The organism is Ochrobactrum vermis (genome assembly GCF_002975205.1).
GTDB lineage: Bacteria > Pseudomonadota > Alphaproteobacteria > Rhizobiales > Rhizobiaceae > Brucella > Brucella vermis.
Map to the genome: position 1 here is coordinate 1,254,347 of NZ_PCOC01000001.1, position 110,949 is coordinate 1,365,295.

Consider the following 110,949-nt stretch of genomic DNA (forward strand, 5'->3'; position numbering starts at 1 on the left):
CTCTCAAAGCAATTCTGGCATCGCTTGACGGTATCGATGAGGCAATCAAGGCTCTCTATTTCGAGAAAGACGGCAAGTTCATTCTTGATGTCGAAGGCGTCGACGGGTTCTCACTGGAAGATGTGAACGGCCTTAAGACTGCACTCGGCAAGGAGCGCACCACTCGCGAGAACCTCGAAAAGCTGGTCGTAAAGTACAAGGATATTGATCCTGATAAGGCCCGCGAAGCTCTTACCAAACTGGAAGAACTGACCAGCATCGACCCGGCCAAGGAAGCCGACAAGATCGCAAACACGAAGTTTGAGGCAGCCAAGGCCCAGCTTCTTGAAAAGCACACCGGCGAGCTTACCAGCCGTGATGAGCGCATCGGCCATCTGACCAAGACAGTTGAGGGCCTGCTCATTGATGCTGCCGCAACGTCTGCGCTGGCTGAAGCGAAGGGTTCGGTTGAACTGCTCCTTCCTCATGTCCGGGCTCACACCCGCGTCAAGGAAGTCGACGGCAAGTTTACGGTCGAAGTGATCGACAAGGACGGCAATGCAAAGATTGCGGATTCCAAGGGTACTCCGATGGATATCTCCGGTCTGGTTGCTGAGATGAAGGAATCTGATGCGTTCGGACGGGCTGTTGGTTTGCACGCGGAACTGAGCCAGTTTTTCCACCGAGAAGTGAGCCACCTCTAAGTATGGTTTTCTGATCAGGGTTTAGTCAAGGGATTGGCGTTTTGTCCTCTCTTCTGTGCTGCGGCTGCCGAGCTGGCCTTGAAGCGGAAGCTGTCGTTCCCTGTTTCCAGGATATGGCAGCGATGGGTCAAACGATCGAGCAATGCGGTTGTCATCTTGGCGTCGCCGAAGACGGTTGCCCATTCGCTGAAGCTGAGGTTGGTGGTAATCACAACGCTCGTCCGTTCATAGAGCTTGCTCAGAAGGTGGAAGAGCAGTGCTCCCCCTGAGGCGCTGAACGGCAGGTATCCCAACTCGTCGAGGATGAGCAGATCAAGGCGGACCAAGGTCTCTGCGATCTGCCCCGCCTTGCCTTTAGCCTTCTCCTGCTCAAGCGCGTTGACCAATTCGATGGTCGAGAAGAATCGGACCTTTCGACGGTGATGCTCGATCGCCTGGATGCCGAGGGCGGTGGCGACATGTGTTTTTCCTGTGCCCGGTCCGCCGACAAGCACGATATTCTGCGCGCCGTCGATGAACTCGCATCTATGCAATTGGCGCACCGTCGCTTCGTTGATTTCGCTGGCGGCGAAGTCGTATCCGGAGAGGTCCTTGTAGGCTGGAAAGCGGGCAGCCTTCATGTGATAGGCGATGGACCGGACCTCGCGCTCGGCCATCTCGGCTTTCAGCAACTGGGACAGGATCGGCACGGCTGCATCAAAGGCTGGAGCACCTTGCTCGATCAGGTCACTGACGGCTTGGGACATGCCATACATCTTCAGGCTTCGCAGCATGATGACGACGGCGGCACTGGCTGGATCATGACGCATGGCGACCTCCAACGATCCGGACACGCAGGCCATCATAGCGTTCGACATTGGCCTTGGGTTCGCGCAGCAAAGTCAGTGCCTGTGGCGTATCGACGTCGGGACCGTCAGTCGTCTTATCGTCGATCAGCATATGCAGCAGGTTTAGCACATGCATTTTGGTTGCCACGCCTTGATCCAAAGCCAATTCCACAGCACTGATGACGGCCTGTTCGTTGTGATGAAGGACGAGGGCAAGGATATCGGCCATCTCACGATCACCACCAGGGCGGCGCAGCATCTGCTCCTGCAGCTGTCGAAAGGCCAGCGGCAATTCCAGGAAGGGTGCGCCATTGCGCAGTGCTCCAGGCTTGCGCTGGATGACCGCAAGGTAATGGCGCCAGTCGTAAATCGTCCTCGGCGGTTTGTCGTGGCTGCGTTCTATGATCCGCGGATGTTCGCAAAGGATATTGCCCTCGGCCGCAACGACCAGTCGCTCGGGATAAATCCTCAGGCTGACGGGCCGGTTCGCAAAAGACGCAGGCACGCTGTAACGATTGCGCTCGAAGGTGATCAGGCATGTCGGCGAGACGCGCTTGCTCTGCTCGACGAAGCCGTCAAACATGGCGGGGAGCGCCATCAATGCTGCCCGCTCATCAGCCCAAACATCCGCGATCGAGCCGGACAAGGTGCCATGCGCTGTCTCCCGCCACAGGTCCTGGCAATGCTGTTCCAGCCAGATATTCAATGCCCCCAAATCTGGAAAGTCGGGCATCTGTTGCCACAGCCGCGGTCGGGCATCCTGGACGTTCTTCTCGACCTGCCCCTTCTCCCAGCCCGCGGCGGGATTGCAGAACTCTGGCGCAAAGACGTAATGGTTCGTCATCGCAAGGAAACGGATGTTGACCTGTCGCTCCTTGCCGCGGCCCACACGATCGACCGCTGTCTTCATGTTATCGTAGATGCCACGACCAGGCACGCCGCCAAACACGCGGAAGCCGTGCCAATGGGCGTCAAACAGCATCTCATGCGTCTGCAACAGGTAGGCCCTGACAAAAAACGCGCGACTGTGCGATAGCTTGATATGCGCGACCTGAAGCTTCGTGCGCTCGCCGCCTATCACGGCATAGTCCTCACTCCAATCGAACTGGAATGCTTCGCCTGGTCGGAAAGACAGCGGAACGAATATGCCGCGGCCCGTCGTCTGCTGCTCACGTTGCCGATCAGCCCGCCAATCACGAGCGAATGCGGCGACCCGACCATAGGAGCCGGTAAAGCCGAGAACCACCAGATCGGAATGAAGCTGCTTCAGTGTTCGGCGCTGCTTGCGCGACTTTCCGGTCTCGGTCTTCAGCCAGGCCGCGAGTTTGTCGGCAAAAGGATCAAGCTTGCTCGGTCGTTCCGGTACCGTGAACGTCGGCTCTATCGTACCCGCGCTCAAATACTTCGCGATCGTGTTGCGCGACAGACCGGTGCGCCGGCTGATCTCGCGGATCGACTGCTTCTCTCGCAGCGCCATGCGCCGGATGATGTTTAAAAGTCCCATGTGGATCACTCCGCTGCCCCCGTCGCTCACCGCGTTGGGGGGAAGGTTCACATGGCTCAGTTCTCAATGGAAATTATCTGCCTAACTGGCTCAGTTCTGCGTGGAAACCAACATCGTTGGTGCTTAATCCTGCGCTTTCGGTCGCTTGGCCCAATATCGCCTTCCAGCGGCCCGCTACGGGATATTTGCGCGTGACGCATGTGCCGAACACATCACGACGCCGGTTCGTCGGGTCCACGGCACCTCATCAACGACGCGGAATTCTTCAGATTGACGTGTTCCTGCCGTTGAACGGTGGAGCAACGAAGGCGACGGAAAATGCAGGCAAGGTTGCTGAGCATTTCCCGACTGACCTTAAACTGCCGAAAGACGGATTGTCCGTTCGCATCACCAAGGCACCCGACATCGCACAAGGGTTCAGCGATGAGACGCACTGGCAAGTGCCGGTGACAATCTCATACGACTGTTTCGCCTAACATTCATCCGGCCTGAGCCGTTAACAGCCCCGCTCCGGGGCTTTTTTCATATGGAGAAGACCCATGATTACAACTGCTTCGGGCTCTACGATTGCTATCGGGCCTGCAACTCCAGTAACCGGTGCAAATGAAGCTGCGATCATTGCAGCCTATAAGGCGCTCACGTTCGTGCCTGTCGGCGAGGTCCAGAATCTCGGTGAATTTGGTGATGAGGCGAACGACGTTACGTTCACGAGCCTTTCCGATGCCCGTGTACGCCACCTCAAGGGCGCTCGTGATGCTGGCGTTCTTGCTCTGGTATGTGGCCGTGATCCTCTCGATGCAGGTCAGATCGCGCTGAGGGCGGCTGAAAAGACCAATCTCGCTTATGCTATCCGGGTTGTTGCGAACGACGCGCCAGATGAAACCGGAACCCCAACTGAGTTCTATTTTCATGCGCTCGTACAGTCGGCCAAGGAAAGCTACGGCGAAGCCGATGACGTGGTCACCACAGCTTTCAATCTCGGCATCACGACCGCTGTGTTTGAAGAAGAAGCCACTGCCGGAACACCATAATTCCAACAGCTTATCAACCGTTTCTCCACAGACGTATCAACAGGAAATTCACAGATGGATCTGTCAGTATTTGACGGCGCGGCAAAGGCATTTGACGAAGGTTTCGAGGTGGATATCGTTCACCCGACCACAGGCAAGAAGCTGGGCATGAAGGTTCGGGTTGCGTCGTATCAGTCGCAGCGCGTTCGTGATGTTCAGCGTCGCCTGGCAAATGCCAATATCCGTGACCAGAAGCGAAACCCGAAGAAAACCCAGACGGTTGAGGAAGTCGAAGAACGCGCTATCGACGTGATGGTGGCTGCGGTGCTTTCGTGGGAAGGTTTCGAACGCGGTGGCAAGCCGATCGAATGCACGAAGGAGAACGTTCGTTCCGTGCTGTCGAATCCGGATCTCTGGTTCATTGCAGAGCAGATCGATTCTGCCGCGGATAACCAGTTGGCTTTCATCAAGGCCTTGCCAGCGACCTGATATCGTTTGGTGAGGCCGTATTCGCCATTCGGCGGCCATCTGTGCTGCCTGACTTCCCAGAAGAGCTCATGCACGTCTGGGAATGGTTTCTCGACCTTAATTCTCGACGGTCTGTCGGCATGGCTGCTAACCCTATCTCCTACGTCGATATTGAAGCGTATTGTCGCCTGTATGGCATTGCTATGCTGACGTGGGAGATAGAGATGATCTGCTCACTGGATAACGCGATTCTCGCTGTCACACGATCCGGCCAGAAAACCAAATCCAGCGACCAGTTGAAGAATGAAACGCCAGCCAGTGACGGACATGGCGTCGCATCTCTCCTACGCGGGTTCAGATCGAAAAAGCAGAAGAGATGACAAACGGGGAAGCGATCACTTGAACGGGTCTATTGGTGAATTCTCCGGAATGTCCGTTCTCATCTTGATCGAAAACTTGCCAGCCTCGGCGTCACGGTATGGCGAGCATCGTTCTATAGCAAGTGACGCTGATCTGACGACTTTCTCACCGTGCTTATCCTTTGGGGAGTAATCGGTGACAGAGATATCTTTGACCGCACCTCGCTGATCGAAAACTACATCGAACGACATTTGGACAGGTTTGTCTTCAGCTTCGGCTGGGATGTTCCAGCATTTGTATGCGGCATTCGTCACGCTCTCGGCGTCAAACGCCAGAGCTGGCGAAGCAATGATCGATAGAGCGGCAATAATCATGAATTTCATGTCGAACCCCCAAGGTGAAATATGGCTGATATAGCAACTCTGGGCCTTGAGGTGAACAGCGGGCCAGTCGAGAAGGGTACCCGTGCGCTCGATAAGATCTCAGGTGCAGCTAAACGGGCAGAGGCAGCGGTAGAAGGGTTCTCTTCCACGAGCAGCGGTGCAGCGTCGGCAGCATCGCGTCTTTCAGCTGGTATGAACGGTGCCGAAGCAGGGTTGGAGCGCGTTGCGGGTGCTGCGAAGCAAGCCCAACAGTCCCTTCGGTTAGCCAGCGTTGCCGCCAACGACAACATCCGGGCCGCCAGCAAATTCAATACGGCAAATATCGCGGCACAGTTTCAGGATATCGCGGTATCGGCCCAGATGGGCATGGGTGCTTTCCAGATTGGCTTGCAGCAGGGCACACAGCTTGCAGCAGTTATCAGCATGATGGAGAACCCACTGCGTGGGCTTGGTGCGGCATTCATGTCGGTCATATCGCCCGTCAGCCTCCTGACCATCGGTCTAGTGTCGTTGTCCGCGGCTGGCCTGCAGATGGTTGATTGGCCGAAACGAGCTTCTCAGGCCCTTATCTTCCTTGCCGACAATCTCAAGGCTATTGCTCCTTACGCTGCAACGGCTGCTGCCGCACTAGCGCTGATCTATGCGCCGTCCGTAATCGCCGGGATGGTTTCGCTCATTGCGTGGATGGGACGTGTATCGGTAGCTGCGCTCGGGATGGGTGCATCGTTCGCGCTCGCCAATCCCGCGACCGCTCTTGTGGCTGGGTTTGCAGCAGCAGTTATCGCCGCGAACATCTTCCGCGATGAACTGACCAAGATCATTGGCTTTGATATCGTTGCGGCAACAAAGGAAGGTGTAAACGCGATCATCGGCATATTCGTCGGGTCTTACGACGCGATCGTCGCCGGTTGGTCTAAACTGCCTGATGCCTTCGGAGATTTGGCTTACCAGGCCGCTAATTCATTCCTCGCTGGCATCCAGTTTATGGTTCGTGAGGCCGTCACGCTTGTGAATGGCATGATCGCCAGCATGAATGGCTCGATCCGCGACGGATTTGAAGCCATGGGCCTTAATCGCGGTGATGCTCCGCAGTTGTCGGACCTTGGACAGCCACGGGATTACAAATTTCAACGGCTGGATAACCCTTATTCCGGTTCGGCGAAGTCGTTTGACGACAGTGTCCTAAAATCCATTCAGGACGCGCAAAAGACTGACTACGTCGGCAGCATGTATTCCGCTATCGAAAGCGGAGCATCGGCCGCAGCGGACAAGCTGAGAGAGCTTGCCAAGGGCCTTACCGACGTTGACGATAAGTCGAAGAAAGGCCGCAAGCGGAGAGGTAAGACTGATGCCGAATATTATCAGGACATCATTGACGGTGCTGATCGACGGATAGCGTCACTTTTGGTTGAACAGCAGGCACTCGGGATGACCGAAGAGGCGGCAAATGCGCTTCGGTATGAACAGGAAATGCTCAACCAGGCGCAACAGCATGGTATCGAGCTCACGCCGAAACAGGCTGACTATATCAAGATGCTCGCGGGCACAATGGCTGGTCTGGAATCTGCAATCCAGAAGACGCAGGACGCGATCAACTTCACTAAGGACACGACGAAGGGCTTCTTCTCCGATATGGCGAACGGGCTTGCCAATGGACGAGGTTGGTGGGGTTCGCTCGCCGACGCCGCGGTGAATGCGATCACCAAGATTGCAGATGCCCTGATAGACAGCGGTATTGAATCTCTCTTCGGCGGAAGTGGCTTTGGCAGCCTCTTAGGCGGGTTGTTCGGCGGTAAATCGGCAGACCCGTGGTCAGGCCTTCGGCTTGCAAGCGGCGGCTATGTTTCCGGTCCCGGCTCCGCAACCTCTGACAGCATTCCTGCTTGGTTGTCGAATGGTGAGTTCGTCATGAATGCCCAGGCAACCAAGGCCTTCGGTCCATGGCTTCAAGCTATGAACGATAATAAGTTGCGCGGTTTTGCCTATGGCGGCCCTGCAGACGGAAACGTTGTTTCAATGCCCTCGCGGGCTTCCCTGCCGAGTGTCAGGGAAGCTGCCGTAAACGGTGGCAACTCTCAGGACGTGAACGTTACAACAGATGTAAAGATTTCCTTCGACAAGGACGGGAATCCGCTTGCGGCAGTCGATAGCCGGATCGACCGCAAAATAGCGGCCAACAACAAGAGTTGGGACAAGGGTAGCGCCTTTCGTGCCGCTCGTGATCTGAAACAGGTGAACCAGCGAGGCTATGCCCGATGAGTATCAGCCTCCCTGACTTCATCGAGTATCAGGCTGGCCGTCCGCGACTGAATAAGCCGATTTCCATGTCTCGATATGGCGAACGTGCCATATCGATGATCCAGAACGGTGATGAGTGGTGGACGGTCAATATCGAAACACAGCCAATGTATGATGAAGACTTGGCCGAGTTCGAAGGCTGGCTTGCTCAGGCACAAAACGGCATGGAGACGATTGTTTACGCGGTTCTCGGCAAGCAGTCGCTTCCTCGTGCCTACTGGAACAATCCGAACAGTGCCGTTCCAACTGACAACGGTTCACTGACGTCGGTTACAAATGGCAAGTCACTGCTGATTGGAGGCATAACTGTTGGGCTGGTGATGACGAAGGGCGATCTTATTTCTCTGACATCCGGCGATTATCACAGCCTGCATCGTGTGACAGCCAGTGCAACAGCTGGGGCGACAATAACGCTTCCAGTCGAGCCGCCTGTGCCTTCTTACATCGCAAACGGGGCAACGGTTCACTTCAAAGACCCAGTTCTGAATACCCGGATTGTGCCGGGCTCGACCGAAGTTGAAGACGGCGTAATGCCAACGGCAAAGTTCCAGCTTATTGAGGTGCCGAGGTGATCCGTTAAGATAAGCACTCGGTATCGGGAGAAAGAGGACGCATATGCAGATAAGCGAATATAAAATACGGCCCGGAACACTCGCCGATCTTTCGCTGCTGTCCCTCCATGACTTTTCATTTGAAGTTCAAGATGAGCTTGTTGAACCATTTGAAAGAATGGTTTCCGTTCCGCTGATGGAGCCATATCGCAAAGACTATGGCTTTGATGAAACTGATCTGACGGAATTTCTGACAGACCCTGGCAAACAGCTTTTCATCGCAGTTCGAAATGATGTTCCTATTGGGTATCTTGCAATCAGCGAAGGCTGGAACAAGTACGCTATTGTGGAGGACGTCGCGGTCGCCGCTGGCAATCGAAAGGGTGGTGTCGGAAGGCTTTTAATGGGCTCAGCCGTCCAATGGGCCAGAGACACGGGAATGGCCGGTGTCCGCCTCGAAACCCAATCCACCAACGTTTCTGCGTGCCGCTTCTATAGCAACTACGGATTTTCGTTAGGCGGATATGACAGATTTCTATATCGCGGCCTTTATCCCGAAACACGGGAAATAGCATTATTTTGGTATCTGCATTTCTAAGGGCGCTGTCGCCGTTCCCGAATAGCGCGAACCCACGTGTTGTTGAACATAATAGCCCCGATGACTAACGCGACAGCGCCGATGGCTATCATGCCGATTGCAACGCCCTGGTCTCCGAACTGCTGATACAACCAGCCCGTTTTTTCTACTGCTTGGGCTGGTTTTCCAAGACGGAGCAACCCCTGAATGAGTGCTCCGAAACCGACAATCAACATGCAAACGCTTCTAATCATGGCGTGCGGATAGCAGACGGACGCGGTCGAATCCAGACTACTTGTCTATGGCGCGGCTTTTTCTGGCGTTGGCGTGTCAGCCTTGAATATGAATGGCACCCGCACCTTACCCACTATCGAAGTCTTGTAAGGCTGGCATTTTTTGACGGCCTTCATTGCCGCCAATCCTACGATATAATTGGTAAATCCACCTGATTTCACCAACTCAACATTAGTCGCCTTGCCGTCTTTGTGAAGCCTGAACTCAACCACCGCGTTCCCGGTCTGGTTGAGAGGCATCCTGAAACACTTGCGAACCTGATTTGCCAAACGGAAGGCTTCTTCGCGGCTAGGCGGTTCCTTTGCTATCGAAATACTGGGGGCGAGCGCAATCAGCAACGCGGCGCAGTACGGCAAAATCTTCATACGTAAGCCCCTCGATGTATCCGTTCGGCGGGCAGACTTTAGCGACTTGACTTCGAAAAGGTAAGGCCATGGCTTTCCCAGCACGTCTACAGCAACTGCTCAATGAGGGCAGGGGCAAGATTGCCTCTGCCGTGAAGTTCGAGTTCGGCACCGGCATTTACGGCTTCTTCTCAGGGAAGGGCAGCCAAGATTATGGCGATCTGACCTATCACGGCAATACGCTGATCGATATCGACGAGCCGATGTATGCACTCGGTACTGCAGCGCAGCCGGTGACAATGCGCCTTCCTGCAGCAGCAGACTTCGGCCTGACGCCAGACAAACTTGGGCAAATCGAGCAGGAGGACTACAAGAACCGTCCTGTCACATTCTACGACTTCTATTTCGATCCGGACACGAACGCTTTCCTTCATGCTGAGCCGACCTGGTATGGCTATGTCGATACCATCGATCACCGGGAAGAAAGCGACGAAGTCTGGCTTGAAGGCCATATTGAGACCGGTGCTGTCGACAATTTCCGCGAAGGCTATCGCTACGCTTCACATGAGGACCAGCAGCTTGTTTCAACTGGCGACATGCTTTTCGAACACGCAGCGAGGACCAAGAATGAATTCTTCAAAATCAAATTCGGCTAGGGTTCCCGGCTGGGATCGGGCGCTGGAAGACCTTGCGACGGCGCATGTCTCGATCATCCCGGAATGGGGCGTTTCAGACTGTCTTATGACCGCAGCCGATGCGATCAATGCCGTTACCGGTGAAGACCCGCTCGCCGAGTTCCGAGGTAGGTACAAGACCGAAGCCGGTGCCGCCCGCAAGATGCGCGCCAATGGCTGCGAGAACGTCAAAGACGTGCTTGAATCCTTCCTGCAGCTCGAACCGGTCAATCGGCTCTCTGCTCGCCGTGGCGACGTCGGCGTGATGCTCATCAATGACGAATACGTTGCCGGGTTCATTTGTGGCTCCGGCTTCGCGGTCAAGCAGCCGCACGGGCTCACGTTCTTTCCGGTGACCGATATCGAGCAGGCCTTCAGGGTCGGCAGCTAAACACCACTACAATCAGCGCCTTTGAAAGGTCCGCCAGCCGCGGGCCTTTTTTGTTGCGCCTGCATGAGGCCTCCGTATGCCATTTCTAGCACCGATAGGCGCTTTCATTGGCGGTATCGTGTCGAGCGTGGCCGCATGGGCCGCAGCCAGTCCGATTCTTGCCGGTATCGCGCAGACAGCCTTCGGCATTGCGCTCAAATACGCCGTCAATGCGCTGTTTCCTCCCAAGACGCAAAGCCGCGCTTCCGAACTGGATACTCAGTACGGCGCCAATATCCCGCGCTCGGTCATTCTCGGCACCTGTGCGACCGAAGGCCATCATATCTATCGCAACAGCTATGGCAGCGGCGGGCGTCTGATACAGGACGTGTTCGTACTTTCGAGTTTCCGCATCACGGCTGTTAACCGAGTCCGGTATAATGGCGAGTGGCGGAACCTGACCCAGCAAGACGCAGACGGATACTGGCTTGTGCCGAACGAAGGCACGAGCGGCGATGATCATGATAACGTCCGCGTCAAGTTCTACTACGGTACCATGGATCAGCAGGCCGAGCCGACGCTGATCAATAATGCCCGTCCTGCCGGTCGCTGGACTGCAAACCATCGCGGTGCAGGCGTTGCCTATGCCATCGTGTTTTCGGAACTGCGCAAGAATGGCGATGGCCTGACCTCGCCAGCCAAGCTGCTGTTCGAAGTTGTCGGTGCTCCGCTGTATGACTGGCGCAAAGACAGCACGATGGGCGGTTCGGGCGCGCATCGCTGGAATGACCAAAGTACGTGGGAATATTCCGATAATCCGCCTGTTCAGATTTACAATCTGGAGCGCGGTTTCTTCAACGGCACTCAGCGTATAGTCGGCAAGGCCGTTCGTGCGGGCCGCTTGCCGTTGGCTGAATATACCCAGGCAGCGAACATCTGCGATGAAGTCATGTCGGATGGCTCGAAGCGTTATCGTGCTCATGCGATTGCCAAGGATGGCCCCGGCGCGAACCACGATGCCAACCTTTCACCGATCCTCGAAGCCATGTGCGGCTCATGGGTCGAGCGCGTCGACGGCGAGTTCCCGATTGCGGGAGCTCCACAGGCCATTGTAGCGACCATCACCGATGACGATATCAAGCGCGGTGCACCGCTTCGCTTCAGTGCCAAACGTAAGCGTACCGAACTCATTAACACGGTTGCTGCCTCTTATGTTTCGCCGGATGACTTCTACGAGACGAAGGACGCGGCCACCCGCATCGATGCTGGCGCACTTGCTGAAGATCGAGAGACCCTTGCCAGCGCCATTCCGTACGCCGCTGTCACTGACGTCAGACAGGTGGATCGGCTGGCTGACATCGCTATCCGTGGCGCTCGTTATCAGGCATCGGCAGAGATTGTCGTTCATCCGAAATTCCTCGACACGATCAAGGAAGGCCGCTGGGTTCGCTGGAACAGCGCCAAGTATGGCGACCGCACATATCAGGTACTGACGCGCCAGCTTGGCGGGATCAATACGGATGGCGCTCGCGATATCTCGATTGCGTTACAGCAGATCAGCAATGGTGTGTTTGACCCGACGGCATACGAGACCAACCCGCCGAACATCATCGTTATTCCACCACCGCAATATCTGGCCGAGGTGCAGAATTTCTTCGCCATTCCAATTGTTGTCGTTGCAGATGGACAAGGCGAACTGCCCGGTGTGCGGCTGATCTGGGACCCGATTGACGATATCTCGGTCGTCGGCGTCGATATCGAGTACTGGCCAGCGAACGACCCGTCACAGGTGTTCACCAAGTTCGTGACTTGGGACGTGATCAACGTCCCAATAGTTGAAGGCCTGACCTCGCTGACTGACTGGTTTGTCCGGACCCGCTTGCGCGTGGACAATGGCCGTTCGGTCGCTTGGTCGACCGAAACGCCGTTCACGACACTTAAAGCGGCGGGCGATGATAGCCTGGTTGATTACGAGCGTCTTGACGGTGACGTTAAGGGTCTCATCAACTGGATGACCGATGACCGCCGTGAGATTATTCGGCAGGCTCAGGAGAATGCGACTAAGACCGCTGACGGCATGCTGGCCGGTTATGCGGATAGCCGGTCGCTTCGCCGCGAGCTTGCCAGCACCTACGGCAAGGCGAAAGCTTCGTGGTCGGAAGATATCTATGTGGCGACCGGTCCAAACAGCGCCATCGTGCAGCAGTTGACACAGTTGAACGCCGAGCTTGATGACAAGGCTGACGCCAGCGTCGTGACGCTGCTGTCTACGCGAGTGGATAATGTCGAGGGTCAATATACAGCCGTCGCAGATGCAATCACTGACGTGAACGCATCGGTCGATGGCTCGGTAGCCAACTCCGGTTGGCGTATGACGTCAACGGTTGGTGCGGGTGGCACATCGGCCAGAATATCGGCTTACGCTCGCATCAACACCGGCGACACTTGGAAACAAGCAGGTTGGTTCATCAACGTCACCCCGACGGGAAGCCAGTTTATTGTTGTTTCCAACCAGTTTGCGATTGCCGATCCGAACAATAACGGCACCTTCACCTACCCGTTCGTTGTGCAGAATGGGCAGGTCTACATTCAGAACGCCCGTCTGGGCACCCTGTATTTCGACGTGCTTCAGTCCAACAATAACAAGATGATCATGCGCGGGTACGACAACTTCGCAGATTGGCGGATATTCACATGACCCAGACATTCATTGGCTATAAACCGGGCGTCGGCCCGGTTTTGAAGTGCCTGAAATATGACACTGACGATCCGCTGACGCTGGCAAACACGGCATACGACAGGTTCTTCTTCAATTCGGAGACACAGAACCTGTCTTATGTCTTTACAACAAACGCCTTTTATTATCGAGCTGCCGAAATCTCCGCGCTACCAACTTCATTCAGTATTTCGAATAATCTGGGCAACACGGTAATTACTGGCCGATATGGTGAGGCATCGACGTTTTATAACGTCACGACATACTACAAAATCGCAAGTGCCTATCCGAGTATAGGGTATGTTCCGCTGTCTGAATTCAGGATGGTTAATCTTTTGAATAACCGTGTTGAGTGCGGAAGCTTCTACAATAAGGTCTATGTAGCCGATGGCGGACATAGAATTGTTGATGCGCAACAGTTCTATACCATCATGGGAAGGTGCACGGGGTATATTTCTAACGAAACGACGATGCCGACTGTTTATACAGGTCAAATTTCTAATACTGACAGCGGTCGTGTCGGCGTCGGTGAATGGTTTGTTTGGGAAAGAAAGAACGTCTACAAGGATAATCGCGATCCCAATGCGTTCTTTCCTAACGTTTGGGACTTGCCAGCAGATAACAGCCCGATGCGTTCATATGGCTACATCGCGGGCTTAGAAGGTTTCCGAGCAAATAGCAGCGAATTCATTTTGGCGCGTCCTGGCTTCGACGTGAATACCACCAATGAGTTTGGTACGATCATAAGTAGCCGTAACCGTTCCCCGGCGCTGTGCGTCATGAATGGCGTGCGCAATTCCATTCCGATCAATGGCTCCGTCACTATACCGGCACCTCCGGGTGTAATCCTTTCGCAGCGTGCTGTTGCCGATGTGATGTTTCGAGTTTCCGGGCAGACATGGTGTGTCCCAGGACTGCTATCTGATACGACAGAAGCCGGGAAGTTTGTTGTCAGCTACGAAATATCAAACAACGCCGTTACCTTCCATAACTCTCATAAAGACGTCATCGATATCCGCTATGTAGTTTTCAACGTTGATGATTTCGGAACGTCAACGGGTGGCAACCAAGTGATGTTCCGTGGCAATGATGGGACGCGGGACTTTGTGCAGATCAAGAAACCCGGAACAAGTGACCCGGCCAGTCGCCCGAACGATATCCTGTTCGACAGTCGCTTCCCGCAGTTCCAGATTATTGCTCAAGGGTTTATCCCCATTGGAAGCTTTTCGAACAGTTCGACTTTCGGATCAAAAACCTATCGGCTGAATTTCAATAACTCCGGCTTCGTGCCGTTTCTGAAATATTCGATAGTTTTCCCAAACTGTGTAACCACCCCACTGCTACGATATGAAGTCGGGACAGGCGGAGGTATGGCAAATATCGCCATGCGCGCGCACGTTTCCGATACGTTTGTTGACTTCTTCTGTCAGCCCGATAGCGGGTGGTCAGACGCATATGCAGATGGAAGCAGCTGGAAAAAAGTAGACTATGGCGCACCGATGCAAGGTGTCCGGTACTACATTTTTGGCATCGCTCAATAGCTGACTTTTCAGGAGAAAATCTATGGCTACTTTGTCCGACTATACGTCGGGAACGATTTCGCTCGCCAATGGGTCAGTGACCGTTACCGGCACCGGAACACTGTTCGAAGTGACGCGTTTCCGCGAAGGCGACACTCTCCTAATCCAGAACCTGACGGCCGTCATCGCCAGTGTCGATAGTGACACTCAGTTGACCCTTACTGAGCCATGGACCGGCACAACCATTGTTGACGGCCCGTACCGCGCCAGACAGCTTGGCGATGGAAGCCGGGTCTCGACGCAAGCCGCAACGGTTATAGAACTGCTCGGCAATGGTGTTTTGACCAATCTGGCAGAACTGGGCGTCGAAGAGGGTAAAGCACCTGTCGGCGGCCCAACAGGCGAGTACGAACTTGTCGACACATCTTCGTTCGGCATCCAAGACCCCAACGGCAGCCTTGGCAAACTGGCGGCGCTCACGCTGGCGGCAAACAAGGCAATCACAACGGACGGCAGCGGTAACGCTCAACAGTCTGATCTTGGAACCCTTGGCCGTGCCTTGCTTGCTCTTGCGACCGGCACGAGTGCTCAATATGTTCAGGGTGACGGCACCTTGCAGGTGAAAACCGGCTTGCCGATCAGCACCGCCACTCAGACAGCATTGAATACCAAACTAAGTATATCCTCGGGCGGAACCGTCGATGGCGCCGTGCGGGTCAATAACGCTCTTTATACCTACATCAATCAAACCGGCAGTAATCAATATTCTAATCAGGTTTCGTGCTTCATCGGTGATGGCATCGCATCTCGCTTCATGGCCGAACATGCGCCGGGCTATTATTACGCCACATTGATCCAAACCGCTTATCCTGGTGGCTCACGCGAGTTCCTGTTTAAGAGCGATGGTTCGTTTACGGCTCCGGGCGCAATCATAGGCGCGGCCAAGAACTTTGAAATCGACCATCCGGTTGACCCAGATAATTTCGATCTCCGTCATGCGGCAACCGAAGCGCCAGAAATGCTGGTCGAGTATCGTGGCACAGCGCAACTTGTGAATGGCCATGTCACAGTTGATGTCGAAGAACACTATGGCGTCAAACCCGGCACATTCGGCGAGCTTTGGGTCGATACGTGGGTGACTGCGCTGCAAAATCAGGACGGCTTTGACCGTCTCCGTCCAAGCCGCCTGTCCGGCTCCGTCTTCGAAATATTCTGCGAGAACGAAAATTCTAATGACCTTGTGACGTGGGTCGTCATGGCTCGGCGCAATGATCCTTATGTCCGCTGGGATGGCTGCAAGTTCACTGATGCCGATGGAAAGCTGATTATCGAATTTGAAAAGGAAGATGCGTGATGCCTGAATCGACCAAGGAAGTCTTCGACACTGCAAAAGTTGGAAAGAAAGGCTTTCCGCGCTTTGCTGAAGCTCTCGGCCGGGAACCGCCCATGAAGATCGTTCCTGTCGAGAACGGCGAGCCGCAAACCAATCACCCCGGCATGACGCTGCAGGAATATGCTGCCGCCAAGCGCTGGGAAAAGGAAGTCGGCGGGATCGAGGTCAACGGCCTGACCGTCGCTACCGATGACCGATCGAAGACCATGATCTCCGGCGCGCGGGTGGCTGCTATGGCTAATCCTGATTTCACTACGGCTTGGAAAGGATCTGGCGGGGAATTCGTCCCACTCGATGCCAGGGCAGTTGTCGCCGTCAGCGATGCGGTGCTTGCTCACGTGTCGAATTGTTTTGCAACTGAAGCGCAGGTTCTGGCCGATATCGACGCTGGAGCTATCACTACCGTCGAACAGATCGACGCTGCATTCACAGCTTAAAGCCGGAGCCAATTCCCCGCGTCGCCGCCCACTGAGGCGACCTTTTTCGTTGCCAAGGAAAAGGCCCCAGTAAGGTTTCAATGAACTGGGGCCTGAGCACCTTAGCAAACCAAGCTGAAAGCAATGATAAGCGCCTAGTCGATGCGTACGGCCGAGTTATTAACATTCGACTTCGGGCCAAGAAAAACCCCGGCAACGTGCGGCTACCGGGGTTGCGCACCGCGATGAGTTGGCGGGGGGTATTACGGTGCGCACCGCCATCTTAACCAGCAGAAAATAAAAATAAACCCCGACAAGTCTCCCAACCTGTCGGGGCCACGCGCTTCACATGCGGCGAACAAGTTTTGGCGCGCTGCTCAAGTGTAGCATTAGAATGCCGTGCGACGCATTTCTGACAAAGGTCAGGGGACGGATTAAAGCTCGGACAGGGCTTCATATCCATTTCGTTTGACGAGCCTGTCTCCGATATCAATCAGGGCAGCGCCGACGTCGTCGACGCGCCAGCCTGCCTCAACCGCGCGGTCAACAGCATTCTTCAAGTCAGATCCTATAGCCTGAATGCATTCATTGATCCGGCCATCATATTCAACGTCGGATTTCGGCGCTCTCATTGCTTCCTCCTTTTTCTGGAGAGAAGAGCGTAACCCGTACTTCACATTAACGTCTCTCCTCATTTTTGAGGATTGACCAGGGGCAATCAGCTTCCAATTGAAAGGAAATCACCAATGACACGACGCATCAACGCGGCGGGGCTTTCGCTCGTCAAACAGTGGGAAGGCCTGAAAACGACGGCATATCGAGACGTGGCCGGTGTCCTTACCATCGGTTACGGCCATACGAGCGCAGCCGGATCACCGAAGGTCACGCCGGGAATGGCAATCGGTAACAAGGAAGCCGAACGCATCCTGAAAGCCGATCTGGCGAAGTTCGAGGCGAGGGTAGAGCGGTTCGTAAAGGTGCCGATCACTGACAATCAGTTTGCGGTGCTTGTCTCGTTCGACTTCAACACTGGCGCCCTGGACAAATCCACGCTGCTGAAGAAGTTGAATAAAGGTGACTATGCCGCTGTTCCGATCGAGCTCATGAAATGGGTGAACGCTGGCGGCAAGAAGGTGCAAGGTCTTGTGAACCGGCGAGCCGCCGAAGCTGGCTTGTGGGCGAAGGGCGATTTCGTATCCTCCAATTATGTGCCAGCCAAGACGGCGGCGAACAAATCCGACGTCGTGACAATTGGCAGTGCCGGTGCTGTTGGCGTCGGTAGCTCGGTCGGCCCGATCTTGCCGGATATTACCCAAGCGATTGTTGACCAGCAGGACAGCCTCACAAGCGGGCAGTGGGCGCGCATCATCGTCGGCGGGATCGTCCTCGGCTTAACGCTCTGGGGTATCTGGCGAAAGACGCGCTCATGATCTGGGCGCTCATTCCCTCATGGCTGAAATACTCGCTCGCTGCTCTGGCTGCCGCTGCGCTTGTCGCTGGCGGTAGCTATCTCGCCGGAAGGCTCTCAGGCAAGGCCAGCACGGAAACCAAAATCGAAAGACAGAACAATGAAGCCACAGGCAAAGCTCTGGACGCTGCTCATTCTTATGATGAGTGCATTGACGCTGGCGGGATGTGGACATTTGGCACCGGCAAATGTGGAAGGCGTCCGTAGGGTGCTCGGAACCGATCTGCTGGGCGCTCGCGGGGCAACCGAGGCGGATCAACGAAAGATCGACCGCACCATAGTGCGCGGTTGTGCAGGCGGCGTCTGGTCGAAAGACGAGTGCGCTATTCACGACAAGAAGTAATAGGGGCAACCGGGCGGATGGATGCAACGAATATGCCGGAAGAAAACGCTGATCTGCGCACACGGGTCGTTACACTGGAACACGGGCAGACTGCCATTCAGCAGCGTGTCTCCGATCTTGAGAAGTATCGCCAGACGAACGAGATTGCCGACGCGAAGATGGAAACCCGTGTCGAAGCTATGAATGAAAAGCTGTCAGCCATCTCGTCAAATACGACATGGATTATCCGCCTAGTTATCGGCGGGTTCCTTTTGGCGATCATAGCGTTCATTGTGAGCGGTGGATTGAAATCGGTGTGATTGGATTTAAGGCTTTTCCCATCCAGGAAGGCTCTAGCTTGAAGTTCACGCGTGTAGAGTGTTTCAAAGTTGGTTAAACATGGTCGTCGAAGCGATGAAAAAAAGCCCTGCTTCTTATCGAGGAAAAACCGAGTTTCCGTACGAAACGTTCGTTGAGGACGCGGTCAAAAGGTGGCTGGTTGATCAAGCGTTCGAAATCACCCGCAATGGGCATATAGATGTGTTCGCGGTACGAGAGGAGAACGATATTCGGCAAGTATGGCATGTTGAATGCAAAGGGCAGACGTCTCAGAATACAGTCGATTTTTGCACGGCCATCGGACAACTGCTCAAGCGGATTAACGAACGCGGACACCATCACGCAATTGCGTTTCCTGACCTGCCAGTGTTCAGAAGGCAGTCGGCACAGTTCGCCCCCTGGGTTCTAGCTGCGCTAAATCTCCATTGGATATGGGTGGATGAGAACGGCGGGGTGAGTGTCGACTTCCCGCCGGTTTTGAGCCGTGACAATCAATAATAAGACAATCGACAGCGTCTGACTTCAAAGGGACTTGATCACTTACAACCCTTGCTCTTGGCCGCGTTCTCAATAGCGTTTACCTTGCCCTTCGACACGGCTACCTGTCCTTCTTTGTCGCCGCCGAACGTGCTGGAAGCTGGAACGCCGATCAAGAACACCCCAACTGCATCACCGGTAGCAGCCTCGTTCTGCTGCTTTGACAAGCTCGCGAGGGTATTCCGTTCTTTGACCAATTCGCTCGCCAAAGCTTGGCAGCTCAGGTTGGTGTAAGCAGCCATCGGGATATCAACTGGCACGATTGCATCAGGACGCTTCGCACACGCGACGGAACCCACGCTGAGAGCCAGCGCAACGATAATCTTCAATTTCATGGAAATACTCCCCTTTCCCCATTCCGATTTCTGGCAAAGGAAAGCGTCGTCGTCAATATGGTGCTTTCGTATTAGATCGGGTCAGCGTTCGCGTTATCCGGGGCTGAGACGAATATGTACGTCGTGTGGATCTGGATGGCCATGTGAAGCAGTTACGCGAGGGCATGAAGGAAATGAGGGATGAAACGAGAGAGGGATTGAAGGAAACGAACAAACGGCTTGATCAGGTGCTGGCCGTACTGGCGCAAGATAAGAAAGTCTGATTGTTTACAAGCGAAGACCAATGGGAGGTGGTGGATTGCTTAAGGACAGAGACTACGATGTGTTGGCGTCGAAGAAACTTCATAATCAGTCGAGCTGGGTATTGGAAAGGTCAGGCATTATTTATCTCAGGATTGTTGGAAATTACCCTGTTTGTCGGTTTATGACCGCAACTGCCGATGAGGACGACCTTTCCCTGCATGTATGCCGTTCACAAAAAAGGCTGTTAGGTGCGGCGGAAAAACTTTGCAAAGAATTGGGATGTGTTCCAGTTCCGACGCTAGACAATTCTAAAGATCAGAGGCCATATCTTAAAATGTTCGGATTCGATTATACTACAAGTTCATCCGAAGAGCAGGCTGAAAAGGAACTTCTCACAATATTTGATTGTTTCTTCAAAATATACGATTCCGAGACAGATTTGTAATCGCCATACACCTCAATCGAACTGAAAGTAAGATGCGACTTTGTTCCGGAAGATGTGGCCGTTCAAAACAAACTTGCCTGCGCTTCCTTATTGTCATTGCTTGGTGTGAGGTCGATCAGATCCGCATCGGGCAAGGGCTTTTGCATTTCCTTGGCTTCATCCCATGGAGCGCGTAGCCAGGTGTCTATTTCCTCCGTAGTGCGGAGAATGACTGGCATTGCCTTTGGATGGATCGGTTTCACCACGGCGTTTGGCTCGGTCGTGAGAAACCCGAAGATATCGACCTCTACCGGCCCCTCTTTCTTCTTCCTCACGCCTTTCCAACCGGTCCAGATGCCAGCGAATGCGAAAAGCGGCTTCTCTTCATTGAGAGCGAACCAGTGAAGCGGCTTTCGTTTGGTCTTCGGGTCCGGTTCCTGCCCATATTCGGAAAAGGAAGTGGCTGGAACGACGCAACGGCTTTCAACGCCCTGCCAACGCCGCCAGTGAGGCGAGGTGAGGTTGCGGATATTCGTTACTCCGCCATCTGCTTCACCCTTCACATACATCGGTGGCGTCGGCATGCCCCAGCGGAGCATTGCGAGCTCTGGTTCGTCGCCTTTGATGTTTCGCAATACCGGGGCCGGATAGTCGGGATACACGTCAAGTTGAGGATCAACCCGGTTCGTCACGTCTCCGAATTTCGGAAACAGGCGGCGCATGGCCTCATGTGCCGTGGTCAGGTTATATAGATTGCACATACGCTCCTCCTCGTTGCCAAGAGAATAGCGCGCTTATTTGCGCCGTCCAGTGAGAGCGTCCTCGCCTTCAAGCTTATGGGCGCGACAGAACCACAGTTGTCCGTGCGTCGTTTTGTAACCGAACGTTCCCCATTCCTTACAGTCCTTCGAATCGCAAAGATGCACGAACAGGCTTCCAGCCTTCGCCACGTGCGCATTGTCGTTCTTGTATCCCGCCATTAGTACCAGCTCTTTCTGTCATTCCACTTATACGGTCGCTGAAACTCCAGCCGGTTGGTATCGCGCAGTTCTTCAAACATCCGTTTCACTAGGCTTACGACTTCTTCCTTGTCCTCACATACTCCGTAAGGAAGGTCTTGGAACGGGCTACGACATTCAACCAGACACCATTTCCACGTCCCAGCGCTCGGACCAAAGTCGCTTCTCAGGATTCGGCAGAAGCTACCCCATTCAGTGTATGCTATGAAGTCACCGGCGCATGTTTGTCCGCCAATGACAGTTCGACACCATTTAAGCTGCATCATTTCTCAGGCAGTCCGTAGCTGATGAAGTTGCCAGCCTTGTTCCCGCATTTGCTGCAAACCAGGCGGGGTTCGATCTCTTCGAGAGTAACCCACTCGCCGAAGCGAGCGGCCATAAGTGGGGCAGTCTTTTCCAGATAATTCCGACAACGGGAGCAGCTAAAGCGCACCACATTTCGCGGGCGCAGTTCTCGCAGTACCGTTCGCATTTCACTTCACGAAAATTGTAGGCTTCCAGCCACGTGCAAAGCCCATCGACATAGCCATACTGGCATATTCGATCTCTTTGACGAGAAAATCCCGATCTTTCAGAAGTGCCTCTATCGCAGCTCGCACGTCGCCCTTGTGATAGGCGAGAACCAATTCAATTTCATCGTCGTATTCATTTTCCTGCGCAACCGCATTCATTGTCCTGCTCCGAATGAAGCAGACACACACGCCACCAACGTGTCTGAGATACTATCGGGCCGCCTTCCGATGTTCTTATTCTGTTCACGGTTGTTTAGGAGAGTCAAACTGAATCTCGGGGCAGGGCTATGGAGCGGATCAAAAATTCCACAGAAAGAGAAATCCGTGTAGAATCCGTGGAGAATGATAGATTCGGTGCCTAAGCTATTGTAAACAACTGCGCAGCGAATCCCTTCACACGGGAGGGGTCACAGGTTCAATCCCTGTCACGCCCACCATTTAACTTCCTGTTTTATAGAAATAATTGGTGCGGTTTATTTCGTCCGCCCGATATTCGTCGTCTCCACCGCAGTCTTGTTCATTTTTATCCCGCAGGATCAGGACCGTTCATATCTCCAAAGCATGACACATGCAGCGATTACTACCGCAGACGTCAACACGCCCAAGACAATAGAGAAGAGGATCATAGCATTACCCCTGCCACCTTATTTTTTTGATTGGTGAGAGAATGACCGAGGAAAACAACTTCGTCAGGTCTGCAATGACGAATCAACATCCCGTGCATTTGAATTGACGAGTCATGCATTGACGCCTTCCCGCGCAGCTCGCGGAATATATGCGTTGACGAGTGCTGCAACGTATATTTCTTGTTGCTGTTACGAAACTTTCACCGTAACCGGACCGGCGAGGGCGTCCGCCTATTGAGCAGGCCGGACGGGCTTAAGAGGCGGGATAACAGAATAATCGTTTTGGTGAATGTTGCGGGCGAAAGAACTTTAATTGTCAATTTTCATTTTGAAATATACTGAGTATGTAATGATGATCTATAAGAGAATATTCTGTTAGATATACTTTGAATGAATTTCATAGTACATTTATGGTCATAAATGCCGGAAATAGCTTATCGCCTATTCTTTCGTTCGAAGAAGGTGGAATTTCCAATTCGGACTTTGACGCCACGATCAAGGATTGCATGTCGCAGGCCCATTGGTTGCCGAATTTCTTGTTTTATATTGAAACATCTGTCGGAATATTACTTCAAGCGGGCGGAAAACTGTTCGAGTTAGACTGGTTTCGGCAGGCTTGGCTTGCTGTCACGGCTCTCCTCACTATCTATAGCCCGAAAAGAAGTTTGAATGACGGTGAGAATGATGAGTTTGGATGCGCATGGTTCGATGACAGAAAGGAAGCCTTTTTCGGTTCCTGCAAATGAAATCGAGCGGCTTGAAAGCGTCCGCAGCCTGGTTTCAGTGACGAGCCTTGGACTGCCCGAACTGGATACGCTTGTATCGCTTGTGAAAGATGTTTTTGGCGTCAGTACATCGGCTCTCAACATCGTCGATGAGGACTGGCAGCGCGTTGCTGCCAATGCGGGCGAAAAGGTCAGCAGTTGTCCGCGTGAGCTAACCGCGTGCACTTTTGTCGTGGAAAGCGGCAAACTCTTCGTCATCGAAAACATGGTCGAAAACGACTTCTTCTGCGCAATGCCCTATGTGACAGGCGAACCGCGTTTTCGCTTCTATGCCGGTGCGCCAGTATCGGTAGAGAACGGGTTAGTCGTCGGCTCGCTCTGTATTCTCGATAATGCGCCCAGACAGCTTTCCGATACAGAGCGCACCAAGCTAGAGGACTTTGCCCGTATAGCGAGCGGATTGCTGCGCTTGCAGAAGACGAACAAATTTCTTAACGATGATTCCACCGCTCTCAAACGCCTCGCACTGACAGACCGGTTGACCAAGCTTTATAATCGCGGGGCACTGACCGAACTTGCCGTTCCGTTGATCGAAAAAGCTTTGCAGCAGGGCAAGCCCATTGGTGCCCTGCTGATCGATCTCGATCGCTTCAAGGCAGTCAACGATACTTACGGTCATTTGATGGGCGACACACTTTTGATCGAGGCGGCACGACGTCTGCGCTCTGCATTGAGGGAGACCGATATTCCAGTGCGTGTGGGCGGTGATGAATTTGCCGTCATTCTTCCCGATGAAGACTGCCGGGAGAATATAGAGTTAGTCGCAGGAAGGGTTGTCGAGGCCTTCCGCGTGCCCTTTGTCATCCACGGCGTCAATCTTGATGTCTCGGCAAGCGTCGGAGCGGTTCTTGCGCCGCGCGACGGTTCATCGCCCGAGGCGCTGGCTCGCAATGCGGATATCGCGCTCTATGCAGCGAAAAGCAAAGGTCGCAATTGCTATAGCGTTTTCGGTGAATCCGAGAGCAAGAGATAATAAAAACAGTTTGTTAGACGTACCTTAGAGTTGCTGCTTTAACTGAATAGCAAAAGCCCGGACCGCTCAGTCCGGGCTTTTGTATTCTTACGTTCCACTTTTAGTCGAGGACGTAGCAAGCCTTGGCCTTGCCGCGCGCCGGATCGCCGAAGGCGCGGTTATCGCACCGAACGCCATCGCGGAAGACACCTTCCGTGAACCGGCCATTCGCGCCATAACGAACGCGTTTGCGACCGTAGAAGTCGCAGAACCCGCCTTCCTTGGCGCAGCGGCTCCAATCGCGATCATTGTCATCATAGCGATCATACCTGTCGGGGCGACCGGGGCGATCAGGACGGCCTGGCCGATCCGGCCTGTCCCAGCGATCCTGTACGACGAAGGAGCAGCTTTTCTTTTTGCCGGGTGCAGGATCACCGAAGACCCTGTTCGAGCAGGTAACCTGCGGGCGGTCGATGAAGCGTGACGTATTCTGTCCGCTTGTTCCATAAACCACTTCCGCCGGATAGGGCAGCTGGCAGACTCCGTTTTCGCTTGCGCAGCGCTGCAGCTGGGCTGCGGATGCCTGCGTAACAAGTGGAGCGAAGGTGGCGACAAGGCCGCCTAGACATAGTGAAGCAACAGTCGTCTTGAGTGCAGGCATCATGATGAGTCCCTCTGATGTCGATGAAATATGCTTTAGTTCCGATATCTTGAACAGAGGATGAATGCGTAACCCGTAAAAAGCTGCAAGGCGGCAACATCCAATCGAAATTTACGAATGCTCACGAACCTGAACTTGTGTGGGGTCGACAACCGTTTCCTGCTCTGGTTAGCTTACGGCCGGAGTGAGGATCGGAAATGCGCCATCTGCCTTTCAGTTTCAAAGCGATCATTGTTGTTCTGGCGGTCGTAATTGCTGCCGGGTTTTATGTCGGTCACAAGACGACAGAAGTGCGCCAGGCCTTTCTCATTCAACGCGCCGCACCTTCGGAAGCTGGAATATAGTCCGGTTTGTCGCGCCGGAACCGGCTTTCTTTCCAGCAGATTTCGTGAAATTAGAGTGAAGTACTCACGTTCACTCTTCGGAAGGCTGCCCACATGCACGGCGAATACAAAGTCCACGGCGGAAAACTTGTCGTAGTCGATCTGGAAGTTCGTGACGGGCGTCTGAGCGATGTGCAGGTCGCGGGCGATTTTTTCCTGGAACCGGACGAGGCCCTGGAGGATATCCGCAACGCTATTGAAGGTCTTTCGGCCGATGCGTCGTCGGAGCAGATTGCCGACGCGGTGAGGGCAGGTCTTCGTCCCGGTGCGATGATGCTCGGTTTCAGCCCGGAAGCGGTGGCAATCGCCGTCCGGCGGGCATTGGGTGTGGCGCGCACTTGGCGGGATTTCGAATGGCAGATCGTCGAAATGCCTGCGGTTTCGCCTGCCATGCATCTTGCGCTGGACGAGGTTCTGGCGCAGGAAGTCGCCGCAGGACGTCGCGCGCCGACATTGCGCTTCTGGGAATGGGAGCGCCCGGCAATCATCATTGGCGCGTTCCAGTCGCTGCGCAATGAAGTTGATATGGACGCAACCAGTAAATTCGGTGTCGAAACCGTCCGTCGTGTTACCGGTGGCGGAGCTATGTTCGTGGAGCCAGGCAGCACCATAACCTATTCGCTCTATGCGCCCGGCGAACTGGTGCGCGACATGAGTTTTGCCGATTCCTACGCATTTCTGGACGATTGGGTGCTGAAGGCGCTCAATTCACTCGGCATTGACGCTTTTTATAAGCCGCTCAACGATATTTCGAGCTCCAAGGGCAAGATCGGTGGCGCGGCGCAGAAGCGGTTCTCAAAAGGGACTGTTCTCCACCATGTCACGATGGCTTACGACATGGATGCCGAAAAAATGGTGAAGGTCCTGCGCATCGGGCGCGAGAAGCTTAGCGACAAGGGCACGACGAGCGCAGTGAAGCGCGTCGATCCGGTTCGCAGCCAGACCGGACTGCCACGCGAAGAAGTCATCAAGCGTATGAAGGACACCTTTGTGTCTTTGAATGGCGGCGTAGGCAGCAAAATTACGCCCGAAGAATATGCAGCTGCCGAAAAGCTTGTGGTTGAAAAATTCTCGACCGAGCAGTGGCTGCACAACATCCCTTGATCTGAACCGACTGCGGTTCAATCGCGAAGCGGGGTGACTTGCCTGTGTCATCATGGCATAGGAGGCCGCAACGCGTTCCTTTACGTTCCACTCCATCTCACAAAGTCCTTCCGTTCCATGATCCGTATCGACAATATCAGCAAGTCCAACAGCCATCGCATTCTCTTTATCGAGGCTTCCGCCGGTTTGAACCGCGGCGAAAAGATCGGCCTTGTCGGTCCTAACGGTGCAGGCAAGACAACCCTATTTCGGATGATTACCGGCGATGAGCAGCCGGATGAGGGACAGGTCGGCGTCGAAAAGGGTGTGACAGTCGGTTATTTCGACCAGAATGTCGGCGAGATGGGCGGTCGATCCGCTGTTGCGGAAGTGATGGAAGGTGCGGGGCCTGTCAGCGTGGTTGCGGCGGAACTCCGCGAGCTGGAGGCGGCTATGGTCGATCCAGACCGCATGGACGAGATGGACGCCATCATCGAACGTTACGGTGAAGTGCAGGCACGTTACGAACAGCTCGATGGTTACGGTCTGGATGGCCGCGCGCGCGAGGTTCTGGCAGGTCTCAGCTTCTCGCAGGAAATGATGGACGGCGATGTCGGCAAGCTCTCCGGCGGCTGGAAAATGCGCGTTGCGCTGGCGCGTATTCTGCTGATGCGCCCGGATGTGATGCTGCTCGACGAACCGAGCAACCATCTGGATCTCGAAAGCCTCATCTGGCTCGAAGCATTTCTCAAAAACTATGACGGCGCGCTACTGATGACCTCGCACGACCGCGAGTTCATGAACCGTATCGTGACCAAGATTATTGAAATCGACGGCGGCTCGCTCACAACCTATTCCGGCGACTATGCCTTCTATGAGGGGCAGCGGGTGCTGAATGAAAAGCAGCAGCAGGCCCAGTTTGAACGCCAGCAGGCGATGCTTGCCAAGGAAATCAAGTTCATCGAGCGCTTCAAGGCGCGTGCTTCCCATGCTTCTCAGGTGCAAAGCCGTGTGAAGAAGCTGGAGAAGATCGACCGTGTAGAACCGCCACGCCGCCGTCAGACAGTTGCCTTCGATTTCGCACCGGCGCCGCGTTCGGGCGAGGACGTCGTCAGCTTCAAGGGTGTGCACAAGACCTATGGAAGCCGCACAATCTATGACGGTTTAGATTTCATGGTTCGCCGTCGCGAACGCTGGTGCATCATGGGCATCAACGGTGCGGGAAAATCGACGCTGCTGAAGCTGGTTGCAGGTGCCGCAGAGCCTGACAAGGGCAATGTCAATATCGGCGCCAGCGTCAAGCTCGGTTATTTTGCGCAGCATGCGATGGATGTGCTCGATGGCGACGCCACGATACTGGAATGGCTGGAAGAACGTTTTCCAAAGGCAGGTCAGGCGCCGCTTCGTGCTCTGGCTGGCTGCTTCGGATTTTCCGGCGACGATATCGAAAAGAAGTGTCACGTGCTCTCGGGCGGCGAAAAGGCCCGTCTGGTCATGGCGGCAATGCTGTTCGATCCGCCGAATTTTCTGGTTCTGGACGAGCCGACCAACCACCTTGATCTCGATACGAAGGAAATGCTCATCAAGGCGCTTGCGGCCTACGAGGGCACGATGCTGTTCGTATCGCACGACCGGCACTTCCTTGGCGCGTTGTCGAACCGGGTTCTGGAACTGACACCGGATGGTATTCACCAATATGGCGGTGGCTATACGGAATATGTGGAGCGGACGGGGCAGGAGGCTCCGGGTTTGCGTTCGTAGGCGCGCTGGTGCGCGTTTCGATCTGATTGAATCAGATCGGCGCTCTAACGGTTTGTTTTGCGCACATCTTATTTGAAAACCGTTTCACACTTTTCGGGATGCGCTTTAACGACAAAATTTGCGTCGCTTAATCAAAATAAGCCATTGATGCACATGCGCGGTTCAGTTAGAAACGCGCATGAAAAGGCTTCGAGCCTTCCGGCAATGCACCCGTAGCTCAGCTGGATAGAGTGCTGCCCTCCGAAGGCAGAGGTCGCAGGTTCGAATCCTGCCGGGTGCGCCATAAAAACAATGACTTAGCGGCTATAATGGCAGTGACCACAGGTTCAATTGAACCTAAAAGTCGAGTGCGGATACCGCTTTTCGTAGATAATCCGGCGAGAATCGAGCGTAGACCTTGAATGTGATTGCCGGTGAGGAATGCCCCAGATATTGGGTGATCTCATCCATCGATACGCCAGCTTCAGCCATCCAAACGGCAGCGCTGTGTCGTAGGTCATGCGGAACGACATCGGTCAAGCCCGCACGACGCACAGCTCCAGCAAAGCCCTTTTTAATGTCGAGCACGCGCTCGCCACCGTATTCCACCACGTAGGGCGACTGTCGAGCCGCATGGGCCTCCTGCAATACGGCAAACGCACTGTCTCGGTCATTGGCACCGTGGCGCGGCCCTTGCGGTTCTTGTCACCAACGATGCCTAACATGATCAGCTTGCGATCGAAGTCCACTCGATCCCAGGTTAATTGAAGGATTGCTGTTTTTCGCGCAGCCGTTGTCAACGCCAGTACGCAGAATAGGCGCATGTGAGGCGAGGAACATCCGCCCAACAGCCGTTTGTACTCGGCTTTTGTCAAGTGTCGGTCACGCGGCGGCGATGCAGGTGGCGCCTCAAAACGCGCGCCATTAACGCCACGCCAATTCAATGCTTGGCGGATGACGTTAATTTCCTTCAGCACAGTGGCTTCTTTTCGACCAGCTAGATAACGGCTCGTGGCATACTCAGTGCAGATGTCCTCGGTGATCTGATCTGGCCGCAGGTGCGCAAAATGACCTTCAGCTTGTTTTCAGGCATATCGAAGCCGTTCTGGATTAGCGATTTTGCCATCCTTTGCTTCAATATATGCAGCGACAATATCGCCGACGAGTGAGCCCGTCGGCGCTGCAAAATCGCGTTTGAAATCTTGTAGGCGACGTGCGGCCTCATCACTATCAGTGGTGCACAGGCTTCGTCGGTGCGTTGATTTTCCGTCGTGCCAAACGGCGTACCATTTGCCGCGGAAAAGCTTTTGTCGGACATCGTAGGACATTCGTAATCCAGTACAGCGTTGTAAGGAATTCGGTAAAGCCTGCCGACGCGGAAGGACGGCAGTCGGTTCTTATTGACCAAATCTCTTAAGTGCTGTGGGCTGCATTGCCACCTCGCGGCCAGCGTTTCTGGAGTAAAGGCGATGTTATCATTTGAATGATGATGTGTCATTCGTCACCTCCTTTCATTCGCTGCGGCGCTACCTGCCTTTTCTGCGGCTTCCTGCGCTTCTCTTCCGCCTTCGAAACACCTTCGTCTGAGGCACTCCCGCCCTCGTAACGGCCTTGTGCGCGCTCACCGATGTAAATATGCGGAATTTGCTGATAGGCGACAATGAGAGCGACGATTGCCGCAATGATGATGAGTATGCGCTTGTTGTCTTTGCTGACCTTCATCTACTCACCGCTTTTCAGGGCTTGGCGACCGGCTTCGGTGATCGTGTAATAACCGAGTTTATCCTTGCGATTAGACAGAAGCCCGTTGGCTCGAAGTATTTCTACAGTGCGATAGTGCTGACCGAAGCCAAGAACACCGCCCGACCGGTCCGCTGCAGCCAATGCTCGCTTTTGTGCCTCTGTCAGCTTCATTCGCTCTGCTCCCCTAGTGGACTGGCGTTGAGGGCTGCTAGTATCTTATTCGCGGACACCCCTACGTCAGTGAAGGAATACTTCCAACCCAACTTGTTAAGACGATCATATGCGATACGCAGCGCTTCTGCCTTTGTTCTGTCGCCGTGAGCCACCTTCTCGATGAGTTCCTTACTCGCCATGGTTGGCCTCTTTCTTGCGCAAATCTCGCGGCTTGAATTCGTCGGTGATGTAACCGTCATGCAGGAGGGTGATGCACGGCTCAAGACGATCAGAGCCGTAAACCCGTCGCAATTCGATCCCGATAATCACGCCTTCAAAACGGTCATAATCGGCTGCCGCATCACAGATGACTTCATCACCAATGTCGAAGCTAAGAAGCTCTGGAATGTCGATAATTTTGTTCTCAGTCGTCAGCGAAAGTCTCACGTGCTGGCCTCCTTTGCGCGCAAGAGGGCGGACAGCGTGTCACGAAACACCTTCCAGCCTCGTCAGCGGTCTGCTTTGCGATTTTGCTCAATTCGGCGCGTCTCATGGGGTCGATCCTGTCAGGCGCGTCTAGCTTGGAGAGGTGGGTAAGGAGTGAGGTCATTCGTCACTCTCCCAAATGAGTTTTTCAGGGTGTTTGATGAAATATGGGTCCATTCCGAAACCCATTTCTTGCCAGGATCGAATACGCGTGACCATGCCGGGGCGCGTCCACGCCGTGCATTGCATGCAGTTGCCGACCAGCAAGATCAGACACGGCCATATCGGCATGCGCGACTTCCGCGGCGAGGTCGTTCGTGCTTACGAAGATGCAGGATGGATCTTCCATAGCGAGGTATGCATCTGGAAAGATCCAGTTGTCGCTCAGCAGCGCACGAAATCCATCCGCCTTCTGCATAAGCAGATCACGAAAGACAGCACGACTAAAGCGTGTCGCATCTATTCAACCTCATAACCCGCAGCTTTGAAGAAGTTTCTGCATTCATGAACGGAGAATAGGCTAATGATATCGCCGAGGGCTTTCGTGATGGCATCGAAGCTACGAGCTGCTCGCTTTCGTAGAAGTGCCTTGAGCTTTGAGAAAGCCATTTCGATGGGGTTCAGGTCTGGCGAGTAAGGTGGCAAGAAAAGCAGCCAGGCGCCTTTAGCCTTGACTAAGAGGTCGGCTCGCTCGCTTTTATGGAAGCCGACATTGTCGAGGATGACGATGTCGCCGGGCGAGAGTGTCGGCGCAAGCTGTGTTTCGATCCATGTTTCGAAGATGCGGCTGTTCATTGGTGCATTGACGATCCATGGCGCGGTCAGGCCGTGGCATCGCAGGCCAGCAATGAAGGTCTGGGTTTTCCAGTGACCGAACGGAGCATAGCCGACAAAACGGCTGCCTCTGGCCGACCATCCGGTGCGTTTTGTCAGGCGCGTGTTTGTTGAAGTCTCATCGATAAAAACGAGCCGCGACAAGGCTTTGTTGAAAAATGGCTTTCGGCGATTGATCCATAGATCACGCGCCCTGGCGATCTGCGGCCTGCGCTGTTCGCTTGCCTTGATGCTTTTTTTTATTGCTCAGCCCAAGCCCGTGCAGAAACCGACCAACTGTCGCACGGTGCACTTCAATACCACGCTCTGCGAGTTCGACACACAATTCATCCAAGGTCACTTCACCCTGGGCCGCCACGCGCTCACTGATCCATTCACAATGGGCTGATAGTTTGCTGCCGGGCGGATGGCCTTGTTTAGCAGCGGCAAGAGAACCAGATGACCGGTGCAGGATCATCATGTTGTTGACGAACCGAGGCGAAACGCGGAAATGCCGCGCGGTTTCCCGGTTACTATTGCCTTCATTCACAAACGCAACGACACGCTCACGCAACTCGATCGGATGCGGCTTGCCCATGGCGCGTCTCCTTCCATGGGCAAAGTGAATCATAGATCACACAAAAGCGAAACTCTGAATCCGCTTAGACGCGACACGCTTTAGCGGGCAGGGCCTTGCTGACTATATGCTGATGTTCCGCAAGCCGGGCGATAACCCCGATCCTGATGATGGCATGTTCGATCGTTATGTCGGTTATGGCAACGAGCCAACATCATTGGCCGACCGGCTGGCATCTGGCGAAGATCGGGCACGGACCGAGAAATGGTTCTCGATTGAAGTCTGGCAGCGTTATGCATCGCCGGTCTGGATGGACATAAACCAGACGCACACCTTGCAATATCGGTCGGCGCGCGACGAAAAGGACGAGTAGCACATTTCGCCTTTGCAGTTGGACGTTATCGAACGTTGCATAGAACTGTGGAGTAACCCCGGCGATGTGATCCTGACGCCTTTTCTCGGCATTGGAAGCGAAGTCTATGGAGCCGTGGCCGCTGGTCGCAAGGGCATCGGGTTCGAGTTGAAGCCGTCCTACTTCGCGCAGGCCGCGCGTAACATCGATGCGCTGGATAGTAAGCAGGACAGCATATTCGACGCCGCTAATGACAATGCCGTCTTTTCAGCGAAGGTAGCCGCATGACTATCCGCGACCGTCTTCAGCAAAATGGCCGGGGGCACAGTCATCCCGAAAGCGCCCCGGCCCAATGTCCTCTCGAGGGAGAGGTCTCCGAGCGTCCACATTGCGACGGTTCACTTGAAGTTGCTCACCATAACACGTCTTCTCAACCAGAAGTTAAAATAAATGCGAGGAGGGCCATATGACGGTTGATCAAGACATCTGCCACGTCTGCGCCCGCCACGCCGTAGGCCTCGGCGTGCAAGCAGACCTCGAGCCGATCCGCTGGCTATGCAAGGAATGCGCCGACATTGCCGAGCATATCTGCTCCCGCCGGCGGCTCGACCCTTACGAACTGCGCGCCCTTGATACCGGCGTCGGGTCGGTTGGGGAGTATTTGCAAGTGCTTGGCAAAACCGACCTTAAGGAAATGGACGAGCTTGAGGCGCGCATGATCGTGAAAGCCGCGTGGGAAGGGTGCGGGCGAGGGATGCGCGGAGCGTTAAAGGAGGCGCCGTTTTGAACTGCCGTTCTAGGTTCCGTTCGGCGGCTCGATCGATGGCATTTTCTTGAGTAACGTATCATTGTATGTGGAGCCATCCTGGCCATGATGAACTTTTCGATGGCAAGTCGGGCAAAGCGCAATCACGTAGCTGGGGTCATCAGGACCGCCGTCGCTCACTCGACGGATGTGATGAGGTTCCAGGTACGGTTGCCCGTTGATGCGCAGAAAGGACGCTTGGCAGCAGCAACCCTCACAATGACCGTTGGCCCGAGCAAGCACATAATCTCTAACGTGTCGGCTTCGCTCATAGATAGTTCGGGTTGATGCCCTACCTTCGCGGCTGCCGGCAGCCTCTTCTGCAAGGCGTCGCATGGCAGCCAGGTCGACTGTGGGGGCGGGTTGCTCATCATCGACAGCTTCAACAATATTCTCGAGGCTTCTAAGTTCGAAGATTAGGGCTTTACGCATATCACTGTTGCGATCGGGCGACTGTCCCCATCGCCAACTTTCGCAGATAAAGCTGCCCAGGAAGATCAAATCTTTGCCTTTCCCGAGGCTTTCGAAAAGGAGTAGATCCTTGCCCAACATAGCATGGTCACGAATTGCTTTATTGCCGCGGACCATTTCCATGTCGCCGACTTGACCTTCACCATAATAGCGCTCGTGGACAAAGGTTGACTGCGGAATCGATTTTTGATTCAAAGCTACCATTTGGAGGCTGCTTTGGGCGAACGGATCGGTTTGACAGACGAGGAATGGGCAGTAATCAGTCCGCTTCTACCTGCTGAAAGTGGGCGTGGATGCCGCCCTGCTCAGGACAATCGGCGTTATTTCGAAGGCATGCTGTGGATGGCGCGCACAGGAGCGCAATGGCGGCATCTGCCTGATGAATACGGCAAGTGGAACAGCGTCTTTCGTCGATATCGACGCTGGGTCGAGACCGGTGTTTTCGAGGCAATGCTTGAGACACTGGCCGAACTGGTGGAACGGGATCGAAGTGCCGACATGATCGACAGCACCGTCGTCCGGGCGCACCATTGTGCAGTCGGCATAAAAAGATCCCATGGGGATAGCGGCCTCCACTGTGACAGAGTGAGGCTGCAACAAACTCTGTGGAGACAATCATGTTTTTTACGGCTGACCAATCCGAAGCGCGTGCCACGATCCGCATCGACCTTGGTGCAATTTTCGTATCAATAGAACTGAGTAAATCGACTTGGCTAATCACATCCTTGTCGCCGGGCAGCGGCGAAAAAATGTCGCGGCACGCGGTTGTCGGTGGTGACGTAGCAGGACTTCTGGAGCGCTTTGGCGAATTGCGAGAAAAGGCGCAGGCGCGTACTGGAACATGGTACCCATTGGTGGTGATACAGGAAGCGGGTCTCGATGGTTTCTGGATCGATCGACGGTTGTGTCAAGAAGATTGGATCGAAAGCCATATCGTCGATGCCGCCTCGATCGCGGTGTCGCGCCGACGCCGCCGAGTGAAGACCGACCGTCTTGACGGCGAGACACTGGTGCGAACGCTGTTAGCCTACAAGCGAGGAGAGCCGCGTGTTTGCTCAATGGTCAGGGCACCGACGCGCGAGCAGGAGGATCGTCGTCGGATTTGCCGTGAGCGGAAGACACTGGTATGTGAGCGAACGCTTCACATCAATCGCGTCAAGGGATTGCTCTTCAGCCAAGGTATCACCGGCTACGAACCGTTGCGCAGCGACCGTCGCAAGAAACTGGAGGCACTTAAGACCGGTGATGGCTGCCCGCTACCGCCGCATTTGAAAGCGCAGATCAGCCGCGAGCTCGATCGACTTGAGCTGCTTCTTGAGCAGATCAAGTCGGTGGAGAGGGAGCGTGACGCTCTCGTAGCCGAGAAAAAGACGTCCACCCCAGCGTCGCCAGCTGCGATGTTACTTGAGATCAAAGGGATTGGTCCCGAGTTTGCTGTCAATCTCTACTCGGAAGGTCTGTTCCGACATTTTTCCAACCGGAGACAGCTCGCTGCCTATGCAGGGCTGTCACCGACACCTTGGAGAAGCGGATCGATTGATCGCGAACAGGGCGTTTCAAAAGCGGGCAATCCTCGCCTGCGAACGACGATGGTCCAGCTTGCCTGGCTCTGGTTGCGCCACCAGCCACAATCTGCGCTCACTTTGTGGTTTAAGGCCCGGATCAAGCCTGGCGGCGGTCGTCTCAAGAAGACGACGATCGTCGCACTTGCCCGCAAGCTGCTGGTCGCATTGTGGAAATACGTCACCGCCGGTGTTGTCATAGAGGGCGCCGTAATGAAAGCCGGCTGATACTACGCAAACCTATTCTGAAATCTTCCGGAGCCTGATCAGTTCCGGCGGATCCGGGTCAACGGACCGATGAGTCCCCTGGCGAAATGCCGTTTTAAAGAAAGGTCCCGTTGTCCTGAGCCTTGCCCGCCGTAAGCGGGATATTGGTGTAGCCGCATACAACGGCGACCGGATGTGAGGTTGATCAGGCTCGGATGTCGAGCCGCGTCATGCAGTATGGCTCAGAACCTGGATACCGATAGGGTGGAGAATGCTGATGTAGCACGAACAACAACCTTGACTTAAATATCCCCATGTGAGGGGACTCAAGAGACCGAGGCGCTTGGCCGATCGCGCGGCGGTTTCACAACCAAGCTCCATGCCCGGTGCGATGCGAAAGGCCGACCGCTAGGCTTCGTCCTGACGCCCGGACAAACGCATGACACCCAAGGCTTCGCGCCTTTGTTCCGGATGATCTCCGACCGGATCGAGGCGTTCCTCGCCGACAAGGGGTACGACGCTGACGCCATTCGCGAAGAGATCGCCCGCGCCGATATCGAGGCCGTCATTCCGACAAAGAGCAACAGACGCCAACCAATCCCGCACGACAAAGCCAAATACAAATGGCGCAATCAGATCGAGCGCCTCTTCAACAAGCTCAAGAACTGGCGACGGGTCGCAACCCGATACGACAAGACCAAGGAATCCTACCTCGGTTTCGTCGCAATCGCTGCAGTCAAACTATGGATACCCTTTGTCCACGAGCGCTAGTCAAAACGTCCATCGGGCAGGTGTTGGTCTTCATAGCCGTAATGACTGCCAGCCTTGCCGGTGATGATAATTACAACGTTATGGTTGGACGGAGTAACGATGCCACCCTGTTGCTGGCCGGCAAACTGACCGTGGATGTCTTTCCGCCTATTATAATATCTGCCTACGACGAAGCCCCAAGTCATGCTTACCCCCCCGCGATGAAAGCCAGGGTTAAGCACTACAATATCATCGCGAAGTGTTCCAGACCGTCAGCAAGCCTGACGCCGCTCTTCTAGCGAGTTGAGCAAATCGCTCAGTTCCTTGGCATCGCGGTAGTTCATTCCTACCGCCTGCCGAACGCCCATCTCAACTGGCTTTTGAACTTGTTGATCAACCACTGACCAGGTGTCGTTTATTCCGTTTGACGCTTTGTATCGTCCGCCGATGTGCCGCCCACCCTTCAATGTTGATCTGCTCATCCCAGTCCTTTCAAGGTTCGAATCGATTGAAATCTATGATTACAGACATGGTTAACACATCGCAAGTTGCTGCCGTCGCAACAGACCCCATGCTCGAAGTTGCGCTGTCCTACACGGCGCGCAGCTGGCCTGTATTCCCATGCCGTGCCGCCGACGAAGAGTTCGTTGACGAGGACGGCATCATTGAAATTCTCGCCACCAAAACTCCGCTGACCTCAAATGGTTTCCGCGGCGCGACGCTGAACGAGCGCATTGTGCGTGAGCTTTGGCGTCGTAATCCCGGTGCTATGATCGGCGTGCCAACTGGTGCACCTATTGGTGCTTGGGTGCTGGACATCGACCCGAAGCATGGCGGGCCGGATACGCTCGCCGCATTGGAGGCCGAGCACGGCGCGTTGCCAGCCACGCTTACGGCCGAAACCACGAGCGGCGGACGGCATTACTTCTTCAAGCACAAGGCTGGCGTGCGCAATCGTGATGCACTGGGCGCTGGCATCGATGTTCGTGGTGACGGCGGCTATGTCATCGCGGCTGGCAGTGTGCCTGCTGTTGGCCAGCCTTACCGCTGGTTGGTCGATATGGAACCGGTTGACGCACCAGACTGGCTGCTGGAGCTTGTGTTGCCGCGATCTTACGACAGCACGACCATGTACCAGGCGCCGTCGGTCTCGGGCACGATTAACGACCGATACGTGGAGCGCGCGGTACAGTCCGAGCTCGACGACCTCGCCATGGAGCCAATGGGCAACCGCAACAACCGCTTGAACGACGCGGCTTTCCGGATGGGAACGTTTGTTGGAGCTGGGGCATTGTCGGAATCCGAAGCGCGGGCCTTGTTGCAAGACGTGGCGCGCCGCTGGGGCAGGGACTTCCCGCGCTGCTGCAAGACGATCGACAACGGCTTGAAGGCGGGCAAGATGCATCCGCGTCAGGCTCCAGAAGCCGTCAATGACAATACCAAGCTCGTGGACATCACGCGCATGCTCGACAACGCGCGTGCGAAAGTTGATGAGCAGCGTGAACCCGAAGCACACAACGACCTACCAGACGCAGCCGCCATCCAGCCTGCCGTTGAGGAGGTTCCCACCGACCAACCCATCCTCGCAGCTACGCCGTTCCAGTGGAAAGACCCGTCGACCCTGCCACGCCGCGAGTTCGCCTTTGGGCGCCATTTCATCCGCAAGTATGTCTCGGTTAACGCAGCGCAAGGAAAAGGGAAGCGGGGCTTTGGATCCACTTTTTTATTGCTGCGACCAATCTGGCGTGATGCCGTTCTTACCCATGATGCCGTATGTCCCCCCTGTATTAATAAACCAAACGCTGAAAATTGCGCACAGGACTAAGAATACTGAGGCCGAGACGGTGATACGTGCTTTACGAGTTCTCCGCCTCAATAAGAGATAGACGCCTACGCCAACGGCAGCAGATGAAACATAGGCAGCAAACATACACGACCCTTGTGGGAAAAAGGCGGAAGCCCACAAAAGACTTACAGCGCGCTATCGCTGCGTTCAATAGCACCGCTTTTTGTTCCTCGTAATGGATCACAACATGCATCACGAGAGTTCACACATCGCTAACCATAAGTGAATGGGCCGCCGATTGTCCGCCAACTTTTCGCCGCATGACAGTCGGCAAATGTCGCATCGGAATTCAACGGGAGACGAAAAATGTCAATTGGTCGGAAAATCGGTGCCATTGGCCTTACGGCTGGCTTGGCCATTTCACTTAGCTTACTGCCAGCTCTAACAGGGGCAATTCAATCTGATACCGCTTTCGCCAAGGGAGACGGCGGTGGCAATGGAGGAGGTAATGGCGGAGGCCACGGCGGCGGTCACGGTGGTGGCCATGGAGGAAGCAAAGGCGGGAACTCCAGTCACGCAGGCAAAGGCGACTCGCACCGATCTTCTTCCGCTAAGTCGAGCCATCATAAATCGGGCTCAGTAACGAAGTCGAGCGTCACCAAGGCTAGCGTGACAAAAGACAAGAACACGCTCGGTCCGCTGAATGCCGCACATGCATCTGCGACTGCGCGGGCAAATGCAGCTCCGAATTCGGCTGTTGGCAGAATTGCATCCTACGAACAGGCACGAGATGGTGCACTGACGATTAGTGATCCAATTGAGAGAGAGCAGGCTCTGGATGAGGCCAAAGACCAGCTTGAAACGGCATTCAGCCGCACGATTTCAGAGAAAGAATTCTCCCAAATCGATAGTATGCTGGACGAATAAGACAGGCCTTGCAGTGGAAGGAACGCCCCCGCCATCGAGCGGGGGTTTTTCATAAAGAGGAGATGCCAAGGCCATCAATTGGCTCTGATCGCCCCAGCGTGTTAAGCGCGTCGCAACCGCTCGCCGTTCGTTCCCTGCTGAATCTCCGCAGCAATGGCTTCCAAGGCTTTCAGGTCAGCGTCAGCATCGCTCACGAGGTCTTCTATGCAGGAAACAGCGATAGCCAAAGCGGCGGCAAGATGTTGCATCTTCACTGACTCCGATGGACTCCAAAGCTTGGCCTATCGTCGCCTTTGTCTTTTTGCAGGCGATTAGCTGTCCCATAAATATATCAGCTATTTGCTTAATCATGCCGAGTGCAATCGCGACTATATCAGCTCTTGGAATGTGTTTGTGAGGCCAACTCCAGCACCCATTTGAACGCCGCATCCCAAGACGACAGCGTTTCTCGCTGCCCGTTGACGCCATAGGCAACCCAGCTGTCTTGCTGGGCGCCGTCCTTCTCCGTCATGATGGTGCCTATACGAGTTCCACGGCTATCATGAACCGGGTAGATCATTGTCAAACTCCTAAACTCGAGTGGTCGCCTATTGGATATCCGTGGGCGTTACTAGCTGACGACTACACCTGCCGTGCTGGTGGCAGTTTAAGTTGGGGGTTTTTGTGGGTTTAGGCAAGGGCCAAAATATTGGTGTCGTGAACCAGGAGCCGCCGTCGCCGTCAAGGGAAAGTAAGCCTTGATACAGCCGCCTGTCACAATAAAAATACAACTTCTGATACTGCGAACTTCTTCTTGCGCACTTCTTGGAAAACCCTAAAAGAAGTTCGCAAATGCACGCTGCTTTTGGTGCGTAAGAGTTCTTATATAGAAACACACGCACAAAGCGCGCGGCGCGCAGTTCGCGTAATTTGAGAAGTGCGCACTTTTCCTGATTTCGACCAATTCCAAAATACAACCTGCTTTGAGGATGGCGACAAGACGCCCCCGGTGAATGGTGTAACTGGAGGACCGCAAAGCGCCTTGCCCCGCGGCAAGGTAACGTCTCGCTTTTTGCCTGTCCATTAACACCACATTTATTGAGGCATTCCACATTCATCTTGCCGCTACCAACGGCATACCGCAATAAACACGAGGAGCACACATGGCACGCAACCGCATGCGCGCGCCTTCGTCTACGACGACAACCGTCACCAAAACCCAAACCGTCCGCATCAACGGCGCTCGCGTTAAGATCACCACAAAGGCCGAGAAGGTGACGACAAAGCCAGCCAGCCGCTAGAATGGGAACTACAGGCGGCACAGGTGTCCGCGTTGCGCCGCCTGCCACAGTATCAGCGCCAGTTCCTGCTGGCCGGTGACATGAACGCCAGCAAGAGAGGCCCGCGGGCACAGGCCCAGGCAATCGCAACGGGAATGACCAGTGGCGAGCCGAAGCGGAAGGTGACGGAGGAGGTATGATGCCAAATATATTTACATAAACGTCCCCGCTGACTGGGCGCGCGTACCTGACACGTTCAATCCTGGCCGCCCTTCCACCGTAACCTCCGATAGCGGTAGCACGAGCTATTACGAATTGCCAGCTGGCGCGACAGAGCTGAACGACCTGATTGAGTACAAAGGTATGTCCTTTGCGCTCGGCAACATCTTCAAGGCTTGCTATCGGTTCGGAGAGAAAGACGCGGCCAGCCGAATGTATGACTTGAACAAAATCATATATTTCGCGGGTAGGTTGAAAGCGTTGGCGCAGGATAAGAAGACGTAATTCCCCTTTATGACGTCCTGCCCTTGATTACCCACTGGATTATGTCATGAGTGATTACTATTGAGTCGGTACCATCCTCGAAATACCTTGATGTATGACGGCTCGTGCTTTCGGCTTAGCTTTACTGAATATTTGCGGAGATGGATGGCAATCTGCTCCTTTCCAAGCTCCGGTAATGCACGCTGAACGCATCGCGCACTGAACGGCTCCCGCAGCGTCGTGTGTCTGATCGCATCCTCAATATGTGAGTGTTTCATTGTTCTTCCCCCATTACTGCCATCACTATAAAGCACGGCCCCGACGTCCTCTACAGACGTCGGGGCCGTGCTTGGCAAAGGTGACTGTCCTTGCCGTGCACTATATTCGCTGAGCTTCGTACGCCCCAGCGAATAACTTGAAAAAGCCCTGCCGAGGGACGAGCTAGGCAGGGCTGCGTCAGCGACGTTTCTAGTGGTGACAGAATTGCGCTGACGCGAGGTGGTATCGATGCATTCCGTGAAACTACGTTGAAGCAGATTTGTTCCCATCAACGGCTAGTCTGTGTTGGCTGCCTCAATGTTGGAGTTGGCTGCCGGGAAACTGTCGTACGGGTGGCGGAACTGATATTTTTGATGAGCCAGCCGGACAGCCAGTTCGGTGATGTAGCCGAGGTCGCGAAGCCCGCTCTCATAGAGCATGACAATTGTGCTGGACAAATCGACTGCAACATAGTCGAGCTCGCCCTCTTCAAGCTTGGCCGCTGCGTTCGAATAACAGCGCCTCATGAAATTGACTTCTTCGAGCGTGTATATACGGCTTGCTTCATTGAAAAACGGCATAGATAGCCTCCCTCCAGTTGTGAACCAAAGTAAAAGCCGTTGCGGCGTTCATTCGTGTGATAATGGTTAATGCATAACAGCCGAGAAAGTTTCTGAGAAACTTCCCGTATGACGCGGCTTACTCGGGATGGCAGGCGACTGCATTGTGGGCTGGTAGTAAGTGACCGGCTTAGAACAAACTTGCCTGCTCTTTCTTATTATCATTGCTTGGTGTGAGGTCGATCAGATCAGCATCGGGCAGGGGTTTTTGCATTTCCTTGGCTTCATCCCATGGAGCGCGTAGCCAAGTGTCGATCTCCTCCGTGGTTCGGAGTATGACCGGCATTGCCTTCGGGTGAACTGGCTTCATGACAGCATTCGGCTCGGTCGTGAGACCCCCGAAGATATCGACCTCGACCGGCCGGCCCTTCCTTTTTCTTCCGTACACCCTTCCAGCTTGTCCAGATGCCAGCGAATGCGAAAAGCGGCTTCTCTTCATTGAGAGCGAACCAGTGAAGCGGCTTTCGTTTGGTCTTCGGGTCCGGTTCCTGCCCGTATTCGGAGAAGGATGTAGCAGGAACAACGCATCGGCTTTGAAATAGGTATGCGTTCCGTATTTGCGTTGAAGCCTCTCTTTATCGATCGATCCGATGTGGCCGCAGCGGCAACAGAAACCGTATAGCTCGTACCACTTAAACAGGTCCATTATCCGGGTCGATACCGGCATTTCGGTCAGGTAAAGCGGGCGCGATTTCATCGATCAAAGTACGTCTCCCACGGCTTGGAATTCTTGTTCGTTGGGTCACAGGGTACACCGCCATATAATTAGATGAACTCCTGCTGGCCTTCGACGGTCTGGAATTTCACAATCCAGAAATGATGACCTTCATGATACTGACGGCCGTGCAAGCGGTAGGCGCCCAGCCGATGTTCATCTGCGATCACTTCCAGAAGCCTTCTGCGTAGTTCATCGGTGAGATACAAAACCACCTGGAACAGGTATTCCTTATTGATCAGCGTCTTCGGAGGCTCGCCACGGGATCTGCCACTCATTTCACGAACACCGTCGGTTTCCAGCCTCGCGCAAAGCCCATCGACATAGCCATACTGGCGTATTCGATCTCTTTAACGAGAAAATCCCGATCTTTCAGAAGCGTCTCTATCGCAGCCCGCGCATCGCCGTTGTGGTAGGTGAGAACCAATTCAATTTCGTCGTCGTATTCATTTTCCTGCGCAACCGCATTCATTGTCCTGCTCCGAGTGAAGCAGACACACACGCCGCCAAGCATGTCTGGATTTCATCAGCGTCGCTCGCTGATGTTCCTAAAATGTTCTCATCTGAATTGAGAGACAATCGCTATCTTGAAGCTGTGGAAACCCGGTGGATTGTCTGTGGATTTCCTGTGCGTTTTCATGGCTCGCTCAACAAACGACCGTCTTCTGCCAAATGCCATCGCCAAAAGGCTTGTCGCCATGTCTCCGCATGAAAGCGCTCATGCACCTCTCTGTAGGAAAGCTGAACACGCAGAAGCCTATTCCAGACTTGCGAGCCATACGATGAGGCAATCTGGCGCCGAGCCGATCTGCATCACGATGAACCTAGCGACGCGCAAACTTCAGCGCGTAAGTTTCGGGGAGGGCAACCTGGTACGTTTTCATCATGCTGCCCTCTTAAAAAAATCGACAAGTTGGCCATGGGTGACCGCAAGTCGCGAAAGCTCGACTTCGCGAACAAGAAAGTCGCGGTCCTTCAAAAGCGCCTCGATTGCGGCGTGCACGTCTCCGCCGTGATAGGCGAGAACTTCCTCGATTTCAGCTTCATAGCTTTGGACAAGAGCGTTCATGGTTTTCTCCTGTTTCAATATGTGTTCTTATTTTGTTCTCATTGGCGCTCGTCGTTAAGTATCGAATTTCGGACAGGGGTTACAGGTTCAATTGCACCTAATTATATGACCCAAACAGGAACAAACTGGCTATTTTGGACGTTGTCGCTTAAAATTTATCATTAGAAAACAATACTTTGAGCGACGCCCTGCGCCCTCCGAAGGCAGAGGTCACAGGTTCGAATCCTGTCGGGTGCGCCATTTCCTTCGATATCACCGTTGCCATGCTGCTCATTTGGAGCAGCATCAGGCCGTGTTGCAGCCGCCGTTGACGACGTGTTAAAGATATCCAATCCGGCTGTGCTTTGTGATGCGATGCGCCTTTTGCATCGAATATTACTCTGAGTGTACCGAAGACCGGGAAAGACATAATATTTCTTTGCTTCCACTGCGTTGGTGTGTCCATTTGGAGAACCGTTATGCTGAGAAATTTATCGGTCGCGGCGATCAGTATTTTGATGCTTGCAAGCTTCGAGCATTCAGCGTCTGGCGCGTCTATCGGTGCGGGCAATCCCTATCCCGTCAGCGATTATACATGCGAGGATAGCACACGTCTGGCAGTGCGCCTTTTCGGTGATCGTGCTTCGGTATCTGTTAATGGTGCTGCCGCTGTCGATCTGCCCGCCATGGGCCAGGAAGGAACGACCTATTCGAACGGCAAGCAGACGCTGACCATCGTGCAAGGACGTCTATCATGGGGCGTTGGTCGAGCCGTTCCTTCCGCATGTACCGGCGGGTGAGCGTTTCGTTTCGCTGCCTGTCTGAAGCACATCCTGGACTGCCTTCACCTTTCTGGAAAAGACATTGTGCAAGCTCCACCGAACCATCTATTGATAACGGTGGGGGAGAAATCATGACGAGTCGGCAATTCGCAATGACGATTGTGAATCTTCCCCTTTGCAAGGGCTGAACCGGAAGATCAATTCTGGAACCAGCAGAGATAAATTGGGAGGACTTGGAATGCGCGTTTTAAAGCGTATTGCTGTGGCAGCTTCGATTGTGGGGATCGTGGCCACGGCGGGTGGTTTGGCAATTGGTGCCGCAAGTGCTGAAGAACCGCTGAAACTGATAATCGGAACAGAGGGCGCATATCCTCCGTTCAACTTCACCAATCCTGATGGCTCGTTGTCAGGATTCGATGTCGACATCGCAAGAGCGCTTTGCGAGGAAATGAAAGCCGAGTGTACATTCATCACCCAGGAGTGGGATGGCACGATTCCTGCGCTGCAGGCCGGTAAATTCGATGCGTATGTTTCTTCCATGTCGATCACGGAAGAGCGCAGGAAGCAGGTCGATTTCTCCAACAAATACTACAACACGCCTCCCGGCATTGCGGTACCCAAGGATAGCGATATCAAGGGTGTGACCAAGGAAGACCTCGCGGGCAAGACGATCGGTGTTCAGGTGTCCACGACACACGCAAACTATGCCGAACACGCTTTCACCGATAGCACGATCAAGGCCTATCCGACTGCCGAAGAATATCGGCTCGATATGGCCAATGGCCGCCTCGATGCCGTCAACGACGACAGCGTAACGCTGAGCGAGTGGCTGAAGACGCCGGATGGCGCTTGCTGCAAGATGGTCGGCACTTATCCATCGGATGATAACATTCATGGCGTCGGTGTCGGCGTTGCCTTGAAGAAGGGGCGTCCTGAACTGGTTGAAAAGTTCAACAATGCCATCAAGGCGATCCGAGCGAACGGCAAGTACAAGGAAGTCAACGACAAATACTTTGATTTCGATGCTTACGGCGCTGAAAACTGACCGGACCAAACGATAAGCCAGTTGCATATTGAGGTTTGCAGCGCCGCCCAATTGGGCGGCGTTGTTTTGGAAGGATCTGCTCACGCAGGCGCAATAGATTATCGATATAATTACGAGGCAATTGTTGGCGTTGAGAATTTCTCCGCCAGCACGGACAATATTTGATCTTCCGGCACAAGGGAGTTCAAAATGCATCGAATACTGTGCCTGATGGTTCCGGCTTTCGTGTTGGTTGTAATTTATTCATTTTGCGACCGGGAAATGCCCGCGCTATCCTATAACGCGTCAAACGGCTGTATCTGTGATAAAAACCGTCAGCCAATTTCAGCTTGTCTGGATGTTTGTCAGCCTGCGAACTGAAGATTGCCTGAGCGCTAAACCGGGAGTTCAAATGCGACCTGAAAATCTAGTCATTCGCGCGGTTGAAGCCACAGATGCCGAAGGGCTTGCTCGCCTGCAAAACATGCCGGGATTTCGGTTTGGGACATTACGCACACCGTTCCAGCGTCTCGAGACCACGAAAAAGTGGCTGGAGGCGCTCGGGCCGGAAGCCACGGTGATGGTAGCGACTATCAATGACGAGATTGTTGGAAATGGCGGCTTGCTGCGGCATAGCGGACGACGGAGCCATGCCGCAGATATCATATTGGGCATACATGACGACCATGTCGGCATGGGGATCGGCACGGCGCTTATGACTGAGCTGATCGATATCGCCGACAACTGGCTCGGTCTGAAGCGGCTTGAACTGACAGTGTATGTCGATAACGCTGTCGGAATTCGCCTCTATGAGAAGTTCGGTTTTGTTTCGGAAGGCGTTCACAAGAAAAATGCCTTCAGAGCTGGAGAGTTTGTCGACGCGCTCTCAATGGCCAGACTCAACTTCTGAAGTATTTCTCTTGGAAATTGAGGAGTGAATGCGAGGCCTTTAGGGCCGATTGCTGGACTTCCCACCCGTCTCCGAGCGAGAGTTTCCATCATCAACAACTCTGTTGGAAAGAAACGTTGCATTTTCGCCACAATGCGTTGCATAGATGCAACGCTATTGGGTAACATGGTTAACATGAACACGGCGAATCTGACGGCGGACATGAACAGCGAGACACAATCATCGCAAGGCGGCGAGGGGCGCAGGCTTCTGGCCCTTCCGGGCATTATCACCGTTGTTTCAGCGCTGATTACTGCCTCGATTTCCTTTGCCATTCTGATTGGTATCACACCGATCACACCCGACCGGACCGTCACGCTGGCATTGGTCATCGTCAATGTCGCGTTGATTGTGTTCCTCATCCTGCTGATCTGCCGCGAAGTCTATCGCATCGTTATGGCGCGGCGGCTTGGAAAAGCCGCTTCGCGCCTGCATGTCCGTATTGTCGCGTTGTTTTCGCTGATCGCGGCGGTGCCTGCTATCGTGGTCGCCATCGTCGCGTCGGTGACACTCAATCTCGGTCTGGATCGCTGGTTCGATACCAATACGCGCGATATTGTGAGTTCGTCGCAGAGCCTGACGACCGCCTATATCCGCGAAACCGCGCTCAATCTGCAAAGCACGTCCTATTCGATGTTGCAGGATCTGGACGGGCAACGCACTGTTTACAGTCTCGATCGCCAAAGATTTATCGATACGATGACGCTGCAGGCACGTGGTCGCGGTCTGCTTGGTGCGTTTCTGGTGCGCGAAAACGGCGATGTGGTCGTAAAGAGCAAAACCGGTGTTGAAGGTCATTTGCCTCCGCCGACGGAAGATGCGTTGAAAACGGCTCTGGACGGCAAGCCGGTCATCATTCCTCCAGGAAACAGTAATTTCGTCGGCGCTATCATCAAGATGCGCGAGATACCTGATGTCTATCTTTATACTGTTCGGGCTGTAGATTCGCAGATTATCGACGCCATGCGTCTGATGGAAGCCAACACCCAGCGCTATCAGGAGATGGACGCGAACCGCATTCCGACGCAGATCGCTTTCGCGCTGCTTTATTTCGGCCTGACGCTGATCGTGCTGCTCTCGGCCATCTGGACAGGCATTGCCGTCGCTGACCGGTTGGTGCGTCCGATCCGACTGCTGATCGGAGCATCGGATGATGTGGCGGCAGGCAATCTTGACGTTTCGGTGCCAGTGCGGGCCTCGGACGGCGACGTTGGTGCATTGTCCGGTACTTTCAACAACATGGTCGCGGAACTCAAGAGCCAGCGTAACGAGCTGATCTCTGCCAAAGACCAGATCGATGAGCGTCGTCGTTTCTCCGAAGCCGTACTTTCCGGCGTGACGGCGGGCGTCATCGGTATCGAGACGGATGGCTGTATCTCCATTCTGAGCCGTTCTGCAGAACATATGTTCGGCGTTACCTCGGAAGAAGCTGTCGGCAAGAACCTCACCAGCATTGCACCCGAGATCGGACAAGCTTTCGAGGTCGCCCGTTCAACGGGGCGCGCGGTACATCGCGAGCAGGTCAGCATGACCCGCAGCGGCGTGGCGCGCACCTTCAATGTGCAGGTGACAGTCGAAGATACGGAATCCGAAGATCATTCCTATGTGGTTACCGTGGATGACATCACCGATCTGGTGCAGGCGCAGCGTTCGTCCGCCTGGGCGGATGTTGCGCGCCGCATTGCGCATGAGATCAAGAACCCGCTCACGCCGATCCAGCTTTCCGCAGAACGCATTCGTCGCCGGTATGGCAAGGTGATTACCGAGGATCGCGAGGTTTTCGACCAGTGCACGGATACAATCATCCGCCAGGTGGGTGATATCGGGCGCATGGTCGATGAATTCTCGGCCTTTGCCCGTATGCCGAAACCGGAAATGCGTCTTATGGACATGCGCGAGGCATTGCGTGAAGCCTCCTTCCTGATCGAAGTCAGCCGCAGCGATATTCAGTTCCAGAATGATTTTGGCACCGAAAAATTGATCGGTTCCTTTGACAGCCGCCTGGTCGGACAGGCGTTTGGCAATGTCATAAAGAATGCAAGTGAAGCCATCGACGGACTTCCGAAGGAAGATCGCGATGAGGGACATATTCTCATTCGTTCTTATCAGGCGGATGGGCAACTGGTTGTCGATGTCATTGACAATGGCAAGGGCCTGCCCGGCGATGATCGCCAGAAGCTGCTCGAACCTTATATGACGACGCGGGAGAAAGGCACCGGCCTTGGTCTCGCGATTGTCCGCAAGATCGTCGAGGATCATGGCGGGCATCTGGAATTGCATGACGCGCCTCCGGATTTCCATGGAGGACGGGGCGCGATGATACGTATGGTCTTTCCGCAAGCGCCTGCCAGCGAAGCTGGCACAGATGCGGGACCTGCCAGCGAAGCTGGCGTGAATACGGAAAATGGCGAAAAGAACATAGCTGGACAGGTGATTTGATATGGCTGCCGATATTCTTGTAGTTGATGACGAAACGGATATCCGGGAACTTGTTGCAGGCATCCTGAGCGATGAAGGTCATGAAACCCGCACGGCTTTCGATGCGGACAGCGCTCTTGCGGCGATCAACGATCGCGTTCCCCGACTGGTTTTTCTGGACATCTGGCTGCAGGGCAGTCGTCTGGACGGCCTGGCGCTGCTCGATGAAATCAAGAAGCAGCATCCTGAACTGCCGGTGGTGATGATTTCCGGCCATGGCAACATCGAAACAGCGGTCTCGGCGATCCGGCGCGGTGCCTACGACTTCATCGAGAAGCCGTTCAAAGCCGATCGTCTGATCCTTGTCGCGGAACGGGCGCTCGAAACTTCGAAGCTGAAGCGCGAAGTTTCGAACCTGCGCAAGCGTACCGGCGACCATCTCGAACTGATCGGCGCCTCGCTCGCAATGAACCAGTTGCGTCAAACGATCGAGCGCGTCGCGCCGACCAACAGCCGCATCATGATTACGGGTCCGTCAGGCGCGGGCAAGGAACTTGTCGCGCGTGCCATCCATGCACAGTCGAGCCGTTCTGATGGGCCGTTTGTGACGGTCAATGCGGCGAATATCACGCCGGAGCGCATGGAAATCGAGCTTTTCGGCACAGAAATGGACGGCGGCGAGCGCAAGGTCGGCGCTCTGGAAGAAGCCCATAGCGGTATTCTCTACCTCGACGAAGTCGCCGACATGCCGCGCGAAACGCAGAACAAGATTCTGCGTGTGCTTGTCGACCAGCAGTTCGAACGCGTCGGCGGCACCAAGCGTGTGAAGGTGGATGTGCGCATCATCTCCTCTACGGCACAGAATCTTGAGGGCATGATCGCGGAGGGTACGTTCCGCGAAGACCTGTTCCATCGTCTTTCAGTAGTTCCGGTGCAGGTGCCGCCGCTTGCTTCGCGGCGCGAGGACATTCCGTCTCTGGTCGATTACTTCATGAAGCAGATTGCCGAACAGGCTGGCATCAAGCCGCGCAAGATCGGCCCGGATGCCATGGCGGTTCTGCAGGCGCATAGCTGGCCGGGCAATCTTCGCCAGCTTCGCAACAATGTCGAACGCCTGATGATTCTGGCGCGTGGCGATGATCCCGAAGCACCGGTCACGGCCGACCTTCTTCCGGCTGAAATCGGCGATACGCTACCGCGTGCACCGACAGAGTCGGACCAGCACATCATGGCGCTCCCGTTGCGCGAAGCACGTGAACGCTTCGAGAAGGAATATCTGATTGCGCAGATCAACCGGTTTGGCGGCAATATTTCGCGTACGGCGGAATTCGTTGGCATGGAGCGTTCTGCGCTGCATCGCAAACTGAAATCGCTTGGCGTATAACGAACTTTAGAGCGCGTTTCGATCTGAGTTGAATCAGATCGGCGCTCTAAATTCTTCTATTTGAAGCATAATCTTGATCGTCCTCGTTTCACTCCGGTCGGATTGTGCTCTAGTTCGGGTAGAACGGAGCGGTCATGCGGGTAATCGTTTGCGGAGCAGGGCAGGTCGGATACGGTATCGCCGAGCGGCTTGCCGCCGAAGAGAACGATGTCTCCGTCATCGACACATCTGCACGCCACATTGAAATCGTGCGCGATACGCTCGATGTGCGAGGCTTTGTCGGGCATGGTTCGCAGCCGGACGTACTTGCTGCCGCGGGCGCCGACGAAGCGGATATGATCATCGCCGTCACCTTGTCCGATGAGGTCAATATGGTGGCCTGTCAGGTGGCGCATTCTGTCTTCAACGTGCCGACCAAGATTGCCCGTATCCGTGCACAGTCCTACCTCAAGGCCGAATATCAGGACTTGTTCCTGCGCGAAAACCTGCCGATCGACGTCATCATCTCGCCGGAGCTGGAAGTCGGCGAGGTGGTTCTGCGACGCATTGCGTTGCAGGGTGCAACCGACGTGCTGCGCTTTGCCGACGACAAGATCATCGGTCTCGCCATCGAATGTCTCGAGGAATGCCCGGTCATCAATACACCGCTGAAACAGTTGACCGATCTGTTTCCCGATCTCGCAGCAACCGTCGTCGGTGTGGTACGCAACGACAGCCTGTTCATCCCGCGTTCCTCTGACGAGCTGAATGCAGGGGATCTCGCCTATGTCGTAACAACCCGCGAACAGGTCCGTCGCACGCTCTCATTGTTCGGACATGAAAAGCCGGAGGCCAGCCGCATCGTTATCGCGGGCGGCGGCAATATCGGTCTTTACGTGGCCAAGGCCATTGAGGATCGCAAGTGGCATACGCGCGTCAAGATGATCGAAAGCGAACACGACCGGGCTTTCGCGATTGCCGATCAGCTAAAGCGCACCATGGTGCTGCACGGCAGCGCGCTCGACCAGAACATTCTGCAGGAAGCCGATATTCAGGATGCGGACCTGATGGTCACGCTGACCAATCAGGATCAGGTCAATATCCTGTCGAGCATCATGGCAAAACGTCTGGGCTGCAAGTCCAACATGGCCCTGCTGAATACGGTTGCCTATCAGGATTTCACCCACATGGTGGGGATTGATGCCTATATAAATCCGAAGGCAGTCACGATCTCAAAAATTCTCCAGCACGTGCGACGGGGCCGCATTCGCGCCGTCTACAGTGTTTATCGCGACATGGCTGAACTGATCGAAGCTGAAGCGCTGGAAACCTCCTCGCTTGTTGGCGCACCGCTGCGTGATCTCGACCTGCCGGAAGGCTTGCGAATCGGCGCTATTTATCGCGACGGTCAGGTAATCCGCCCGAATGGTGACGTTCGGATCAAGCCCAAGGATCGCGTCGTCATTTTCGCAACGTCTGACGCTGTAAAACATGTGGAACAGATGTTCCGCGTCAGCCTGGAGTTCTTCTGATCACAACTTTGTGTTAGCCTGAGCCGGGGTTAAAGCTTGGGGGCTAATATGGATATCTGTACGTTCTGGTACGGCTCGCGTTTGCGCGAGGTCGATTGCGTTTGTCTGGCGTCAATGGTGATGACGGATCAAAGGGTAAAGCTCTTTACTTACGCTTCGATCGAGAACGTACCGCCGGGCGTCGAGCTGCACGATGCTGGCAGCATTTTGCCTGAAACGACATTCAAACGGCTCGACCCGGCCTATCCGAATTTCCGCTCCAGACGGACCATCGTTCAATTCAGCGATATTTTCCGCATCATGCTGATGAAGCATCAGCAGGGTGTCTGGCTGGATACAGATGTTTATCTTCTAAAACAGTTTCATCCCAATCCGGGCAAACCATATCTCGCGCGGGAGAATCGCTTCCGGGTCGGGGTGTCCGCACTCTATCTTCCACATGATCATCCGATTATTCGTGAGTTTGAGGCCTACGTATCGGCCAACTATCCTCTGCCGAACTGGCTGGGAGTGCGCAGAGGAAAATTGCGTCCACTTTACTATCGCCTGATCGGCAAGGAAGTAACGCCTGCCTCGATTGGCATCACCGTCTTTGGAAATGACGGTATCTCGCGTCTCGCCCGCAAATACGGGATTTTCAAGAACGCAGCACCTCAAGAAAACTTCTATTACTGGGTCGGCAATGATGCCACACGCATCTATGATCCAGCCTATGGCCTGGAGCCGATCAATCATCCTGACTTTATCGGTTTTCATATACATAAAAAGCACAAGGAAGTTGTTTCGCTCCAGCCCGGAAGTTTTTACATGTGGGCAGTAGATCGGGTGCAACCTTTATTTGAATCGCAACAAAAAGAAGAGCTTGCCATGACAGGCTGAGAGCCTGATGCGATCAGGCCCGCCAGGAATTGCCGGTACGCTCATGAAATTGACGGTTGCGCAAAGATTCTCATCCTGTTAACCGAAGCTGAATAGCGAAGCAGTTGTCTTTCCACAGCAATTGCAGTCGAGTACCGATTTTGCACGCTCCGGTGCTTGATTTATGTGCATGCGCGTGTTCGTTTAACACATCGCGAGCTGGCTGCTGATCGATTAAAGGAATAAAAACAATGGCTGAACGATCGCAAAATCTGCAAGACCTTTTTCTGAATTCTGTACGTAAGCAGAAAATTTCCCTAACGATTTTTCTCATCAATGGCGTCAAACTGACCGGCATTGTAACGTCGTTTGATAATTTCTGCGTGCTTCTGCGCCGTGATGGTCATTCGCAGCTTGTTTACAAGCATGCGATTTCGACGATCATGCCAAGCCAGCCTGTGCAGATGTTCGAAGGCGAAGAAGCCTGACGCTTTCCGAATTCTACTGGAGCGCAATGGCTTGATGCCGTTTCGCTCCAGTTTTTTGTTTCTGCTTGATGATGACCGGACACGCACAGCTTGTCCGGTTCGTCATGTTTAAACAATCCGGGGCGTCTTTCATTTGAAACAGCTTTAGCGGTGACTTATCTGCAATGGCAGATAGTGCGTTGATCTGATCACTTCAGGTTATGCGTCCGTCACAGTTTCCGCGTCCCGGAGTGAATATACTTGTCCAAATTCAAGGATAAAAAGCCGACATCTGCCGATGCAGATAAAGGTTTTGAAATTTCAGAGCCCGAGCCCACCAGGGCGGCCGTCATCGTTCCTGTTCTGCCTGAGCGATATAATAGCGGTGCGAGTGCTGACGAGGGCGCACGTCCCCAGTTCCAGCGCTCGAATGAAGCGCGCCTTGAGGAAGCCGTAGGGCTTGCCCGGGCGATCAATCTTGACATCGAACATGCCGAAATTGTCATTGTTGCCAATCCGCGACCCGCGACCTTGCTCGGCGCGGGAAAGGTCGAATCCATTGCCGAAACCGTCAAGGAAAAGGCCATTGGGCTCGTTATCGTCGATCATGCGCTGACGCCGGTACAGCAGCGCAATCTCGAAAAGGAATGGAACGTCAAGGTCATCGACCGTACGGGTCTCATTCTTGAAATCTTCGGCGAGCGTGCGCGCACCAAGGAAGGTGCCTTGCAGGTCGAACTGGCGCATCTGAATTATCAGAAGGGTCGCCTAGTCAGAAGCTGGACTCACCTTGAGCGCCAGCGCGGTGGTGGCGGCTTCCTTGGCGGCCCCGGTGAAACGCAGATCGAAGCCGACAGACGCCTGTTGCAGGACAAGATCCTGAAGATCAAGCGTGAGCTTGAAACGGTCGTGCGCACCCGCACCCTGCATCGCCAGAAGCGCCGTAAGGTGCCGCATCCGATTGTCGCGCTCGTTGGCTACACCAATGCGGGAAAGTCTACGCTTTTCAATCGCATGACCGGTGCGGAAGTGCTGGCCGAGGACATGCTGTTCGCCACGCTCGATCCGACATTGCGCCGCATTCGCCTTCCGCATGGCGAAACCGTGATCCTGTCGGATACAGTTGGTTTCATCTCGAACCTGCCGCACCATCTTGTCGCCGCCTTCCGCGCCACGCTTGAAGAAGTGGTCGAGGCTGACCTGATCCTGCATGTCCGCGATATTTCCGATCCGGACAATGCCGCGCAGGCGGAAGATGTGGAAGGCATTCTTGCGGGTCTGGGCATAGAGTCGCAGGATCGCAAGCGCATCGTCGAAATCTGGAACAAGATTGACAATCTTGACGAAAGCGGGCGGGAAGCCGCCCTGCGTCTTGCCGCAGCCGGTAGCGAGGAGGGGCGTCCTATTCCTCTTTCAGCCATTACCGGTGAAGGCGTTGACAGGTTGCTTTCACTTATCGAAACGCGGATAGCGGGTTCGCTCGGTTCGGTCGATGTATTGCTGTCTCCTTTCGAGCTCCATCTTCTCGACTGGATCTACCAGCATGGCAGCAATGTCGAACGCGAGAATCTGGAAGACGGCTCCGTGCGCATCAAGGCCAGACTGACTGAAGTAGCCCGCAAAACGCTGGACGAGAAGCGCGGCATTCGACCCGAAAAGCCGGAGTCGGACTGGGAGTAAAGCGGGGAGTGCGGCGCCACTTGCGGAACAGGGGCGCAACGCCCTATGTATGGAACGTCTACGATTCAAAACCATTCACTTCGCCATAAATATATCCAGAGGCCCATAATGAGAGATCCGATCGAAACCGTCATGAACCTCGTCCCGATGGTGGTTGAGCAGACCAACCGTGGCGAACGGGCCTATGATATTTTCTCGCGCCTTCTCAAGGAGCGCATCATCTTCGTGAACGGACCGGTTGAAGACGGAATGTCGATGCTGGTTTGCGCGCAGCTTCTCTTTCTCGAGGCAGAAAACCCGAAGAAAGAGATCAATATGTACATCAATTCGCCCGGCGGCGTCGTAACCTCCGGCATGGCGATCTATGATACGATGCAGTTCATCCGTCCGCCGGTTTCCACGCTTTGCATGGGCCAGGCGGCTTCGATGGGCTCGCTGCTTCTGACCGCCGGTGCGACCGGCCAGCGTTATGCGCTGCCGAATGCCCGTATCATGGTCCATCAGCCATCGGGCGGTTTCCAGGGCCAGGCGTCGGATATCGAGCGTCATGCGCAGGACATCATCAAGATGAAGCGCCGCCTGAACGAGATCTACGTCAAGCACACGGGCCGCGATTACGAGACGATCGAACGCACGCTCGATCGCGATCATTTCATGACCGCACAGGAAGCGCTCGAATTTGGCCTTATCGACAAGGTGGTTGAATCGCGCGACGTCGGCGCGGACGAATCGAAGTAAGAGCCGGAATCTCCGGTTCGCAACCGTTTTTAGCGCCTCTTGCCACAAAAGGGGCCCAATTCTTGCAACTACGTGATGGTTAACGCGCCGCGTTAAGCATCTGTTGGGGTTCGGGGCGCTAAACTTGGTCAGATTATGCCGAATCTTTGCCGGGAACTTATTTTTCATTTGTTCGGCGGTTCAGCTTCTGCAAAAGTCGCCAAATGGCTCCTTCGGTCGGGGAGCCGTGCGGTGACAGGAATCCTGAGACTACAGGCCCTTGATGACAGACCCAAGGCTACAGGTGGCGCGTATTTGCTGCCGTTGTGACCGGCGGGAGGCGCGTTTCTCCTCCAGCACTGGGTCCGAACCGGAAGAAACGATCGATATGAGCGCCCAAGGTTCATTTCGGTCCATTGAAAGGAAACTGCGATGAGCAAAGTCAGCAACAGCGGCGGCGATTCCAAGAATACGCTTTATTGCTCGTTCTGCGGCAAAAGCCAGCATGAAGTGCGCAAGCTGATTGCAGGCCCGACCGTTTTCATCTGCGACGAGTGCGTCGAACTCTGCATGGACATCATCCGCGAGGAAAACAAATCCTCGATGGTGAAGTCGCGCGAGGGCGTGCCTACGCCGCAGGAAATCATGGCTGTTCTTGACGATTACGTCATCGGCCAGAAGGATGCCAAGCGCGTTCTGTCGGTTGCGGTACACAATCACTACAAGCGTCTCGCCCATCAGTCCAAGAGCAGCGATATCGAGCTTGCGAAGTCGAACATCCTTCTCGTCGGTCCGACGGGTTGCGGCAAGACCTATCTTGCCCAGACGCTCGCACGCATCATCGATGTGCCATTCACCATGGCCGATGCGACGACACTGACGGAAGCTGGCTATGTCGGTGAGGATGTCGAGAACATCATCCTGAAACTGCTTCAGGCCGCCGATTACAATGTGGAACGTGCGCAGCGCGGCATCGTCTATATCGACGAAGTCGACAAGATCAGCCGCAAGTCGGATAACCCGTCCATCACGCGCGACGTGTCGGGCGAAGGTGTCCAGCAGGCGCTTCTGAAGATCATGGAAGGCACCGTCGCTTCCGTGCCGCCACAAGGTGGCCGCAAGCATCCGCAGCAGGAATTCCTGCAGGTGGATACGACGAACATCCTCTTCATCTGTGGCGGCGCTTTTGCCGGTCTCGACAAGATCATCTCGGCACGCGGCGAAAAGACGTCTATCGGCTTCGGTGCAAACGTGAAGTCGGCTGACGATCGCCGTATCGGTGAAGTGTTCAGAGAGCTGGAACCAGAAGATCTGCTGAAATTCGGTCTCATTCCGGAATTCGTCGGTCGTCTGCCGGTGATCGCGACACTCGAAGACCTCGATGTCGATGCTCTGGTGCAGATCCTGACCGAGCCTAAGAATGCGCTCGTGAAGCAGTATCAGCGCCTGTTCGACATGGAAAGTGTCGAGTTGAGCTTCCACGACGATGCCCTGCGGGCGATTGCCAACAAGGCGGTTGAGCGCAAGACGGGTGCTCGCGGCCTGCGTTCGATCATGGAAAAGATCCTGCTCGACACGATGTTCGAGCTTCCGACGCTGGAAGGCGTGCAGGAAGTGGTCATCTCCGGCGATGTCGTGGATGGCAGCGCCCGTCCGCTCTATATCTATGCCGAACGGCAGGACGAAAAGGGTAATGTTTCCGCTTAAAGCATTTCCAGCAAAAGCGCGCAGTGGCTTTGCGTTGGATAATGCGCAAGGCGATGTCTAAAGCGGTAACAATTAATCCATAAAAAGGCCGCGTCAGCGGCCTTTTTCGTGTGCTACGCTTGCGCGGGGCTTATCCTGTCACTATTGCAGGCGGAGCAATCGGGGTACAGGCCACACTGGATGTTGTACTAATTCACGCGACGGCGCAGGATAGATGACGATTCTATGAAAGCCGTCCCGATACAGACTATTGAATTGCCGGGTTCGGCTCTCCAAGTATGGACCGAAGCACATTCGTGACCTGCCTCATCATGAAAGGGGGCGCGGACGTGGCAGTCAGGTTGAAAGACCTGAGAAAGGACTGAGTTATGACGGGTACTGAACAGAAGACACCGTTGGGTGGTTCTGAAGCGGGCGGTGCAGACGGGCTCTATGCCGTTTTGCCGTTGCGTGACATCGTCGTTTTCCCGCATATGATCGTTCCGCTTTTTGTCGGCCGCGAAAAGTCCATTCGCGCGCTGGAGGAAGTGATGGGCGTGGACAAGCAGATCCTGCTCGCCACCCAGAAAAACGCTGCCGATGACGATCCGGCACCGGACGCGATTTATGAAATCGGCACGATTGCCAATGTATTGCAGCTCCTGAAGCTGCCGGACGGTACCGTCAAAGTGCTGGTCGAAGGTACGGCACGCGCCAAGGTTTCCAAGTTTACCGACCGCGAAGACTACCACGAGGCCTATGCTGCGGCTTTGCCGGAGCCAGAGGAAGATGCCGTTGAGATGGAAGCACTGTCTCGCTCGGTGGTTTCCGACTTCGAAAACTACGTCAAGCTGAACAAGAAGATTTCGCCGGAAGTGGTTGGCGCCGCCAGCCAGATCGACGACTATTCGAAGCTTGCCGACACGGTTGCCTCGCATCTCGCGATCAAGATTCCTGAAAAGCAGGAAATGCTGTCGATCCTCTCGGTGCGCGAGCGCCTTGAGAAGGCGCTTTCGTTCATGGAAGCCGAAATTTCGGTTCTGCAGGTAGAGAAGCGTATCCGCAGCCGCGTCAAGCGCCAGATGGAGAAGACGCAGCGCGAGTACTACCTCAACGAGCAGATGAAGGCGATCCAGAAGGAGCTTGGCGATGGTGAGGACGGTCGCGATGAAGCGGCTGAACTCGAAGAACGCATCAACAAGACCAAGCTTTCCAAGGAAGCCCGTGAAAAGGCTCAGGCGGAGCTGAAGAAGCTGCGCAGCATGAGCCCGATGTCTGCCGAAGCAACGGTCGTCCGCAACTATCTCGACTGGCTGTTGTCCATTCCTTGGGGCAAGAAGTCGAAGATCAAGCAGGACTTGAACTTTGCCGAAGGCGTACTTGGCGACGATCACTTTGGTCTTGAAAAGGTCAAGGAGCGCATTGTCGAGTATCTCGCAGTGCAGGCTCGCTCGACCAAGATCAAGGGCCCGATCCTCTGCCTCGTCGGACCTCCCGGCGTCGGCAAGACCTCGCTCGCCCGTTCGATTGCCAAGGCTACCGGCCGTGAATATGTCCGTATGTCGCTCGGCGGCGTGCGTGACGAGGCTGAAATCCGCGGTCATCGCCGCACCTATATCGGCTCGATGCCCGGCAAGGTCATCCAGTCGATGAAGAAGGCGAAGAAGTCCAATCCGCTTTTCCTGCTCGATGAAATCGACAAGATGGGCCAGGACTTCCGTGGCGATCCGTCATCGGCCATGCTCGAGGTGCTGGACCCTGAACAGAACTCGACCTTCATGGATCACTACCTTGAGGTCGAATATGATCTGTCGAACGTCATGTTCGTGACGACGGCCAACACGCTGAACATTCCTGGTCCGTTGCTGGACCGTATGGAAGTCATCCGTATTGCCGGCTACACCGAAGATGAAAAGCTCGAAATTGCCAAGCGGCACCTGCTGCCGAAGGCGATCAAGGATCACGCCCTGCAGCCGAAGGAGTTTTCGGTCACGGACGAAGCACTGCGCAATGTTATCCGCCTCTACACGCGGGAAGCAGGCGTGCGTAGCCTCGAACGCGAATTGATGACTCTGGCGCGTAAGGCCGTGACCGAAATCCTGAAGTCGAAGAAGAAGTCGGTGAAAATCACCGAAAAGAATCTCTCCGACTATCTGGGTGTCGAGCGGTACCGCTTCGGTCAGATCGACGGCGAAGATCAGGTTGGTGTTGTTACGGGGCTTGCCTGGACGGAAGTCGGCGGCGAGTTGCTGACCATCGAAGGCGTCATGATGCCCGGTAAGGGCCGCATGACCGTCACGGGTAACCTCCGCGACGTGATGAAGGAATCGATTTCTGCGGCGGCATCTTATGTCCGCTCGCGTGCGGTTGATTTCGGCATCGAGCCTCCGCTGTTCGACAAGCGCGACATCCACGTGCACGTGCCGGAAGGTGCTACGCCAAAGGACGGTCCGTCCGCCGGTATCGCCATGGTCACGGCGATTGTATCCGTGCTGACCGGTATCCCCGTTCGCAAGGACATCGCAATGACGGGCGAGGTCACCTTGCGCGGTCGTGTCCTGCCAATCGGCGGCCTCAAGGAAAAGCTCCTCGCGGCTCTGCGTGGCGGCATCAAGAAGGTTCTGATTCCGGAAGAAAACGCCAAGGATCTGGTGGATATTCCTGACAACGTGAAGAACAGTCTTGAGATCGTTCCGGTTTCCCGTGTGGGTGAAGTCCTCAGGCACGCTCTGGTTCGCGAACCTGAGCCGATTGAATGGACGGAACCTGCAACCCCGGCGACCGTGCCTTCGGTTGAGGAAGACGCAGGGGCGACGACAGCTCACTAAAGCATTTCCAGCAAAACTGCGAAGCGGTTTTGCGTTGGGTAATGCGTCGTAACGACGTGCCTGTCTGGAAACCCGCGAAGCGGTTTGCAGACAGGATACGTACTGAAATGAACTTTCGGTGGGCGATTCTGATTCAGTCGGATAGTCCCGCTGGAAGCTGTCTAACAGGACCAACAATCGAAATGCCGGGCAAATTGCCCGGCATTTCTGTGTTTAACCCCGGTTTTCCGGGGTTTTTTCACGTTGACAGGCTTGGTTTGTGAAACGATTTGAATAAACTCCCCCCAATCCGGTCACGTTATCCGTTCCGGTAGATAAAGAAAGGAAATGCCAATGAACAAGAACGAATTGGTTGCCGCAGTTGCGGAAAAGGGCGGTCTGACGAAGGCTGATGCCGGTACTGCTGTTGACGCTGTACTCGCTGCTGTTACGGGTGCCCTGAAGGCTGGTGAAGAAGTCCGTCTGCCTGGCTTCGGCGTTTTCTCCGTTTCGCATCGCGCTGCCTCGACCGGCCGTAACCCATCGACCGGCAAGGAAGTTGCTATCCCGGCTCGCAACGTGCCGAAGTTCTCGGCCGGCAAGGGCCTGAAGGACGCCGTAAACGGCTAATCATGATCTGGAGGGTGAAAGCTCTTCGAACGGATCGTGACGATAAATTTCTGGCCACCGCGGCTCTGTCGCGAATGGCTGTCGAGAAGGCCCGGTTCATCCGGGCTTTTTTCGTAAGTATGATAGGCGCGTGGCTGGTTGATTTTGGTCGAGCCCGGCTTCTACGAGCCAAAAATATCCGTCAAGATTCTGGCCAACGCACATACGGTTGCCAGCGGCAACAGCCAATCGAAAAAGATATCCGGATTTTTCATGAGTGAAAAAGTACTCGGTTGATCAAGCGAAACTGCACCGCCAAATGGCATCATTTGGCGGCTGTAAGTGTTATCAGACGATTTTCAGCAGGGAGGATCTCTTCCCGAAGATCAAATCGGTACGCAACCTGCCATTGCGGGAAAAGCAATAGGTTGCGGTGGGCCGAGAGGCGCAGATGGATTTGACAAACCGTAGCGCTGACGGACGGTCAATGAAAAGTCCTCCTACAAGCCCCTGCCGATCATAGACGATCCAGCGCCGTGTCGTTTCTTCTTCTATAATAAAACGTGGCTGCCGATGGGCCACGACATTTCTCTGTTCTTTCGTCGTCATGACACTTGCCTCATCCCAGCGGTTCCGACGATCATCGTGCGAGTTGCATAATGATGAATGCCAGGACAACGCCTGCTCCAATGACTGCGGTCAAACGGAGTAGTATGTTGATATCCTCGCGCAGCTCCGCTTCGGTGACTGCTGTATTGACGATTGGCGGTGTTTCCTGTGTACGCTTTGCTTTGTTCAGGTAGAAAAAAAGGCTCAATTTTCCGTACATGATCGTAATCTCGCTTCTGAAGACTGCACAATGTTTCTACAGTTGCTGTTTAGCTGACAGCCTTTCAGTGACGTATCATCGCGATGGAACTGACTGCCTGCCGGTGTTGTGCTATGAGTGCCGCAGATGTTTCTTCCACATGGTCAATGGCTGCACAGGCTCGGCGAATGGCGCTGGCTGTTTCTTCGCTGACGGCGACCAACGGCAGCCGCACATCCGGGGAGAGACCCCGGCGATGGTGCAAAGCGTATTTCACTGGAACGGGATTGGTATCTTGTTCCATCGCTGTCAGAAGCGGCTTCAATTTGAAGCCGAGCGTCCGCGCGGTGCAGGAGTCGGCCCGTCTGCAGGTTTCGTAAAGCTCTACAGTTGTTGCAGGAAGCACATTTGATATGACCGAAATCATCCCGTTGCCGCCTTCCAAATTAAAGGGAACAGCGGTTGCATCATGGCCGGACAGCAGCAGCAGCCGGTCGCCGATGCGGCGAATGAAGCGTTTAGGTCGATCAAGATCGCCAGTTGCATCTTTGATACCAATGATTGTCGGTAGCTCACTCAACCGTTCGATTGTTTCCAGTGAAAGATCGATACCTGTGCGCTTTGGAACATTATAAAGGATGATTGGTATCTGGACGTTGCGAGCTACGGCTTCAAAATGGCGAAACAGCCCCTCCTGCGATGGGCAGTTATAGTAGGGGGTAACGATCAGCGCTGCGTCAGCACCACACGCGGCCGCAGCGCTCGTCAATGCAATAGTTGAAAGAGTATCGTTGGTACCTGTTCCCGCAACGACAGGCACACGTCTTGCCGATACTTCAACACAGGTTTTGATAAGGCTGATTTTTTCCGCCGTATTGAGAGTGGGGGCTTCCCCGGTCGTGCCGCAAGGGGAAAGGGCATGTATGCCTTCTCCAATTTGCCAGTCTACCAAGTCAGCGAAAACCTTGTGCGCCACTTCTCCATTCTCAAAAGGCGTGACAAGAGCCGTGGTTACTCCGCTCAATCTGGTTCTGAGTTCGTCATAAGCCATTGTTCTGGATCTCCGTTACCCGAGTTCACGGCTGAAAGCGAACCTGCGTATCTTACACAAGCCGTTCGGAAAGCAGCCTGACTGGGCAGTGAACAAGCTATGAGCCCCGGCGTATAAATTCGAGATCAGGAGCGAAGCTGGAGCATTAGAAAGTCATATATTGGCTCCGAATGTTTTGCGCCTCTGTCGGATCGCATCCGTGCAAATGCGTTGTGCTTTCATGTCCTCTTTTTTGCTGGGAAACTGAAATAGCCCAAAAAAAAACCGGGCACTAGGCCCGGCTTCCAATACCTTTCATTGCCTGCCGCTTATTCAGCAGCTTCTGAACTGCGCTTGGGGCGACGCTCCAGCAGTTCCTTGAGGAAGTGGCCGGTATAAGACCGCTTCTCCTGCACGATGTCTTCCGGACGACCCACGGCAACAATCTCGCCGCCGCCATCGCCACCTTCTGGTCCAAGGTCGATTACCCAATCGGCAGTCTTGATGACCTCCAGATTATGCTCGATCACAACGACCGTGTTGCCCTGTTCTACCAGCTCGTGCAGCACTTCAAGCAGCTTTGCCACATCGTGGAAGTGCAGGCCGGTCGTCGGCTCATCCAGAATGTAGAGCGTACGGCCCGTTGCACGGCGCGACAGTTCCTTGGCAAGCTTCACGCGCTGCGCTTCACCACCCGAAAGCGTCGTCGCCTGCTGGCCAACCTTGATATAGCCGAGGCCGACCTTGACGAGCGTTTCCATCTTGTCGCGCACCGCAGGCACGGCTGAGAAGAACTCAGCGCCTTCCTCAACGGTCATATCCAGCACATCGGCAATGGACTTGCCCTTGAACAGGACTTCCAGCGTTTCGCGGTTGTAGCGCTTGCCGTGGCAGACGTCGCAGGTCACATAGACATCCGGCAGGAAGTGCATCTCGATCTTGATGACTCCATCGCCCTGACAGGCCTCGCAGCGTCCACCCTTCACATTGAACGAGAAGCGGCCCGGCTGATACCCGCGTGCCTTGGCTTCCGGCAGACCCGCAAACCAGTCGCGGATCGGCGTGAAGGCGCCGGTGTATGTTGCCGGGTTGGAGCGCGGCGTACGACCGATAGGTGACTGGTCAATATCAATCACCTTGTCGAGGAACTCCAACCCCTCGATACGGTCATGCTCCGCCGGGTGTTCGCGCGAGCCCATGATGCGGCGCGAAGCAGCCTTGTACAGGGTTTCGATCAGGAAGGTGGACTTGCCGCCGCCTGAAACGCCGGTGACGGCGGTGAACGTGCCAAGCGGAATATCCGCCGAGACATTTTTCAGGTTGTTGCCGCGCGCGCCCATGACCTTGATGCGCTTGGACTTTGAAATCTTGCGGCGTTCCGCCGGAACAGCAACTTCCATCGCGCCTGACAGATATTTGCCGGTCAGCGAGTTCGCATTGGACATCACGTCCTGTGGCGACCCTTGAGCAATGATCTTGCCACCATGGACGCCTGCCGCCGGGCCGATATCGACCACATAATCGGCAGTCAGGATCGCATCCTCGTCATGCTCGACCACAATGACCGTATTGCCGAGATCGCGCAGGTGGCGCAGCGTATCGAGAAGCCGGGCATTGTCGCGCTGATGCAAACCAATGGATGGTTCATCCAGCACGTAAAGCACGCCGGTCAGGCCGGAGCCGATCTGCGAGGCAAGACGGATACGCTGGCTTTCGCCACCTGACAACGTGCCGGAATTACGTGCCAGCGTCAGATAATCGAGGCCGACATCGTTGAGGAACTGCAGGCGCTCGCGAATTTCCTTGAGGATGCGGGCGGCAATTTCGCGCTGCTTGTCATTGAAGCTGCCATCGACGTCACGGAACCAGGCATCGGCCTTGCGGATCGACATTCCCGTGATCTCGCCGATGTGCTTCATGCCGATCTTTACCGCCAGTGCTTCCGGTTTCAGGCGATAACCGCTGCAGGCAGGGCAGGGCGTCGAGGCCATGAAACGCTCGATATCTTCACGCGACCAGGCGGAATCGGTCTCCTTCCAGCGGCGCTCCAGATTCGGGATCACACCTTCAAAAGGCTTTGTCGTCTGGTAGGAGCGCAGGCCGTCATCATATTGGAAAGTGATTTCCTTGCCCTTGGTGCCATAGAGAATGGCCTGCTGGGATTCTTCCGGAAGATCTGCCCAGCGTGCGCCTATCTTGAATCCAAAGGCTTTGCCAAGCGCTTCCAGTGTCTGATTGTAGTAGGGTGACGAAGATCGCGCCCATGGGGCAATCGCGCCGTCCTTCAACACTGCCGTTTCATCGGGAACGATCAGGTTCGGATCGATGGCCTGCTGCGTGCCGAGGCCGTCGCAGGTCGGGCAGGCGCCGAACGGATTGTTGAACGAGAACAGGCGCGGCTCGATTTCAGGAATGGTGAAACCGGAAACCGGGCATGCGAACTTTTCCGAAAACAGAATGCGCTCATGCGTTTCGTTGGCCGATTTGTTGGCCGCGCCGCCTTCTGCTGTTTCTTCAGGCGGCAGCGGCTTGTCCGCGAATTCGGCAACGGCCAGACCCTCGGCAAGCTTGAGACTGGTTTCGAGGCTGTCGGCGAGGCGGGTCGACAGGTCAGCGCGCACCACAACGCGGTCGACCACCACATCGATGTCGTGTTTGTACTTCTTGTCCAGTGCCGGAACATCGGCGATTTCATAGAAGGTACCGTCTACCTTGACGCGCTGAAAACCCTTTTTCTGAAGCTCAGCCAGTTCCTTCTTGTACTCGCCCTTGCGACCACGAACGATGGGCGCGAGGATATAAAGGCGGGTGCCTTCTTCCAGTGTCAAGACGCGGTCGACCATCTGGCTGACCGTCTGGCTTTCGATGGGAAGGCCGGTCGCCGGCGAATAGGGCACACCTACGCGCGCAAAGAGCAGGCGCATGTAGTCGTAGATTTCAGTGACGGTGCCAACCGTCGAACGCGGATTGCGGCTCGTCGTCTTCTGTTCGATCGAAATGGCAGGCGACAGGCCGTCGATCTGGTCGACATCCGGCTTCTGCATCATTTCGAGGAACTGGCGCGCATAGGCCGAAAGGCTTTCGACATAGCGGCGCTGGCCTTCCGCATAGATCGTATCGAAGGCAAGCGAGGATTTGCCCGAGCCGGAAAGCCCAGTCATCACGATCAGCTTGTCGCGAGGCAGATCGAGGTCGACATTCTTCAGATTGTGTTCGCGCGCGCCACGTATGGAAATGAATTTCTGATCGCTCATTCCGCGTCCTGCCTGCTCATGATGCCATGGATAAACGGGCGCCGAATGGTGAAACACGTCGGGCCGGTCTCTAATATGGGGTGAAACCCTCCAATAAGAAGGGGGCTCCGGTCATTCATCGGTGCACTCTTATCATTAGAACAAATATCGAACAACCAGCCTTCTGATAGGCGATACGAAATGTGAACGCAAGAGCGTTGACTGTCACTCCTGACAGGAGCAGACTGCCCTTACTCGCTGATAGCGGAGAGGTGCCGCGGTGGGATGACACGGCATCGGCAAGAGGTCCGCAGGAGGCGGGGAGACCCAGTAGGGAGGTAAAGGAGCATGAGTCCACCTGACTACAGTGCCTAGCTTTCACAGAGATGAAAGCACAATCCGTTTCGGTTGCGGCAGCATCTTTTCGCAAGGAATGATGCCTCGTTGATTGAAAGTGTGATTGCCGACAATTTGAATTTGCGCGGAATGCAAATGGCCGTGCGCCTTTGTGATCCGAAAAGACCTGCCGACGAATTAATGTCGACACATGAGCATTGCTCAAACCCCAAGCCCTGCGCGCCAAAGATACAGTGAGCGGCAGGGCTTTTTCTTGGAAGCTGATCCGGTTGCGCGGCGCGGACGTTTTGGCTCCATAAGGATGGCCGGTGAGGCTGTTTTGAAATTAAGGCAGATGCCGTTTTGGGCTCTGAAATAAGGCAAAGTGCATCTTCATCGCGATAAACGATGTAAAAACCCGTCAAAAATTGTGGCGAACGCACGACTTTTTTACGTCGAAAGGTTGCATTTTGAACAAAACAAGAACATAAACTCTGTGGACATTGACAAATTCACCGCGCTGGATTGAGCGCGCATCAAGTCAGTCCTGTAAGGTGAACATATGAGTTTCTGGTGATGGCGCATCGTTGCGCCTGATCTTTCATTTGGAAAGTACCTCTTGTCCGTGCAGGGACGTGCGGAGAGTGTGCATGCGAGACCCGGAGTAGTTTTTCGATGGCTGGTAGCGTCAACAAAGTCATTCTGGTCGGCAATCTTGGTGCCGATCCGGAAATTCGTCGTCTGAATTCGGGCGATGTGGTCGCCAATCTGCGCATTGCAACGTCGGAAAGCTGGCGCGACCGTCAGAGCGGCGAACGCAAGGATCGCACCGAATGGCACAGCGTCGTCATTTTCAATGAGAACCTTGCCAAGGTTGCGGAACAATATCTGAAGAAGGGCGCCAAGGTTTATATCGAAGGCGCGCTCCAGACCCGCAAATGGCAGGATCAGAACGGAAACGACCGCTATTCGACGGAAGTTGTGCTGCAAAAGTTCCGTGGTGAACTGCAGATGCTAGACAGCCGTGGTGAAGGTGGCGGCGAAGGCCGCTCGTTTGGCGGTGGCGGCGGCAATCGCAACCAAATGTCGGATTATTCCGGCGGCGGCGGTGATTTTGGTTCGTCCGGCCCGTCTTCGGGTGGTGGCAGCGGTGGTGGCTTCTCACGCGATCTGGACGACGAAATTCCGTTCTGATAGTAAACATCATCCAGTTTATAAGTGAAATGCGATAAGGCGCTGTTTTACAGCGCCTTTTCTGTTTCTCTCATGCTTCTAAAGCACGGTGTCGGCTTGCGATTTCGTAATCCCTGTCAGCGCGACTTTTCTTCGAATGTAATCTGCTCGCCGTCTTCTTTGGTGAACGAAGCAAGAGGGTTTTCCAGAAGAGCCAGAACCAGTTCGGAGGGGCGGCACAGCCTGGTGCCACGCGGCGTTTCGACGATGGGCCGGTTGATCAGAATCGGATGAGCCATCATGAAGTCGATCAGCTCGTCGTCGGTCCATTTCAGATCGGACAGGCCGAGTTCGACATAGGGTGTGCCTTTCTCACGCAGCAATTCACGCGGCGTAAGGCTCATGGCCGTCAGCAGTCCGACCAGACGCTCCCGCGTGGGCGGATTCTGCACATATTCGACAATGACGGGTTCTTCGCCACTGGCGCGGATCATCGCCAGCGTATTGCGCGAGGTGCCGCATTTCGGGTTGTGGAAAATAGTGACGGCCATCAGAGTTTTCCTGTCTGGGTTGGCGACTTCTGAACGATACCCTGTTCGTACCAGCGTCTGGAGCGGTTCACCATCCAGACACCGAAAAGATAACCAACGGGTTCGGCGCAAGGAGAAAAAGCAGAGCCCCAAAGATCTTGCCCCGGCTCGACTTTCGGTTGCGACTCGGTCTTTGGTTCGCATCTAATTCTTGTGTATTTACAAAAGCTTTGGTGGGGAAAATGCGGGGAATAATTGTTGTCAGCGCATTGCTGGCGGTGGCTGGCTGCACAAAGAAAGAGCCGTGCTGCCAAATCAAGATTACGCCTCCAACCGAGATGTCCAAGGCTTTCGCTCACGAAAACTGGGACATAGGCTATTCGAAATCTGATATTAAACGCTGTTTCGGCGATGGCGTTATCAACGTGAACGGCAGCAGAATCCATATCGTGGAAGACACCAGAAAAGCGGGTGCTGGCCGCTATTGTCATACGGCATTTTCAATCCCGACCGTTAAAAATCCCAATAGATACGTAATGACGCCGTTCTCATACGAAAACTGGGATGCCGATGCCTGCCAGCTGAAGGCAATGTATTGTCTGCGTCCGGCATCGGCAGAGAAGCTTGCAAAGAGGTTTGGCCTGACGATTGATAAAACTCCTGTTTATAGGGAATGACCGATATCGACCGCCAGAAAAACCTTAGCCGCAATGTGTAGGATGGCTCAAATCACGCCGTTCATCTGAGGGTCGCCGGGGTAGGTCTCGATTGAGAATTCCATATTGTCGGCTGAAAACCGTGTCAGCGAATACTGGATTGGCGCTCCGTCGGTATTCACATTGATCGCCTTGGCCGTCAGCACGATGGCGCCGGGCGAAAGTTTCAAATGTTTCAGATCGTCAGAATCCGCATGGCGGGCGGATATGACCGTGGATTTACGAAAGTAATCCACAATGCCTGCTTTTTTGAAAGCGGCAGTGATTGAACCGCTTTCCGCATAGTCCGTCGCTATTTCAGGAAATTTTTCGGCACTGATCCAGAGTGTTGCACGCGATACCGGGCGCCCATCGGCACTGTGCAAGGTTTCCAGCCGTGTCACGGGTGAACCGGGCTCGATCTCGAGCGCCTCGGCTATATCCGGTGAGGCTGGCGCTATGTCGGACGCGAGTAGACTTCCCTTCATATCGCTTACCTGCGAAGCCAGCGATTGCGAAATACGGGTGCGGCGCCCGATCCGGTAGGTGAGGCGTTTTGCATTGGCGACAAAGGTGCCGCGCCCTTGTTCTGCCCGTAGCACACCTTCCTGTGTCAGAGCTGCAATGGCGCTGCGCACTGTGTGACGATTGACGCCAAATCGTTCTGCCAGGTCCATCTCGGCTGGCATCCGCGCCCCGGACTGAAGCTTCCCGGCCATGATGTCGCCGCGTATCTCGTCGGCAATCTGCCGCCAGATGGCTACACCGCTGTTTCTCTCAATTCGCCTGTTCTTCGTCATCAACTGTCATCGTCCTGTCATTGGCAGGGTGTATCCATTCTGGTATTGTATAGTTGTCTATATAACTAGACAATCTAAGTAATCAAGTCAACAAGATTGGATAGGGCGGATAAGCTCATGCAGACGACGCGGCATAGCACGGGTGGAAGTGGAGTGGGCTCCACGACTGGAAACAGAACAGCGCCGGATGCGACGCAGAGTGCACGTCAGGCCAGTATGGCGCTTCTCGCTCGCGCAAGCGGCGAAGAATTGAAAACGTTCTGGCAGAACTGGGCGGACAAGCCTGAATTTGAAGTTTTGCGTGGTCCGGAAACCGGGCTGGTCATGATGCGTGGCCGTATTGGCGGCGGTGGTGCCCCGTTCAATGTTGGCGAGGCAACAGTCACCCGCGCAACCGTTCGTCTGGCGAACGGTTCGGTTGGGCATTCCTATACACTGGGACGTGATCAGGAAAAGGCGAAGCTGGCTGCATTGTTTGATGCTCTCTGGCTCGATGAAGCCACCCGCGATGCGATCGAAAACAACGTGCTCAACGCATTGCGTGGTCGTGTCGATACTGCGGATGCAAAACGGCGCGGCGAAGCTGCTGCCACGAAGGTCGATTTCTTCACTATGGTTCGAGGAGACAACTGATGCTCCATTCTTCTTCTGCATTTGAAGGCGGACTGGCTGACCCAGTCAATGAAGCGCAGTCGGCGTTTCATGCAGTCATGCACGCAATGGCCAATCCTGGTCGTATCCATTCGCTGCCTAGTGCGGCTGCGCCATCAAAGCCGCTCACGCCTGAGCTTGGCCTGATTGCAGCAACGCTTCTTGATCACGACGCAAGCGTCTGGGTCGATGCTGAAATTGCAGCCAATCAGGACGCAACGGCCTGGCTGAAATTCCATACCGGCGCGCCAATCGTCGGCGATCAATCGAAAGCGCAATTCGCACTTGTAACGGATGCGCAATCGTTGCCAGCACTTTCTTCCTTCGCGCAGGGAGATCCTGAATTTCCGGATCGTTCGACGACTGTTGTTCTGGCGGTTTCTAAGCTCAACAGCGGGCAAGGTTTCAGTCTCAAAGGCCCGGGCATCAAGGATGAAACTGTGCTGACCGTTGAGGGTTTGCCGCAGGATTTTGCTGCGCAATGGCGCGAAAATGGCGCGTTGTTTCCGTTGGGTGTCGATCTGGTACTTGTCGCTGACGGCAAAGTCGCAGCGCTTCCCCGGACCACTCGCGTAGAGAATTTGGAGGGCTGATCCATGTATGTTGCTGTAAAGGGCGGTGAAACCGCCATCCGCAATGCCCACCGTCTGCTTGATGATCGCCGTCGCGGCGACCGCTCGGTTCCAGCGTTGCGTCTTGACCAGATTGCCGAACAGCTTGGTCTCGCCGTTGATCGCGTCATGGCCGAAGGTTCGCTTTATGACCGCGAACTCGCAGCCCTTGCCGTGCGCCAGTCGCGTGGCGATCTGATTGAGGCAATCTTTCTGGTTCGCGCCTACCGCACAACCTTGCCGCGTTTTGGCTATTCGCTGCCACTTGAGACCGCGAATATGCTGATCGAACGTCGCATTTCAGCCACCTATAAAGATCTGCCCGGCGGGCAGCTGCTGGGGCCGACATTTGACTACACGCATCGCCTGCTTGATCCAGAACTGGCTGGTGATGTCAGTGTTCCCGAGCCGGAAGTGCGTGCGACTGAGCCTGAAGAGACGCCACGCGTGACCGATATTCTCGGTGTCAACGGCATGATCGAAGAAGATGGTGCAATGCCGGAAGGGCATGAGCCGGGCGATCTTACCCGCGAACCGTGGACGTTCCCGATGCCGCGCGATCTGCGCTTGCAGGCTTTGGCGCGGGGTGACGAAGGCTTCCTACTAGCGCTGGGTTATTCCACGCAACGCGGTTATGGCAACACGCATCCCTTTGTCGGTGAAATCCGCATTGGTGAGGTGGAGGTTGAGTTCGATGTGCCTGAGCTTGGCTTTGCCGTTTCGCTTGGCCGCGTTCAGCTGACCGAATGCCAGATGGTGAGCCAGTTCAATGGTTCAGCCAAACAGGCACCGCAGTTTACCCGTGGCTATGGTCTGGTGTTCGGACAAAGCGAGCGCAAAGCCATGTCGATGTCGCTTTGCGACCGTGCGCTGCGTGTCCGCGAATTCGATGCGGATGTGACAGCACCCGCGCAGGACGAAGAATTCGTCATTTCCCATTCCGACAATGTGCAGTCGACCGGCTTCGTCGAGCATCTGAAATTGCCACATTACGTGGATTTTCAGGCCGAACTCGAACTGATCCGCCGGATGCGTGCGGAATACGAACAAGCGAACAACGAGACTGAAGCTTTGGCAAAGGAAGCTGCAGAATGAGCGATCTAGCCAATTACAACTTCGCCTATCTGGACGAGCAGACAAAGCGGATGATCCGTCGCGCTATCCTGAAAGCCATTGCTATTCCGGGCTATCAGGTGCCGTTCGCAAGCCGTGAAATGCCGATGCCTTATGGCTGGGGCACAGGCGGCGTGCAGGTGACGGCGGCAATTCTCGGTCAGAATGACGTGCTGAAGGTTATCGATCAGGGCGCAGACGATACGACCAATGCCGTTTCCATCCGGGCATTCTTCCAGAAAACTGCCGATGTTGCCGTGACCACCCATACGGGTGAGGCGACTATCATCCAGACACGTCACCGCATTCCGGAATATCCGCTGACTGAAGGGCAGGTGATTGTCTATCAGGTACCAATTCCTGAACCGCTGCGTTTTCTGGAACCGCGTGAAACCGAAACGCGCAAGATGCACGCGCTTGCCGAATATGGCCTCATGCATGTGAAGCTTTACGAAGATATCGCGCGCCACGGCCACATCGCCAAGACCTATGATTATCCGGTGATGATTGAAGGGCGCTATGTCATGGCACCGTCGCCGACGCCCAAGTTCGACAATCCAAAGATGCATATGTCGCCAGCTTTGCAGCTGTTTGGTGCTGGTCGCGAAAAGCGCATCTATGCCGTACCGCCTTATACGGATGTCGTGAGCCTCGACTTCGAGGATCATCCATTTGAGGTGCAGAAATTCAAACAGCCTTGCGCATTGTGTGGCGCACGCGGCGTCTATCTCGACGAAGTCGTGCTCGATGACCGTGGCGGCTCGATGTTTGTCTGCTCCGATACCGATTTTTGCGAAGATCGTCAGGCGAATGGCCACTTTGGTCATCTGGCAGCGAACAATGAGGCCGCAGCCAAGGGAGCCCTGAAATGAGCCCTGAAAAGAGCATTGAAATGAGCGTCGAACCTTTGCTGAAAGTCAGCAATCTCTCGAAGTTTTATGGCAGTCGTCGCGGTTGCGCGGATATCGATTTCTCGCTGTGGCCGGGCGAAGTGCTGGCCATCGTCGGCGAATCCGGTTCGGGCAAGACGACCTTGCTGAACTGTCTGGCGACACGTCTGGAACCGACATCGGGCAGCGTGGAATATCGGATGCGTGATGGCGAGTTCCGTGATCTTTACAAGATCGGTGAGGCCGAGCGTCGCTTCCTGATGCGTACCGACTGGGGCTTTGTGCATCAGAACCCTTCCGATGGTTTGCGCATGACCGTTTCGGCAGGTGCCAATGTCGGTGAACGGCTGATGGCTGTTGGCGAGCGCCATTATGGCAATATTCGCAACACAGCAACGGAATGGCTCGGACGTGTCGAAATCGCTGCTGACCGCATCGACGACCAGCCCCGCGCTTTCTCCGGCGGTATGCGTCAGCGTCTGCAGATTGCGCGCAATCTCGTCACAGCTCCGCGTCTTGTTTTCATGGATGAACCGACCGGCGGTCTCGACGTGTCCGTGCAGGCACGTCTTCTCGACCTGCTGCGCGGTTTGGTGAACGATCTCGGCCTTTCGGTTGTCATCGTGACCCACGATCTCGCAGTGGCGCGTCTTCTGTCCCATCGCATCATGGTCATGAAAGACGGCCATATTGTCGAACAGGGTCTGACCGACCGCGTTCTGGATGACCCGCAAGCGCCTTACACGCAGCTGCTCGTGTCGTCTATTTTGCAGGTTTAGTAAATTAAAACAGATGTTTGCAGCGTGTTGTTCGTAAATTAGCGAAACTTCATGCGTGAGGTGAGAAATGACACAAGTTAGAACATCCTCTCCGCTGGCCGTGTCGGGTCTAGCGAAGACGTTCACGATGCATTTGCAGGGTGGCATTCAGTTGCCAGTCGTAAGTAACGTGGACTTCAATCTGGAAGCAGGCGAATGCGCCGTGCTTGGCGGACCTTCCGGTGCTGGTAAAAGCTCCATTCTCAAGATGGTCTATGGCAATTACGCGGTGAATGCAGGTTCGATCCTCATTCGTCACGAAGACCGTATGGTGGATCTGGCAACGGCCGATCCGCGCGAAGTGCTGGCCGTTCGGCGTGATACGATTGGTTATGTCAGCCAGTTCCTGCGCACATTGCCTCGCGTGGCGGCAATCGACGTCGTTGCGGAGCCATTGGTGGCTCGCGGTGTTGATCGCGATGCTGCTCGCAATCGTGCAAGCGAGTTGCTCGCGCAGCTCAACCTGCCGGAACGGCTCTGGGCATTGCCACCTGCTACCTTCTCCGGCGGTGAGCAGCAGCGCGTGAATATTGCGCGCGGTTTCATCACGGATCATCCGGTGTTGCTGCTTGATGAGCCGACCGCTTCGCTCGATGCCAAAAACAGGGCAGTCGTTGTTGACCTCATCAAGGCCAAGAAGGCGCAAGGCGTCGCAATGCTTGGCATTTTCCATGATGAAGATGTGCGTGAACAGGTTGCTGATCGCATTATCGACGTAACCGCTTTCTCGCCGAGGGCAGCAGCATGACCAAGCTCTCGGTAGAACCACTGGTTCACGAAACGGCTGAAGTAAACGGTAGCAAGCTAGGTCGATATACCGAGACCGGCGCGCGCAGCCGTGTTTCGGACACTGTGCTGGACGACTATTCCTATCTCGGTATCGATTGCGAAATCTGGTGTGCTGAGATCGGCAAGTTTTCCAATATCGCCAGCCATGTGCGTATCAACGCCACCAATCATCCAACATGGCGTCCGACGTTGCATCATTTCACCTATCGCGCCGGTGATTACTGGCCGGAAGAAAAGGATGAGACGGAGTTCTTTGATTGGCGTCGCGGCAATGCCGTGAAAATCGGTCATGACACATGGCTCGGCCATGGCTCCACCATCTTGCCGGGTGTGACGGTTGGCAATGGTGCGGTTGTCGGTGCCGGAGCTGTCGTGAGCAAGGACGTGGCACCCTATACGATTGTTGGCGGGGTCCCGGCTCGTCTCATTCGCGAACGCTTCGACGCTGCGACCGGCAATCGTCTGGATCGTCTGGCGTGGTGGGACTGGAGCCATGATCGTCTGCGCCAGGCGCTCGATGATTTCCGCGCGCTCGATATCGAAGCTTTCCTCTCGAAATATGAAACGGCCGCCAATGCGAATGCGGTCATGAAAGAGCTATCCAATGGCTAATGAAACCGTTCTGAAAAATGCGCAGATCGTGCTTGCTGATGAGATCGTTTCCGGTTCTATCCTGATCCGTGATGGCAAAATTGCCGCCATCGATCAGGGTAATACCAATGGCGGCGATGACATGGACGGCGATTATGTCATTCCGGGCCTCATCGAGCTGCATACCGACCAGCTGGAAAGCCATTACGCGCCGCGTCCAAAGGTGCGCTGGAATGTCGATGCAGCGGTTCAGGCGCATGATGCGCAGGTTGCAGCATCGGGCATCACGACAGTTTTCGATGCGATGCGCGTTGGATCCGATTATGACCGTGACTTCGTGGGCAAGGATATGCGGATGCTTGCGGACGCCATCGAAAGCGGTGTTCGCGAAAATCGCCTGCGTGCAGACCACTTTCTGCACCTGCGCTGCGAAGTTTCCTCAGCAGATTGCCTTGAAACATTCGAGCTTTTCGCAGGCGATGACCGCGTTAAACTCGCTTCGCTGATGGATCATGCACCGGGACAGCGTCAATTCGTTGATCTTAATACGTATCGCACTTATTACATGCGCAAGATGAAGCTCACGGATGAGGAGTTCCGGGTGCATTGTGAGAAGCGTATGGCGGATTCGGACGCCTATTCGGCCAAACATCGTCGCGCCATTGCCGAACTGGCAGCAGCGCGCAGCATCGTGCTGGCCAGCCATGATGATGCGACCAGCGCGCATGTCGATGAATCACTCGACCATGGTGTGCGGATCGCCGAGTTTCCGACCACGATTGAAGCCGCTAATGCCTCTAAAGATGCGGGCCTTTCCATTCTGATGGGCGCGCCCAATATCGTTCGCGGTGGCTCGCATTCCGGCAACATCGCTGCACGCGATCTTGTCGACAATGGCAGCCTCGACATCCTGTCCTCGGATTACATTCCGTTCAGCCTCATTCAGTCGACTTTCGGGCTTGCTTCGGGCGAGCGTCCGATTGCGCTACCACAGGCTGTCCGCCTCGTAACCAAGAACCCGGCTGATGCCATGGCTATGGATGATCGCGGCGAAATCGCTATCGGAAAGCGTGCCGATCTGGTTCGCGTGCGTCCGAAAGGTGCAATTCCGGTTGTGCGCACTGTCTGGCGCGAAGGCGAACGGGTGCTTTGATGCAGATGCAATCCGATACGCCGAAAGGCTGTTTCGTTGCCGTTGTCGGCCCCAGCGGGGCCGGCAAGGACACAATCATGGATGCAGCGCGTGTGGCTCTTGCGGGCGACACGCGGTTTCATTTTGTGCGCCGGATCATCACGCGTCCGCAAATGCCGGGCACGGAAGATCACGACAGTCTGGATGAAACAGCGTTTACGAAAGCCGCAGGCGAGGGTGCTTTCGCGCTTCACTGGCAGGCGCATGGCCTGAGCTATGGATTGCCGAAATCACTTGATGGTGAAATCGCCGACGGTATCGTCGTGATTGCCAATGTCTCACGGCGTGTACTTGGCGATATCCGCAGGCTTTATTCGGAACGGTCCGTGGTTGTCATCTCGGCTAGGCCGGAAGTACTTGCAGAGCGGCTTGCATCGCGCGGACGTGAAAGTCGAGAAGAAATCGCTTTGCGACTTCAGCGCGAAGTGAGCTTCGATGACGGTGCAGACGATGTCGTCATAATAGACAATTCGGGTGAAGTCGCTGCTTCCACAGATGCCTTCCTGCGTCACCTGCAGGAAATGAGCATTAAAACAATTGCCTAAATTAAAAACTTAAAGCGGAATGTAAGTTTACACAAACGTCATGATCCGTTCATTGCAGTGTCATTGAACGGATCAATAGTGAGCATGAATGGAGACGAATTCATGCTTCAACTAAAAAACGTAACGCGCCGCTATAATGATAAGGTGGCGGTTTCGGGTGTTGATCTCGAGATCGAGCCGGGCTCGTTTGTTGGGATTATTGGTCGCTCGGGCGCGGGAAAGTCGACGCTGCTGCGTATGATCAATCGCCTGGTTGAACCTTCAGAGGGAACAATTCACTGGGATGGTCGCGACGTTACCGGGCTCAAGGGTTCGGGATTGCGCGATTGGCGCGCACAATGCGCGATGATTTTCCAGCATTTTAATCTGGTCGATCGTCTTGATGTTCTGACCAATGTTCTGATGGGGCGTCTCAACTATGTTTCGACGCCTAAGTCGCTCCTGCGCATCTGGAGCGATGAAGAGCGTCTGATCGCTCTTTCGGCGTTGCAGCAATTCGATATTGCGCATCTTGCAGCCCATCGCGCCGATGAGCTTTCGAGTGGTCAGCAGCAGCGCGTGGCCATTGCCCGTGCGCTTGTTCAGCAGCCCCGCATCATTCTCGCCGACGAGCCGATTGCATCACTCGATCCGCGCAATACCCGCAGCGTCATGGACGCTCTGCGTCGCATCAATCGCGAATATGGCATCACGGTTCTCTGCAATCTGCACTCGCTCGATATTGCGCGCAGCTATTGCGACCGCCTCGTCGGTATGTCTGCCGGCAAGATCGTATTCCGCGGCACACCGTCGATGCTGACAGATATGGCATCACGCGACCTTTACGGCATGGAAGCCGATGAAGTCATCGATGCCGATGAACAGGCTGAAACAATGCCAATGCCAGTTCCGCAGTCGGCTCAAGCCGTTCTGCGCCAGCTTTCCGCCTGAGCGCACAAAGCTCCGGAAAAAATTACGCTCCAAACTCAGGATTAACAGGAGATACCTATGCTTAACCGTAGAAACTTTCTGGCGGCCGCAGCGCTCACCGCTACGCTGACCATCCCAATGATGGCTTCCACTGCACAGGCTGCAGACTGGAGCAAGGATTATCCGGAAATCGTTCTGGGCGTGATCCCGGCAGAAAACGCTTCGACCACTTCCGACCGTTATGCGCCTCTGGCTGCCTATCTCGGCAAGGAACTGGGCACGAAGGTTACGCTGCGCGTTGCCAACGACTACGCTGCCGTCATCGAAGGCCAGCGCGCTGGCAACATCCAGATCGCATTCTATGGCCCGGCTTCCTACTCCCGCGCTGTCATGACCGGCGTTGAAACCACGCCGCTCGTCAACCAGCGTCACGACACTGGCGTAAACGGCTATTACTCGGTTGTTTATGTTCGCGCCGACAGCCCATACAAGAAAATGGATGACCTGAAGGGCAAAGCGATTGCTCTGGTGGATCCTAACTCGACCTCCGGTAACAACGCGCCACGCTTCTTCCTTAACCGCGAAGGCTATAGCGTCGATACGTTCTTTGGTAAGAACTTCTTTGCTGGCAGCCACGAAAACGCAGTTCTGGCACTCGCACAGGGCACTGCAGACGCTGCAGCAAACTCCTGGAATTCGGAAGACGATTCCAACCTGACCCGCATGATCAGCCGTGGCGTTCTGAAAGATGCAAACGGCAAGGTGATGACGAAGGATGATTTCCGCATCATCTTCAAATCAGACTTCCTTCCAGAAGGCCCGTTTGCTGTGCTCAGCACTCTACCAGACCAGCTCAAGGCCGACATCAAGCAGGCTTTCCTCGATATGCCTAAGAAGGACAAGGCTGGCTTTGACGCCCTTTCCGACGGCAAGGACAAGGAATTCGTAGCGACCGAAGCCAAGGACTATGAGCCGATCATCGAGATGCTCAAGTTCAACGACAAGGCTCGCAAGTCCTAATCCGCAGAACAATTGAAATGCCCGAAGCCGCAAAAGCTTCGGGCATTTTTGTTAGGGAATCTCGCATGACGATATCGTCTCTCGACGGCAGCGGTTCCAAAGACCTGCTCGCCGAGTATCGCAGGGAAGTCGGGAAACGACGCCTTTATGGGCTCGGCTTCCTCCTTGCTCTGGTTGTTATCGCCATAGTTGCCTCTGTTGTTGCCGATGTTCGGCCGGGCACACTGGTCGAAAATCTCTTTCGCTTTACAAGCTATCTTGGCCGCATCCTGCCGGATCTGACCATTGCCAATTTCTGGGGCGATCTCGCTGCCTGGTACTGGAATCTTGGCGGCTGGCTCAAGATGCTGTTCGAGACGCTACTGATTGCCTATCTGGCAACCTTGATCGGCGGTATCATTGCTTTTGCCGCGTCATTTGCAGCTTCATCGAATATGGCTCCCAATTCGACGGTGCGCTTCATCGTTCGTCGCGGGCTGGAACTGCTGCGTACCGTTCCTGAAATCGTCTTCGCTTTGTTGTTCGTCATTGCCTTCGGTCTTGGGCCGATGGCCGGTGTGCTGGCACTGATGCTTCACACGACAGGCTCGCTTGGCAAGCTGTTCTCCGAAGTGGTCGAAAACATCGACATGCGGCCCGTTGAAGGTATTCGCGCTTCCGGCGGCTCCGGCCTTCAGGTCATCCGCTTTGCCGTACTGCCACAAGTCGCCGCCAATTTTGCTTCCTATGGCCTGCTGCGCTTCGAAATCAACGTGCGCGGCGCTTCGGTCATGGGCTTCGTCGGGGCAGGTGGTATCGGGCAGGAACTGCTGACCTCGATCCGCCAGTTCTACTACAGCGATGTCAGCGCCATCCTGCTTCTGATTATCGTGACCATTGTTGCCATTGACCTCATTACGCAGCGTATTCGCCATGCGCTTCTGGGCCGTATTGGTTGAGGAGTGTGATCCCGAAAAGTGGGAACCGGTTTTCGGAAAAGATCATGCTCAAACAAAAGAGAGAATTATGACCGATATTGCACAAAGTCTCTCCCGTGAGGCGCATGCGCACGAAAAGGAACTTCGGGCGGAACATGCCGAACTGTTCGGAAATGCGCGTGCCTGGCGCAATCTGGCGATTTTAACCGTAGCTTTGGTTGCTTCCGTCTGGTTCGCCTTCTACTGGCTCGATTTTTCGCTGCTGCGCATTCTCAATGGCCTCGGTCGCCTTGGCGATTTCGCGCTGATGATGATGCCGCCATCGTCCGGCGGGCGTTTCAGCCTCTATCTGTGGTCGATGATGGAAACGCTGGCAATCGCCTATCTCGGCACATTGCTGGCGGCGATCCTTGCGTTCCCGTTCGGCTTTCTGGCCGCCAAGAACATTATCCCGAATGTGTTCCTGCATTTCGGCATCCGTCGTTTCCTCGATACCATTCGCGGCGTCGATACGCTGATCTGGGCATTGATCTGGGTGTCGGTTGTGGGTCTCGGGCCGTTTGCCGGAATTCTCGCGATTGCCTGCTCGGATTTCGGGGCATTCGGCAAGCTGTTCTCGGAAGCCATTGAAGGCGCCGACAAGAAGCCGGTCGAGGGTGTGGTCTCATCGGGTGGCGGCAGGCTGCATGGTTACCGCTTCGGCGTGCTGCCGCAGGTTTTGCCACTGATCGGTAGTCAGGTGCTTTATTTCTTCGAGTCAAACACGCGCTCGGCAACGATCATCGGTATCGTCGGGGCAGGCGGCATCGGCGCGCATCTGGCAGAACAGATCAAGGTTTTGAACCTACAGGACGTTTCCTTCCTGATCATCATGATCCTGATTGCTGTGGCTGTTATCGACTGGTTCTCGTCCAGGCTTCGCCACGCGATGATCGGCAAGAAGGCGCAAAAGTCAGCTTAACCATTGATCAGCGCCTTGACGCCATCTGCCACGAATTGAACTGCAAGCGCTGCAAGGATGACACCCAGCAACCGGGTCAGAATGGAACGACCGGTTTCGCCAAGAAACCGGTCGACGCGTTCTGCGAGCAGCAGCACGAAATAGGTAATCAGCAAACAGACAGCGATGACGCCAAGCAGAGCGGCTCGCGGTCCAATTCCATGGAACGAGTCCGAGGTCAGAACGATAGCCGAGATCGCGCCCGGACCGGCAATCAGCGGAATGGCGAGCGGGAAGGCGGCTATATTGCGGATATGATCCTTGGTGATGGCCACCTCGGCGCTCTTTTCCTTACGCTCGGTTCGCTTCTCGAAAATCATTTCGAAGGCAATCCAGAAGAGTAGCAGGCCGCCCGCGACACGGAACGCACCGATCGTTATGCCGAACATGCCAAGTATCTGCGCGCCTGCAATGGCAAAGAGCGCCATCACGATAAAGCCGATGATTGAAGCACGAAGCGCCACCTGTCCACGGTGGTGCCGCTCCATGCCCGGTGTGAGCGCCAGAAACAGCGGTGCAAGGCCGGGCGGATCGATTGTGACAAGAAGGGTGACGAACGCGCTGAAAACCGTATCGTAGAACCCCATACTGCACGCGCCCTTCTTGTTGGCATGTTATGCTCAATCGGATACATGGATTGTAGACGATCAGGGGCACATGGTCGATGCAAAGCGCCGTGACGAGCAACATCCTTGCTCAATCTTTATGTGAATATCTTTTAAGCCCTTGATTTAATAGGCGGAAATAGCCTGTCGAAAAGGTCGTGAAATTGGCGTTTTTTGCTGGTTTCCGTTATAAAGTGACTTTATCGATTCTGTTGAGAAAGAAATCTGAATAGTGTCAGATCAAACGCCTCCACCCGGTTCCGACGATATGAATGGTGGCCCAAACGGCGGCCCTAGCGGTATCGAACCGATTTCCATTATCGAGGAGATGCAGCGCTCCTATCTCGATTACGCGATGAGCGTTATCGTGAGTCGTGCGCTGCCCGATGTACGCGACGGCCTGAAGCCCGTACATCGCCGCATTCTCCACGCCATGAATGAGATGAACCTCGCCTATAACCGCCCTTACCGTAAGTCGGCAGGTGTGATCGGTGAGGTCATGGGTAAGTATCACCCGCATGGTGATGCCTCGATCTACGATGCCCTCGTGCGTATGGCGCAGGATTTTTCCATGCGCGATCCGCTGGTCGACGGGCAGGGTAATTTCGGATCCATCGACGGCGATCCACCGGCGGCAATGCGTTACACCGAATGCCGTCTGGAAAAACTCACCGAAGCCCTTCTGTCGGACATCGACAAGGACACGGTCAATTTCCAGGACAATTATGACGGTCGCGAGCGGGAACCGGTGGTTATGCCTGCGCGTTTCCCGAACCTGCTCGTCAATGGCTCGGGCGGTATCGCGGTCGGTATGGCGACCAATATCCCGCCTCACAACCTTGGCGAAGTCATTGATGGCTGCATAGCGTTGATTGAAAATCCGGCCATCGAGCTGGAAGAAATCATGGAAATCATTCCCGGTCCGGATTTCCCGACCGGAGGCATCATTCTCGGGCGCGCAGGCATCAATTCCGCCTACACGACCGGTCGCGGCTCGGTGATCATGCGCGGACGCGCTGCAATCGAGCCAATGCGCGGTGATCGCGAAGCCATCATCATCACCGAGATTCCGTATCAGGTGAACAAGGCGTCGATGATCGAGAAAATGGCCGAACTGGTGCGCGACAAGCGCATCGAAGGCATTTCCGATCTGCGCGATGAATCCGACCGCGAAGGTTATCGCGTCGTGATCGAACTCAAGCGCGATGCAGTTGCCGATGTCGTGCTGAACCAGCTCTATCGTTACACGCCGCTGCAGACTTCATTCGGCTGCAACATGGTGGCACTGAACGGCGGCAAGCCGGAACAGCTCAATCTGCTCGACATGCTTCGCGCATTCGTCGCCTTCCGCGAGGAAGTGGTTACACGCCGCACAAAATTCCTGCTCAACAAGGCACGCGATCGCGCGCATGTGTTGGTTGGTCTGGCAATTGCGGTTGCGAATATCGATGAGATCATCGCTCTTATTCGTCGTGCGCCGGATCCGGCAACGGCGCGTGAACAGTTGATGGAACGTCGTTGGCCTGCTGCCGATGTAGCGCCACTCATCCGCCTCATCGATGATCCGCGTCATAAGATCAATGAAGACAACACGTATAACCTCTCGGAAGAGCAGGCGCGTGCTATCCTTGATCTTCGCTTGCAGCGCCTGACAGCTCTTGGCCGCGATGAAGTTGCGGACGAGTTGAACAAGATCGGCGAAGAAATTCGCGATTATCTGGATATTCTTGGCTCTCGCATTCGCGTTATGACAATCGTCACGGAAGAGATGATTGCCGTTCGGGACGAGTTTGCCACGCCACGCCGCACCGAGTTCGGTCTTGGTGGCGCGGAAATGGATGATGAAGACCTCATCGCCCGCGAAGATATGGTTGTTACCGTCAGTCACGCTGGTTACATCAAGCGTGTGCCGCTGACGACCTATCGTGCGCAACGCCGCGGCGGCAAGGGTCGCTCCGGCATGGCGACGAAGGACGAAGATTTCGTCACTCGTCTGTTTGTGGCCAATACGCATACGCCGGTTCTGTTCTTCTCCTCGCGTGGCATTGTCTATAAGGAGAAGGTCTGGCGTCTGCCGGTCGGCAATCCGCAGTCGCGCGGCAAGGCACTCATCAACATGTTGCCATTGCAGCAGGGCGAGCGCATCACCACAATCATGCCGCTGCCGGAGGATGAAGATTCCTGGGCAAACCTCGACGTCATGTTCTCGACGACGCGCGGTACGGTTCGCCGTAACAAGCTGTCGGACTTCGTTCAGGTCAACCGCAACGGCAAGATTGCGATGAAGCTCGAAGACGAGGGTGATGAAATCCTCTCGGTCGATACCTGTACGGAATTCGACGACGTGCTTCTGACTTGTGCCGGTGGCCAGTGCATTCGCTTCCCTGTCACCGACGTACGCGTCTTTGCAGGCCGTAACTCGATCGGCGTACGCGGCATCAATCTGGCAGAAGGCGACAAGGTCATCTCGATGGCCATCCTGCATCACGTCGATGCGGATGCGTCGACACGCTCCGCCTATCTCAAGCGTTCGATTGCCGAGCGCAGGGCGCAAGGTGCTGACGATGCCGATGACATCGTGGTCGTCGGTGAGGAAGTCGGCGTTGAAGCGGATCTTTCCGAAGAACTCTATCAGGAACTGAAGGCCCGTGAAGAAACCGTGCTGACAGTCAGCGAATACGGTTACGGCAAGCGTTCCTCGTCTTATGAGTTCCGCGTTTCCGGCCGTGGCGGCAAGGGCATTCGCGCTACCGATACGTCGAAGACCGACGAAATCGGCAAGCTGGTTGCCCTGTTCCCGGTAGAGGCAAGCGATCAGATCCTGCTGGTTTCCGATGGCGGTCAGCTCATTCGTGTGCCGGTTGGCGGCATTCGTATCGCCGGACGTTCAACCAAGGGTGTCACGATCTTCAATACGGCGGACGGCGAAAAGGTCGTCTCGGTGGAACGCATATCCGAAACGGATAGCGATGAAGAGAATGGCAATGACGGCGAGGCGGCTTCTGAAGCTGAAGCGCCATCGACTGAAGCTGAAGAATAATCAAGAAGCCCGGGTTAGAGCATTTCCGAGCCAAAAATATGAAACGGTTTTGCGCCGGATAATGCGACAAAACAAAAGACCTAGGCTTTTTGTACTGATCAATGAAAAAGGCCGATGGCGGGAACCATCGGCCTTTTTCAGATGCCAAGACTGGAGGAATTGGCGATCACAGAAACTTTCTGACAGCAAGCTCCAACGCTATTGCGCGAACTCGACTGTTTCGTATTTAGCGCGAACGCATGTTGCGCAAGCTATTGATGTCGAATGCCACCTGACGCACGCGCTGACGCTTGGTTTCGTTCTCTTCGAGAAGCAATATGATTGCCGATGCAGCCATCGCGACCATCATGGATAATGCCAGAAGAAAGATCATCATCGTGTTATCCTTTCGACATACATACGCTTCAGAAGCGAAAAGGTTGCACCGAACTTGCGCCTATTTTGGTAAATCGGTTGTGAACTTGTCGTGAAATCGCTGTTCATATCGCATTCATTTGGTTTCTTGGTTTCTGTTTCCTTATCGCAGTGGTTCTTGTTGAAAATCCCGTCAGAAAAGGCTAGCTGGAAGAAATGACGATCGCGATTTATGCGGGCTCCTTCGACCCGGTGACAAACGGCCATATGGATGTCCTTAAAGGTGCCTTGCGCCTTGCCGACGAGGTTATTGTCGCTATTGGCGTCCATCCCGGCAAAAAACCTCTCTTCACCTTCGAGGAGCGCGTGGCGCTCATCGGTGAGAGCTCCAAGGCCATATTGGGCAAGGACGCTGGCCGGGTTTCCGTCATTTCCTTCGATGGACTTGTCATCGATGCTGCGCGCAAACATGCCGCACAATTGATGGTGCGTGGTTTGCGCGATGGCACCGATCTCGACTATGAAATGCAGATGGCGGGCATGAACGGCACCATGGCGCCGGAATTGCAGACTGTGTTCCTGCCTGCCGACCCGGCAGTACGCACGATTACCGCCACATTGGTTCGACAGATTGCCTCCATGGGCGGCGATATAAGGCCCTTTGTTCCTGCGGCAGTCGCTGCCGCTCTGAACGCCAAATTCAAATCCTGACCGCAGGGAGTTTTTCGATCATGTCTTTCTTTCGTTCGGCGCTTGCCGCTGTTGCCTTTATCGCGCTGTCGCAAGGGGCAGTCCAGACGGCTGCTGCCGCCAATGCTGAAAATACCCTGGTTCTCAAACTGAAGGACGGCGACGTTGCTATTCAGCTCCGCCCCGACCTCGCGCCCAAGCATGTGGCCCAGATCGAAAAGCTGGTTGGTGAAGGCGCTTATAACGGCGTTGCCTTCCACCGCGTCATTCCGGGCTTCATGGCCCAGACCGGCGACGTGAAGTTCGGCAACATGGACAAGGGTTTCGATGCTTCGCGCGTCGGCACCGGCGGTTCGGACTATCCTGATATTCCAGCAGAATTTTCGAAAGAACCGTTCGTGCGCGGCACAATCGGCATGGCTCGCAGCCAGAACCCGAATTCGGCCAATTCGCAATTCTTCATCATGTTTGCGGACGGCGCGTTCCTCAACGGCCAGTACACCGTGGTCGGTAATGTTGTCAGCGGCATGGATGTCGTCGACAAGATAAAGAAGGGTAGCGAAGCCGATAACGGCGCCGTGGAAAACCCCGACAAGATCATCAAGGCCACGCTTCAGGCCGACAAGAAGTAAAATACAAGGAGAGGCCCAATGGCTTACAAAGACCCTGAAAACACGCTTGTTCTGGAAACCACCAAGGGCAACGTCGTTCTGGAACTCTATCCAGACCTCGCGCCGGATCACGTTGCGCGTATCAAGGAACTGGCCCGCGAAGGTGCCTATGACGGCGTTGTGTTTCACCGCGTGATCGACGGCTTCATGGCCCAGACCGGCGACGTGAAGTTCGGCAAGACGGGCGGCGCACATTTCAACGGTTCGCGCGCCGGCATGGGCGGTTCGGACAAGCCGGACCTGAAGGCTGAATTCTCCAACACGCAGCACAAGCGTGGCACGGCTTCGATGGCACGTTCGGCTAACCCGAATTCGGCCAACTCGCAGTTCTTCATCTGCTTCACCGATGCTCCGTGGCTCGACCGTCAGTACACCGTCTGGGGTCAGGTTATCGAAGGCATGGACAATGTCGACAAGATCAAGCGCGGTGAGCCTGTTGCTGATCCCGATACGATCGTGACGGCCCGTATCGCTGCCGACGCCTAATTCTGTAGTTTCTGTCCAGCTATCGCGGCTCCGGTATTGCCGGGGCCGCTCTTGCTTTAGAGCGCGTCCCGAAAAGTGTGAAACGCCTATGCAGGAAAATCAGTCCACTGGACTGATTTCTGGTCCTGCTTCGATCGGAAAAGACGCGTAAAAACAAAAAGTTGGAGCGCCGATCTGATTCAATCAGATCGAGACGTGCTCTAATGCATTTCCGAACACCACCATTCGGCGGAAATGTTCTCACGAGGTTCATAATGCGCGTTGATCTTTTCGATTTCGAATTGCCGGAAGAGAGCATTGCTCTGCGTCCGGTGGAGCCGCGTGACCACGCCAAGCTGTTGCGCGTCCGTCCCGGCCAGCCATTCGAAGATCGACAGGTATTCGAATTGCCAGATCTTCTGCAGCCGGGCGATGCCCTTGTTTTCAACGATACCAAGGTGATCCCTGCACAGCTTGAAGGCATGCGCGAGCGCGAAGGCAATATTTCGCAGGTGAGTGCCACGCTGCATATGCGCACCGGCCCTGACCGCTGGAAAGCATTCTTACGTCCGGGCAAACGCGTGAAAGAGGGCGACCGAATCCGTTTCGGCCATTCCGGTTCAAGCTGCTTCCTCGGCACGCTTGACGCCACTGTGGCGGAAAAAGGTGATGCGGGCGAAGCGCTTCTCGTATTCGATCTTTCCGGCGCAATGCTGGACGAGGCGATTGCATCGGTCGGACACATTCCGCTGCCACCCTATATTGCATCGAAACGCGCAGAAGACGAACGCGACCGCAAGGACTACCAGACGGTCTATGCGCGTGAAGAAGGCGCGGTTGCTGCTCCCACTGCCGGATTGCATTTTACGCCGGACCTCCTGGAAAAGATCAAGGCCAAAGGCATCGAAGAGCATTTCGTAACACTGCATGTGGGGGCGGGGACGTTTTTGCCGGTCAAAGCCGACGATACGACCGACCACAAGATGCATGCAGAAATCGGTTATGTCTCGCAACGGACTGCCAATGCGCTCAATGCCGTGCACGAGCGGGGCGGCAGGATCATCTGTGTCGGAACGACATCACTGCGCCTGATCGAAAGCGCTACGGGCGAAGATGGTATTGTCCGCCCATGGTCTGGCGCGACCGACATCTTTATCACGCCCGGCTACAAGTTCAGGGCAGTCGATCTGCTAATGACCAATTTCCATTTGCCACGCTCGACGCTATTCATGCTGGTATCGGCCTTCAGCGGCTTTGAGACGATGCACGCTGCTTATCATCATGCGATCAGCAACGGCTATCGCTTTTATTCCTATGGTGACGGCAGCTTGCTTGAGCGAGCCGACAAAGCTAAAGACACCGCATGACTCTGGAAAACTTAAAGACAAGCGAAAACTTCGAATTCAAAGTGCTGGCAACCGACGGTTCGGCTCGTCAGGGCGAGATTTCCATGCCACGCGGCGTGGTGCGCACGCCTGCCTTCATGCCCGTCGGTACGGCTGGTACGGTCAAGGCCATGTATATGGACCAGGTGAAGGAACTGGGTGCCGACATCATCCTTGGCAACACCTATCATCTGATGCTGCGTCCTGGTGCGGAGCGCGTGGCCAAGCTCGGCGGCTTGCATGAATTCGGCGGCTGGAAGGGCCCGATCCTGACCGATTCCGGCGGCTTTCAGGTCATGTCGCTGGCGCAATTGCGCAAGCTCGACGAAAACGGCGTGACATTCCGCTCGCATATAGACGGCAAGGCGTATGAAATGACGCCGGAGCGGTCCATCGAGATTCAGGGACTGCTCGATTCCGATATCCAGATGCAGCTCGACGAATGCGTGGCGCTGCCTTCCCCGGAAAAGAATACCGAGCGCGCCATGGAATTGTCGCTGCGCTGGGCTGAACGCTGCAAGGTTGCTTTCGGCGATCAGCCGGGCAAGGCGATGTTCGGCATCGTGCAGGGCGGCGATGTCGCTCGTCTGCGCGAGAAATCGGCGGAAGCGCTGAAGGCAATGGACCTCAAGGGTTACTCCGTCGGCGGGCTTGCAGTCGGCGAACCGCAGCAGGTCATGCTCGACATGCTGGAAGTGGTCTGCCCGATCCTGCCGTCGGAAAAGCCCCGCTACCTGATGGGGGTCGGCACACCGGACGATATCCTCAAGTCGGTGGCGCGCGGGATCGACATGTTCGATTGCGTCATGCCCACCCGTGCAGGTCGCCATGGCCTTGCCTTTACCCGTTTTGGCAAGGTGAACCTGCGCAATGCGCGCCATGCGGACGATCATCGTCCGCTCGATCCGGAATCGGATTGCCCGGCATCGCGCGACTATAGTCGCGCCTATCTCCACCATCTGGTGAAATCCGGTGAAGCGCTCGGCGCGATGCTTCTGACCTGGAACAATCTGGCCTATTACCAGTATCTGATGAAGGGGATCCGCGCATCGATTGCCGATGGGCGCTTCAGCGAATTTGCCGCCGAAACATCAGAAGGATGGGCGAGGGGCGATATGGCTCCGCTCTGATTCGCAGCCTGCTAAAGCAAGGGGCGCACAGCGCCCTTTGTTCTTGATAACTGTCAGTTCTCTGTCAGCATGTTTTCCAGACGAACGAGAACTGCACGCTGTTCTTCATCGTTCAGAATTTCACATTCCATCAGTTTGGAGCATTCAAGTCCGGCGACTGCGAGATAGACGATCAACGCCGTATCCGCGTCGCTTGTATCCTTGATCATACGGTCCAGCAACGCTCGGTGATACTGACGAACAGGCACCATGAAACCGGGGTCTTCGGCCAGCGCTGCAAGCACGCCGCAAGCGGGCGGCTCGTCGTCGGCCTGAACCCGGTAAACATCGAGAAAAGCCCGCGCCAAGCGGTTTTTATCGCCTTTTTGGAGTGTCTCCTGAACCGCCATGGCGTGTTCGTGCTCTTTCATATATTCTTCAACGACTGCTTCGAGCAGTTTCGCCTTCGTCGGAAAAGAATAAAGCAATCCGCCTTTTGAAAGCCCCGCGCGGGCTGCTACGGCATCGAGAGAGAGGTGAGCGGGTCCGATCTCACGGGCAAGCTCGGTAGCAGCACGCAAAATACGTTCGCGTGACGAGACCTTCTTTTTTGTTAGCAATTTACTGGTGTCTCCTGACAGTTCGGATGTTGACAATACCGTCCAGACGGTACAGTTATTCGCCACTCTCATTCAAGTAAAATACGCGCGACCTTTGCGTGACTGCGAAAGAAGGCGCCGCGGCCAATCCCCCAACCCTGATCGATCAGGGAGCCATCTGGAGTGCATCCGCAATGATCAAGCGCCTTATTCTGGCAATAATATTCCTGGTGATCGTCGTTGGGGGCCTCGTTGGCTTTAACCTGTTCCGATCACAGGCCATCAAAGACTTTTTCGCAAACATGCAGCAGCCTGCCCAGACGGTTTCGACCGTCACAGTGAAGCCGGGTGTCTGGAAGCCCGGTGTGGAAGCCATCGGCACGGCCAATGCGCTCAATGGCGTAGATCTGACCGTGCAGCTTGATGGCCTCGTGCAGAAGATAAACTTCAAGGCCAATCAGGAAGTCAAGGAAGGCGACGTGCTGCTTCAGCTGGAAGACAGTATTCAGAAGGCAGACTTGGCAGCCGCCGAAGCCGAAGCCGTTCTTGCCCAGCAAAATCTGAAGCGAGCTGACACGTTACGCACCCGTGGTGTTGGTGCTGTGTCGAATGTCGATACAACAGCTTCGGTCGCCGACGCTGCAAGCGCGCGCGTTGAAAAAATGCGTGCGACACTTGCGCAGAAGTCCGTCAAGGCCCCGTTCTCAGGCATTATCGGCATTTCCAAGGTTGATCTCGGCCAGTATCTGACGCCGGGAACAGTCATTGCCACGCTGCAGAACACGGACGTGATGCGTATCGACTTCACTGTTCCGGAACAGTCGCTGTCATCGATCAAGCTCGGGCAGACCGTGAAGGTCGGCTCGACCGCCGAAGCACTTGACTTCACCGGCACGATTGTCGGCATCGACCCGAAGATCGATCCGACGACCCGTCTCGTTTCCGTGCGCGCCGAGGTGCAGAATCCGGATCACGCGTTGACGCCAGGCCAGTTCGTGCAGGTTCGCGTCGAGCTGCCGGAAGAAGACAATGTCATCGCTCTTCCGCAGACCACGATCATCTCCAGCCTTTATGGTGATTATGTCTATGCGGTCCGTCCGGAACAGAAGCAGGAAGGCGCAAAAACTGCTGACGGCGACGATGCTGCTAAGGCTCCTGCCACTGATGCAAAGCCGGAAGAGGGTGAGAAGCAGGTCGCACAGCAGGTCTTCATCAAGCTTGGACGCCGTTATTCCGGTCTCGTCGAAATTACGAACGGCCTCAAGGCTGGCGATATCATCATCACCGCAGGCCAGAACCGTCTTTCGCCCGGCGTGCCGGTGAAAATCGACAACACCGTCAATCCGATTCCGGCCGCAATGTCGGCTGACAAGCAATAGGCGATCACGATGAGCTTTTCCGATATTTTCATCCGGCGCCCCGTGCTTGCCACGGTGGTCGCCCTGATGATCATCCTGTTGGGCCTTCAGGGGATCGCGCAGCTTACGGTGCGCGAATATCCAAAGGTCGATGAAACTGTCATCACCGTCACGACGAACTATGCCGGTGCGAGCGCTGATCTCATTCAGGGCTTTATCACCGCGCCGATCGCCGAAGCGGTCGCGACCACTGAAAACATCGACTACGTGACGTCCTCAAGCCGTCCGTCGTCGAGCACAGTGACTGTGCAGATGAAGCTCGGTGCAAACCCGGATGCGGCGCTGACGGAAGTCATCGCCAAGGTCAACCAGGTTCGCGGCGACTTGCCGGACGAATCCGACGACCCTGTCATCGTCAAGGGAACGGGCCAGAACTTCGCCACCATGTATCTGGCGGCGCAGAACCCGAACATGACGAGCGAACAGATCACCGAGTATCTGGAGCGCGTCATCCAGCCACGCATGTCCACCATTCAGGGTGTCGCGAAGGCTGAAATTCTGGGCGGTCAGGTCTATTCGATGCGCGTCTGGCTCGATCCGATCCAGCTCGCGGCCCGCCAGATTACGGCACCGGAAGTTCTGGCGGCAATCAAGGCGTCCAACTTCCTGTCGGCACCCGGCACGACGAAGAATGAATATGTTGCGTCTTCGATCACGCTGAAATCGACCTTGCAGACCCCGGAAGCCTTTGGCGCAATGCCGATCAAGGCATCGGGTGACGATGTCGTTCGCCTGCGTGATGTCGCACGGGTCGAACTGGCAGCGAAAAGCACGGACACCATCGTTTCCTTCAACGGCTCGGCGGGTACGTTCCTCGGCGTCTTCCCGACCCCGGCGGCAAACCCCATCGATATGGCGGCTGCGGTTCGCAAGGAACTGCCGTCTATTCAGGCATCGTTGCCGGAAGGCATGTCCCTTGTTCTCGTTTACGACGCAACCGAGCAGATCAGTTCTTCGATCAAGGAAGTCTTCACGACCATCGGCGAAGCCGTCGCCATCGTCATACTGGTTATCATCGTCTTCCTCGGTTCGTTCCGGTCGGTGCTGATTCCGATCGTCACAATTCCGATCTCGTTGATCGGCGTGTGTTTCTTTCTTTATATACTCGGATTCTCGATCAATCTGTTGTCGCTGCTCGCCATGGTTCTCGCCATCGGCCTTGTGGTCGACGACGCCATCGTGGTTCTCGAGAACATCCACCGGCATATCGAAGAGGGCCTCAAACCCATGGATGCCGCGTTCAAGGGCATGAAGGAAATCACCGGCTCGATCATCGCCATGACGATCACGCTGGCGGCGGTGTTCGCACCGCTCGGATTTACCGGCGGCCTGACGGGCGCGCTGTTCCGCGAGTTTGCCTTCACGCTGGCCGGTGCCGTTATCATCTCAGGCATTGCCGCCTTGACGGTTTCGCCGATGATGTGCGCGCGCATGCTCAAGCATGGGGATCAGACCCGGTTCCAGAAATTCATCGACCGGACCTTCTCGCGTTTCGAGAAGTGGTATCACCGGCGTGTTTCCAACTCGCTCAACTATCGCGGTATCACGCTGATGATCGTTGTGGCGCTGATGGGACTGACGGGTTTTCTGTTCATGAACACGTCGAGCGAACTGGCACCGGAAGAAGATTCCGGCGCGCTGTTCTCGATGTTCCAGGCTCCGCAATATGCAACCTCGGCCTATACAAATCTCTATGCCGAACAGATCGACGAACTGACCAAGGATCTTCCCGAATTGAAGACCCGTTTCCAGATCGTCGGTATGGACGGCGGTACGACATCGGGTATCGCGCTGTGGGTTCTGAAGGACTGGAACGAGCGTAGCCGCTCGCAAAAGCAGATTCAGGAAGACCTGACAGGGCGTATTTCCAAGGTGGCAGGCGTGGAAGCCTTCATCTTCGCGCCTCCATCCCTGCCGGGTACGGGCGGCGGCTTGCCTATCTCGATTGCAATCCAGTCGACCGGTCCAGCCGATCAGGTCTTCGCGCTCGCTGAAGAAATCAAGAACGAAGCACAGGCCTCCGGCCAGTACATCATCGTGCAGAACTCGCTGTCCTTCAACGCGCCGCAAATCACGATCACTATTGATCGCGACCGCGCAGCGACGCTGGGCGTGCAGATCAGCGATATCGGTTCGACGCTCGGTCTTCTGACTGGCGGCGCATCTGTCGCCAAGTTCGACCGCGATTCGAACAGCTATGACATCATCACGCAGGTGCCGGATAGCTATCGTTCGAACCCGGAAAAGCTCGGTGACTTCTACGTGCGCAGTGTTTCCGGTTCGATGATCCCGTTATCTTCGGTCATCACGATCAACCAGAACGCATCGCCTGCGGCAATCGAGCAGTTCAACCAGCTCAATTCCGCGACGATTTCGGCTCTGCCGCTGCCGGGTGTTACGACCGGACAGGGCTTGCAAACTCTGGTCGATCTGGCCAAATCCAAGATGCCGGAAGGCTTCTTCCTGGATTATTCCGGCCAGTCACGTCTGGAAGTAGAGCAGGGCAACACGATCCTGATCGCCTTCGGCCTTGCCGTTGTCGTGATCTATCTCGTGCTTGCGGCACAGTTCGAAAGCTTCCGCGATCCGTTCATCATCATGATGTCGGTTCCGCTGTCGATCTTCGGCGCTATCGTGCCGCTGAATATCGGTCTCGGCACGCTGAACATCTATACGCAGGTTGGTCTCATCACCCTTGTCGGGCTGATTACCAAGCACGGTATTCTGATGGTGGAATTCGCCAATCAGCAACGCCGTCTGCATGGTCTTTCCCGCCGGGACGCAATCATTATTGCGGCTGAAACCCGTCTGCGTCCGATCCTGATGACCACGGCGGCAATGGCGCTTGGCGTCGTACCGCTGATCATCGCGACCGGCGCCGGTGCGGCAGCTCGCTATTCGATGGGTCTGGTGATCTTCACCGGCATCGTGATCGGCACGATCTTTACGCTGTTCGTGGTGCCGATGTTCTACACCTTCATCGCCAAGAAGGATGTGGAAGGCGAATATATCGCATCAAAAGAAGACGGCGGCGAACCGGCCGGACCGGTTTCGGCGCAACATCACTGAAACTTGCGTTGAACCATCAACAAAGGGCGGCCTAGAAATAGGCTGCCCTTTTTGATTTTTACTAACGTTGCAAACGCCGCGTTCCAACCCATATGAGCCAGTATGATTCCCTTATCCGTTCTCGATCTTTCGCCCGTTCCCGAAGGTAATGATGCAGCGCAGTCGCTGCACAACACGCTGGAACTTGCGCAACATGCCGAACGGCTCGGCTTCCACCGTTACTGGCTGGCCGAACACCACAATATGCCGGGTATCGCCAGCGCCGCCACATCCGTGGTCATCGGTTATGTTGCCAACGGAACCTCGACAATCCGCGTCGGCGCAGGTGGCGTCATGCTGCCCAATCATTCACCTTTGGTGATTGCGGAACAGTTTGGCACGCTTGCTTCCCTGTTTCCGGGCCGCATTGATCTTGGTCTTGGGCGGGCTCCGGGTACTGACCAGATCACCGCTCATGCGCTTCGTCGCAATCTTGATAGCGATGCCAATGCCTTTCCGCAGGATGTGGTTGAGTTGCTGAACTATTTCAAACCGGCGGAACCGGGCCAGCGGGTGCGCGCAGTGCCGGGCGAAGGATTGAATGTACCTGTCTGGATTCTCGGTTCCAGCCTGTTCGGCGCGCAGCTTGCCGCCATGCTGGGGCTGCCTTACGCATTCGCCTCGCACTTCGCGCCCGCCGAAATGGAACGTGCCATTGCCCTTTATCGCGAGCGGTTCGAACCATCGGAATATATGCAGAAGCCTTATGTGATGCTGGGCCTCAACGTGATTGCAGCCGATACGGACGAAGAGGCGAACTATCTTTTCACGTCGCAATTGCAGGCCTTCGTCAATCTTCGCAGCGGTCGTCCTGGCAAGCTGCCGACTCCCGTCGAAGGCTATATGGAGCGGCTCGATCCGTCTGCTCAGGCGCTCGTTCGCCAGATGCTGTCATGCCGTGTGGTTGGTGGACCTGACACCGTTACGAAGGGTATCAAGGCCTTTGCTGAGAGCACCGGTGCCGATGAACTGATGCTGACCGGCATGATCCACGATCACAAAAAACGGCTGCATTCATATGAGATCGCAGGTCAATCAATCGGCCAGTCAATCGCCTGACCGACCGGTCTCCATATCGGTATAGACCAGATAGCGAAGCGGCCCCGGTGTAATGGCGTCGAACGGATAGCAAGTCGCCAGCACGAGGTGGCGGCCCTCGCTATCTGGAGCAATGCTCGCTTCGTCCCAACGTGCGATCGCCATATGGCTGACGCGATAGGAAACGCTCTTGCCGTCACTCCGGGTGACGACGATCTGATCGTTCTTCTCGATATTTTTCAAAAATGCGAAATGCGTATCACGATGTGCGGCAAAGACGGCCGTTCCCCGTTCACCTGCCATGGGCGTATTTTCGAGATGGCCGGGACCAAAAGCCAGTGCCTGTCCGCTGGCACCTTTCAGAGCGATGGCCGATTCACCGAGGCGAGGGGCCTCGATACGGGCAACCGGCCATGTATCAGCCCATGTCCAGGGCTTGACCGGAACGCCGGTTTCGACGCTTTCTGCAAATGCCCTTTCAAGCAGGATTTGTGCCGCAAACGCCTTGGCATGTATCCAGATGCCTTGACCGGCAATTGCCATACCCATCGCAATCAGCACGATGCTTAAGGCGAGGACGAGGGAGCGCTTTAGCGCGCTCCCGAATACGATCCGGCTGGCCGACATCATACATTCTCCTTGCGGCGAAAAAACCAGAAGACGAAGAGGCCAATCAGCATCAGACCCAGTCCCTGCATGAGCAGCATCGTTGCCGGTGTTGCCGTTTGCGGCAAAGGAATGGATGGAGTTGGCGACGATGGCGAGACAGGGCGTTTACGGGCGAGAACATTGCCGCTCTGCTCATCGGTTTCGATGCTTGCACGATCATCCACGTTGCGGTCTGCACGAATGCCGAACAGCGCGTCATAATCCCAGCCGGCAGGCAGTTGCAGTGGGATATCGGCACGGGTCAGCGGCGCATTTGCAGGCCGTGACGGTGTCTGATCGACGGCCACAAGACTTGTCAGTCGGCTGACGAGGTGATGTTCCAGCGCAAGACGGAGGATGCGTGCATCGGCAGCGTCCTGAGAAATCTTGCCTAGGACCAGTTCCACTTCCGCATCGTCGATCTTGCGACGTGCCCATAATTTCGAAATACCTTCGGCATCCATTGCCTGATCGAGCGGCAGCTTGACCGTCCATGGGCGACCATCGATCTGGCCTTCGATGGTAAGATTTCCAGCCGCCTTGCCCATTTGCGCAGCGACGACGAGCGGTTCCCCACGATAGAGATCAGGCAGAATGGAAGGGGTCATGCTCACGTTCTTTTCCGAGAATTTTGCCTTCAGGTCGGTAACAGCGGGGTTTTCAAGCTTGTCGAAAAGCGCCCGCATGCGTTCGTCCACTTCGTCCGCCGAACCAATATGCGTGAAGGTTCCACGTCCCAGTTCTGCCGCACGGTTCATCAGATAGGAGTTCGGAGCAGGCCCTATACCCACCATGAAAATGCGTGACCGTCCGCGACGTGCTCCAATGGCATCGAACAATTGCTGCTCGTTGCTGATCTCACCGTCGGTCAGGAATACGATCTGACGCAATCCAGCGCCTTGATGGCTGTCATCAAGGGCAGCGTGAAGGGCAGGCAACATCTCTGTTCCACCTTGCGCTTCAAGGCTCGTTACGAAACCGCGAGCTGAAGCAATATTCTGCTGATTGGCATCGACGGAGTCCTCGAAGAACCGGGTCAATGTGTCATCGAAGCGGATCACGTTGAAGCGGTCGCCGGGCTGAAGACGCGACAGCGCATAGTCCAGACTGGCCTTCGCCTGTTCAATGGAGGTGCCGCCCATCGACCCTGAATTGTCGATCACGAAAATGATCTCTCGCTTTGCATTTCGGGTAGTAGCAAGCGTTGGCGAGGTGACATAGGCAAGCACATAATCGTCTTTACCGATATGCTCACGAAACAGGCCGACTTGCGGCGTATCGGTTACGACAGCACTCCATTCCAGAACGAAGTCGCGATCTGCAGCAGCGTCTCCGGCCAGCGTGATTTCACGCGTCGTATCGTTTTGCGTTTCAATCCTGACCTTGTGATAAAGGCTTTCAACCTTTCCAAGCGGGAAGCCTGCCTTCAGATTGACTGAGACGGTCACCGGATTGGTTCGTATAACTGCAGGTGGGGTCAAAGGCGTTACAAGCGGGGCGTTGTAAGTATCAGACTTGCCAGCTTCGCTCGACTTGCCCCAGCCATTATTCATCTCGACCTTCTGGACGACAGGGGAGGCATTGTCGGGATTGTAACGCGGCGCGACGACCAACGGGACACGGAGCGAAAAACGGCCATCTGAAAGACGCACGGCCTGCTGATACTCAATCTGAATAACGACTTTCTCGTGCGGTCCGATATTGGCGACGGCATTGGTAAACACGTTGGGCCGCTGCTGTTCGATCAGCGTGGCTTTTTTCCCCTCGTTTTTCGCCTTTTCGTATATTTCTCGTGCTGCCTGTTTCTCCTTGACGTCGGCGACGATCACGCGATCGCCGATGACCATTTTCAGCGAATAGACCGCACTTTCTTCGGGCAACGGGAAAACATACAAGGCTTCAACGAAACCGTCCGTCGGGTTCTCGAATGCCTGCGTCAGCCGGGCTCGTGCCGTCGGGCCGCTCACGTCGAGATTGACATCGGTGGCGAGCCGAGGCGCTTCGACATAACGCCCAGTCTCGTTTGTCTCCAGAAGAAGGCTGCCGGACTGAACCTCGTTCGGAGTGATCGAAACAGGAGCTTCGGCACGGGCATGAGCAATCTGCAACAGGCAGAAAACAACAGCCAGCGCTGGCAGTAGCGCCATGTTGCAGAACCAGACGAATGAGCAGAAGCGGGAGAGAGCTCTGCCTTTAATGCTCTGATTTGGAAGACTTATCGCGGGTGACATGACATGCTCCTTGTTCACCTCGAAGAACTGGAGACATTGTCGCCGGATGCGGTGTTTCCACTCCAGCGTAAGCTTTGCCAAGTTTCAGCCACCACTTTCCGCAAACCGCCTTGCCGGTTACGCATATGTGTGGAATTGTGAAGAAAAGTACGCAATTCAGGAAGAGCTATGTCCGATCAGGACTCCCATTTACCCGACCAGATCAATATCCGCGTTGCCGTAAGGGTTCGCGAGGAAATTGCCCGGCGGCGCATTTCACGCCAGCTACTGGCCGATGAGGCCCGGATCAGCCTTTCAACTTTGGAAAAAGCGCTGTCGGGACACAGGCCGTTCACGCTCGCGACGATCATCCGGCTCGAACAGGCTATGGGTGTCGCCTTGCGCGAGCAGGGAAATGAAGCGCCCGGCCACCCCACCAACAATGGCAACAGTCATGCAGCGGAGGAGCTGGGAGCCTATTCACGAGCCTCGGTATCATGGCTTGAAGGCAATTACCTCACCTTGCGCCCGTCCTTTGGCGAGGACAAAGCCATTTTTGCTTACACCACGGAAATTGGCTGGGATTTCGATGCCGGCCATCTCAGTTTTCGCGAGCGTGAACGTTCCGACGTCTCGTTCTCGCAGCACGGTGCGGTTTCCGTTCCGCATCTTTCCGGTCACATCTATCTGGTGACGAACACATCCGGCCAGTACCGCATGGCCGTGCTTTCCCGCCCAAGCATCACCGGCGAAATGTTCGGCATCCTGACAACATTGCGGGCCGGGCAGGGTGCCCATCTGACACCCGTTGCAACGCCGCTTGCGCTCGTTCCGATGAAGCAGTTCGCCGATCCGTCTTTCGGGCGTGTCCGGCACGGCGATCGTTCCTTTGCCGACTATTCGATGGTCCTAAGCAAGACGCTGGACGATGGTTATGCCGGTTTCGTGGCCGGTTGACCTTCGCTTTCATATTTGATTTCCGTCAGCAGCCAGTCCCGAAAAGCCGAGACTGCCGGCGTGTTTGACCGAGCCTTTGGCGTCACGAAATAATAGCTGCTTGGGCTTTTGACCGTATGCGGACAGGCAACGACAAGCTGGCCGCTCTCGATCTCGGCGCGGATGAGGAACAAGGGCATCAGAGCAACACCAAGACCGGCAACGCAGGCCTGTGAAACATTCGAGAACTGCTCGAAACGCATTCCCGGAGAAACCGGGGCGGCAATGTCGAGGCTTTTGAACCAGTGATCCCAGGCACCGGGACGGGAAGCCATGTTGAACAAGGGAAGCGGCAGAAGATCGACCGGCGTACGAATCGGGTTCTGCTGAAGGAAAGCAGGACTGCAGACGGGCGCTACGGTTTCATCCATCAGGAAAATGCTGTCGGCGTTGGGCCAGTCCGGCTGGCCGATGTGGATCGCAGCATCCAGCCCCTCGCGATCGAAATCGAACTGCCCGATACGTGTCGCAAAATTGAGGATGATATCCGGGTATTTCGCCACGAAGCGCGGTATGCGCGGTATCAGCCATCGTGTCCCGAATGTCGGCAGGAAAGCCAGATTGAGCGTGGTGCCACGCATTTGCGACATCACTTGCAGCGACGCGGCCCGGATGGACGCAAGCGCCGGGCCTACAGCCTTGAGATAGGCGCGTCCGGCCTCGGAGAGAACGACATGGCGGCTGGTACGGTCGAAAAGCGCAGTCCCGAGTTGTTCTTCAAGTGTCGCAATCTGCCGGCTTACTGCGCCTTGCGTCAGCGACAGTTCCTCCGCTGCCGCCGAAAAGCTTTCATGCCGCGCAACCGCATCGAAGGCAGCAAGCGCACTCGTGGAGGGAAGCAGGCGGCGGGATATCGAGGTCATGATCCATTACTAAACGGAATAGATCGATGAGTAAACGTCGATTGCACCGAACATCCACACGGTTCATATTTCCTGCAAGTTTTCATTGAGGAGAATACACTGATGTCACGTGCGGCTTTTAGCTGGGAAGACCCGTTTCTGTTGGATGAACAGCTGACCGAAGAGGAACGCATGATCCGCGACTCGGCCAAGGCTTTCGCAACGGATGTTCTGCTGCCACGCGTTGAAAAGGCTTATCTGGATGAGACGACCGATCCGGAACTTTTCCGCCTCATGGGGCAGGCTGGTCTCTTGGGCGTGACGCTTCCTGAAGAATATGGCGCGGCCAATGCAGGTTATGTTGCCTATGGGCTGGTTGCGCGTGAAGTCGAGCGCGTCGATTCCGGCTACCGTTCGATGATGAGCGTGCAGTCGTCGCTCGTGATGTATCCGATCTATGCCTACGGCTCCGACGAACAGCGCAAGAAATATCTTCCAGGTCTTGTTTCCGGCGAATTGATCGGCTGCTTCGGCCTGACTGAACCCGATGCAGGCTCCGATCCTGCGGGCATGAAGACCCGTGCCGAGAAAATCGACGGTGGCTATCGCATCAGCGGTTCCAAGATGTGGATTTCAAACTCGCCAATCGCCGATGTGTTTGTGGTCTGGGCCAAATCCGTTGCCCACGACAATGCTATTCGCGGCTTCGTACTCGAGAAGGGCATGAAGGGCCTTTCCGCACCGAAGATCGGCGGCAAGCTCTCGCTGCGCGCATCGATCACGGGCGAAATCGTCATGGATGGTGTCGAGGTTTCGGAAGACGCGATTCTGCCAAATGTCTCCGGTCTGAAGGGCCCGTTCGGCTGCCTCAATCGCGCCCGTTACGGCATTTCATGGGGTGTGCTGGGTGCGGCAGAAGATTGCTGGTTCCGCGCGCGCCAGTATGGCCTCGACCGCAAGCAGTTCGACAAGCCTTTGGCTGGTACACAGCTTTACCAGAAGAAGCTGGCCGATATGCAGACCGAAATAGCACTGGGGCTCCAGGCTTCGCTCCGTGTCGGTCGTCTGTTCGACGATGGCAAGATGGCACCGGAAATGATCTCCATCGTCAAGCGCAACAATTGCGGCAAGGCGCTCGATATTGCCCGTCAGGCACGCGATATGCACGGCGGTAACGGCATCCAGATCGAATATCACGTTATGCGTCACGCGCAGAATCTGGAAACGGTGAATACCTATGAAGGCACGCATGACGTTCATGCGCTGATCCTCGGCCGCGCCCAGACCGGCATTCAGGCTTTCTTCTGATCGCTGTACCGCCAAGCCTTCCATTCGGGCCCGTTCGCAGTTCGCGGGCGGGCTCTTTTATTTAGAGCGCGTTTCGATCTGATTGCATCAGATCGACACTCTAACTATTTGTTTTGACGCGCATCTTATCCGAAAACCGCTTCGCACTTTCGGGATGCGCTCTAATACGGGATTGCTGAAAATGCAGAATACACCGCTTGACGGTCTCAAGGTGGTAGAACTGGCGCGCATTCTTGCCGGGCCATGGGTAGGGCAGACGCTCTCCGATCTCGGCGCCGATGTCATCAAGGTGGAAAGCCTTGAAGGGGACGATACGCGCAAATGGGGTCCGCCGTTCATTGACGTGGAAGGCGAACGATCCGCCGCCTATTTCCATGCCTGCAATCGTGGCAAGCGCTCGATTACAGCAGATTTTCGCACCGACGAAGGTCGGGAACTGGTGCGCCAGCTTGTAGCCGAAGCCGACGTCGTCATCGAAAACTTCAAGCTGGGCGGGCTGGATAAATATGGTCTCGACTATGAGAGCCTGAAAGCCATCAATCCGCGCCTGATCTATTGCTCGATCACCGGATTCGGCCATACCGGCCCCTATGCGGAGCGTGCGGGCTATGATTTCATGATCCAGGGCATGGGCGGCATCATGGATCTCACGGGCGAGCCTGACGGCGAGCCGCAGAAGATCGGCGTGGCTTTTGCGGACATTTTCACCGGGCTTTACAGCGTGATTGCGATCCAGTCCGCGCTTATCATGCGCGAGCGCACTGGCACAGGCCAGCATGTCGATATGGCACTTTTCGACTGTATGTCGGCGGTACTCGCCAATCAGGCCATGAACTATCTCGCATCAGGCGTATCGCCGAAGCGGATGGGCAATGCGCATCCGAATATCGCGCCTTATCAGACACTGCCTGTCTCCGATGGCTATTTCATCATCGCTTGCGGCAATGACGGACAGTTCGGAAAATTGACTTCCTTGCTTGGCATCGGTGCCGTCGCAGCCGATGAGCGTTTCGTCAGCAATTCGGCGCGTGTCGCCAACCGCGCAGCTCTGACAGCGCTGCTGGAAGAAAAGACTAAAGGGTGGAAGCGTGACGACCTGCTGGCCGAACTTGCCAGAATCGGTGTGCCTGCCGGACCGATCAATACGGTGGCAGATGTGTTTGCAGACCCGCAATTCGAGGCAAGGGCGATGAAGATCGACCCGCAAGGCGTTCCCGGCTTGCGAACGCCCATTCGCTTCTCCGATGCTGAACTGAAGCTCGACAGGCGTTCGCCGAAACTTGGGGAGCATAGCGACGCAATCATCGCGGAAATCAGCAAAAACTGAACGAGAATATCGTCATGAACCAGACGCGCTCTTCATCGAAGGGCGCGTTTTCATTTGGCATATATCGATAGGAAGTGAAGATCTCTAATCAAGAAACAACTTTAACCCCTTGCGGGGAAAGTATTTTAAATTGTTCTTGAGAGAAGATGGTGCGGTCGAGAAGACTCGAACTTCCACGGGTTGCCCCACAGCGACCTCAACGCTGCGCGTCTACCAATTCCGCCACGACCGCCCGTGGTAGGAGCCGAACTTCGTCGGCGAGTGGGCATTTAGCAAATCACTTTGGGGTGCACAAGCCCCATCTGCATCTTCCGGCAATCTTTTTGAAAAAGAATGTGAAAAAGCCGGTCCCCAATTATAGCAGATGTAGTCGAAACCCCGATTTTCCGGGTTTTTTCAAAGACTTCCACAAAGACAATAAATTTCAGAAAAACGTCATCAAACGAGAGCCTTGGGGCGGAAGAAAGAGCTGCGAAGGGCATCGAAATGTGAATCTGACGAATCCGATTCATTCAGATTCGTCGGAAACGTCAAAAAAATCAGCCGGCGATGCCCTGAAGACGTTTGATATCCTCAAGCCGCTTCAATGTTTCCGCATATCCGGCATCGATTGCCTCGGATGCGCGATGGAAATCGGCGAGACCGATCTGCCCCACAATCGGCATAAGCGTGACATCCGGTGGATCGCCAGCCATTCGGGCACGTGAGATACGATCCTGAATGATGTTGAAGGCTTCCATCATCACGCCGGTAATGCCGAGACGGGCTTCTTTCTCGCCATGGATTGCTTCAGCCAGACCTTCCTGGCGCGATTGCGCGTGCTTGATGACGGCGGCGCGCCCGTATTGGTCGTAATGCAGATTAACTGCCAGAACGAGGCGCTGCTCATAAGCACGACATACGGATACGGGCACAGGATTGACCAATGCACCGTCCACCAGAACACGCTCCTGCCAGCGCACAGGTTCGAAAACACCGGGCAGGGCGTAAGAGGCACGCATGGCATCGACAAGCGGACCTGATGACAGCCAGATTTCATGACCGGTGCGCAATTCGGTGCAGATGGCAACAAAGGGACGATCCAGCTCCTCAATGCGTAATCCGTCCAGATGTTCGCGCAAGCGGCCGTCGAGCCTCATGCCGCCGAACAGCCCGCTGCCGCGAAATGTGATGTCGAGAAGGTTGAACATGCGCCGCCGTGTGAGGCTGCGGGCGAACTCTTCCAGCTCATCAAGCTTTCCGGCCAGATAACAGCCGCCCACGAGCGCGCCTATAGATGTCCCGGCAATCATCTCTATATCGATATTGGCTTCGTCCAGTGCGCGCAGAACGCCGATATGCGCCCAACCGCGCGCAGCTCCTCCGCCAAGCGCCAAGGCTATCCGGCGCGGCTCACGCTTGATTTCATGCTTTTCGATGATCTCTTCTGTCGGCGGGGCGAGGTCGTTATTCGCAGCCTTCCGCCTTTGCCCCCATGCAAGCATCACGATGGAAACCTCTTCGTCTCGACTTGGAGCATTTCCGGCAAAAGGGCCCAGCAAAAGGCGAAGCGGTTTGCGTCAGGAAATGCGTACAACAAATAGCTAAAGCGATTCCGACAGTTCCGTTTGACAGGAACCGCTTCAGATTAGCGAAACATAGTATCCAAAGAATAAATGCTGCAAATTGATGGCGCGACTCTTATTCGCGCCATCACATCCTTTTGACCGCAGTTAATGCTCGTGATCGCAAGCGCCTTCAATGGCGAGCGATATATCGCCATTCTCGGCGAGAACCTGCCGATAAAAACAGGAGCGGCGACCCGTGTGGCATGTCGGTCCATCGCCTGCGACGCGCACTTTCAGCCAAAGCGCGTCCTGATCGCAATCCGTGCGCAACTCGACAACACTTTGCAGATTGCCTGACGTCTCGCCCTTCTTCCAGAGCGTGGCCCGCGAACGGGACCAGTAATGCGCAATTCCCGTTTCCAGGGTGAGGCGCAATGCTTCCTCGTTCATATGAGCCACCATCAGCAATTCGCCGTCACGCACATCAGTGACGACTGCTGTAATGAGACCTGATGCATCGAAGCGCGGCATGAATGCCGCGCCTTCTTCTACGGCCTTCTTGTCGGAAGGCTGGGTGGGAAAGAAGCTCATTATCTGCCGCTTATCTGCGGGTCAGGGTCATGAAACGCACCTGTTCCTCCGCATTCACCTGCATTTCGCCGGTAAACGTGGTGGTGATGGTCGTCGAACCCTGCTTGCGGATACCGCGCATGGCCATGCACATATGCTCGGCCTCGATCATGACCGCAACGCCGCGTGGCTTCAAAATGCGCTGGATGCTATCGGCGATTTGCGCGGTGATGCTTTCCTGCGTCTGCAGGCGGCGCGCGAAAATATCCACGACGCGGGCAATCTTGGAAAGACCCACCACCTTGTGATCAGGCAGATAGGCAACATGCGCCTTGCCAATGATCGGCACCATATGGTGCTCGCAATGCGAATGGAACGAAATGTCCTTCACGAGAACAAGATCGTTATAGCCGCCGACTTCCTCGAACACCGTGCCGAGGACCTCTTCCGGGCTTTCCGTATAACCTGCGAACAGCTCCTTATAGGCCTTGGCCACGCGCTTCGGCGTTTCCAGAAGACCTTCGCGCTCCGGGTTGTCTCCGGCCCAGAGCAAAAGCGTGCGTACGGCGGCTTCTGCATCGGCCTGCGTCGGCTTGCCATGCAAAAGGGCTACGTTTGCCTGCTTGTTGGTCGGCAGGCCGGAATCTTCATCTTCTTTGAGGATGCGAGCGTCCATCAGTATTCTCCAGTAGTCTCCTTCAAGGAGGAGACGAGTTAAACGGACAATACAACGATGCGCTTTGCGAGCGGGCGATGTATTGATCCGGCGCTTAAGGTCACCGGACAGGTTTTCGTGCGACTGCCCCCGGGTCTGTGCTAATGTTACCCATGGCGCAGACGCTACCTGCCTATTATATAGACATTAAATTGCAACTTCAAACCGCAGTCGGGCGACAAAATTATGTTTTTCTCCGGCACAGCGGAAGGTTCGCCGCCATGATCGATGATATTTATAACAAACGCATCCTGGAATTCGCCGGAAACATGGAGCGTCTCGGGCGTCTTCCCGAGCCCGACGCGGTTGCCAAGGTGCACTCCAAGCTGTGCGGATCGACCGTTACCGTCTATCTGAAAATGACCGATGGCATCGTGACGGATTTCGCGCATGAGGTGAAGGCCTGCGCGCTTGGACAGGCTTCTTCCTCCGTGATGGCGCGCAATATCATCGGCGCTTCCGCAGAAGAACTGAAAGCCGTTCACGATGAAATGTACAAGATGCTGAAGGAAGAGGGGCCAGCACCGGAAGGACGTTTCGCGGACCTGAAATATTTCGAACCTGTCCGCGAATACAGGGCTCGCCATGCCTCAACGCTGCTTACTTTCGATGCGGTTGTCGATTGCATCCGGCAGATAGAGGAAAAGGCCAAAGCCGCCTGATGTGTGCCTGTGGTGAGAACCATAAGGGCGAGGGTGCAGCGAAACGCTATAGCCGCAATTTCACCGATCCCTGGCGCAAGACGCCGGGAAGGCTGATCGGCACGGCGTTCGTGCGATTCTATCAGGTGACGTTGTCATCCCTTATCGGCAATTCCTGCCGGCATCTGCCCACCTGTTCCGAATATACCTATGAAGCGATTGCCCGCCATGGCCTATGGAGCGGTGGCTGGATGGGGCTTTTTCGCGTCATGCGTTGCGGGCCGTTCGGCACTCACGGTTTCGATCCGGTGCCTCGAACACTCTCCAGCGACCTTAAATGGTATCTGCCCTGGCGATATTGGCGCTGCTCATCGTCTTAGGATGTTTTCGAATCTCTATCGAAAACCCGGTCCCCACTTTTACGAGACATACGCATCTGTGATTTCTGACAGTTTTTTGTTAGCTGATTATAATTCATTAAGGATATCAACGTTTCTTTGAGAATTGGAATTTAAGGCAGTGCTGTGGTCTTTTTCGGGCCGCAATTTGCCTGCATGTCCCCCCGGCGTCCTTATTCCTGTGAGCTGTTTATGCTGAAATCATCGTCCCGCCTTTCTCGTCTCATTGCATCCTTAGCGCTCGGTGCGAGTGTGCTATGTACGTCAGCGGCGATGGCAAACACCTCCTGGGTCGTCTTCGATGCTGATAGCGGACGAATCCTTGGACAGGACGATGCCAATGTGCAGCGTGCACCGGCTTCGCTTGCGAAGATGATGACGCTTTATCTGGCATTCGAAGGTCTCAAGACCGGCACGCTGCATTGGGACGATGCAATGCCTGTGTCGAAGAATGCGTCTGCGAAAGTTCGCATGAAGCTCTGGCTGAAGCCGGGTGAGACGATCACTGTCCGTGATGCGATCAATGGCATGATCATCGTGTCGGCCAATGACGCAGCGACGGTAATGGGCGAATATATAGCCGGATCGGAAGCCGCCTTTGGCCGGTTGATGACGCAGCGTGCACGCCAGATCGGCATGAAGAGCACTTTTTTCGTTAATCCGTCGGGTCTGACAGCAAATGCTACCCAGCTTACGACTGCACGCGACATGGCTGTACTTGGTATGTCGTTGCGCCGTGATTTTCCGGATCAGTATGCACTGTTTTCGCAACGCTCCTTCACCTTCCGTGACCGGGTTCGCAATGGCCACAACAATCTGATGTACCGTTATGGCGGCGTTGATGGCATCAAGACCGGCTATACGGATGTATCCGGCTACAACCTCGTTTCATCTGCCATCATCAACGACAAGCACCTTGTTGGCGTCGTACTGGGTGCTGGATCGGCGCGGCAGCGCGACGACCAGATGGCGAAGCTGCTGACGCGATTCGGTACTGAAGGTTCCGATGCCAAGGCGCAGCTCGTTGCAATGGCCAAGCCGCAGCCGGTCGCAAAGCAGGTCGCTTCGGCTACGCCGAAGTCGGATGCAGTCGCCGACCTGATCGACGATTCCCGTATCGAGCAAGGCGATGGCGGCTTCCTGATTGCCTCTGCGGCGAGTGCCGCGACCTGGACGATCCAGCTCGGCGCTCCGCCGACGCTTGCCGGGGCCAAGGAACTGCAGGCAAAGTACCGTCCAGCGGTCGACAAGGTGGCGCCGGGCTTGAAAGCTGAAATCTCGCCTGCCGAAAAGCGCCGCAAGGTTTATCGCGTGCGTTTTGCCGGTTTCAAGGATTCGGCATCCGCCGAAAAGGCGTGTACGCAGCTGAAACAACAGAAGATCGACTGCCTTCCGATCCGGAACTGATTTGATTCCCTCCTTACACGAGCGCGACCTGACGCTGTCAGCTTGTCGCGCTTTACTGGCTGGACAAAAGGGATTAGAAGCCAATCTTCATTTTTCATACGCATGAACCCACCCGCAATCGTTGGCGGGACTGGATAAGGATGATTAGAATGTCGAATACCGTTTCCATGCAATTTCCCGATGGCTCTGTGCGTGAATACGATGCGTCGATGACCGGCGCGGGCCTCGCGGAATCGATTTCCAAATCTCTTGCCAAAAAAGCTGTTGCCTATGCCGTTGATGGCACCGTGCGCGATCTTTCCGATCCACTCGGCGCTTCCGGCAAAATCGAGATTCTGACCCGCGAGGACCCGCGCGCGCTTGAACTCATCCGCCATGATACGGCGCATGTTCTGGCAGAAGCCGTGCAGGAGCTTTTTCCAGGCACACAGGTTACCATCGGTCCTGTCATCGAAAACGGCTTCTACTACGACTTTGCGCGTAATGAACCGTTTACCCCGGACGATCTGCCTGTGATCGAAAAGAAGATGCGCGAGATCATCCAGCGCAACAAGCCTTTCACCAAGGAAATCTGGTCGCGCGAAAAGGCGAAGCAGGTTTTCGCCGACAAAGGCGAAGCCTACAAGGTCGAGCTGGTGGACGCCATTCCGGCCGGGCAGGACCTCAAGATTTACTCTCAGGGTGAATGGTTCGATCTCTGCCGCGGCCCGCACATGGCCTCGACCGGCCAGATCGGCAATTCCTTCAAGCTGATGAAGGTTGCCGGAGCCTATTGGCGCGGTGATTCCAACAATCCGATGCTGACCCGCATCTATGGTACCGCCTTTGCCAACGACAACGACCTTCAGGCCTATCTTCATATGCTTGAAGAGGCCGAAAAGCGCGATCATCGCCGTCTCGGCCGTGAAATGGACCTGTTCCATTTCCAGGAAGAAGGACCGGGCGTCGTGTTCTGGCATGCCAAGGGCTGGAAGATGTTCCAGAATCTGGTGAGCTATATGCGTCGCCGCCTCGATAGCCACGGCTATCAGGAAGTGAACGCGCCGCAGGTGCTCGACAAGTCGCTCTGGGAAACCTCGGGCCACTGGGGCTGGTACCGCGACAACATGTTCAAGGTGACCGTCGCCGGTGACGAAACCGACGATGATCGCGTGTTTGCGCTGAAGCCGATGAACTGCCCCGGCCATGTGATGATCTTCAAGCATGGTCTCAAGTCCTATCGCGATCTGCCGATCAAGCTTGCGGAATTCGGCAATGTTCACCGCTATGAGCCGTCAGGCGCATTGCATGGGTTGATGCGCGTGCGCGGCTTTACGCAGGACGATGCGCACATCTTCTGCACGGAAGAGCAGATGGCTGCCGAATGCCTGCGCATCAATGACCTGATCCTGTCGGTCTATAAGGATTTCGGTTTCGAAGAGATCACCATCAAGCTGTCGACCCGTCCTGACAAGCGCGTCGGTTCGGATGATCTTTGGGATCGTGCCGAAAGCGTGATGATGTCGGTTCTGGAAAAGATCCAGCAGCAGTCGAACAACATCAAGACCGGTATTCTGCCGGGCGAGGGCGCGTTCTACGGTCCTAAGTTCGAATATACGCTGAAGGACGCCATCGGTCGTGAATGGCAGTGCGGCACCACGCAGGTGGACTTCAATCTGCCGGAACGCTTTGGCGCCTTCTATATCGACAAGGATTCGGAAAAGCGCCAGCCGGTGATGATCCACCGCGCGATCTGCGGCTCTATGGAACGCTTCCTCGGTATCCTGATCGAGAACTTCGCCGGTCACATGCCGTTGTGGTTTGCGCCAGTCCAGGTTGTCGTTGCCACGATCACTTCGGACGCCGACGAATATGCAGCTCAGGCGGCAGCCAAGCTGAAAGCGGCCGGGTTGCAGGTCACAACCGATCTGCGCAACGAGAAGATCAACTACAAGGTTCGCGAACATTCGTTGCAGAAAGTTCCGGTGATCCTCGTTTGCGGCAAGCGCGAAGCCGAAGAAAATACGGTCAATATGCGCCGTCTCGGTTCGCGGGATCAAGAATCCATGACGCTTGATGAAGCCATCGCACGGCTGGTGGACGAAGCGACCCCGCCCGATCTGCTCCGCCTCAAGAATGGTGGCTGAAAATAGAGCGCATCCCGAAAAGTGTGAAACGGTTTTAGGGATGCGCGTTAGAATAAACAAAAAGGCCGCGCACCGCGCGGCCTTTTTGCTTTTTAAAGCAGTTGAACTCGTCGCCCGTGAAGTATTCCCAAGCCATTGAGTTTAATGACTAAATGGGTGGAAGTGTCCTTTATCTATTGCAAGGAAACGGCATTTTGACGTGCGTTTCCTTGCAATTTACGAATCCACTTTCCCTCATATTAAAAGTCTGATTCACTTCGGATGTAGCGATCATCCGGAGCCAGACAATGTCCAGACCACATGAACGCAGAGAGACGGGAAAGCAGGAGCTGTTTCGCTCCCGCCTCGACCAGGGGGCGGAACAAGAATAGTGCAAAATCGTACGTTTAGGGCGAACGAACAATGAACTTCATGCAGCACGCAACAATCGACTGGTGCGGCGCAAGGGCCTGAAGCCGTCTGTCATCTGCTGTTCTGCGTCCCAGGAGTAGATTCCGGTGAGGTTTATGTGTTCCCAACTCAGTGGCGAGACATGCTTCAGCAATTCGTCAGGAATATTTCGGCCCTGTTGCCGCAATTGGGCGGCGGCGCGGCTGAGATAGACGGTATTCCAGTAAACGATCGCGCTCACCACCAGATTAAGGCCAGAGGCCCGGAATGCCTGGCTGTCGTAAGACCGATCACGAATTTCTCCGCGCTCATGGAAGAAGACGGCACGTTTCAGCTTGTGAGCAGCTTCGCCCTTGTTGAGACCAGCCTGACAACGCCGGCGTAGCGCCGGGCTGGAATACCACTCGATCATGAACAGCGTGCGCTCAATGCGACCTAGTTCACGCAAAGCTTTAGCGAGTTCGCTGGATCTTGAGGAAGCGGAGAACCTTTTCAGGATCGTCGACGGCGCGACTGTGCATGTTGTTATCGATGCTGCCAAACGTAGCAGGTCATCCCAATGTTCGAGAATGAGGGCGCTGTTGAGCGGTGCGCCGATATGGCTTTCCAGCGCCGGATAGGCATCGGCCTTCTCGAATGTGTGGAATTTCCGGTCCTTGATGTTTCGAAGCCGCGGCGCAAAACGCTTGCCAATCAGGGCGAAGATCGCAAAAATATGATCGCTCGCGCCGCCGGTATCGGTAAAATGCTCCTCGATTTGCAGAATCGTTTCGTGATCAAACAGGCCGTCGAGGACATAGACGGCCTCGCTTTCAGTCGGGCTGATTGGCAATATGCCAAAATATCCGTACTGGTCAGAGAGATGGCTGTAGAATTTCGAACCCGGTTCACTGCCATAGTGCAAATTGATATCACCACGCTTGGCGGCCCGGTCGCTCGCACGGAAGAATTGCCCATCGGATGATGCGGTCGTTCCATCTCCCCAGAGCAGCGAATGCGGATGGCTCGCATGAGCGTCTGTTACACAAGCCTGCGCCGCCCTATAGGTTTCAGATCGGGCGTGAAAGGTGCGCATCCACCCGATCTGGTGAGCGCTGATCCCCTTCGACGCTCCTGCCATGCGTTTGGGGCCGAGGTTCGTGCCGTCCGCCAGAACGCCGGCGAGCATTGCGGAGATGTTTTGCGGCGTATCTCCCGTCCGGACATGCGTAAACTGGTCGGCGAACCCGGTCCAGTTATGTACTTCCTTGAGAAGGTCCGGCACTTCGATCAACGGGTACATGTCGCTGATTTCGACGTTCAGTTCATCGGCGGCGGCGGGAATATCGCTCGCACGCGGCGTCACGATCAGGGTGCCCGCTTCCAGCCTGACGTGGTCGAGTTTTCCATTGCGAGCGCGATAAGCTAGGCGCTTAAGATTGTAGTCCATCGTTTGCCGGACTTCTGCGAGCCATGCAGCCCCATCGCCCTGAACACCGAGACCGAGTTTACCTTCGTCTTTCATGGCGACAAAAGCAGGCTTAGGCATGAGATGTTCGTCAATCGGCCGGAATGAACGGCTGCCATCAACCCAGACATCCCCCGAGCGTAACCGATCGCGCAAATGGGCCAGGGTTGCAATTTCGTAAAGCCGCCGATCTGGCTTTCCGCCATCGAAGATGAGCTTTTTCTCAGAAGCCCCGAGATGGCCGACTGGCACACGATCCGGTAGAACGCGCTTTCCTTCCGCATAAAGCCCTTTCAGGGTTGAGATCGCTACCAGCAGCGGATCATACCTTCGATGTGAGTGAAACATGAATGTCTGGATGAAAACGCCCGCAAACTTTCGAACATTGGCGTACTGTTCTGCCGCCATCACCAAAGGCGATGTGTCCGCGTTCTCGACCATGGCTTCAAGGTTAGGCTTGATCTGGAGCAGCTTATGCCAACCGACCTGCCTGTTTACCACTTTCATTGCATCTTCATCA

Annotated in this window: 121 protein-coding genes, 2 tRNA genes and 2 pseudogenes (2 of these 125 only partly in view); 79 read left to right on the plus strand and 46 right to left on the minus strand. The window is 55.2% G+C overall.

The features are described from left to right. Positions 1–683, plus strand: the 3' portion of a protein-coding gene (locus tag CQZ93_RS06185; RefSeq protein WP_146114429.1) for a hypothetical protein. The gene continues 4 nt to the left of window position 1, outside the view; the window shows 683 of its 687 coding nt (coding positions 5–687); the start codon falls outside the window, past its left edge; the stop codon is at positions 681–683. A 14-nt stretch (positions 684–697) separates the two neighbouring features. Here the strand turns inward: CQZ93_RS06185 and istB are convergent, their stop codons facing one another. Together istB and istA are read right to left on the minus strand one after the other, a co-directional pair. Then, positions 698–1,492, minus strand: a complete 795-nt coding sequence (istB, locus tag CQZ93_RS06190; RefSeq protein ID WP_036589678.1) for an IS21-like element helper ATPase IstB — start codon at positions 1,490–1,492, stop codon at positions 698–700. Beyond that, positions 1,482–3,014: an IS21 family transposase gene (istA, locus tag CQZ93_RS06195; RefSeq protein WP_032963552.1), complete on the minus strand. Its 1,533-nt coding sequence runs from the start codon at positions 3,012–3,014 to the stop codon at positions 1,482–1,484. The genes istB and istA overlap by 11 nt, the downstream gene beginning before the upstream one ends. A 119-nt stretch (positions 3,015–3,133) precedes the next feature. On the opposite strand from istA, the gene CQZ93_RS06200 reads away from it, so the two are divergent. From CQZ93_RS06200 to CQZ93_RS06215, 4 genes are all read left to right on the plus strand, one after another. Next, on the plus strand, positions 3,134–3,490 hold the full coding sequence (locus CQZ93_RS06200) for a DUF4128 domain-containing protein (protein ID WP_286153449.1): 357 nt from the start codon (positions 3,134–3,136) through the stop codon (positions 3,488–3,490). 63 nt (positions 3,491–3,553) lie between these two features. Continuing rightward, positions 3,554–4,045 carry a phage tail tube protein gene (locus tag CQZ93_RS06205; RefSeq protein WP_094515169.1) on the plus strand — a complete coding sequence of 164 codons (492 nt, stop codon included), beginning with the start codon at positions 3,554–3,556 and terminating at the stop codon, positions 4,043–4,045. Between the two features lie 54 nt (positions 4,046–4,099). Further along, positions 4,100–4,513, plus strand: coding sequence for a hypothetical protein (locus CQZ93_RS06210; protein ID WP_094515170.1), 414 nt, complete (start codon positions 4,100–4,102; stop codon positions 4,511–4,513). A gap of 41 nt (positions 4,514–4,554) precedes the next feature. Further along, positions 4,555–4,872 carry a phage tail assembly chaperone gene (locus tag CQZ93_RS06215; RefSeq protein WP_422616078.1) on the plus strand — a complete coding sequence of 106 codons (318 nt, stop codon included), beginning with the start codon at positions 4,555–4,557 and terminating at the stop codon, positions 4,870–4,872. A gap of 15 nt (positions 4,873–4,887) precedes the next feature. Here the strand turns inward: CQZ93_RS06215 and CQZ93_RS06220 are convergent, their stop codons facing one another. Next, positions 4,888–5,235 carry a hypothetical protein gene (locus tag CQZ93_RS06220; RefSeq protein ID WP_146114430.1) on the minus strand — a complete coding sequence of 116 codons (348 nt, stop codon included), beginning with the start codon at positions 5,233–5,235 and terminating at the stop codon, positions 4,888–4,890. A gap of 21 nt (positions 5,236–5,256) precedes the next feature. On the opposite strand from CQZ93_RS06220, the gene CQZ93_RS06225 reads away from it, so the two are divergent. The 3 genes from CQZ93_RS06225 to CQZ93_RS06235 are packed head-to-tail and all read left to right on the plus strand — an operon-like array spanning position 5,257 to position 8,682. Beyond that, on the plus strand, positions 5,257–7,494 hold the full coding sequence (locus tag CQZ93_RS06225; RefSeq protein ID WP_105541816.1) for a phage tail length tape measure family protein: 2,238 nt from the start codon (positions 5,257–5,259) through the stop codon (positions 7,492–7,494). Then, positions 7,491–8,105, plus strand: a complete 615-nt coding sequence (locus CQZ93_RS06230; RefSeq protein WP_105541817.1) for a hypothetical protein — start codon at positions 7,491–7,493, stop codon at positions 8,103–8,105. Before CQZ93_RS06225 ends, CQZ93_RS06230 begins: the two co-directional genes overlap by 4 nt. 43 nt (positions 8,106–8,148) lie before the next feature. Next, positions 8,149–8,682, plus strand: coding sequence for a GNAT family N-acetyltransferase (locus CQZ93_RS06235; RefSeq protein WP_105541818.1), 534 nt, complete (start codon positions 8,149–8,151; stop codon positions 8,680–8,682). Here the strand turns inward: CQZ93_RS06235 and CQZ93_RS06240 are convergent. Next, positions 8,679–8,897 carry a hypothetical protein gene (locus CQZ93_RS06240; protein ID WP_105541819.1) on the minus strand — a complete coding sequence of 73 codons (219 nt, stop codon included), beginning with the start codon at positions 8,895–8,897 and terminating at the stop codon, positions 8,679–8,681. The two genes, CQZ93_RS06235 and CQZ93_RS06240, sit on opposite strands and share 4 nt — an antisense overlap. A 63-nt stretch (positions 8,898–8,960) precedes the next feature. Beyond that, complete coding sequence (locus CQZ93_RS06245) at positions 8,961–9,320, minus strand: energy transducer TonB family protein (RefSeq protein WP_105541820.1); 360 nt, start codon at positions 9,318–9,320, stop codon at positions 8,961–8,963. 68 nt (positions 9,321–9,388) lie between these two features. On the opposite strand from CQZ93_RS06245, the gene CQZ93_RS06250 reads away from it, so the two are divergent. The 6 genes from CQZ93_RS06250 to CQZ93_RS06275 all read left to right on the plus strand — a co-directional run bounded on the left by CQZ93_RS06250 (position 9,389) and on the right by CQZ93_RS06275 (position 16,409). After that, a complete protein-coding gene (locus CQZ93_RS06250) occupies positions 9,389–9,955 on the plus strand; it encodes a hypothetical protein (protein ID WP_105541821.1) in 567 nt (188 codons plus the stop codon). Continuing rightward, positions 9,927–10,364, plus strand: a complete 438-nt coding sequence (locus CQZ93_RS06255; protein WP_105541822.1) for a DUF6950 family protein — start codon at positions 9,927–9,929, stop codon at positions 10,362–10,364. The genes CQZ93_RS06250 and CQZ93_RS06255 overlap by 29 nt, the downstream gene beginning before the upstream one ends. A gap of 76 nt (positions 10,365–10,440) precedes the next feature. Continuing rightward, complete coding sequence (locus CQZ93_RS06260; protein WP_105541823.1) at positions 10,441–13,041, plus strand: phage tail tip fiber protein; 2,601 nt, start codon at positions 10,441–10,443, stop codon at positions 13,039–13,041. After that, positions 13,038–14,600 carry a hypothetical protein gene (locus tag CQZ93_RS06265; RefSeq protein WP_105541824.1) on the plus strand — a complete coding sequence of 521 codons (1,563 nt, stop codon included), beginning with the start codon at positions 13,038–13,040 and terminating at the stop codon, positions 14,598–14,600. The genes CQZ93_RS06260 and CQZ93_RS06265 overlap by 4 nt, the downstream gene beginning before the upstream one ends. A gap of 22 nt (positions 14,601–14,622) precedes the next feature. After that, entirely contained in the window at positions 14,623–15,933 is a 1,311-nt protein-coding gene (locus CQZ93_RS26845) for a hypothetical protein (protein WP_286152285.1), read from the plus strand. After that, positions 15,933–16,409 carry a DUF4376 domain-containing protein gene (locus CQZ93_RS06275; protein ID WP_105541825.1) on the plus strand — a complete coding sequence of 159 codons (477 nt, stop codon included), beginning with the start codon at positions 15,933–15,935 and terminating at the stop codon, positions 16,407–16,409. The genes CQZ93_RS26845 and CQZ93_RS06275 overlap by 1 nt, the downstream gene beginning before the upstream one ends. Positions 16,410–16,822: 413 nt before the next feature. On the opposite strand, the gene CQZ93_RS06280 is transcribed toward CQZ93_RS06275, so the two are convergent. Beyond that, on the minus strand, positions 16,823–17,020 hold the full coding sequence (locus CQZ93_RS06280) for a hypothetical protein (protein WP_105541826.1): 198 nt from the start codon (positions 17,018–17,020) through the stop codon (positions 16,823–16,825). Between the two features lie 114 nt (positions 17,021–17,134). On the opposite strand from CQZ93_RS06280, the gene CQZ93_RS06285 reads away from it, so the two are divergent. From CQZ93_RS06285 to CQZ93_RS26335, 4 genes are all read left to right on the plus strand, one after another. Beyond that, positions 17,135–17,818, plus strand: a complete 684-nt coding sequence (locus CQZ93_RS06285) for a lysozyme (RefSeq protein WP_105541827.1) — start codon at positions 17,135–17,137, stop codon at positions 17,816–17,818. Positions 17,819–17,956: 138 nt separating this feature from the next. Beyond that, positions 17,957–18,199, plus strand: a complete 243-nt coding sequence (locus CQZ93_RS06295) for a hypothetical protein (RefSeq protein WP_105541829.1) — start codon at positions 17,957–17,959, stop codon at positions 18,197–18,199. A gap of 17 nt (positions 18,200–18,216) precedes the next feature. Next, the gene (locus CQZ93_RS06300; RefSeq protein ID WP_105541830.1) at positions 18,217–18,498 is read left to right on the plus strand and encodes a hemolysin XhlA family protein; all 282 of its coding nucleotides are present in this window, start codon (positions 18,217–18,219) and stop codon (positions 18,496–18,498) included. A 79-nt stretch (positions 18,499–18,577) separates the two neighbouring features. Continuing rightward, positions 18,578–19,015 (plus strand): hypothetical protein, encoded by a 438-nt coding sequence (locus CQZ93_RS26335; protein ID WP_146114431.1) that lies wholly within the window; start codon positions 18,578–18,580, stop codon positions 19,013–19,015. 38 nt (positions 19,016–19,053) lie between these two features. Here CQZ93_RS26335 and CQZ93_RS06310 read toward each other — a convergent pair whose 3' ends face one another. From CQZ93_RS06310 to CQZ93_RS06335, 4 genes are all read right to left on the minus strand, one after another. Beyond that, positions 19,054–19,389, minus strand: coding sequence for a hypothetical protein (locus tag CQZ93_RS06310; protein ID WP_105541832.1), 336 nt, complete (start codon positions 19,387–19,389; stop codon positions 19,054–19,056). A 750-nt stretch (positions 19,390–20,139) separates the two neighbouring features. Then, positions 20,140–20,817, minus strand: coding sequence for an SOS response-associated peptidase (locus CQZ93_RS06320; protein ID WP_105541834.1), 678 nt, complete (start codon positions 20,815–20,817; stop codon positions 20,140–20,142). Positions 20,818–20,850: 33 nt separating this feature from the next. Then, positions 20,851–21,036, minus strand: a complete 186-nt coding sequence (locus CQZ93_RS06325) for a hypothetical protein (protein ID WP_105541835.1) — start codon at positions 21,034–21,036, stop codon at positions 20,851–20,853. 512 nt (positions 21,037–21,548) lie between these two features. Then, complete coding sequence (locus CQZ93_RS06335) at positions 21,549–21,746, minus strand: CUE domain-containing protein (RefSeq protein ID WP_105541837.1); 198 nt, start codon at positions 21,744–21,746, stop codon at positions 21,549–21,551. Between the two features lie 853 nt (positions 21,747–22,599). Here CQZ93_RS06335 and CQZ93_RS26575 point away from each other — a divergent pair. Further along, positions 22,600–22,959 carry a hypothetical protein gene (locus CQZ93_RS26575; RefSeq protein WP_181153386.1) on the plus strand — a complete coding sequence of 120 codons (360 nt, stop codon included), beginning with the start codon at positions 22,600–22,602 and terminating at the stop codon, positions 22,957–22,959. Beyond that, positions 22,922–23,971, plus strand: coding sequence for a sensor domain-containing diguanylate cyclase (locus CQZ93_RS06340; RefSeq protein WP_286152287.1), 1,050 nt, complete (start codon positions 22,922–22,924; stop codon positions 23,969–23,971). The genes CQZ93_RS26575 and CQZ93_RS06340 overlap by 38 nt, the downstream gene beginning before the upstream one ends. Positions 23,972–24,071: 100 nt before the next feature. Here the strand turns inward: CQZ93_RS06340 and CQZ93_RS06345 are convergent, their stop codons facing one another. Then, positions 24,072–24,614, minus strand: a complete 543-nt coding sequence (locus CQZ93_RS06345; RefSeq protein ID WP_105541839.1) for a hypothetical protein — start codon at positions 24,612–24,614, stop codon at positions 24,072–24,074. Positions 24,615–24,808: 194 nt separating this feature from the next. Here CQZ93_RS06345 and CQZ93_RS26580 point away from each other — a divergent pair, with 194 nt between their 5' ends. The 4 genes from CQZ93_RS26580 to CQZ93_RS06360 all read left to right on the plus strand — a co-directional run bounded on the left by CQZ93_RS26580 (position 24,809) and on the right by CQZ93_RS06360 (position 28,121). Next, entirely contained in the window at positions 24,809–24,955 is a 147-nt protein-coding gene (locus CQZ93_RS26580; protein ID WP_181153315.1) for a hypothetical protein, read from the plus strand. 93 nt (positions 24,956–25,048) lie between these two features. Beyond that, positions 25,049–26,098 (plus strand): lipoate-protein ligase LplAB, encoded by a 1,050-nt coding sequence (lplAB, locus tag CQZ93_RS06350; RefSeq protein WP_105541840.1) that lies wholly within the window; start codon positions 25,049–25,051, stop codon positions 26,096–26,098. Between the two features lie 117 nt (positions 26,099–26,215). Beyond that, entirely contained in the window at positions 26,216–27,838 is a 1,623-nt protein-coding gene (locus CQZ93_RS06355) for an ABC-F family ATP-binding cassette domain-containing protein (RefSeq protein ID WP_105541841.1), read from the plus strand. A 206-nt stretch (positions 27,839–28,044) separates the two neighbouring features. Next, positions 28,045–28,121, plus strand: a tRNA-Arg gene (locus CQZ93_RS06360). A 53-nt stretch (positions 28,122–28,174) separates the two neighbouring features. On the opposite strand, the gene CQZ93_RS06365 is transcribed toward CQZ93_RS06360, so the two are convergent. From CQZ93_RS06365 to CQZ93_RS06395, 5 genes are all read right to left on the minus strand, one after another. Then, entirely contained in the window at positions 28,175–28,465 is a 291-nt protein-coding gene (locus CQZ93_RS06365; RefSeq protein ID WP_105541842.1) for a tyrosine-type recombinase/integrase, read from the minus strand. A gap of 349 nt (positions 28,466–28,814) precedes the next feature. Further along, positions 28,815–29,315 carry an excisionase family DNA-binding protein gene (locus CQZ93_RS06375; RefSeq protein WP_105541844.1) on the minus strand — a complete coding sequence of 167 codons (501 nt, stop codon included), beginning with the start codon at positions 29,313–29,315 and terminating at the stop codon, positions 28,815–28,817. Next, positions 29,312–29,539 carry a hypothetical protein gene (locus tag CQZ93_RS06380; RefSeq protein WP_286152289.1) on the minus strand — a complete coding sequence of 76 codons (228 nt, stop codon included), beginning with the start codon at positions 29,537–29,539 and terminating at the stop codon, positions 29,312–29,314. Before CQZ93_RS06380 ends, CQZ93_RS06375 begins: the two co-directional genes overlap by 4 nt. Continuing rightward, positions 29,540–29,731, minus strand: coding sequence for a hypothetical protein (locus tag CQZ93_RS06385; protein ID WP_105541845.1), 192 nt, complete (start codon positions 29,729–29,731; stop codon positions 29,540–29,542). A 171-nt stretch (positions 29,732–29,902) separates the two neighbouring features. Then, positions 29,903–30,160, minus strand: coding sequence for a hypothetical protein (locus CQZ93_RS06395; RefSeq protein WP_105541847.1), 258 nt, complete (start codon positions 30,158–30,160; stop codon positions 29,903–29,905). A 250-nt stretch (positions 30,161–30,410) separates the two neighbouring features. Here CQZ93_RS06395 and CQZ93_RS06400 point away from each other — a divergent pair, with 250 nt between their 5' ends. Further along, complete coding sequence (locus CQZ93_RS06400) at positions 30,411–30,674, plus strand: hypothetical protein (protein WP_286152292.1); 264 nt, start codon at positions 30,411–30,413, stop codon at positions 30,672–30,674. On the opposite strand, the gene CQZ93_RS26850 is transcribed toward CQZ93_RS06400, so the two are convergent. Further along, positions 30,659–31,177 carry an IS630 family transposase gene (locus tag CQZ93_RS26850; RefSeq protein ID WP_286152294.1) on the minus strand — a complete coding sequence of 173 codons (519 nt, stop codon included), beginning with the start codon at positions 31,175–31,177 and terminating at the stop codon, positions 30,659–30,661. The genes CQZ93_RS06400 and CQZ93_RS26850 overlap by 16 nt on opposite strands. 40 nt (positions 31,178–31,217) lie before the next feature. Then, positions 31,218–31,610, minus strand: coding sequence for a helix-turn-helix domain-containing protein (locus CQZ93_RS26855; RefSeq protein ID WP_286152296.1), 393 nt, complete (start codon positions 31,608–31,610; stop codon positions 31,218–31,220). Between the two features lie 106 nt (positions 31,611–31,716). Here CQZ93_RS26855 and CQZ93_RS26860 point away from each other — a divergent pair, with 106 nt between their 5' ends. From CQZ93_RS26860 to CQZ93_RS06415, 3 genes are all read left to right on the plus strand, one after another. After that, on the plus strand, positions 31,717–31,962 hold the full coding sequence (locus CQZ93_RS26860; RefSeq protein ID WP_286152298.1) for a hypothetical protein: 246 nt from the start codon (positions 31,717–31,719) through the stop codon (positions 31,960–31,962). A 12-nt stretch (positions 31,963–31,974) separates the two neighbouring features. Then, positions 31,975–32,229 (plus strand): DNA methyltransferase, encoded by a 255-nt coding sequence (locus CQZ93_RS26865; RefSeq protein ID WP_286152300.1) that lies wholly within the window; start codon positions 31,975–31,977, stop codon positions 32,227–32,229. Between the two features lie 178 nt (positions 32,230–32,407). Beyond that, entirely contained in the window at positions 32,408–32,728 is a 321-nt protein-coding gene (locus CQZ93_RS06415; RefSeq protein ID WP_105541848.1) for a DUF6511 domain-containing protein, read from the plus strand. 9 nt (positions 32,729–32,737) lie between these two features. Here CQZ93_RS06415 and CQZ93_RS06420 read toward each other — a convergent pair whose 3' ends face one another. After that, a complete protein-coding gene (locus CQZ93_RS06420) occupies positions 32,738–33,421 on the minus strand; it encodes an HNH endonuclease (RefSeq protein ID WP_105541849.1) in 684 nt (227 codons plus the stop codon). Positions 33,422–33,451: 30 nt separating this feature from the next. Here CQZ93_RS06420 and CQZ93_RS27230 point away from each other — a divergent pair, with 30 nt between their 5' ends. The 3 genes from CQZ93_RS27230 (at position 33,452) to CQZ93_RS06435 (ending at position 35,757) form a co-directional block, all read left to right on the plus strand. Continuing rightward, positions 33,452–33,910 (plus strand): IS5 family transposase, encoded by a 459-nt coding sequence (locus CQZ93_RS27230; RefSeq protein WP_350308592.1) that lies wholly within the window; start codon positions 33,452–33,454, stop codon positions 33,908–33,910. Next, a complete protein-coding gene (locus tag CQZ93_RS06430; RefSeq protein ID WP_105541851.1) occupies positions 33,835–35,007 on the plus strand; it encodes an IS110 family RNA-guided transposase in 1,173 nt (390 codons plus the stop codon). Before CQZ93_RS27230 ends, CQZ93_RS06430 begins: the two co-directional genes overlap by 76 nt. A gap of 285 nt (positions 35,008–35,292) precedes the next feature. Further along, positions 35,293–35,757 carry an IS5 family transposase gene (locus tag CQZ93_RS06435; RefSeq protein ID WP_105541852.1) on the plus strand — a complete coding sequence of 155 codons (465 nt, stop codon included), beginning with the start codon at positions 35,293–35,295 and terminating at the stop codon, positions 35,755–35,757. Here the strand turns inward: CQZ93_RS06435 and CQZ93_RS06440 are convergent. Next, positions 35,754–35,942, minus strand: coding sequence for an SRA domain-containing endonuclease (locus CQZ93_RS06440; RefSeq protein ID WP_286152306.1), 189 nt, complete (start codon positions 35,940–35,942; stop codon positions 35,754–35,756). The two genes, CQZ93_RS06435 and CQZ93_RS06440, sit on opposite strands and share 4 nt — an antisense overlap. A gap of 66 nt (positions 35,943–36,008) precedes the next feature. Beyond that, positions 36,009–36,218 (minus strand): hypothetical protein, encoded by a 210-nt coding sequence (locus CQZ93_RS06445; protein ID WP_105541853.1) that lies wholly within the window; start codon positions 36,216–36,218, stop codon positions 36,009–36,011. Between the two features lie 47 nt (positions 36,219–36,265). On the opposite strand from CQZ93_RS06445, the gene CQZ93_RS06450 reads away from it, so the two are divergent. Beyond that, a complete protein-coding gene (locus tag CQZ93_RS06450; protein WP_286152308.1) occupies positions 36,266–37,561 on the plus strand; it encodes a bifunctional DNA primase/polymerase in 1,296 nt (431 codons plus the stop codon). Positions 37,562–37,888: 327 nt separating this feature from the next. Then, positions 37,889–38,449 (plus strand): Holotricin-3 precursor, encoded by a 561-nt coding sequence (locus CQZ93_RS06455; RefSeq protein WP_105541854.1) that lies wholly within the window; start codon positions 37,889–37,891, stop codon positions 38,447–38,449. A gap of 101 nt (positions 38,450–38,550) precedes the next feature. Here the strand turns inward: CQZ93_RS06455 and CQZ93_RS26585 are convergent, their stop codons facing one another. Both CQZ93_RS26585 and CQZ93_RS06460 read right to left on the minus strand, forming a co-directional pair. Continuing rightward, positions 38,551–38,697 carry a hypothetical protein gene (locus CQZ93_RS26585; RefSeq protein WP_181153319.1) on the minus strand — a complete coding sequence of 49 codons (147 nt, stop codon included), beginning with the start codon at positions 38,695–38,697 and terminating at the stop codon, positions 38,551–38,553. A 125-nt stretch (positions 38,698–38,822) separates the two neighbouring features. Next, complete coding sequence (locus CQZ93_RS06460) at positions 38,823–39,008, minus strand: hypothetical protein (protein ID WP_105541855.1); 186 nt, start codon at positions 39,006–39,008, stop codon at positions 38,823–38,825. A 583-nt stretch (positions 39,009–39,591) separates the two neighbouring features. On the opposite strand from CQZ93_RS06460, the gene CQZ93_RS26875 reads away from it, so the two are divergent. Further along, positions 39,592–39,729 carry a hypothetical protein gene (locus tag CQZ93_RS26875; RefSeq protein WP_286152311.1) on the plus strand — a complete coding sequence of 46 codons (138 nt, stop codon included), beginning with the start codon at positions 39,592–39,594 and terminating at the stop codon, positions 39,727–39,729. Between the two features lie 1,016 nt (positions 39,730–40,745). On the opposite strand, the gene CQZ93_RS06480 is transcribed toward CQZ93_RS26875, so the two are convergent. From CQZ93_RS06480 to CQZ93_RS06505, 6 genes and pseudogenes are all read right to left on the minus strand, one after another. After that, positions 40,746–41,030: a hypothetical protein gene (locus CQZ93_RS06480; protein WP_105541857.1), complete on the minus strand. Its 285-nt coding sequence runs from the start codon at positions 41,028–41,030 to the stop codon at positions 40,746–40,748. A gap of 169 nt (positions 41,031–41,199) precedes the next feature. After that, positions 41,200–41,605 (minus strand): annotated as a pseudogene (locus CQZ93_RS06485) (SOS response-associated peptidase family protein); the annotation flags it as partial. 229 nt (positions 41,606–41,834) lie between these two features. Further along, a complete protein-coding gene (locus CQZ93_RS06490) occupies positions 41,835–42,062 on the minus strand; it encodes a hypothetical protein (RefSeq protein ID WP_286152313.1) in 228 nt (75 codons plus the stop codon). Then, positions 42,059–42,256, minus strand: a complete 198-nt coding sequence (locus CQZ93_RS06495; RefSeq protein ID WP_105541858.1) for a hypothetical protein — start codon at positions 42,254–42,256, stop codon at positions 42,059–42,061. Before CQZ93_RS06495 ends, CQZ93_RS06490 begins: the two co-directional genes overlap by 4 nt. 411 nt (positions 42,257–42,667) lie before the next feature. After that, positions 42,668–42,853 (minus strand): CUE domain-containing protein, encoded by a 186-nt coding sequence (locus CQZ93_RS06500; protein WP_105541859.1) that lies wholly within the window; start codon positions 42,851–42,853, stop codon positions 42,668–42,670. A gap of 148 nt (positions 42,854–43,001) precedes the next feature. Next, complete coding sequence (locus CQZ93_RS06505) at positions 43,002–43,298, minus strand: hypothetical protein (protein WP_146114432.1); 297 nt, start codon at positions 43,296–43,298, stop codon at positions 43,002–43,004. Positions 43,299–43,311: 13 nt separating this feature from the next. Between CQZ93_RS06505 and CQZ93_RS06510 the strand changes: the two genes are divergently transcribed. From CQZ93_RS06510 to CQZ93_RS06575, 14 genes and pseudogenes are all read left to right on the plus strand, one after another. Further along, positions 43,312–43,632, plus strand: coding sequence for a hypothetical protein (locus tag CQZ93_RS06510; protein WP_286152316.1), 321 nt, complete (start codon positions 43,312–43,314; stop codon positions 43,630–43,632). 220 nt (positions 43,633–43,852) lie between these two features. Continuing rightward, positions 43,853–44,659, plus strand: a complete 807-nt coding sequence (locus tag CQZ93_RS06515; protein ID WP_105541861.1) for an ABC transporter substrate-binding protein — start codon at positions 43,853–43,855, stop codon at positions 44,657–44,659. A gap of 391 nt (positions 44,660–45,050) precedes the next feature. Further along, a complete protein-coding gene (locus CQZ93_RS06520) occupies positions 45,051–45,548 on the plus strand; it encodes a GNAT family N-acetyltransferase (RefSeq protein WP_105541862.1) in 498 nt (165 codons plus the stop codon). A 132-nt stretch (positions 45,549–45,680) separates the two neighbouring features. Continuing rightward, a complete protein-coding gene (locus CQZ93_RS06525) occupies positions 45,681–48,026 on the plus strand; it encodes a sensor histidine kinase NtrY-like (protein WP_105541863.1) in 2,346 nt (781 codons plus the stop codon). A 1-nt stretch (position 48,027) separates the two neighbouring features. Further along, positions 48,028–49,389, plus strand: a complete 1,362-nt coding sequence (gene ntrX, locus CQZ93_RS06530) for a nitrogen assimilation response regulator NtrX (protein ID WP_105541864.1) — start codon at positions 48,028–48,030, stop codon at positions 49,387–49,389. Positions 49,390–49,523: 134 nt separating this feature from the next. After that, the gene (gene trkA / locus CQZ93_RS06535) at positions 49,524–50,900 is read left to right on the plus strand and encodes a Trk system potassium transporter TrkA (RefSeq protein WP_105541865.1); all 1,377 of its coding nucleotides are present in this window, start codon (positions 49,524–49,526) and stop codon (positions 50,898–50,900) included. A gap of 48 nt (positions 50,901–50,948) precedes the next feature. Next, positions 50,949–51,779, plus strand: coding sequence for a glycosyltransferase family 32 protein (locus tag CQZ93_RS06540; RefSeq protein WP_105541866.1), 831 nt, complete (start codon positions 50,949–50,951; stop codon positions 51,777–51,779). 12 nt (positions 51,780–51,791) lie between these two features. Further along, positions 51,792–52,004, plus strand: a pseudogene (locus CQZ93_RS26880) (hypothetical protein). A 5-nt stretch (positions 52,005–52,009) separates the two neighbouring features. Beyond that, positions 52,010–52,246, plus strand: a complete 237-nt coding sequence (hfq, locus tag CQZ93_RS06550; RefSeq protein ID WP_002964239.1) for an RNA chaperone Hfq — start codon at positions 52,010–52,012, stop codon at positions 52,244–52,246. Between the two features lie 240 nt (positions 52,247–52,486). Next, positions 52,487–53,905: a GTPase HflX gene (gene hflX / locus CQZ93_RS06555; protein WP_105541867.1), complete on the plus strand. Its 1,419-nt coding sequence runs from the start codon at positions 52,487–52,489 to the stop codon at positions 53,903–53,905. 108 nt (positions 53,906–54,013) lie between these two features. Continuing rightward, complete coding sequence (gene clpP, locus CQZ93_RS06560) at positions 54,014–54,643, plus strand: ATP-dependent Clp endopeptidase proteolytic subunit ClpP (RefSeq protein ID WP_010660144.1); 630 nt, start codon at positions 54,014–54,016, stop codon at positions 54,641–54,643. 411 nt (positions 54,644–55,054) lie between these two features. Beyond that, a complete protein-coding gene (gene clpX, locus CQZ93_RS06565; protein WP_105541868.1) occupies positions 55,055–56,329 on the plus strand; it encodes an ATP-dependent Clp protease ATP-binding subunit ClpX in 1,275 nt (424 codons plus the stop codon). 368 nt (positions 56,330–56,697) lie between these two features. Beyond that, positions 56,698–59,136: an endopeptidase La gene (lon, locus tag CQZ93_RS06570; RefSeq protein ID WP_105541869.1), complete on the plus strand. Its 2,439-nt coding sequence runs from the start codon at positions 56,698–56,700 to the stop codon at positions 59,134–59,136. Between the two features lie 333 nt (positions 59,137–59,469). Continuing rightward, entirely contained in the window at positions 59,470–59,745 is a 276-nt protein-coding gene (locus tag CQZ93_RS06575; RefSeq protein ID WP_006470422.1) for an HU family DNA-binding protein, read from the plus strand. A gap of 327 nt (positions 59,746–60,072) precedes the next feature. Here CQZ93_RS06575 and CQZ93_RS06580 read toward each other — a convergent pair whose 3' ends face one another. The 4 genes from CQZ93_RS06580 to uvrA all read right to left on the minus strand — a co-directional run bounded on the left by CQZ93_RS06580 (position 60,073) and on the right by uvrA (position 64,816). Next, complete coding sequence (locus CQZ93_RS06580) at positions 60,073–60,333, minus strand: hypothetical protein (protein ID WP_105541870.1); 261 nt, start codon at positions 60,331–60,333, stop codon at positions 60,073–60,075. A gap of 31 nt (positions 60,334–60,364) precedes the next feature. After that, a complete protein-coding gene (locus CQZ93_RS06585; protein ID WP_105541871.1) occupies positions 60,365–60,553 on the minus strand; it encodes a hypothetical protein in 189 nt (62 codons plus the stop codon). 64 nt (positions 60,554–60,617) lie between these two features. Continuing rightward, entirely contained in the window at positions 60,618–61,583 is a 966-nt protein-coding gene (gene dapA / locus CQZ93_RS06590) for a 4-hydroxy-tetrahydrodipicolinate synthase (protein WP_105541872.1), read from the minus strand. Between the two features lie 308 nt (positions 61,584–61,891). Beyond that, complete coding sequence (gene uvrA, locus CQZ93_RS06595; protein ID WP_105541873.1) at positions 61,892–64,816, minus strand: excinuclease ABC subunit UvrA; 2,925 nt, start codon at positions 64,814–64,816, stop codon at positions 61,892–61,894. 990 nt (positions 64,817–65,806) lie between these two features. Here uvrA and ssb point away from each other — a divergent pair. Then, entirely contained in the window at positions 65,807–66,325 is a 519-nt protein-coding gene (gene ssb, locus CQZ93_RS06600) for a single-stranded DNA-binding protein (RefSeq protein WP_061346337.1), read from the plus strand. A 116-nt stretch (positions 66,326–66,441) separates the two neighbouring features. Here ssb and arsC read toward each other — a convergent pair whose 3' ends face one another. Beyond that, positions 66,442–66,855: an arsenate reductase (glutaredoxin) gene (gene arsC, locus CQZ93_RS06605; protein WP_105541874.1), complete on the minus strand. Its 414-nt coding sequence runs from the start codon at positions 66,853–66,855 to the stop codon at positions 66,442–66,444. A 221-nt stretch (positions 66,856–67,076) separates the two neighbouring features. On the opposite strand from arsC, the gene CQZ93_RS06610 reads away from it, so the two are divergent. Beyond that, a complete protein-coding gene (locus tag CQZ93_RS06610; RefSeq protein ID WP_146114433.1) occupies positions 67,077–67,511 on the plus strand; it encodes a hypothetical protein in 435 nt (144 codons plus the stop codon). 47 nt (positions 67,512–67,558) lie between these two features. On the opposite strand, the gene phnF is transcribed toward CQZ93_RS06610, so the two are convergent. Beyond that, positions 67,559–68,332, minus strand: a complete 774-nt coding sequence (phnF, locus tag CQZ93_RS06615; RefSeq protein WP_181153320.1) for a phosphonate metabolism transcriptional regulator PhnF — start codon at positions 68,330–68,332, stop codon at positions 67,559–67,561. 114 nt (positions 68,333–68,446) lie between these two features. On the opposite strand from phnF, the gene phnG reads away from it, so the two are divergent. From phnG to phnE (CQZ93_RS06680), 13 genes are all read left to right on the plus strand, one after another. After that, on the plus strand, positions 68,447–68,962 hold the full coding sequence (gene phnG / locus CQZ93_RS06620) for a phosphonate C-P lyase system protein PhnG (RefSeq protein WP_105541877.1): 516 nt from the start codon (positions 68,447–68,449) through the stop codon (positions 68,960–68,962). Beyond that, entirely contained in the window at positions 68,962–69,573 is a 612-nt protein-coding gene (gene phnH / locus CQZ93_RS06625) for a phosphonate C-P lyase system protein PhnH (protein WP_105541878.1), read from the plus strand. Before phnG ends, phnH begins: the two co-directional genes overlap by 1 nt. A gap of 3 nt (positions 69,574–69,576) precedes the next feature. After that, positions 69,577–70,686, plus strand: coding sequence for a carbon-phosphorus lyase complex subunit (locus tag CQZ93_RS06630; protein ID WP_105541879.1), 1,110 nt, complete (start codon positions 69,577–69,579; stop codon positions 70,684–70,686). Next, the gene (locus CQZ93_RS06635) at positions 70,683–71,576 is read left to right on the plus strand and encodes an alpha-D-ribose 1-methylphosphonate 5-phosphate C-P-lyase PhnJ (RefSeq protein WP_105541880.1); all 894 of its coding nucleotides are present in this window, start codon (positions 70,683–70,685) and stop codon (positions 71,574–71,576) included. Before CQZ93_RS06630 ends, CQZ93_RS06635 begins: the two co-directional genes overlap by 4 nt. A 20-nt stretch (positions 71,577–71,596) precedes the next feature. Beyond that, entirely contained in the window at positions 71,597–72,373 is a 777-nt protein-coding gene (phnK, locus tag CQZ93_RS06640) for a phosphonate C-P lyase system protein PhnK (protein ID WP_105543199.1), read from the plus strand. 67 nt (positions 72,374–72,440) lie between these two features. Continuing rightward, a complete protein-coding gene (gene phnL, locus CQZ93_RS06645; RefSeq protein ID WP_095446708.1) occupies positions 72,441–73,160 on the plus strand; it encodes a phosphonate C-P lyase system protein PhnL in 720 nt (239 codons plus the stop codon). Next, on the plus strand, positions 73,157–73,813 hold the full coding sequence (locus CQZ93_RS06650; protein WP_105541881.1) for a DapH/DapD/GlmU-related protein: 657 nt from the start codon (positions 73,157–73,159) through the stop codon (positions 73,811–73,813). Before phnL ends, CQZ93_RS06650 begins: the two co-directional genes overlap by 4 nt. Then, positions 73,806–74,945 carry an alpha-D-ribose 1-methylphosphonate 5-triphosphate diphosphatase gene (locus CQZ93_RS06655; RefSeq protein ID WP_105541882.1) on the plus strand — a complete coding sequence of 380 codons (1,140 nt, stop codon included), beginning with the start codon at positions 73,806–73,808 and terminating at the stop codon, positions 74,943–74,945. Before CQZ93_RS06650 ends, CQZ93_RS06655 begins: the two co-directional genes overlap by 8 nt. 5 nt (positions 74,946–74,950) lie before the next feature. Beyond that, positions 74,951–75,529, plus strand: a complete 579-nt coding sequence (gene phnN, locus CQZ93_RS06660; protein WP_105543200.1) for a phosphonate metabolism protein/1,5-bisphosphokinase (PRPP-forming) PhnN — start codon at positions 74,951–74,953, stop codon at positions 75,527–75,529. Between the two features lie 102 nt (positions 75,530–75,631). Continuing rightward, positions 75,632–76,459: a phosphonate ABC transporter ATP-binding protein gene (phnC, locus tag CQZ93_RS06665; RefSeq protein WP_105541883.1), complete on the plus strand. Its 828-nt coding sequence runs from the start codon at positions 75,632–75,634 to the stop codon at positions 76,457–76,459. Positions 76,460–76,516: 57 nt separating this feature from the next. Then, the gene (phnD, locus tag CQZ93_RS06670) at positions 76,517–77,458 is read left to right on the plus strand and encodes a phosphonate ABC transporter substrate-binding protein (RefSeq protein WP_105541884.1); all 942 of its coding nucleotides are present in this window, start codon (positions 76,517–76,519) and stop codon (positions 77,456–77,458) included. 65 nt (positions 77,459–77,523) lie between these two features. After that, positions 77,524–78,396, plus strand: a complete 873-nt coding sequence (phnE, locus tag CQZ93_RS06675; protein ID WP_105543201.1) for a phosphonate ABC transporter, permease protein PhnE — start codon at positions 77,524–77,526, stop codon at positions 78,394–78,396. A gap of 67 nt (positions 78,397–78,463) precedes the next feature. Further along, positions 78,464–79,336: a phosphonate ABC transporter, permease protein PhnE gene (gene phnE, locus CQZ93_RS06680; protein WP_105541885.1), complete on the plus strand. Its 873-nt coding sequence runs from the start codon at positions 78,464–78,466 to the stop codon at positions 79,334–79,336. On the opposite strand, the gene CQZ93_RS06685 is transcribed toward phnE (CQZ93_RS06680), so the two are convergent. After that, positions 79,333–79,962: a MarC family protein gene (locus tag CQZ93_RS06685; protein WP_105541886.1), complete on the minus strand. Its 630-nt coding sequence runs from the start codon at positions 79,960–79,962 to the stop codon at positions 79,333–79,335. The genes phnE (CQZ93_RS06680) and CQZ93_RS06685 overlap by 4 nt on opposite strands. Before the next feature lie 286 nt (positions 79,963–80,248). Here CQZ93_RS06685 and gyrA point away from each other — a divergent pair, with 286 nt between their 5' ends. Then, positions 80,249–83,020: a DNA gyrase subunit A gene (gene gyrA / locus CQZ93_RS06690; protein ID WP_105543202.1), complete on the plus strand. Its 2,772-nt coding sequence runs from the start codon at positions 80,249–80,251 to the stop codon at positions 83,018–83,020. A 226-nt stretch (positions 83,021–83,246) separates the two neighbouring features. Here the strand turns inward: gyrA and CQZ93_RS26590 are convergent, their stop codons facing one another. Further along, positions 83,247–83,396 (minus strand): hypothetical protein, encoded by a 150-nt coding sequence (locus CQZ93_RS26590; protein WP_167522188.1) that lies wholly within the window; start codon positions 83,394–83,396, stop codon positions 83,247–83,249. Positions 83,397–83,590: 194 nt separating this feature from the next. Between CQZ93_RS26590 and coaD the strand changes: the two genes are divergently transcribed. The 5 genes from coaD (at position 83,591) to tgt (ending at position 87,715) form a co-directional block, all read left to right on the plus strand. Then, positions 83,591–84,085 carry a pantetheine-phosphate adenylyltransferase gene (gene coaD / locus CQZ93_RS06695; RefSeq protein WP_105541887.1) on the plus strand — a complete coding sequence of 165 codons (495 nt, stop codon included), beginning with the start codon at positions 83,591–83,593 and terminating at the stop codon, positions 84,083–84,085. Between the two features lie 20 nt (positions 84,086–84,105). Beyond that, the gene (locus tag CQZ93_RS06700) at positions 84,106–84,696 is read left to right on the plus strand and encodes a peptidylprolyl isomerase (protein ID WP_105541888.1); all 591 of its coding nucleotides are present in this window, start codon (positions 84,106–84,108) and stop codon (positions 84,694–84,696) included. 18 nt (positions 84,697–84,714) lie between these two features. Then, the gene (locus CQZ93_RS06705) at positions 84,715–85,221 is read left to right on the plus strand and encodes a peptidylprolyl isomerase (protein WP_105541889.1); all 507 of its coding nucleotides are present in this window, start codon (positions 84,715–84,717) and stop codon (positions 85,219–85,221) included. A gap of 254 nt (positions 85,222–85,475) precedes the next feature. Further along, on the plus strand, positions 85,476–86,567 hold the full coding sequence (queA, locus tag CQZ93_RS06710; protein ID WP_105541890.1) for a tRNA preQ1(34) S-adenosylmethionine ribosyltransferase-isomerase QueA: 1,092 nt from the start codon (positions 85,476–85,478) through the stop codon (positions 86,565–86,567). Then, a complete protein-coding gene (gene tgt, locus CQZ93_RS06715; RefSeq protein WP_105541891.1) occupies positions 86,564–87,715 on the plus strand; it encodes a tRNA guanosine(34) transglycosylase Tgt in 1,152 nt (383 codons plus the stop codon). The genes queA and tgt overlap by 4 nt, the downstream gene beginning before the upstream one ends. A gap of 53 nt (positions 87,716–87,768) precedes the next feature. Here the strand turns inward: tgt and CQZ93_RS06720 are convergent, their stop codons facing one another. Next, positions 87,769–88,386, minus strand: a complete 618-nt coding sequence (locus CQZ93_RS06720) for a TetR/AcrR family transcriptional regulator (protein ID WP_422616079.1) — start codon at positions 88,384–88,386, stop codon at positions 87,769–87,771. Positions 88,387–88,487: 101 nt separating this feature from the next. Here CQZ93_RS06720 and CQZ93_RS06725 point away from each other — a divergent pair, with 101 nt between their 5' ends. The 3 genes from CQZ93_RS06725 (at position 88,488) to CQZ93_RS06740 (ending at position 93,878) form a co-directional block, all read left to right on the plus strand. Further along, the gene (locus CQZ93_RS06725) at positions 88,488–89,672 is read left to right on the plus strand and encodes an efflux RND transporter periplasmic adaptor subunit (RefSeq protein WP_105541893.1); all 1,185 of its coding nucleotides are present in this window, start codon (positions 88,488–88,490) and stop codon (positions 89,670–89,672) included. 9 nt (positions 89,673–89,681) lie between these two features. After that, complete coding sequence (locus CQZ93_RS06730) at positions 89,682–92,780, plus strand: efflux RND transporter permease subunit (protein WP_105541894.1); 3,099 nt, start codon at positions 89,682–89,684, stop codon at positions 92,778–92,780. Positions 92,781–92,882: 102 nt separating this feature from the next. Next, entirely contained in the window at positions 92,883–93,878 is a 996-nt protein-coding gene (locus CQZ93_RS06740; RefSeq protein ID WP_105541895.1) for an LLM class flavin-dependent oxidoreductase, read from the plus strand. Here the strand turns inward: CQZ93_RS06740 and CQZ93_RS06745 are convergent. Then, on the minus strand, positions 93,867–94,487 hold the full coding sequence (locus CQZ93_RS06745; RefSeq protein ID WP_422616080.1) for a class GN sortase: 621 nt from the start codon (positions 94,485–94,487) through the stop codon (positions 93,867–93,869). The two genes, CQZ93_RS06740 and CQZ93_RS06745, sit on opposite strands and share 12 nt — an antisense overlap. After that, complete coding sequence (locus tag CQZ93_RS06750; protein WP_105541897.1) at positions 94,484–96,736, minus strand: marine proteobacterial sortase target protein; 2,253 nt, start codon at positions 96,734–96,736, stop codon at positions 94,484–94,486. Before CQZ93_RS06750 ends, CQZ93_RS06745 begins: the two co-directional genes overlap by 4 nt. A 168-nt stretch (positions 96,737–96,904) precedes the next feature. Here CQZ93_RS06750 and CQZ93_RS06755 point away from each other — a divergent pair, with 168 nt between their 5' ends. Beyond that, the gene (locus CQZ93_RS06755; protein WP_105541898.1) at positions 96,905–97,672 is read left to right on the plus strand and encodes a helix-turn-helix domain-containing protein; all 768 of its coding nucleotides are present in this window, start codon (positions 96,905–96,907) and stop codon (positions 97,670–97,672) included. On the opposite strand, the gene CQZ93_RS06760 is transcribed toward CQZ93_RS06755, so the two are convergent. After that, on the minus strand, positions 97,648–98,574 hold the full coding sequence (locus CQZ93_RS06760; RefSeq protein ID WP_105541899.1) for a LysR family transcriptional regulator: 927 nt from the start codon (positions 98,572–98,574) through the stop codon (positions 97,648–97,650). The two genes, CQZ93_RS06755 and CQZ93_RS06760, sit on opposite strands and share 25 nt — an antisense overlap. 102 nt (positions 98,575–98,676) lie before the next feature. Between CQZ93_RS06760 and CQZ93_RS06765 the strand changes: the two genes are divergently transcribed. Both CQZ93_RS06765 and CQZ93_RS06770 read left to right on the plus strand, forming a co-directional pair. Further along, positions 98,677–99,861, plus strand: a complete 1,185-nt coding sequence (locus CQZ93_RS06765) for an acyl-CoA dehydrogenase (RefSeq protein WP_181153321.1) — start codon at positions 98,677–98,679, stop codon at positions 99,859–99,861. A 181-nt stretch (positions 99,862–100,042) separates the two neighbouring features. Continuing rightward, complete coding sequence (locus CQZ93_RS06770) at positions 100,043–101,188, plus strand: CaiB/BaiF CoA transferase family protein (protein WP_105543203.1); 1,146 nt, start codon at positions 100,043–100,045, stop codon at positions 101,186–101,188. Between the two features lie 147 nt (positions 101,189–101,335). Here the strand turns inward: CQZ93_RS06770 and CQZ93_RS06775 are convergent. The 4 genes from CQZ93_RS06775 to folE form a co-directional block, all read right to left on the minus strand. Continuing rightward, a tRNA-Leu gene (locus CQZ93_RS06775) sits at positions 101,336–101,420 on the minus strand. Between the two features lie 307 nt (positions 101,421–101,727). Then, the gene (locus tag CQZ93_RS06785) at positions 101,728–102,675 is read right to left on the minus strand and encodes a patatin-like phospholipase family protein (protein ID WP_105541901.1); all 948 of its coding nucleotides are present in this window, start codon (positions 102,673–102,675) and stop codon (positions 101,728–101,730) included. Between the two features lie 225 nt (positions 102,676–102,900). Next, on the minus strand, positions 102,901–103,326 hold the full coding sequence (gene hisI / locus CQZ93_RS06790) for a phosphoribosyl-AMP cyclohydrolase (RefSeq protein WP_105541902.1): 426 nt from the start codon (positions 103,324–103,326) through the stop codon (positions 102,901–102,903). Positions 103,327–103,336: 10 nt separating this feature from the next. Then, positions 103,337–103,981 carry a GTP cyclohydrolase I FolE gene (folE, locus tag CQZ93_RS06795; RefSeq protein ID WP_105541903.1) on the minus strand — a complete coding sequence of 215 codons (645 nt, stop codon included), beginning with the start codon at positions 103,979–103,981 and terminating at the stop codon, positions 103,337–103,339. Between the two features lie 260 nt (positions 103,982–104,241). Between folE and CQZ93_RS06800 the strand changes: the two genes are divergently transcribed. The 4 genes from CQZ93_RS06800 (at position 104,242) to thrS (ending at position 108,592) form a co-directional block, all read left to right on the plus strand. Then, positions 104,242–104,682 carry an iron-sulfur cluster assembly scaffold protein gene (locus CQZ93_RS06800; protein ID WP_105541904.1) on the plus strand — a complete coding sequence of 147 codons (441 nt, stop codon included), beginning with the start codon at positions 104,242–104,244 and terminating at the stop codon, positions 104,680–104,682. Further along, entirely contained in the window at positions 104,682–105,041 is a 360-nt protein-coding gene (gene yidD / locus CQZ93_RS06805) for a membrane protein insertion efficiency factor YidD (RefSeq protein ID WP_105541905.1), read from the plus strand. The genes CQZ93_RS06800 and yidD overlap by 1 nt, the downstream gene beginning before the upstream one ends. A gap of 210 nt (positions 105,042–105,251) precedes the next feature. After that, the gene (locus CQZ93_RS06810; protein WP_105541906.1) at positions 105,252–106,466 is read left to right on the plus strand and encodes a D-alanyl-D-alanine carboxypeptidase; all 1,215 of its coding nucleotides are present in this window, start codon (positions 105,252–105,254) and stop codon (positions 106,464–106,466) included. A gap of 149 nt (positions 106,467–106,615) precedes the next feature. After that, entirely contained in the window at positions 106,616–108,592 is a 1,977-nt protein-coding gene (gene thrS, locus CQZ93_RS06815) for a threonine--tRNA ligase (RefSeq protein WP_105541907.1), read from the plus strand. 409 nt (positions 108,593–109,001) lie between these two features. Here thrS and CQZ93_RS06820 read toward each other — a convergent pair whose 3' ends face one another. Continuing rightward, positions 109,002–110,949 carry the 3' portion of a Tn3 family transposase gene (locus tag CQZ93_RS06820; RefSeq protein WP_105541908.1) on the minus strand. It continues 1,028 nt past the right edge of the window, so 1,948 of the gene's 2,976 nt are visible here — the last part of the coding sequence; its start codon lies off the right edge, out of view; it ends in the stop codon at positions 109,002–109,004.

Excerpts from the sequence above, each read along its gene's own strand:
- CQZ93_RS06725 (WP_105541893.1), top strand. The coding sequence starts at position 88,488 with ATGATCAAGCGCCTTATTCTGGCAATAATATTCCTGGTGATCGTCGTT.
- phnN (WP_105543200.1), top strand. The coding sequence starts at position 74,951 with ATGCAATCCGATACGCCGAAAGGCTGTTTCGTTGCCGTTGTCGGCCCC.
- CQZ93_RS26860 (WP_286152298.1), top strand. The coding sequence starts at position 31,717 with ATGCTGATGTTCCGCAAGCCGGGCGATAACCCCGATCCTGATGATGGC.
- lon (WP_105541869.1), top strand. The coding sequence starts at position 56,698 with ATGACGGGTACTGAACAGAAGACACCGTTGGGTGGTTCTGAAGCGGGC.
- CQZ93_RS06230 (WP_105541817.1), top strand. The coding sequence starts at position 7,491 with ATGAGTATCAGCCTCCCTGACTTCATCGAGTATCAGGCTGGCCGTCCG.
- CQZ93_RS06585 (WP_105541871.1), bottom strand. The coding sequence starts at position 60,553 with ATGTACGGAAAATTGAGCCTTTTTTTCTACCTGAACAAAGCAAAGCGT.
- CQZ93_RS06445 (WP_105541853.1), bottom strand. The coding sequence starts at position 36,218 with ATGAGCAGATCAACATTGAAGGGTGGGCGGCACATCGGCGGACGATAC.
- CQZ93_RS06540 (WP_105541866.1), top strand. The coding sequence starts at position 50,949 with ATGGATATCTGTACGTTCTGGTACGGCTCGCGTTTGCGCGAGGTCGAT.
- CQZ93_RS06280 (WP_105541826.1), bottom strand. The coding sequence starts at position 17,020 with ATGAGAGCGCCGAAATCCGACGTTGAATATGATGGCCGGATCAATGAA.
- CQZ93_RS06260 (WP_105541823.1), top strand. The coding sequence starts at position 10,441 with ATGCCATTTCTAGCACCGATAGGCGCTTTCATTGGCGGTATCGTGTCG.
- CQZ93_RS06220 (WP_146114430.1), bottom strand. The coding sequence starts at position 5,235 with ATGAAATTCATGATTATTGCCGCTCTATCGATCATTGCTTCGCCAGCT.
- CQZ93_RS06490 (WP_286152313.1), bottom strand. The coding sequence starts at position 42,062 with ATGAGTGGCAGATCCCGTGGCGAGCCTCCGAAGACGCTGATCAATAAG.
- CQZ93_RS06295 (WP_105541829.1), top strand. The coding sequence starts at position 17,957 with ATGAAGCCACAGGCAAAGCTCTGGACGCTGCTCATTCTTATGATGAGT.
- dapA (WP_105541872.1), bottom strand. The coding sequence starts at position 61,583 with ATGGCTTATGACGAACTCAGAACCAGATTGAGCGGAGTAACCACGGCT.
- CQZ93_RS06580 (WP_105541870.1), bottom strand. The coding sequence starts at position 60,333 with ATGACGACGAAAGAACAGAGAAATGTCGTGGCCCATCGGCAGCCACGT.
- yidD (WP_105541905.1), top strand. The coding sequence starts at position 104,682 with ATGTGTGCCTGTGGTGAGAACCATAAGGGCGAGGGTGCAGCGAAACGC.
- CQZ93_RS06265 (WP_105541824.1), top strand. The coding sequence starts at position 13,038 with ATGACCCAGACATTCATTGGCTATAAACCGGGCGTCGGCCCGGTTTTG.
- CQZ93_RS06455 (WP_105541854.1), top strand. The coding sequence starts at position 37,889 with ATGTCAATTGGTCGGAAAATCGGTGCCATTGGCCTTACGGCTGGCTTG.
- CQZ93_RS06415 (WP_105541848.1), top strand. The coding sequence starts at position 32,408 with ATGACGGTTGATCAAGACATCTGCCACGTCTGCGCCCGCCACGCCGTA.
- CQZ93_RS06650 (WP_105541881.1), top strand. The coding sequence starts at position 73,157 with ATGACCAAGCTCTCGGTAGAACCACTGGTTCACGAAACGGCTGAAGTA.
- CQZ93_RS06245 (WP_105541820.1), bottom strand. The coding sequence starts at position 9,320 with ATGAAGATTTTGCCGTACTGCGCCGCGTTGCTGATTGCGCTCGCCCCC.
- phnK (WP_105543199.1), top strand. The coding sequence starts at position 71,597 with ATGAGCGTCGAACCTTTGCTGAAAGTCAGCAATCTCTCGAAGTTTTAT.
- CQZ93_RS06375 (WP_105541844.1), bottom strand. The coding sequence starts at position 29,315 with ATGACACATCATCATTCAAATGATAACATCGCCTTTACTCCAGAAACG.
- tgt (WP_105541891.1), top strand. The coding sequence starts at position 86,564 with ATGACTCTGGAAAACTTAAAGACAAGCGAAAACTTCGAATTCAAAGTG.
- CQZ93_RS06300 (WP_105541830.1), top strand. The coding sequence starts at position 18,217 with ATGGATGCAACGAATATGCCGGAAGAAAACGCTGATCTGCGCACACGG.
- CQZ93_RS06740 (WP_105541895.1), top strand. The coding sequence starts at position 92,883 with ATGATTCCCTTATCCGTTCTCGATCTTTCGCCCGTTCCCGAAGGTAAT.
- CQZ93_RS26585 (WP_181153319.1), bottom strand. The coding sequence starts at position 38,697 with ATGCAACATCTTGCCGCCGCTTTGGCTATCGCTGTTTCCTGCATAGAA.
- CQZ93_RS06320 (WP_105541834.1), bottom strand. The coding sequence starts at position 20,817 with ATGTGCAATCTATATAACCTGACCACGGCACATGAGGCCATGCGCCGC.
- CQZ93_RS06275 (WP_105541825.1), top strand. The coding sequence starts at position 15,933 with ATGCCTGAATCGACCAAGGAAGTCTTCGACACTGCAAAAGTTGGAAAG.
- CQZ93_RS06520 (WP_105541862.1), top strand. The coding sequence starts at position 45,051 with ATGCGACCTGAAAATCTAGTCATTCGCGCGGTTGAAGCCACAGATGCC.
- CQZ93_RS06255 (WP_105541822.1), top strand. The coding sequence starts at position 9,927 with ATGAATTCTTCAAAATCAAATTCGGCTAGGGTTCCCGGCTGGGATCGG.
- phnH (WP_105541878.1), top strand. The coding sequence starts at position 68,962 with ATGCTCCATTCTTCTTCTGCATTTGAAGGCGGACTGGCTGACCCAGTC.
- queA (WP_105541890.1), top strand. The coding sequence starts at position 85,476 with ATGCGCGTTGATCTTTTCGATTTCGAATTGCCGGAAGAGAGCATTGCT.
- CQZ93_RS26845 (WP_286152285.1), top strand. The coding sequence starts at position 14,623 with ATGGCTACTTTGTCCGACTATACGTCGGGAACGATTTCGCTCGCCAAT.
- CQZ93_RS26590 (WP_167522188.1), bottom strand. The coding sequence starts at position 83,396 with ATGATGATCTTTCTTCTGGCATTATCCATGATGGTCGCGATGGCTGCA.
- trkA (WP_105541865.1), top strand. The coding sequence starts at position 49,524 with ATGCGGGTAATCGTTTGCGGAGCAGGGCAGGTCGGATACGGTATCGCC.
- CQZ93_RS06430 (WP_105541851.1), top strand. The coding sequence starts at position 33,835 with ATGTTTTTTACGGCTGACCAATCCGAAGCGCGTGCCACGATCCGCATC.
- CQZ93_RS06440 (WP_286152306.1), bottom strand. The coding sequence starts at position 35,942 with ATGACTTGGGGCTTCGTCGTAGGCAGATATTATAATAGGCGGAAAGAC.
- CQZ93_RS06450 (WP_286152308.1), top strand. The coding sequence starts at position 36,266 with ATGGTTAACACATCGCAAGTTGCTGCCGTCGCAACAGACCCCATGCTC.
- CQZ93_RS06525 (WP_105541863.1), top strand. The coding sequence starts at position 45,681 with ATGCGTTGCATAGATGCAACGCTATTGGGTAACATGGTTAACATGAAC.
- CQZ93_RS06810 (WP_105541906.1), top strand. The coding sequence starts at position 105,252 with ATGCTGAAATCATCGTCCCGCCTTTCTCGTCTCATTGCATCCTTAGCG.
- CQZ93_RS06385 (WP_105541845.1), bottom strand. The coding sequence starts at position 29,731 with ATGAAGCTGACAGAGGCACAAAAGCGAGCATTGGCTGCAGCGGACCGG.
- istB (WP_036589678.1), bottom strand. The coding sequence starts at position 1,492 with ATGCGTCATGATCCAGCCAGTGCCGCCGTCGTCATCATGCTGCGAAGC.
- CQZ93_RS06655 (WP_105541882.1), top strand. The coding sequence starts at position 73,806 with ATGGCTAATGAAACCGTTCTGAAAAATGCGCAGATCGTGCTTGCTGAT.
- CQZ93_RS06345 (WP_105541839.1), bottom strand. The coding sequence starts at position 24,614 with ATGATGCCTGCACTCAAGACGACTGTTGCTTCACTATGTCTAGGCGGC.
- clpP (WP_010660144.1), top strand. The coding sequence starts at position 54,014 with ATGAGAGATCCGATCGAAACCGTCATGAACCTCGTCCCGATGGTGGTT.
- CQZ93_RS06325 (WP_105541835.1), bottom strand. The coding sequence starts at position 21,036 with ATGGCGGGATACAAGAACGACAATGCGCACGTGGCGAAGGCTGGAAGC.
- CQZ93_RS06705 (WP_105541889.1), top strand. The coding sequence starts at position 84,715 with ATGGCTTACAAAGACCCTGAAAACACGCTTGTTCTGGAAACCACCAAG.
- CQZ93_RS06685 (WP_105541886.1), bottom strand. The coding sequence starts at position 79,962 with ATGGGGTTCTACGATACGGTTTTCAGCGCGTTCGTCACCCTTCTTGTC.
- CQZ93_RS06510 (WP_286152316.1), top strand. The coding sequence starts at position 43,312 with ATGCTGAGAAATTTATCGGTCGCGGCGATCAGTATTTTGATGCTTGCA.
- CQZ93_RS06240 (WP_105541819.1), bottom strand. The coding sequence starts at position 8,897 with ATGTTGATTGTCGGTTTCGGAGCACTCATTCAGGGGTTGCTCCGTCTT.
- CQZ93_RS06720 (WP_422616079.1), bottom strand. The coding sequence starts at position 88,386 with ATGAGAGTGGCGAATAACTGTACCGTCTGGACGGTATTGTCAACATCC.
- folE (WP_105541903.1), bottom strand. The coding sequence starts at position 103,981 with ATGGACGCTCGCATCCTCAAAGAAGATGAAGATTCCGGCCTGCCGACC.
- CQZ93_RS06205 (WP_094515169.1), top strand. The coding sequence starts at position 3,554 with ATGATTACAACTGCTTCGGGCTCTACGATTGCTATCGGGCCTGCAACT.
- CQZ93_RS06210 (WP_094515170.1), top strand. The coding sequence starts at position 4,100 with ATGGATCTGTCAGTATTTGACGGCGCGGCAAAGGCATTTGACGAAGGT.
- CQZ93_RS06700 (WP_105541888.1), top strand. The coding sequence starts at position 84,106 with ATGTCTTTCTTTCGTTCGGCGCTTGCCGCTGTTGCCTTTATCGCGCTG.
- CQZ93_RS06505 (WP_146114432.1), bottom strand. The coding sequence starts at position 43,298 with ATGGACACACCAACGCAGTGGAAGCAAAGAAATATTATGTCTTTCCCG.
- CQZ93_RS26875 (WP_286152311.1), top strand. The coding sequence starts at position 39,592 with ATGGCACGCAACCGCATGCGCGCGCCTTCGTCTACGACGACAACCGTC.
- phnE (WP_105541885.1), top strand. The coding sequence starts at position 78,464 with ATGACCGATATTGCACAAAGTCTCTCCCGTGAGGCGCATGCGCACGAA.
- phnC (WP_105541883.1), top strand. The coding sequence starts at position 75,632 with ATGCTTCAACTAAAAAACGTAACGCGCCGCTATAATGATAAGGTGGCG.
- CQZ93_RS06235 (WP_105541818.1), top strand. The coding sequence starts at position 8,149 with ATGCAGATAAGCGAATATAAAATACGGCCCGGAACACTCGCCGATCTT.
- hfq (WP_002964239.1), top strand. The coding sequence starts at position 52,010 with ATGGCTGAACGATCGCAAAATCTGCAAGACCTTTTTCTGAATTCTGTA.
- CQZ93_RS06310 (WP_105541832.1), bottom strand. The coding sequence starts at position 19,389 with ATGAAATTGAAGATTATCGTTGCGCTGGCTCTCAGCGTGGGTTCCGTC.
- CQZ93_RS06480 (WP_105541857.1), bottom strand. The coding sequence starts at position 41,030 with ATGCCGTTTTTCAATGAAGCAAGCCGTATATACACGCTCGAAGAAGTC.
- CQZ93_RS06760 (WP_105541899.1), bottom strand. The coding sequence starts at position 98,574 with ATGACCTCGATATCCCGCCGCCTGCTTCCCTCCACGAGTGCGCTTGCT.
- CQZ93_RS06500 (WP_105541859.1), bottom strand. The coding sequence starts at position 42,853 with ATGAACGCTCTTGTCCAAAGCTATGAAGCTGAAATCGAGGAAGTTCTC.
- CQZ93_RS26335 (WP_146114431.1), top strand. The coding sequence starts at position 18,578 with ATGGTCGTCGAAGCGATGAAAAAAAGCCCTGCTTCTTATCGAGGAAAA.
- lplAB (WP_105541840.1), top strand. The coding sequence starts at position 25,049 with ATGCACGGCGAATACAAAGTCCACGGCGGAAAACTTGTCGTAGTCGAT.
- CQZ93_RS06730 (WP_105541894.1), top strand. The coding sequence starts at position 89,682 with ATGAGCTTTTCCGATATTTTCATCCGGCGCCCCGTGCTTGCCACGGTG.
- CQZ93_RS06380 (WP_286152289.1), bottom strand. The coding sequence starts at position 29,539 with ATGAAGGTCAGCAAAGACAACAAGCGCATACTCATCATCATTGCGGCA.
- CQZ93_RS06750 (WP_105541897.1), bottom strand. The coding sequence starts at position 96,736 with ATGTCACCCGCGATAAGTCTTCCAAATCAGAGCATTAAAGGCAGAGCT.
- phnG (WP_105541877.1), top strand. The coding sequence starts at position 68,447 with ATGCAGACGACGCGGCATAGCACGGGTGGAAGTGGAGTGGGCTCCACG.
- CQZ93_RS06355 (WP_105541841.1), top strand. The coding sequence starts at position 26,216 with ATGATCCGTATCGACAATATCAGCAAGTCCAACAGCCATCGCATTCTC.
- phnL (WP_095446708.1), top strand. The coding sequence starts at position 72,441 with ATGACACAAGTTAGAACATCCTCTCCGCTGGCCGTGTCGGGTCTAGCG.
- CQZ93_RS06745 (WP_422616080.1), bottom strand. The coding sequence starts at position 94,487 with ATGATGTCGGCCAGCCGGATCGTATTCGGGAGCGCGCTAAAGCGCTCC.
- CQZ93_RS06340 (WP_286152287.1), top strand. The coding sequence starts at position 22,922 with ATGACAGAAAGGAAGCCTTTTTCGGTTCCTGCAAATGAAATCGAGCGG.
- CQZ93_RS06250 (WP_105541821.1), top strand. The coding sequence starts at position 9,389 with ATGGCTTTCCCAGCACGTCTACAGCAACTGCTCAATGAGGGCAGGGGC.
- CQZ93_RS06515 (WP_105541861.1), top strand. The coding sequence starts at position 43,853 with ATGCGCGTTTTAAAGCGTATTGCTGTGGCAGCTTCGATTGTGGGGATC.
- CQZ93_RS06495 (WP_105541858.1), bottom strand. The coding sequence starts at position 42,256 with ATGAATGCGGTTGCGCAGGAAAATGAATACGACGACGAAATTGAATTG.
- CQZ93_RS06575 (WP_006470422.1), top strand. The coding sequence starts at position 59,470 with ATGAACAAGAACGAATTGGTTGCCGCAGTTGCGGAAAAGGGCGGTCTG.
- CQZ93_RS06765 (WP_181153321.1), top strand. The coding sequence starts at position 98,677 with ATGTCACGTGCGGCTTTTAGCTGGGAAGACCCGTTTCTGTTGGATGAA.
- CQZ93_RS06610 (WP_146114433.1), top strand. The coding sequence starts at position 67,077 with ATGCGGGGAATAATTGTTGTCAGCGCATTGCTGGCGGTGGCTGGCTGC.
- CQZ93_RS06285 (WP_105541827.1), top strand. The coding sequence starts at position 17,135 with ATGACACGACGCATCAACGCGGCGGGGCTTTCGCTCGTCAAACAGTGG.
- ntrX (WP_105541864.1), top strand. The coding sequence starts at position 48,028 with ATGGCTGCCGATATTCTTGTAGTTGATGACGAAACGGATATCCGGGAA.
- CQZ93_RS06460 (WP_105541855.1), bottom strand. The coding sequence starts at position 39,008 with ATGATCTACCCGGTTCATGATAGCCGTGGAACTCGTATAGGCACCATC.
- hisI (WP_105541902.1), bottom strand. The coding sequence starts at position 103,326 with ATGAGCTTCTTTCCCACCCAGCCTTCCGACAAGAAGGCCGTAGAAGAA.
- uvrA (WP_105541873.1), bottom strand. The coding sequence starts at position 64,816 with ATGAGCGATCAGAAATTCATTTCCATACGTGGCGCGCGCGAACACAAT.
- CQZ93_RS26580 (WP_181153315.1), top strand. The coding sequence starts at position 24,809 with ATGCGCCATCTGCCTTTCAGTTTCAAAGCGATCATTGTTGTTCTGGCG.
- CQZ93_RS06755 (WP_105541898.1), top strand. The coding sequence starts at position 96,905 with ATGTCCGATCAGGACTCCCATTTACCCGACCAGATCAATATCCGCGTT.
- istA (WP_032963552.1), bottom strand. The coding sequence starts at position 3,014 with ATGGGACTTTTAAACATCATCCGGCGCATGGCGCTGCGAGAGAAGCAG.
- ssb (WP_061346337.1), top strand. The coding sequence starts at position 65,807 with ATGGCTGGTAGCGTCAACAAAGTCATTCTGGTCGGCAATCTTGGTGCC.
- clpX (WP_105541868.1), top strand. The coding sequence starts at position 55,055 with ATGAGCAAAGTCAGCAACAGCGGCGGCGATTCCAAGAATACGCTTTAT.
- coaD (WP_105541887.1), top strand. The coding sequence starts at position 83,591 with ATGACGATCGCGATTTATGCGGGCTCCTTCGACCCGGTGACAAACGGC.
- phnE (WP_105543201.1), top strand. The coding sequence starts at position 77,524 with ATGACGATATCGTCTCTCGACGGCAGCGGTTCCAAAGACCTGCTCGCC.
- CQZ93_RS06630 (WP_105541879.1), top strand. The coding sequence starts at position 69,577 with ATGTATGTTGCTGTAAAGGGCGGTGAAACCGCCATCCGCAATGCCCAC.
- CQZ93_RS06800 (WP_105541904.1), top strand. The coding sequence starts at position 104,242 with ATGATCGATGATATTTATAACAAACGCATCCTGGAATTCGCCGGAAAC.
- CQZ93_RS06225 (WP_105541816.1), top strand. The coding sequence starts at position 5,257 with ATGGCTGATATAGCAACTCTGGGCCTTGAGGTGAACAGCGGGCCAGTC.
- CQZ93_RS06770 (WP_105543203.1), top strand. The coding sequence starts at position 100,043 with ATGCAGAATACACCGCTTGACGGTCTCAAGGTGGTAGAACTGGCGCGC.
- CQZ93_RS06635 (WP_105541880.1), top strand. The coding sequence starts at position 70,683 with ATGAGCGATCTAGCCAATTACAACTTCGCCTATCTGGACGAGCAGACA.
- CQZ93_RS06420 (WP_105541849.1), bottom strand. The coding sequence starts at position 33,421 with ATGGTAGCTTTGAATCAAAAATCGATTCCGCAGTCAACCTTTGTCCAC.
- gyrA (WP_105543202.1), top strand. The coding sequence starts at position 80,249 with ATGAATGGTGGCCCAAACGGCGGCCCTAGCGGTATCGAACCGATTTCC.
- arsC (WP_105541874.1), bottom strand. The coding sequence starts at position 66,855 with ATGGCCGTCACTATTTTCCACAACCCGAAATGCGGCACCTCGCGCAAT.
- CQZ93_RS26855 (WP_286152296.1), bottom strand. The coding sequence starts at position 31,610 with ATGGGCAAGCCGCATCCGATCGAGTTGCGTGAGCGTGTCGTTGCGTTT.
- thrS (WP_105541907.1), top strand. The coding sequence starts at position 106,616 with ATGTCGAATACCGTTTCCATGCAATTTCCCGATGGCTCTGTGCGTGAA.
- CQZ93_RS06335 (WP_105541837.1), bottom strand. The coding sequence starts at position 21,746 with ATGAATGCGGTTGCGCAGGAAAATGAATACGACGATGAAATTGAATTG.
- phnD (WP_105541884.1), top strand. The coding sequence starts at position 76,517 with ATGCTTAACCGTAGAAACTTTCTGGCGGCCGCAGCGCTCACCGCTACG.